The organism is Pseudomonas sp. 32_A, from assembly GCF_017490905.1.
In the GTDB taxonomy this organism is placed as follows: Bacteria; Pseudomonadota; Gammaproteobacteria; order Pseudomonadales; family Pseudomonadaceae; genus Aquipseudomonas; species Aquipseudomonas inefficax.
The window spans coordinates 1-115,343 of the sequence record NZ_JAFGYI010000016.1 but is presented as its reverse complement, the minus strand read 5'-3'; the positions used below and the strand labels follow the sequence as shown (position 1 = coordinate 115,343).

Sequence of the window (115,343 nt, the reverse complement as noted above, 5' to 3'; positions counted from 1 at the left end):
GTGCTGCCGGTTGCCGAGGAGCCCGTGGCCCTGGTGCCGGATCTGGAGCCGAAAGCGCCACCCGCGATCCCGGAGCGACCAGCACCAGCGCCAGCTGCCCCCGAGGCTGAAGCCCCGATCGCCGCGCCGGCCGAGCAGGCCAAACCCGGCTTCTTCGCCCGCCTCAAGCAGGGCCTGTCGAAGACCAGCGCCAGCATCGGCGAGGGCATGGCCAGCCTGTTCCTGGGCAAGAAGGTCATCGATGACGACCTGCTCGACGAAATCGAAACCCGCCTGCTGACTGCCGACGTTGGTGTGGAAGCCACTTCCACCATCGTTCAGAACCTGACCCAGAAGGTTGCCCGCAAGCAGCTGGCCGACGCCGATGCCCTGTACAAGTCGCTGCAGGAAGAACTGGCTGCGCTGCTGCGCCCGGTCGAGCAGCCGCTTGTGGTACAGGCGCAGAACAAGCCCTACGTGATCCTGGTGGTCGGTGTGAACGGCGCCGGCAAGACCACTACCATCGGCAAACTGGCCAAGAAGCTGCAGCTCGAAGGCAAGAAAGTGATGCTGGCTGCTGGCGACACCTTCCGTGCCGCTGCGGTCGAGCAGCTGCAGGTGTGGGGCGAGCGTAACCAGATCCCGGTGATCGCCCAGCACACCGGCGCCGACTCCGCTTCGGTGATCTTCGATGCCGTACAGGCCGCCAAGGCTCGTGGCGTCGATGTGCTGATCGCCGACACCGCTGGCCGCCTGCACACCAAAGACAACCTGATGGAAGAGCTGAAGAAGGTCCGCCGGGTCATCGGCAAGCTCGATGCCGAAGCGCCGCACGAGGTGCTGCTGGTGCTGGACGCCGGCACCGGCCAGAACGCCATCAGCCAGGCCAAGTACTTCAACCAGAGCGTCGAACTGACCGGCCTGGCCCTGACCAAGCTGGATGGCACTGCCAAGGGCGGGGTGATCTTCGCCCTGGCCAAGCAGTTCAAGCTGCCGATCCGCTTCATCGGTGTCGGTGAAGGCATCGACGACCTGCGTACTTTCGAAGCCGAGCCGTTCGTCAAGGCTCTGTTCGCCGAGCGAGACTGAACATGATCCGATTCGAACAGGTTGCCAAGCGCTATCCCAATGGTCATGTGGGTTTGCATGAGCTGAGTTTCCGGGCGCGCCGGGGCGAATTCCTGTTCGTCACCGGCCACTCGGGCGCGGGCAAGAGCACCTTGCTGCGCCTGCTGCTGGCCATGGAGCGCCCGACCAGCGGCAAGTTGATGCTGGCCGGGCAGGACCTGGGCCAGATCAGCAACTCGCAGATCCCGTTCCTGCGCCGGCAGATCGGCGTGGTGTTCCAGAACCACCAGTTGTTGTTCGACCGCACGGTGTTCAACAACATTGCCTTGCCACTGCAGATTCTCGGCCTGTCCAAGGCCGAGGTCGCCAAGCGCGTGGACTCGGCGCTGGAGCGAGTGTCGCTGGCCGACAAGGGCGAGCTGTTCCCGGCCGACCTGTCCACCGGGCAGCAACAGCGGGTGGGTATCGCCCGCGCCATCGTCCACCAGCCAGCCCTGCTGCTGGCCGACGAACCCACCGGTAACCTCGACCCGCGCCTGGCCGCAGAGATCATGGGGGTATTCGAGGACATCAACCGCCTGGGTACCACGGTATTGATCGCCAGCCACGACCTGGCACTGATTGCGCGCATGCGCCACCGCATGCTGACCTTGCAGCGCGGCCGCTTGATCGGCGATGGGGAGGCCGGGCAATGAGCACTACACGTACGCCGAAAGTTTCCGAGCGGGTTGCGCCGAAACCGGCCGACCCGCAACCGGCGAAGAAAAAGCACGACGACGATGATGGCCCGGATTTCCGCACGCTGCTGCATGCCTGGCTGGAAAGCCACCGCGCCAGTATGGCCGACAGCCTGCGCCGGCTGGGCAAGCAGCCGATCGGCAGCTTCTTCACCTGCCTGGTAATGGCTGTGGCACTGAGCATGCCCATGGGCCTGTCGTTGTTGCTGAAGAACGTCGAGAAGCTTGGCGGCTCGTGGCAGCGCGCCGCGCAGATTTCTCTGTACCTCAAGCTCGATGCAGGCAGCCGTGAAGGCGAGGCGCTGCGCGACGAGATCAAGGGCATGCCCGGCGTGGCCGACGCGCAGTATGTCAGCCGCGAGCAGGCGCTGGAGGAGTTCCAGCAGCAGTCCGGCCTGGGCGAAGCGCTGCGTGAACTGCCTGACAACCCGCTGCCTGGCGTGGTGGTGGTGACCCCTACCGAAGTCGACAAACCGGCCCTGGAAGCCTTGCGTCAGCGCCTGTCGGAGCTGCCGCGGGTGGAAGTGGCGCAACTTGATCTGGTATGGGTCGAGCGCTTGGCGGCCATCCTCAAGCTGGGTGACCGCTTCGTCTTCGGCCTGGCCGTAATGCTGATTTCTGCCCTGCTGTTAGTAATCGGTAACACAATTCGTCTACACATTGAAAACCGCCGTACCGAGATCGAAGTGATCAAGCTGGTCGGTGGCACGGACGCCTACGTACGCCGGCCTTTCCTGTACATGGGTGCCCTGTATGGCCTGGGTGCAGGGGTGATCGCATGGGGCATCCTGGCGTTTGGCCTGAACTGGCTGAACGAGGCGGTGGTAGGGCTTTCCGGGTTGTACGGTAGCGACTTCGCCCTGGGCGGGGTGCCGGCGTCCGATGGTCTGTCGCTCTTGATCGGAGCGGTGCTGTTGGGGTATATCGGTGCATGGATCGCAGTGGCCCGCCACCTGAACGAGCTGGCACCGCGATAGTTTTTACGTGCCAGCATTGACAAGTTCTTCACTATGGAACTTGTACCGTCGTTCCAGGTCAATGTTGGCAGCGCCCACAAGGCGTGAGTTCTGTAAGTCGGAGGTTCTTGAATGACCACATCGTTGCAACCTGCCTATGCCCTGGTACCCGGTGCAAACCTGGAAGCCTACGTGCACACGGTCAACAGCATCCCGCTGCTGACTGTCGAGCAGGAGCGTGATCTGGGCGAGCGTCTCTATTATGAGCAGGATGTCGAGGCCGCTCGTCAAATGGTGATGGCCCACCTGCGTTTCGTCGTACATATCGCTCGTAGCTATGCCGGCTACGGGCTGGCCCAGGCCGACCTGATCCAGGAAGGCAACGTCGGGTTGATGAAAGCCGTCAAGCGCTTCAACCCGGAAATGGGCGTGCGCCTGGTTTCGTTCGCCGTGCACTGGATCAAGGCAGAGATCCACGAGTTCATCCTGCGCAACTGGCGCATCGTCAAGGTGGCCACCACCAAGGCCCAGCGCAAGCTGTTCTTCAACCTGCGCAGCCAGAAGAAGCGTCTGGCCTGGCTGAACAACGACGAAGTGCACCGCGTGGCGGAAAGCCTTGGCGTGGAGCCGCGTGAAGTGCGCGAGATGGAAAGCCGCCTCAGCGGCCAGGACATGGCCTTCGATCCGGCAGCGGAAGCTGACGATGACAGTGCCTTCCAGTCGCCTGCACATTACCTGGAAGACCACCGTTACGACCCGGCGGTGCAGCTGGAGGATGCAGACTGGAGCGACAACTCCACCAGCAACCTGCACGAAGCACTGCAAGGGCTGGACGAGCGTAGCCGCGATATTCTCTACCAGCGCTGGTTGGCGGAAGAGAAGGCCACGTTGCATGAGCTGGCGGACAAGTACAGTGTTTCGGCCGAGCGTATTCGCCAGCTGGAGAAGAATGCGATGAACAAGGTCAAGGCATTGATCGCTGCTTGATCAGGCCTTGGTTGCACAGAAAAGCCGCTGGCCCCTGATCGGGTGAGCGGCTTTTTTATTTGTATTGGATTTTCTGGCCTCTTCGCGGGTAAACCCGCTCCCACAGGTGCTGCACAAGTCTAAGGGGCAGTGCAGTACCTGTGGGAGCGGGTTTACCCGCGAAGAGGCCGGCACAGCATTCAAAGCTTTCGAGACGAGTCGAGCTGCATCAGGTAGCTGGGCCCACCCAACTGGCTCATCTGCCGGCGAATCCAGCCGGCCCGGCTGGCCACGTAGGCACTGGGCCGGCTGGCACTCCACTTGATCGGGCTCGGCAGCACCGCTGCCAGCTGCGCCGCCTGCTGGCGGCTAAGCCGGCTGGCATCGACGCCAAAGTGGTAGCGCGCTGCCGCCTGGGCGCCAAACACACCTTTGCCCCATTCGGCACTGTTCAGGTAGACCTCGAGAATCCGCTCCTTCGACCAGAACAACTCGATCAACGCGGTGAACCAGGCCTCCAGCCCTTTGCGGAACCAGCTGCGCCCGGACCACAGGAACAGGTTCTTGGCCACCTGCTGGGTCAGGGTGCTGGCACCGCGAATGCTGCCGCCACGCTCGTTATAGGCCAGCGCCGCCTGGATGGCCGGGATGTCGAAGCCCCAGTGGTTGGCGAACTTCTGGTCTTCGCCAGCGATAACTGCGACCTTGAGGTCGTCGGAGATGTTTTCCCACGGCTCCCAGTCGCGCTGCAGGTCGATCGGCTCGCCATTCACCCAGGACTGTACCTTGCGCTCGACCATCAGCGCCGTACCGGGTGGTGGCACCCAGCGGAACACCAGCACCAGCACGATGCTGCCGGCAGCGAACCAGAGTAGGGCGCGAGAGAGGCGGCGGAGAAGGGTTGGCAGCATGGCGATGGCTTGGCCGTACGGGTGGAAGGGGCCATTATACAGACCCGATCCAAGGAGTCGTCCCATGCTTCGCAGCTTCCTGATGCTTGCCGCCTTTTTCGGCTTCACCGGTGTCGCCCTGGGCGCTTTCGCCGCCCACGGCCTGAAAAGCCGGCTGACGGCCGACTACCTGGCAATCTTCCAGACCGGTGTGACCTACCAGTTGGTGCATGCCCTGGCGATTTTCGGCGTCGCCGTGCTCTCGGTGCACCTGCCAGGGCGCCTGGTCGGCTGGGCTGGTGGCCTGTTTGCCGTGGGGATAGTGCTGTTCTCCGGTAGCCTGTACCTGCTGACCCTCAGCGGCCTGGGCAAGCTGGGCATCATCACCCCTCTTGGTGGCCTGTGCTTCCTCGCCGGCTGGCTGTGCCTGGGCCTGGCAGCCTGGCGGCTCGGTTGACCGAGTGGTCCACAATCGCGACTAATGGCGTGCGGCGCCCTTGGGTTGCAGGGCGGTTCAGCGCTAGAATGCGGGCCCCAAAGAACAATGGTGGCCGTGCGCATGCGCATTCAACTGAACGGTGAACCTTACGAATTGCCTGCTGGCGAAAGCGTCGCGGCCCTGCTGGCCCGCCTGGAGCTGACCGGGCGCCGCGTCGCGGTGGAACTGAACCTGGATATCGTGCCGCGTAGCCAGCACGACAGCACGCTGTTGAACGACGGCGACCAGGTCGAGGTGGTTCACGCCATCGGTGGCGGCTGATTCCGGCCGGCGATTCACCTGCAAGCCCAGCAACCTTTTCCCGAGGAACAACCATGAGCAACGTTCGTAGCGACAAGCCCTTCACCCTGGCCGGGCGTACTTTCCAGTCGCGCCTGCTGGTCGGTACCGGCAAGTACCGTGACATGGAAGAAACCCGCCTGGCCATCGAAGCCTCGGGTGCCGAGATCGTCACCGTTGCCGTGCGCCGCACCAACATCGGCCAGAACCCGGGCGAGCCGAACCTGCTCGATGTGCTGCCGCCGGACCGCTACACCATCCTGCCGAACACCGCTGGCTGCTACGACGCGGTCGAAGCCGTGCGCACCTGCCGCCTGGCCCGCGAACTGCTGGATGGCCACAACCTGGTCAAGCTGGAAGTGCTGGCCGACCAGAAAACCCTGTTCCCCAATGTGATCGAAACCCTCAAGGCCGCCGAAGTGTTGGTCAAGGATGGTTTCGATGTGATGGTCTACACCAGCGACGATCCGATCATCGCCCGCCAGCTGGCCGAAGCCGGCTGCATCGCGGTCATGCCGCTGGCAGGCCTGATCGGTACCGGCCTGGGTATCTGCAACCCCTACAACCTGCAGATCATCCTGGAAGAGTCCAAGGTACCGGTGCTGGTCGATGCCGGCGTGGGTACCGCGTCCGACGCCACCATCGCCATGGAAATGGGCTGCGAAGCGGTGCTGATGAACTCGGCCATTGCCCACGCCCAGCAGCCAGTGCTGATGGCCGAGGCCATGAAGCACGCCATCGTTGCCGGTCGCATGGCCTACCTGGCCGGCCGTATGCCGAAGAAACTCTACGCCAGCGCCTCTTCGCCGCTGGATGGTCTGATCAAGTAAGAGCCCCTGATGACTGAATCGCACGATACGCCGATCACCCCCGACGGCGAAGCCCGCCCGCACCGCCGCATCAAGAGTTTCGTGATGCGCGCCGGGCGCATGACCGAAGGCCAGCAGCGTGGCCTGGAGCAGGGCGGCCCGCTGTACATCCTGCCGCTGGCCGACAGCCCGGTGGACTACGACCAGGTGTTCGGCCGTTCGGCGCCGCGTACCCTGGAGATCGGCTTCGGCATGGGCCATTCCCTGCTGGAAATGGCTGCTGCCGCGCCTGAGCAGGACTTCATCGGTGTGGAAGTGCACCGCCCGGGTGTCGGTGCGCTGCTCAACGGCGTTTTGACCCAAGGCCTGAAGAACCTGCGGGTCTATGACTGCGATGCCATCGAAGTGCTGAACCGCTGCGTGGCGGACAACAGCCTCGACCGCCTCATGCTGTTCTTCCCCGACCCATGGCACAAGGCGCGCCACCACAAGCGCCGCATCGTCCAGCTGGAGTTCGCCGAACTGGTACGGCGCAAGCTCAAGCCGGGTGGCGTGTTCCACATGGCTACCGACTGGGAGCCGTATGCCGAGTACATGCTGGAAGTGATGAGCGCTGCGCCGGGCTATCGCAACCGTGCTGCAGACGGTACCTACGTGCCACGCCCGGAAGAGCGCCCGATCACCAAGTTCGAACGCCGCGGCGAGCGGCTGGGGCATGGGGTTTGGGATTTGAAGTTCGAGAAGGTGGATTGACCGGCTGATACGGCCTTTTGATATGCCGATGCCTGCAGAAATGCAGGCGAAAAAAAACCGCCTTGAGAAAGGCGGTTTTTTTTGGGAGCGACAGGACTGAGTATCCTTCGCTCTGAGGTTTCACAGAAAACCCTCACACAGTTGGCTGATCATAGGCAGCGTGGCGGGGGAACGTCAATGCTCAGAAATATCCGGCATCACGTGTGTCGGAGCGGTTAACAGTCTTGGGTGAGCATTCCAAGTATCATCGCGCTGCTCCTGTGTGAATGAAATCAGTGATGGGCCGGGTAGGAGAAGAATTCTGCTTTCCGGCCCCTTCGACACGGCCTGAGAACCGTGCCGGTGCACCTCTTCGAAGGGCCATTGACCTGGCCACTTCACAGAAGACTCTCACACAGTTTTCGAAGGCATCGAAGTACCGGTTAGATGCTGGAAGATTGGCCCGCCAACACGGAGGCCAAGGCATATGAAGCGTTTGCTTGATGCGCTGAGCCGCGTTTGGACGTTCATCCGGATCTTGACTGTGCTCAAGACCGTTCGGGACTTCATGCGCGACCACTTCGATGATGCCCGCTAAGGGTTAGTCAGGTGGTAGGGCTGCCCTGGTTCTCCGGGGCAGCTTTTGGAACCTATCTCTGTACTCGCCAGATTACGCGGCCCTTGTAGGAGCGGCCTTGTGTCGCGATGGGCTGCAAAGCGGCCCCAGGATGTCAGCGGTGAGGCAGCAATTGATGGGGCCGCTTTGCAGCCCATCGCGACACAAGGCCGCTCCTACAAGGGTTCAGTGCAGGGCCGTGGCTCAGCCGCGACGATCCGCCACCACCCCGATCAGCACCAGTACTACCAGCAACACTGGCGCCAGCGCGTAGTTGTTGAACTGGCTCAGCCCTTTAACCACCCAAGGCGTTGCATAGATCAGCGCCGCGCCGCTGCCGATCATCACCAGCAAGGCCATGAACGGTACGCGCAGGGCACCCGCCAGGCCGCCCAGGCGCTGTTCCACCCAGCCCTTGATATCGGTGCCGAACAGCACAAGCAGGCAGCCTACCAAGGCCAGTGAAATCTCCGACAGGTTGCTGCGGCTCCAGCGAGAAACCGTCGCGAGCAGATCAAGTACCAGATCCATGGGTCATCCTTAGGTCAAGAAATACTGCAGCAGGTCATTGAGGAACAACTGGCCCCTCGGCGTGGCCACCAGTCGATCCGGTTCGACCTGTAAAAGGCCTTTTTGTTCGGCCGCGCGGCGTGCCTCGCGCAGCTGTGCCAGCGGCAAACCGGTGCGTTGGGTGAACAGTTCTGCTTCCACCCCATCGGTCAGGCGCAGGGCGTTCATCAGGAACTCGAACGGCAGCTCGTCGACTGGCAGCAGCTTTTCGCCGGCCTTGAACGGCTTGGCAAGGTTCAGGTAGTCCTTGGGCAGGCGGGTCTTCCAGGTGCGCAGGATGCGCCCGTCGGCGAAGGTCAGCTTGCCGTGGGCACCAGCGCCAATGCCGATGAAGTCGCCAAAGCGCCAGTAGTTGAGATTGTGCTGTGCGGCGCGCCCGGCCTGGGCATAAGCCGAGACTTCGTACTGGCGGAAGCCGTGTTCGGCCATCAGTGCCTGGCCGGCCTCCTGGATATCCCAGAGGATGTCGTCCTCGGGCAGCTCGGGAGGCTGGTTCCAGAATACCGTGTTCGGCTCCACGGTCAGCTGGTACCACGACAGGTGCGTCGGCCCCAGGTCGATGGCCTGGCGCAGGTCGCCCAGCGCGTCGTCCAGCGACTGGTCGGGAAGGCCGTGCATCAGGTCCATGTTGAAGTTGTTGAAGCCGGCGGCGCGCGCCATGCCGGCGGCGCGGACTGCTTCATCACCGTTGTGGATACGCCCCAGCGCCTGCAGTTTGGCTGGCTGGAAACTCTGCACACCGATGGACAGGCGGTTGATGCCGGTTTGCCGGTAGGCCTTGAACTTGTCCTGCTCGAACGTACCCGGGTTGGCCTCCAGGGTGATTTCGATGTCCGGCGCAAACGGGATGCGTTGCTCCACGCCACGCAGCAATCGGCCAAGGGCGTCGGCACTGAACAGGCTGGGGGTACCGCCGCCGAAGAAGATCGAGCTGATCGGCCGGCCTTGCACTGCGGCCAGCTCCTGGTCGAGGTCGGTCAGCAGGGCGGCGACATAGGCATCTTCCGGCAGCTCAGGCCCGGCAGCGTGGGAGTTGAAGTCGCAGTAAGGACATTTGCGTACACACCACGGGATGTGGATGTACAGCGCCAGCGGCGGCAGGCTGGTAAAGCCCGTCGCGCCGGGGTTGGACAGCGTTTCGATCATGCCAGGCCCAGACGTTGGCGGAGCAGGGCCATGGCGCGGGCGCGGTGGCTGAGCTGGTTCTTGTCCACAGGGGCCAGGTCGGCGCTGGAGCAGTTGCGCTCCGGTACCCAGAACAGCGGGTCGTAGCCAAAGCCGTGTTCGCCACTTGCCTCGAACATGATGCGCCCGTGCCACAGGCCTTCGCACAAAATCGGCAGCGGGTCGTCGGCATGGCGCACCAGTGCCAGAACGCAGACGAACTGCGCACCGCGCTCGGCTTCAGGCACGTCTTTCAGCGCTTCGAGCAGCTTGGCGTTGTTCGCCGCGTCACCCTTGCCATCGGCATAGCGTGCCGAGTAGATGCCCGGCGCGCCGCCGAGGAAGTCCACCGCCAGGCCCGAATCGTCGGCCAGGGCCGGCAGGCCGGAAATGCGTGCGGCGTTGCGCGCCTTGAGGATGGCGTTCTCGACGAACGACAGGCCGGTTTCTTCCGGTTCGACCTGGCTGAACTCGCCGATCGAGCGCAGTTGCACGGACGCGCCGAGCATGGCCTGGAGTTCCTTGAGTTTGCCGGCGTTGTGGCTGGCCAATACGAGTTGCTGGAAATTCATCATTCGCCTGGGAAAACGTCCTGATTGAAGCTGAGGGAGTTGCTGATGCCGCCGGTTTCGATATTCAGGTCGAAGGTGACGGTTTCTGGCTGGTCGATCTTGAACTGGGCGATGTAGTACACCGCACCCTGTTCGGTGATCTGCTTGAACGAGAGCGGGCTGCTGCGCCCGGTCAGGTCCTTGACCGTGCCGCTGACCACCGCCGTGGCGGGCTTGTTGGCCTTGAGCACGGCGATGTTGAGTACGCCCTGGTTCTTGCTGCGTACCAGGCCGGTGGCTGCGGCCACTTCCGGTGTCAGCATGCTGGAAGTGAACGCGCTGTAGTGCACCGTCACGTCGCCAAACACTTCCTTGCGCTCGGGGCGGGCAGCATCGGCAGCCAGTACCGGCAGGGCCAGGCACAGGCTGATCAGGAACAGGGCTAGGCGACGCATGGGGTGATTCCTCCGCTGGGCGTCAGACCGCGAGCTGATGTTCTTGCAGGCCCGGGCTGCTGACGCGGTAGATGCCGATCTCACCTAGAAGATTAGGCCAAAGCCGGCCACCCCACCCGTTGCGGTGCAAGTGGTCGACCGCCAGGCGGTCTAGCACCTTGGCGCGGCGCTCGTGGCACAGCTCTTCGAAGTCGGCGAAGGTGCAGAAGTGGATGTTCGGCGTGTTGTACCAGGTGTACGGCATGAAGTCCGAAACCGGCATGCGGCCTTTGGTCGCCAGGTACCAGCGGCAACGCCAGTGGCCGAAGTTGGGGAAGGTGATGATGCACTGGCGGCCCACGCGCAGCATCTCGTCGAGGATGCGGTCGGGGTACTCCACGGCCTGCAGGGCCTGGGTCATGATCACCACATCGAAACTGTTGCTGGCGAAGTTGCCCAGGCCCTTGTCCAGGTCCTGTTCGATGACGTTGACGCCCTTGGCCACGCAGGCGGCGATGTTGTCGGGGTCGATCTCCAGGCCATAGCCGGTGACCTGCTTGCGGTCGCGCAGCGAGGCCAGCAGTTCGCCACTGCCGCAGCCCAGGTCGAGTACCCGGCTGCCGGCGGGGATCCAGTCGTGGATGATTTCCAGATCGGCTCTCATGCTGTCCTCAGATGGCAATGCGGTTCATGTAGTTCGAGAAACCCTGCATGTAGCGAGGCGTGGGGATCAGGAAGGCATCGTGCCCGTAAGGCGAGTCGATCTCCAGGTAGCAGACGTTCTTGCGCGCAGCCATCAGAGCGTCGACGATCTCGCGCGAACGGGCCGGGGAGAAGCGCCAGTCGGTGGTGAACGACATGATGCAGTAATCCGCCTTGACGTGGGCCAGGGTGGCCGCCAGGTCGCCGCCCTGGGCGGCGGCTGGGTCGAAGTAGTCCAGCGCCTTGGTCATCAGCAGGTAGGTGTTGGCGTCGAAGCGCCCGGAAAACTCCTCGCCCTGGTAGCGCAGGTAGCTCTCGACCTGGAATTCGACGCTGTGGAAGTCGTAGTTGAGCTTGTCGCTCTTCAGCTCGCGGCCGAATTTTTCACCCATCGAGTCGTCCGACAGATAGGTGATGTGGCCGACCATGCGCGCCAGCATGAGGCCGCGCTTGGGGATCACGCCCTGGTCCTGGAACGAACCACCATGGAATTCCGGATCGGTGAGAATGGCCTGGCGTGCCACTTCGTTGAACGCGATGTTCTGTGCCGACAGCTTGGGCGCCGAGGCGATGTCGACGCAATGGCGCACGCGCTCGGGGTAGCTGATGGTCCACTGCAGTGCCTGCATGCCACCCAGGCTGCCACCGACCACTGCGGCCCACTGCTGGATGCCCAGACGCTCGGCCAGGCGCACCTGGCTGTGCACCCAGTCTTCCACGGTCAGCACCGGGAAGTCGGCACCGTAGGGCTTGCCGGTAGCCGGGTTGACGCTGCTGGGGCCGGTGCTGCCGTTGCAGCCGCCCAGGTTGTTCAGGCTGACCACGAAGAAGCGGTTGGTGTCGATCGGCTTGCCAGGGCCGATGCAGCTGTCCCACCAGCCTGGCTTGCGGTCGGTGGCGGCATGGTAGCCAGCGGCATGGTGGTGGCCGGAGAGGGCATGGCAGATCAGCACGGCGTTGCTCGCGCTGGCGTTCAGGGTGCCATAGGTCTCGTAGACCAGCTCGTAACTGGCCAGGGAGCGGCCACAGGCCAGTGCCAGCGGTTCATCGAACCGGGCGGTTTGCGGTACTACCAGACCGACGGAATCTTCGGGAAAGACAGTGGACATCGACCCTGCTCACGCTTGACGGAGGCGTAAGTCTAAAGAGCGCTACCCCCAGCGGCAAGCAGAGGCTTGTCGCTGGAAGCAACCAAGGGCAGGTGGGGCTCAGATCATCCGCCACAGCTCTTGCGGCATGCCGGCGTAGGCGGCCAGCGGTGGCATGACGAACGACTGGATTACCTGGATCGCGAGGAAGGCGAAGATCGGCGAGATGTCCATGCCGCCCAGGTTTGGCACGATGCGGCGGAACGGTGCCAGCACCGGTTCGCTGATCTGGTAGGCCAGCTCGGCCGCCGGGTTGTGGCTGTTGGGAGCAACCCAGGACACGATCACCATGACGATCATCGCCACCCAGAAAATCTTCAGGAACAGCGAGGTGATACCGATGATGGCCCACATCAGCAGATGCAGGATGTCACCGAAGGTGCCGTAGGTGACCATCAGCACGAAAGCCATCAGCAGCGCCTGGATGACCACCGACAACAGCAGTGACGAGGTATCCAGCCCACCGACGCTGGGGATGACCCGGCGAATCGGCTTGAGCAGCGGCTGGGTGGCGCGCACGGCGAACTGGCACAGCGGGTTGTAGAAGTTGGCCTTGACCAGCTGCAGCACGAAGCGCAGCAGGACGATCACCAAGTACAGGCTGACCAGGGTTTGCACCACGAAGATCGCGGCGCCGGACAGTGCATTCATCTAAGGCTCCTTATTTGCCCAGTTGTTCGGCCAGCTCGGCGGAACGTGTAGCCGCAGCCTGCAGCGCCTGTTCGACGATGGCTTCGAAGCCGCTGGCCTGGAACGACTTTATCGCCGCTTCGGTGGTGCCGGCAGGCGAGGTGACACGGCGGCGCAGTTCGGCGGCATCGACATCGCTGGCAACCGCCATGCGTGCGGCGCCCAGGGCTGTCTGCAGGGTCAGCTGGGAGGCGGTTTCACGTGGCAGGCCAAGCTTTTCGCCCGCCGCGGTCATGGCTTCGATCAGCAAGAAGAAATACGCCGGACCGCTGCCGGAGACGGCGGTCACGGCGTCCAGTTGCTGTTCCTGCTCCAGCCACAGGGCGGTGCCCACGGCCGACAGCAATTGCTCGGCCTGCTGGCGTTGTTCGCTGGATACTTGCGCGGTGGCATACAGGCCGCTGACGCCCTGGCGCAACAGTGCCGGGGTGTTGGGCATGCAGCGCACCACCGGGCGAGCGCCGACCCAGCTCTGCAGGCTGGCGCAGGTGATGCCGGCGGCAATGGAAACGATCAGCTGGCCATCCTGCAGGTTCGGTTGCAGGGCCTGGCACACGGCTTTCATGACCTGCGGCTTGACCGCCAGGACGATGACGTCGGCACCATCGATGGCCTGGGCGTTGTTCTCGAAGGTTTCGATGCCGTGCTCGGCCTGGATGCGGCTGCGGGTCTCGGCGCCCGGGTCGCTGGCGCGGATCTGCGAGGCGTCCAGGCCCTGGGCACGCAGACCACCGACCAGGCTGGCGGCCATGTTGCCGGCGCCGATAAAGGCAATACGAGTCTTGCTCATGTCAGGTCCTTGTGGGAAAGAGTGAGTAAAGCATGGAATCAGGGCTGCCCGTAGTCGCGGGCGCCGAACAGGGCGGTACCGATACGCACCCAGGTCGCACCCTGTGCAATGGCAGCTTCCAGGTCGTGGCTCATGCCCATGGACAGGGTGTCCAGGCCAAGGTCAAGGCCTTCCTGCAACTGGCGCAGGGTGGCGAAGGCGGTTTCCTGGGCGGCGCGGTCATCGGTAGGTTCGGGAATGGCCATCAGCCCGCGCAGGCGCAGGTTGGGCAGTGCGGCTACCGCCTTGGCCAGGGCCGGCAGGTCGGCGGGGGCGCAGCCAGACTTGCTGTCTTCGCCGCTGACGTTCACCTGCAGGCAAATGTTCAGTGGCGCCCCGGCTGGGCGCTGCTCCGACAGGCGTTGGGCGATCTTCAGGCGGTCCACGGAATGTACCCAGTCGAAATGCTCGGCGATGGCTTTGGTCTTGTTCGACTGAATGGGGCCGATGAAGTGCCAGATCAAGGGCAGGTCGCTGAGTACCTGCTGCTTTGTCAGCGCTTCCTGTAGGTAGTTTTCCCCGACATCGCACACGCCGGCGGCGTGGATCTCGCGGATGGCGCTGGCTGGCTTGGTCTTGCTCACGGCCAGCAACTGGACGCTGGCCGGATCACGCCCGGCAGCCTGGGCAGCGCTGGCGATACGGGCGGAAATAGCGGAAAGGTTGTCTGCTAGGGTGGACATGGACTGATGCCGGCGGCTGTGGGGTTTGCGGCATTCTACCTACTTGAAGGCCTTTGGGGAGTCTCATGGATGTGACCGACCTGTTGGTCCGGGCCGTGGATGCGGGGGCTTCCGACCTGCACCTGGCGGCGGGCCAGATACCGATGTTGCGCCTGGATGGCGAGCTGCAGCGCATGGCCCTGCCGACCTTGGGCCCGGCCGCCTTGACCGAAGGCATGGCGCCGATGCTGGATGAAGACCAGCGCCGACAGTGGGCCCAGGGAGATGAGCTGGACCTGGCGCTGGAATTGCCGGCGCTGGGGCGCTTTCGGCTGAACCTGTTTCGCCAGTTGCATGGCCCTGCGGCCACCTTTCGCCTGATCCCGGGGCATATCGCCACGCTCGATGAGCTCGACCTGGGGGATGTGTTTCAAGCTGTTGCGCAGTGCAGCGATGGCCTGATCCTCGTGGGTGGGCCGACCGGCAGCGGCAAGTCCAGCACCTTGGCGACACTGCTGGACCGTCTGAACCGCGATCGGGCTTTGCATATCATCACCCTCGAAGATCCTGTGGAAGTTATCCACAGCAGCCATTGCAGCCTGGTCAACCAGCGTGAGGTTGGCCGCCATTGCGGTGGGTTCGCCCAAGGGCTGCGCAGTGCCCTGCGCCAGGACCCGGATGTGATCATGATCGGTGAGCTGCGCGACCTGGAAACCATTCGCCTGGCCTTGCGCGCGGCCGAGACCGGGCACCTGGTACTGGCGACAGTGCATACGCGATCGGCGGTGAACAGTATCGACCGGCTGGTGGAGGTGTTCGCTGCCGAAGAGAAGCCACTGGTGCGGACGATGCTGGCCGAGTCGTTGCGGCTGGTGGTGGCGCAGGTGCTGGTCAGGCGTGCGGGCGGTGGGCGGGTTGCTGCGCGGGAAGTGCTGGTGGTGACGCCAGCGGTGCGTAACCTTGTTCGGGAAGGGCGGATGGCGCAGTTGTATTCGGTGATGCAGGCGGGTGGTGCGGACGGGATGCGGACGATGGAGGGAGCGATGCGGGGGTTGAGAGAGCGAGGGCTGATCAAGAATTTGTAGCGCCCGTGCCGGCCCTTTCGCAGGTAAACCCGCTCCCACAGGGATAACACTGCCTTCGAATGCTGTGGTGTACCTGTGGGAGCGGGTTTACCCGCGGAGGGGCCAGTACAGGAAAGCGCCGGTCCGCTCAGCGCTTGGCCAGGTTCAGCTGCTGCTGTTCTTTCGGCAGCACTCGCTTGGCCACCACGTAATGCTTCTGCCAGTAAGGCTTGCTCAGGGTGTCGATGCTTACCCGCTTGCCACGGCGTGGTGCATGGATGAAGCGATCGTTGCCCAGATAGATGGCGACGTGGTTCACCCGGCGGCTCTTGATGTTGAAGAAGATCAGGTCACCTGGCTTCAGGTCACCCTTGGCCACCTTGACGCCGTGGCCCTGGGCCATGGCATTGGAGGTGCGCGGCAGGTCGACGTCGGCGACGTCGTTGAAGGCGTACTTGACCAGCCCGCTGCAGTCGAAGCCTTTCTTCGGGCTGCTGCCGCCCCAGACATAAGGGGTGCCGAGCACATTCACCGCACGGCTGAGCACATCGCTGCTCTGCTTTGGCGACATGGCTGCGACCGGTACGCCGGGCACGCTGCGGCTGCTGGCGGCATTGCTTGGACGGCTACGCAGCGCGGCCTGCTTGACCGGTGCGTGTCTTACCGAGGCATTGGAGGTGTAGCCGGTAAACCCATTGGGAAGACGTTGCTCACGATTGGTGGCGTGGGCGGCCAGGGGCAATAATAGGCAGAGGGTCAGCCATGTCTTGAGTAAAGGCGGCATAGATGAAGCTCTTATGAATAGTTATGTGTTGGGCGCGCAACTTTATAACAGCTTTTTGATCAATCTTTGGCCCGTTGGTCGATTGCCCAGATGCCGTACGTCGGGCTGCGACCAGAAAGTCACATTTTTTCTTAGAAAATTTTCGGATAACCCACGGGGGCTATGCATGAACAGTTATCAACAGGGGGCGCCGTTTCACGACACCCACAGCAAGACCATTGGCTACCTGCTATGGATTTTCGGTTTTACCGGGTCGCACCGTTTCTATTACGGCAAGCCCGTAACTGGCACCATCTGGTTCTTCACCCTGGGCCTGCTGGGCATCGGCTGGCTGATCGACCTGTTCCTGATCCCGTCCATGGACCGTGAAGCCGACCTCAGGTTCCAGTCCGGGCGCATTGACTACAACATCGCCTGGATCCTGCTGACCTTCCTCGGCGTGTTTGGGCTGCACCGGCTGTATCAGGGCAAGTGGATCACCGCGATCATCTACTTCTTTACTGGCGGGCTGTTCCTGGTGGGGGTGCTGTATGACTTTTGGACATTGAACAGCCAGGTGTCCGAGCGGAATGCCTTGCGTTGAAATTTTTCGCGGGTAAACCCGCTCCCACAGGGTTTCCGGTGCCTGTGGGAGCGGGTTTACCCGCGAAGAGGCCAGAAGCGTCCATGAAAAAGGCCTTGTCGCACCGAAGCGGCAAGGCCTTCTTTGTTACTGACGGGTCTGCCGCTGCTGCAGCAACAGGTTGCTGAACCCTGCCCCGGCCAGCTGCTTCTGCGCCCCGGTCAGCTGTTCACGGTTGCTGAATGGGCCGACCAGCACGCGGTACCAGGTTTCATCCTTGACCGTGCCCGACTCCACCTTCACCGACTGGCCCAGCAGGATGATCTGCGCGCGCACCTTGTCGGCATCGGCCTGCTTGCGGAACGAACCAGCCTGCAGGAAGAACTGGGTGGTTGCCGCCGGCTTGATCACCGGCGGTGCCGGTGGCGGGGTCTGCCCCATCAGCGCCGCCTGGGCTCGCGCCGTGTCGATCTTCGCCGCTTCGGCCGGCGTCACCGGTGTCACCGGCTGGGCCGGTACAGGTGGCGTTTTCTCTGGCACGGCCTCCGGTGGCACGATTACCTCGGACTCCGGCAGCAGCGTGTAGAAGTCATACTTCGGCTTCACCGGCTGTTGCGCAGTGGCCTGTGCCGGCTTGCCGGCTTCGGCCACTTTCTCCGCCTTCTGCTGCTCGGGCTTGGTGCGCTTGATGTCTTCGCCACCGGGCTCAAGCTTCATCAGGAACACGATGAACGCGCCTACGGTCAGGCCGACCGCCAGCCATACCCAACCGGGGATCGGCTGCTTGGCCGGCGCCGTCTGGCGGCTGGCGCCGCGTTTGGGTGCGGGTTTTTTCTTGGCAGCCAACTTACATGCGCTCCAGGGTTTCCAGGCCGAGCAGTTCCAGACCTTGCTTGAGGGTGCGGCCGGTCAGGGCTGCCAGGCGCAGGCGGCTCTGCTGCTGCTGCGGGGTTTCGGCGGCGAGGATCGGGCAGTTCTCGTAGAAGCTGGAGAACAGGCCGGCCAGGTCGTACAGGTAGCTGCACAGCACGTGCGGCGTGCCCTTTTCGGCGACGTTGTTGAGGATTTCGCCAAACTGCGCCAGGCGCGCGGCGAGGTCCTGCTCGTGGGCAGCCTGCAGCACGATTTTGCCTTCGACTTCATCGAAGCCTTTGCCCAGTTTGCGGAATACGCCGGCCACGCGGGTGTAGGCGTACAGCAGGTAAGGCGCGGTGTTGCCTTCGAAGTTGAGCATCAGCTCGAAGTTGAAGCTGTAGTCGCTGGTGCGGTGTTTGGACAGGTCGGCGTACTTCACCGCGCCGATGCCTACCACTTCACCGATGTGGCGCAGTTCTTCGTCGGCCAGGCTCGGGTTCTTTTCCTTGACCAGCGCATAGGCGCGCTCCTTGGCCTCGGTGAGCAGGTCGATCAGCTTCACTGTACCGCCGTCGCGGGTCTTGAACGGGCGGCCATCGGCGCCGTTCATGGTGCCGAAGCCCATGTGTTCCATCTGCATCGGGTGGCCGACAAAGCCTGCGCGGCGTGCAACTTCGAACACCTGGTTGAAGTGCAGGGCCTGGCGCTGGTCGACGAAGTACAGGGCGCGGTCCGCCTTGAGCACGTTGCTGCGGTAGCGCACGGCGGCCAGGTCGGTGGTGGCGTACAGATAGCCACCGTCAGCCTTCTGCACGATCACCGGCAGTGGTTCGCCTTCGCTGTTCTTGAACTCGTCGAGGAACACGCACTGGGCGCCCTGGTCTTCGACCAGCAGGCCTTTGGCCTTGAGGTCCGCGACCACGTTGGCCAAGTCGTCGTTGTAGGCGCTTTCACCCATCACGTCGGCCATGGTCAGCTTGACGTTGAGCAGCTCGTAGGTCTTCTGGCAGTGCGACAGCGAAATGTCCTTGAAGCGCGTCCACAGGGCCATGCAGTCCGGGTCGCCGGCCTGCAGCTTGACCACCAGGCCACGGGCGCGGGTGGCGAATTCTTCGGATTCGTCGAAGCGCTTCTTGGCGGCGCGGTAGAAGTTTTCCAGGTCCGACAGCTCGTCGCTGGTGATCGGGTTTTCTTCCAGGTAGGCCAGCAGCATGCCGAACTGGGTGCCCCAGTCGCCCACGTGGTTCTGGCGGATCACTTCATCGCCGAGAAATTCCAGCACGCGCGCCACGCTGTCGCCGATGATGGTCGAACGCAGGTGGCCGACATGCATCTCCTTGGCCAGGTTGGGTGCCGACATGTCGATCACCACCTTCTGCGCAGGGCCGGCCTTGCGCGCGCCCAGGTGGGCGTCGGCCAGTGCGGCATCCAGGCGGTTGGCCAGGGCGTCGGTGTTCTGGAAGAAATTGAGGAAGCCGGGGCCGGCGATCTCGACCTTGCTGATGTCGGTGCTGGCCGGCAGGGCATTGATCAGTTTCTCGGCCAGGTCGCGTGGCTTCATGCCGGCCGGCTTGGCCAGCATCATGGCGATGTTGCTGGCGAAGTCGCCGTGGGTCTTGTCCCGGGCGTTTTCCACCTGGATCGCCGGCGACAGCCCTTCAGGCAGCACACCGTCGGTGACGAGTTGGGTGAGGGCTTGCTGGATCAGCTGGCGAATGGTGTCTTTCATGGGGATCTCTTTTCGACCGCAAGCGCGGTGGAGCGCTTGGATGCGCAGGTGGAAAAACTGGGCATTATCCGTTGCCGGGAGCAGGTTGCCAACCTTTGGGGCCGCTTTGCGGCCCATCGCGACACAAGGCCGCTCCTACAGGAGGTACTTGGATAGGAGCGGCCTTGTGTCGCGATGGGCTGCAAAGCAGCCCCAAAAATCAGTACAGGTCTACCGGGTCGACATCCAGCGACCAGCGCACCTGGCGCCCGCTCGGCATCTGCTCCAACACTAGCAACCAGGCGCTGATCAGTCGATGCAAGGGCGCCCGGGTGTTGGCCTGTATCAACAGTTGTGCGCGGAAGCGCCCGGCGCGGCGCTCCATCGGTGCCGGCACGGGGCCCAGCAGCTCGATGCCCGGCAGGCGCTGTTCGGCCACCAGGCGCTCGGCAGCGGCGCAGGCCTCGTCGAGGAAACCTTCGGCCTGCCCGGGCTTGTGCGCTTCGGCGCGCAGCAGCGCCAGGTGCGAGTAAGGCGGCAGCCCGGCGGCGCGGCGTTCGTCCAGGGCTTGTTCGGCGAAGGCGAAGTAGCCCTGCTCGGTAAGCTGCACCAGCAGCGGATGGTCGGCCAGGTGGGTCTGGATGATGACCTTGCCGGGTTCCTCGGCTCGCCCGGCCCGCCCGGCAACCTGCACGATCAGCTGTGCCATGCGTTCGCTGGCGCGGAAGTCGCCGGAGAACAGCCCGCCATCGGCATCGAGGATGGCCACCAGGGTCACCCGCGGGAAATGGTGGCCCTTGGCGAGCATCTGGGTGCCTACGAGGATGCTTGGCTGGCCGCGCTGGATGGTGCTGAACAGGTTGTGCATGGCGTCCTTGCGCGCCGTGCTGTCGCGGTCCACCCGCAGGATCGGGTAATCCGGAAACAGCACTTTCAGGCGCTCCTCGGCGCGCTCGGTGCCGGCGCCGACCGGGCGCAGGTCAACGTGGTTGCACTGCGGGCACTGTTGCGGCAGGCGCTCGTCATAGCCGCAATGGTGGCAGCGCAGCACGCCGGAACGCTGGTGCACGGTCATGCGCGCATCGCAGCGCGGGCATTCGGACAGCCAGCCGCAATCGTGGCACAGCAAGGTCGGGGCGAAGCCGCGGCGGTTGAGGAACACCAGCACTTGCTGGCCTGCCTCCAGGGTTTGGCGGATGGCCTGCTGCAGTGGGCCACTGATGCCGCTGTCCAGCGGCAGGCTCTTCACATCCAGGCGCAGCATGCGCGGCGGGCGAGCGCCGCCAGCGCGCTGGTTCATGCGCAGCAGGCGGTAGCGACCGGTCAGGGCGTTGTGCAGGGTTTCCAGTGATGGCGTGGCGGAACCGAGCAGGATCGGGATGTTTTCCTGGTGGGCACGTACCAATGCCAGGTCGCGGGCGTGGTAGCGCAGGCCTTCCTGCTGTTTATAGGAGCCATCGTGCTCCTCGTCGATGATGATCAGGCCGGGGTTCTTCATCGGCGTAAACAGCGCCGAGCGGGTGCCGATGATGATGTCGGCCTCGCCATCCCGGGCTGCCAGCCAGGCATCCAGGCGTTCGCGGTCATTTACCGCCGAGTGCAGCAGGGCGATGCGGGCGTTGAAGCGTTGCTCGAAGCGGGCCAGGGTCTGTGGGCCGAGGTTGATCTCCGGGATCAGCACCAGTGCCTGCTTGCCGGCTTCGAGTGTTTCGCGTATCAGCTGCAGGTACACCTCGGTCTTGCCGCTGCCGGTGACACCCGCCAGCAGGAAGGCACCAAAACCGCCAAGACCTTCGCGCACGGCGTCGAAGGCGTCGCGTTGCTCTTCGTTGAGCGGCAGTTCCGGCTGTGCCAGCCAGTGTTCGTGGCGCAGCGCCGGCAGATGGCGGCGGACCTCGATCTGCACCAGGTCCTTGGCCAGCAACAGGTCGAGGCTGTCCTTGTTCAGGTTGAGCTTGGCCAGCAGGCTGTGGGGCACGCCGTGCGGGTGCTGGCCCAGAGTCTTGAGGGCATCGCGCTGGCGCGGTGCGCGGGCGATGCGCGGGTCTTCCAGGCGGGCGCCGGGGGCGACGTGCCAGAAGCGCTCCTGGCGCATCTCGGCAGGTTCGCCCTGGCGCAGCAAGGTTGGCAGGGCCCAGCTCAGCGTGTCACCCAGGCTGTGCTGGTAGTACTGGGCGGTCCACAGGCACAACTTGAACAGTGCTGGCGGAATCGGCGATACCGGGTCGAGCAGGGCGCTGGCCGGCTTGAGCTTGTCTGCGGGCACTTCGCTCTGTTCGCACACCTCCACCAGCACGCCGATCATTTCGCGGCGTCCGAATGGTACGCGAATGCGCATGCCCGGGGCCAAGGCCTGGCGCGCCATGCTCGCCGGCGCCTTGTAGTCGAACAGGCGACGCAGCGGAGAGGGCAGGGCAAGGCGCAGGATGACGTCGGACACGCGGAAAGTCTCGGAGGGCGTTTCAAAGACTGGCGAGCCTAGCAGACGACGGTCGGTGCAAGCGACAACTTGCGTTGGCGTGATGCTCTGGTATTATTCGCCGCCTAATTACGTGCGGTATTCAACAATTGGTGTTGGGTGGCGGCACGCAGCTCGAGGAAGTGACCATGAAAGCAGATATTCATCCGAACTACGAAGTAGTTGCAGTCACCTGCAGCTGCGGCAACAAGTTTGAAACCCGTTCGACCCTGGGCAGCACCCTGTCGATCGACGTTTGCAACCTGTGCCACCCGTTCTACACCGGTAAGCAGAAAGTCCTGGACACCGGTGGTCGCGTACAGAAGTTCGCCGATCGCTTCGGTATGTTCGGTACCAAGAAGTAATCATGCGCATGGCGAACCCCTCGGGTTTCGCATTGCTGCAAAAAAAGGCGCCCCTTGTGGGCGCCTTTTTTATGGGCGTCATCTGGCATTTCCCGGCCCTGGCGTTCTGCCCGCTACCGGACAGCCCGCAGCAGGTGGCGGTGCGCCAGGTGGTCGATGGCGATACCTTGCGCCTGGTCGATGGCCGCAGCGTGCGCCTGATCGGCATAAACACCCCGGAGATCGGCCGCAACGGGCGCACCAGCGAACCCTATGCCGAGGCCGCCAGGCAGCGTTTGCAGGCCTTGGTCAAGGCTAGCGACGGGCGTGTAGGGCTGGAGCCAGGTATCGAGGCCAAGGACAAATACGGCCGGACGCTGGCGCATATCTACGGCCGCAATGGCGACAATATCGAAGCACAGTTGCTCAGCGAGGGCCTGGGCTATCGCGTCGCGGTTGCCCCCAACGTGCGCCTCAGTGCATGCCAGCAGCTTGCCGAACACGCTGCGCGCAAGGCTGGCTCCGGCCTGTGGCGCCGTTCGCCGGTGGTGCGCGCGGGGGATGTGAGGCGCTCGGGTTTCGCGGTCATTGCGGGCCGCATCGAAAGCGTGGAGCGCAACCGTGGCGGAATCTGGCTGAACCTGGACGGTGCCGTGGTGCTGCAGGTTCCCGCTCGTCTGCAGCGTAACTTCCCCGCCAGCTTCTTCGATAACCTCAAGGGACGCCAGGTCGAAGCGCGTGGTTGGGTGCTGGATCGTTCCCGCAAGGGCGGCCTCAGGCCCGGGCAGCGACGCTGGGTGTTGCCATTGACCGATCCGAGCATGTTGGAGCGCATGTCAGGCTAAAAGATGTAGACATTTCGCTACTGGATTGTACACACTGTTAGCCGTATGCCCCGTGGGTTATAGCGTAAAGTCGTAGGCTAAAGGCCTTGACACAAGTGACCGACCAGTCTTGTGACTCCCCGGCTCTTTGCGTATCCTCGGCGGTCCGTCAGAACAGTAAATAGCGGAATGCCCACCATGTCAGACCTGAAAACCGCCGCTCTCGAATATCACGCTCAACCTCGTCCGGGGAAACTGAGCGTCGAACTTTCCAAGCCCACCGCCACCGCCCGTGACCTCGCCCTGGCCTACAGCCCAGGTGTTGCTGAGCCCGTGCGTGAAATCGGCCGTGATCCAGAGCTGGCTTACAAATACACCGGCAAAGGCAACCTGGTTGCGGTGATTTCCGATGGCACCGCCATCCTCGGTCTGGGTGACCTCGGCCCACTGGCTTCCAAGCCGGTCATGGAAGGCAAGGGTGTTCTGTTCAAGCGTTTTGCCGGTATCGACGTGTTCGACATCGAAGTGGAATCGGAAAGCCCGCAGGCGTTCATCGACACCGTTCGCCGCATCTCGATCACCTTTGGTGGCATCAACCTCGAAGACATCAAGGCGCCTGAGTGCTTCGAAATCGAGCGCACCCTGATCGAACAGTGCGACATCCCGGTATTCCACGATGACCAGCACGGTACCGCCATCGTGACTGCGGCCGGCATGATCAACGCCCTGGAAATCGCCGGCAAGAAGCTGGAAGACGCCAAGATCGTCTGCCTGGGTGCCGGCGCTGCCGCCATCTCCTGCATGAAGCTGCTGGTGAGCATGGGCGCCAAGGTCGAGAACATCTACATGATCGACCGCAGTGGCGTGATTCACGCTGGCCGTGACGACCTGAACCAGTACAAGGCGCAGTTCGCCCACGCTACCGACAAGCGCACCCTGGCTGACGCACTCGACGGTGCCGACGTGTTCGTAGGCCTGTCCGGCCCGAACCTGCTGAGCGCCGAAGGCCTGAAGTCGATGGCTGCCAACCCGATCGTGTTCGCCTGCTCGAACCCGGACCCGGAAATCTCGCCAGAGCTGGCGCACGCCACTCGCAACGACGTGATCATGGCTACCGGTCGTTCCGACTACCCGAACCAGGTCAACAACGTACTGGGCTTCCCGTTCATCTTCCGCGGTGCCCTGGACGTTCGCGCCAAGCGCATCAACGAAGAAATGAAGATCGCTGCCGCCATCGCCCTGAAAGACCTGGCCAAGCTGCCAGTGCCGAAGGAAGTGTGCGACGCCTACGGCGTACAGGCTCTGGAATTTGGCCGTGAGTACATCATTCCGAAGCCGCTGGACGCTCGCCTGATCACCGTCGTTTCCGACGCTGTGGCCAAGGCCGCCATCGAATCCGGCGTGGCTACCCTGCCGTATCCGAAGCACTACCCGCTGACCAGCGTGGATGACGTGTTCAAAGGCTGATTGCTGCCTGGCGACACAAAAAAGCCCCGGCTCGTATGAGCCGGGGCTTTTTTGTTTGCCGGTGTCCCGGCTGACGCGGTCCCCTTGTAGGAGCGGCCTTGTGTCGCGAAAGGGGTGCGAAGCGCCCCCGGAGTTCATGCATCAAGCAGACATTGCTGGGGCCGCTTTGCGGCCCTTTCGCGACACAAGGCCGCTCCTACACGAATGGCGTAGCCGCTGTTCTTTAGAACAGATCCATCGGCGCAGCTTCATCCGCCGGCAACGGGCTGCCCGGTGCTGCGCCAGTGCCCAATTCGTCCACCGACGGCGGCGAGTCCTCGGCCTTGAACAGCTCGAAGTATGCATTCGGCGTGCTCGGCGAAGCGGCGCGGCCGCTGACCGGGTCGACGCGCAGGCTGAGGATGCCTTCCGGCTCTGCCGGCGCATGCGCAGGCTTGTCCTTGAGTGCCGCGCCCATGAAGCTCATCCAGATCGGCAGTGCCGCGGTGCCGCCGTACTCGCGGCGACCAAGGGTTTCGGGCTGGTCGAAACCGACCCACACGGTGGTCACGTAGTCGGCGTTGTAGCCGGAGAACCAGGCGTCCTTGGACTCGTTGGTGGTACCGGTCTTGCCTGCCAGGTCGGTGCGGCCCAAGGCCAGCGCCCGGCGGCCGGTACCGCGCTTGATCACGTCCTGCAGCATGCTGGTGAGGATGTAGGTGGTGCGCCCGTCGATGATCTGCTCGGCCACGGCCGGCACCTGCGGTGCAGGCGCCACCTGGCTGAAGGCTGCGGGTGCCTCGCCCGGCATGGCGGCGGTGCTGATCGGCTGTTCGGGCGCGGCCACGCCCGCCTGGTCCTCGGCACCTTGCGGTACCCGGGCCGGGTTGGCGGTGAACAGCGTCTCGCCGCTGCGGCTTTCGATGCGATCGATCAGGTACGGGGTGATCTTGTAGCCGCCGTTGGCAAAAGTGCTCCAGCCTGTGGCGATTTCCATTGGGGTCAGGGTGGCCGTGCCCAGTGCCAGCGACAGGTTGCGCGGCAGGTCCTGCTTGTTGAAGCCGAACTTGGCGATGTAGTCGATGGTGCGGTCTACGCCCATGGCCTGCAGCAGGCGGATAGAAACCAGGTTGCGCGACTTGTACAGCGCTTCGCGCATGCGGATCGGGCCAAGGAAGGTGTTGGTGTCGTTCTTTGGTCGCCAGACCTTGTCCAGGTACTCGTCGACGAACACGATCGGTGCATCGTTGACCAGGCTGGATGCGGTGTAGCCACTGTCCAGGGCGGCACTGTAGATGAACGGTTTGAAGCTCGAGCCCGGCTGACGCTTGGCTTGCATGGCGCGGTTGTAGTTGCTCTGCTCGAATGAGAAGCCGCCGACCAGGGCGCGAATGGCGCCGTTGTAAGGGTCGAGGGTGACCAGCGCACTCTGCGCGCCAGGTACCTGGCTGAACTTGAACTTGCCATCTTCCAGGCGCTGCAGGCGTACCAGGTCACCGACCTGGGCCACATCTGCCGGCGACTGCGGCGCACGGCCCTGGGAGTTGCTATTGATGAACGGGCGCGCCCATTTCATGGTGTCCCAGGCCACCAGCTCTTCCTGGCCACTGCGGGTCAGCACCTTGAGGCCGGTTTTTTCGACCTGGGTGACGATGGCCGGCTCCAGGCCGCCAAGGCTGCGCTGCTTGCCCAGCTCCTGCAGCCAGGCCGCCTGGGTGCGGCCCGGGAAGCGTGCTTCGGGGCCACGGTAACCATGGCGCTCATCGTAGTCGGAGAGGCCGTCGAGGATGGCTTTGTTGGCCATTTCCTGCATGTCGCTGGGCACCGTGGTAGTGACGCGGAAGCCTTCGGTATAGGCGTCGCTGCCGTAGCGGCCGACCATTTCAGCGCGGGCCATTTCGGCGATGTAAGGCGCATTCACTTCAGGCGTGGGCACGTGGTAGCTGGCGTTGAGCGGCTCGGCCAGGGCTGCCTGGTAGCTGGCTTCGTCGATCTTGCCCAGCTTGTACATGCGGCCGAGGATCCAGTCGCGGCGCTCCTTGGCGCGCACCGGGTTGGCCAGCGGGTTGAAGCGCGAGGGTGCCTTGGGCAGGCCGGCGATCATCGCCATCTGCGCCAGGCTCACGTCGCGGATCGACTTGCCGTAGTACACCTGCGCGGCGGCATCGATGCCGTAGGCGCGGTTGCCCAGGTAGATCTTGTTCACGTACAGCTCGAGGATCTCGTCCTTGGTCAGCTCGCGCTCGATCTGCAGGGCCAGCAGGATCTCGTTGGTCTTGCGCGAGAAGCTGCGCTCGCTGGTGAGGAAGAAGTTCTTCGCCACCTGCATGGTGATGGTACTGCCGCCGGTCTGGATATGGCCGGTTTTCACCAGCTGGGTCGCGGCGCGCATCAGGCTGCTGGGGTCGACACCATAGTGGTTGAGGAAATTGTCGTCCTCGGCCGACAGAAGCGCCTGGATGAATTGTGGGGGAATTTCCGCGAAGCGGATCGGCGAGCGACGCATTTCGCCGAACTCGGCAATCAGCTTGCCGTCGCTGCTGTACACCCTGAGGGGGATCTGCAACTGGATGCTTCTGAGCGACTCGACCGAGGGCAGGCTGGGGCTAAGATACAGAAACGCACCGCTCACACCGAGTACGAGCGCGCAGATGACTGCGACGGAAGACCACCAGAAGAACTTCAGCAGACGTATCAAGGCTTTTCGGTGTCCAGGTTGGGAGTGGATTGCACGCAGGTCCGGCGGACCAAAAAACGCTGGGCATTATAAGCATTTTTTCGCCTCTCCGGGTTACCGGCCAGGCTGCCCGTCGCCTCGATGGGCCGGCGCGGCCTAGTGTTGACGCGGGGTTGAGGCAGGTAGCCGCGACAGATGGCGGCGACAGACAACAAGGATGCCACGATGCTAGGACGCTTCGGCAAGGATGCCGGTTCACTCGTGGGGGTGGAAATTGCCCCTGACACCATTCGGATTGTGCAACTGCAGCGGCGTAACCGGCGCTGTCGGGTGCTTGCCTCGGTACAAGAGCCGTTCGAATCACCGCCTGGCAGTGATTGGGCGGCGGAGCCTGGCGCCGTGGCGGCTGCCTTGAAGCGCGCCTACCGACGCAGCGGCCTCAGGCAGCGCCGGGTCGCGCTGGCACTGCCGGGCAACCAGGTGATCTGCAAGCTGTGCCACCTGCCGGCGGAACAGGGCGGGGCAGAAATGGAGGCGCAACTGCTGGCTGACGCCGAACGGCTGTTCCCATTCCCACTGGAAGACCTGGCCCTGGATTTTCAGGTTCTGGGAGGCTCTCGCGTTCAGCCGGGCTGCGCCGAAGTGATGGTGGCGGCGTGTCGGCAGAGTGCACTGGCGCCACTTGAAGGCATCGTCGAGGAGGCCGGGTTGCAACTGGATGCCGTGGAGGTCGACAGCATTGCCTTGGGGCGCATGCTGCCGCGGGGCAGGCATCAGAGCTCGGCGCTGCTGCGTATCGAGACGCACAGCAGCACCCTTTATGGCTGGCAGTCGAGTCGGCCTCAGCAACGGCGTGAGCTGAGCCTGGGGCTGTCGACGATAACGGGGGAGTTGCCGGAGCGCCTGCTGGCCCTGCTCGCCGGTGAGCCTTTGCCCGATTGCCTGTGGATCGCCAGCCGTTCTCCGATCGAACCGGGCCATATGCAGAGCCTCGGCTCCCGGTTGAACTTGCCGTGTCGCCTGATGCCCGATGTGGCGCGCCTGGAACCCGTCGATGGCGCGATGATCCTGGCATGCGCCCTTGCTCTCGGAGGGTTGCGTCGATGATGCGGCTGAACCTTCTGCCCTGGCGCGAACGGCAACGCCAGGCCGTGTTGCGGTGTTTTCGCAGGCAACTGGTTGCCGGTGCGCTGCTGGCCCTGTGTGGCGTGACGTTGGTCGACCAGCTGGCCCGCCAGCGCGGGCAGCAGCAGGCGCTGGCCAATACCCAGCGCCAGGCTGCCCTGGAGGTGGCGGGCGAGCAGTTGCAGCCGCTGGCCGAAGTGCGTGCGCAGCATGAGGCGCTACTGGCACGCGCGGCGGCGCTGGAAGGACTGCGTGCCCACCAGGATGTGCTGGCCGGGGTGTTGGCTGACCTCGAGCGGGCGTTGCCAGTGGGGGTGCAACTGCTCGACCTCAGCCTGGAAGACGGCAGCCTGCAGATGACTGGGCTGGCCACATCCGGTGCCGTAGTCGCGCAGTTCATGCGTGACCTGAGCCGTTCGAGTGCGCTGGTCGGCCTGGAGCTCAAGCGCATCAGGGGCCTGCCGGGCGGCGATGAATTCGTGCTGGGCGCGCGCGTTTCGGCGTTCTGGTCGTGAATGCTGCACAGGTGCTCGGCTGGCTGGCCATGGCCGAGCGCTCCAAACGCTTCAGGCAGCTGGCGCCAGTGCTGTTGGCCCTGACGTTGTTCGGCCTGGGCTGCGCCATGCGTCTGCCTGCAGCGTTGCAGCAGCAGAGGCAGGAGGAGGCCCGCTACGCCGAGTTGCACGAAAAACAGTCAGCCAGCGCGGTGCAGCTGGCCGAGCTGGCGCAAATCCAGGCCTCTGTGAGCATTGCCGAGCAACGCTTGCGGGAGGCGTACTGGCACCTGGCGGCCGGGGAGGGCATGAGTGACCTGCTCGAGCGCCTGGCGGCATCGGGGCATGCTCATGGCTTGCTGATCGAGCGCTTCGACGTACATGACGACGAACAGCAGGGCGGTTTCCGCAAGGTACCGCTGGAACTACAAGTGGTGGGGCGATACGTGGCCCTGCGGCAGTGGCTGGGCGACTGGTTGGGCCAGGCGCGTGTGCTGCGCAGCGGTGACTTGCAGCTGGCTCCGGCCGATGGCAAGCCTGGGCTGCTACGCCTGCAGTTGCGGGTTGATGCCTATCAGGCGCTGGCGCCAGTGCCTGAACCTGCGACGCTTGCGCGAATGCCGGCCAGGGGCGTGACGGCAGCGCCCCAAGTCGACCCGTTTGCGCCCGGAGCGACACGGTTGGCGGGCAGCGGGTTGGGCGGCGTGCCTCTGGCGCAACTGGAGATGGTAGGCAGCCTGTCGCGTGGGGCGGAACACGAAGCACTGCTGATGGCGGCCGGCAGGCTCTATCGCGTGCGCCCTGGGGACCGGGTCGGGCGTGACCAGGGGGTGGTGGCGAGGGTTGATCGAACCCAGGTCGAAGTACGCGAACGGCTGTTCATGGCGGGCGTGTGGCATGAACGCATGGCGTTCATCACGCTCGCAAAGCACCAGGGCAAGGAGGCCCGGGACGACGATGAAAACATTGATGAAATGGGTACTGGCAGCCCTGCTGCCGGTCCCGCTGGCGTGGGCGATGCCTTATCAGGGTGAACCACTGTCGCTGAACTTCCAGGATGTTGAAGTGCGCTCGGTGCTGCAGGTGCTGGCTGACTACGCCGGTGTCAACCTGGTCGTCAGCGATGCCGTGCAGGGTAGCGTCACCTTGCGCCTGGAGGATGTGCCATGGGACCAGGCGCTGGACCTGGTACTGCGCAGCAAGGGCCTGGCCCGGCGACAGGAGGGCAATGTGCTGCTGGTGGCGCCTGCGGCCGAGTTTGCCGCGCAATCTGTCGATGCCCGTGTGGGCCAGGCGCTGGATGCGCAGTTGCAGCCGTTGCGCCGGGAACTGTTGCCCATCCATCACGCCGAGGCTGCCGAGCTGGCGGAATTGCTGCTGGAGAGCCTGGCAGATGACGGCAACCTCGCCGGTCGGGGCAGCCTGAGTGTCGATGAACGCACCAATACGCTGGTGGTGCACCAGCCGGCCGACCGCCTCGCCGAGCTGAGGCAATTGGTGGCGCAGCTGGATGTGCCGGTGCGCCAGGTGGCGATCGAGGCACGTATCGTCGAGGCCAACGTCGATTACGAGAAAAGCCTGGGGGTGCGCTGGGGCGGGCCGCTGTATGTCGAGAGCCCGCGCCCTGGCAAGGATCTGTTCGTCGACCTGGGGGTGGAGCGGGTGGGTGGCAGTATTGGCCTGGGCCTGTTGCGTGGCGACGTGTTGCTCGACCTGGAACTCAGTGCCATGGAAAAGAGCGGCAACGGGGAAATCATCTCGCAGCCCAAGGTGGTCACGGCCGACAAGGAAACGGCCAGGATCCTCAAGGGTACCGAGGTGCCGTACCAGGAAACCAGCAAGAGCGGCGCCACCTCGGTAGCGTTCCGCGAAGCCTCGTTGTCGCTGGAGGTGACTCCGCAGATCACCCCGGACAACAAGGTGATCATGACCGTCAGGGTGACCAAGGACGAGCCGGATTACGTCAATGCCTTGAACAACGTACCGCCTATCCGCAAGAACGAGGTCAATGCCAAGGTTCGCGTGACGGACGGTGAAACGATCGTGATCGGTGGCGTGTACTCGACTTCGCAAAACAATGTGGTCGACAAGGTGCCATTTTTCGGCGATCTGCCGTATGTTGGGCGGCTGTTTCGACGCGATGCATTACAAGAGAAAAAATCCGAGCTGCTGGTCTTCCTGACTCCGCGTATCATGAGTGACCAGGCGATTGCTGTGAGTCGTTGATTCTGTGCGAAATTTGATACTTGTGGGGCCCATGGGCGCTGGTAAAAGCACCATCGGGCGCCTATTGGCCAAAGAGCTGCGCCTGCTGTTCAAGGATTCCGACAAGGAAATCGAACTGCGATGCGGCGCCAACATACCGTGGATTTTCGACAAGGAAGGCGAGCCGGGTTTCCGTGACCGCGAGCAGGCGATGATCGCCGAGCTGTGCGCACTCGACGGCGTGGTCCTGGCGACCGGCGGTGGCGCGGTAATGCGCGAGGCCAACCGCCAGGCCCTGCACCAGGGTGGCCGGGTGATCTATCTGCATGCTTCGGTGGAGCAGCAGGTTGGCCGCACCGCACGTGATCGCAATCGCCCCCTGCTGCGCACCGCCAATCCCGAGGCGACCTTGCGCGCCCTGCTGGAAACCCGCGACCCGCTCTATCGCGAGATCGCCGACCTGGTGGTGGAAACCGACGAGCGGCCGCCTCGCATGGTGGTGATCGATATTCTCGAGCGCTTGCAGCAGTTGCCGCCCCGTTAGCCCGGGACTATTCTCGGCCACCAGCGCCGAGGCTAGGTTCAACGTTACCGCGCGGGCGCCCGAACAGCGCAGCGCTCAAGTACATTGTGGGGATACATGCAGACACTAAAGGTCGACCTGGGCGAGCGTAGCTACCCGATCTACATTGGCGAAGGCCTGCTGGACCAGCCTGAACTGCTGGCGCCGCACATCGCCGGGCGGCAGGTTGCCATCGTTTCCAACGAGACCGTCGCGCCCCTGTATCTCGAACGCCTGAGCAAGACCCTGGGCGCCTATTCGGTGCTGCCGGTGGTATTGCCCGATGGCGAAGCCCACAAGAACTGGGAAACCCTGCAGCTGATCTTCGATGGCCTGCTGACTGCACGGCATGACCGCCGCACCACCGTGGTTGCCCTGGGTGGTGGCGTGATCGGTGACATGGCCGGCTTCGCCGCCGCCTGCTACCAGCGCGGCGTCGACTTCATCCAGGTGCCGACCACGCTGTTGTCCCAGGTCGATTCCTCGGTTGGTGGCAAGACTGGCATCAACCACCCGCTGGGCAAGAACATGGTCGGTGCGTTCTACCAGCCCAACGCGGTGCTGATCGACACCACCACGCTGCAGACCCTGCCGGCGCGCGAGCTGTCTGCCGGGCTGGCGGAAGTGATCAAGTACGGCCTGATCTGCGACAAGCCGTTCCTCACCTGGCTCGAAGATAATATGCAGGCGCTGCGCGCCCTCGATCCGGCGGCGCTGACCGAAGCCATTCGCCGTTCCTGCGCGGCCAAGGCCGCCGTGGTCGGGGCTGACGAGCGCGAATCCGGCGTGCGCGCCACGCTGAACCTGGGGCACACCTTCGGCCATGCCATCGAGACCCACATGGGTTACGGCGTGTGGCTGCACGGCGAAGCCGTGGCGGCGGGTACGGTGATGGCCCTGGAGATGTCCATGCGCCTTGGCTGGATCGACCAGGCCGAGCGCGATCGCGGAATCCGCCTGTTGCAGGACGCAGGTTTGCCGGTGGTGCCACCACAGGAAATGACCCCGGCGCATTTCATGGAGCACATGGCGGTCGACAAGAAGGTGCTCGACGGCCGCCTACGTCTGGTGCTGCTGCGCCAGATGGGCGAGGCCGTGGTGACCGACGACTATCCGAAAGAGATTCTACAGGCCACGTTGTCGGCGGATTACCGCGCGATCGTGGCCCAGCTTTGAGGTTGTGACAGCGCAATGACCAGTTTGCATGCCGATGAGGCCTTTCTCGACCATTACCAGTTGAGCCACGATCCGTTCGCACCCCGCGTGCCCGGCTTCAAGTTCTTCCCGGCCCAGCGCAAGCCCGTGCTCGGCCAATTGCACCACCTGGCGCGCTACAGCCAGCTGATGCTGGTTGTCACCGGCCCGCTGGGCAGTGGCAAGACCCTGCTGCGCCAGGCCCTGGTGGCCAGTACCAACAAGCAGGCAGTGCAGAGCGTGGTGGTTTCCGCTCGTGGCGCCAGCGATGCCGCCAGCGTACTCGGCCAGGTCGCGCAGAACCTGGATGTGGCCGAAGCCGAAATGCAGGCGATCCTGGCCAAGGTGGTGCAATTGGCACTGACTGGCCAGGAAGTGTATTTGCTGGTGGACGATGCGGAACAACTCGACGAGTCGGCACTCCAAGCGTTGCTGGAATTGGCGGCGGGTGTGCCGGAAGGGCGCCCGCACGTGTTCCTGTTCGGTGAGCCGTCGCTGATTGCCGGGCTGGACGAGATCAATATCGAGGAAGAACGCTTCCATATCATCGAACTCGCCCCCTACAGTGAAGAAGAAACCCGCGAGTACCTGGAGCAGCGCCTGGAAGGTGCTGGCCGGGGCATCGAGGTGTTCAGCCGTGAACAGATCGTCGATATCCATGAAAACTCCGACGGCTGGCCTGGCAACATCAACCAGGTCGCCCGTGACACTTTGATCGAAGCCATGATCGCCAGCCGCTCGACGGCCAAGCGACCATCCATGGGGTTCAAGATGCCTAAAAAACATGTGCTCGCGCTGTCCGCTGTGGTTGTGGTCGCCGTTGCGGCCGCGGTGTTGATGCCGAAGAAAGGTGACAAGGCGCCTGCCGAAGCGCCGGCCGCCCAGGCCCAGCTGCCGCTTGGCGAAGGCCAGGCCAATGGTGGCAACCCGGCCATCGAGTTCTCGGGTTCTTCCCAGCCGATGCCATTGCCGCTGGTTGGCCAGTCGCAGCCGGTGATGCGCGAGCCGCTGGCCCAGGCCGCGGGCATGGGCGAGGGTGAAGAGGGTAGCCCGGCCGGCGATACCGCCCTGCAGCCAGGCAACCCGCCGCCAACCGTGACCACCATCGCACCACCGCAAGGTGTGCCGGCAGGCCCGGCACCGGTACCTGCCCAGCCAGTAGCCTCGGCGCCGACCCAGCCGGTACAGCCGCAACCGCAGCCGGTTGCACCTGCAGCGAAGCCTGTCGCAACCCAGCCTGCCAAGCCGGTCGCGCCTGCCAAGCCTGCGCCAGCACCGACTCAAGTCGCCGTGGCCAAGCCGGCCGCCAAGCCTGTCGAGAAGCCGGCAGCCGGTGGCAGCGGCAACAGCGGCTGGTACACCGGTCAGAAACCGGGCAATTACGTGGTGCAAATTCTGGGTACCAGCTCCGAGGCTTCGGCCCAGGCGTTCGTCAAGGCCCAGGGTGGCGACTATCGCTACTTCAAGAAAAACCTGCAGGGCAAGCCGCTGTACGTTGTCACTTACGGCAACTTCGCCAACCGCGACGCAGCGGTTGCGGCAATCAAGAACTTGCCAGCGAAGGTCCAGGCTGGTAAACCTTGGCCACGTACCGTCGCCAGCGTCCAACAAGAGCTGGCCTCGGCCCGCTGATACCTTCCGGGCGGCATCACCCCGCTGCCCAGTTGCTGAGCGATTACTGACTTTCGACTAGCCTGCTGCGTTGTCACGCGGCAGGCTTTTCTGTCCCAGACTGCCGGCCACAAGCCTTACTTGCAGTCATGGCTGAAACGCTTCAGACTCGAGCCAAGCCGCTATCACGGCGCATGGCGCAAAAACATTCAAAATTGCGACATAAATTTTCAATGGTGAGACATGAAAATTTGTGGGCATCGCTGTCGCTGTGCAACAATGGTTTTCCATGGCCACCGCAAAAAAGCTGGCGTTTGATCGGCGTGGATGGTAAGTGGTTGTTAAAAAAGAGATTTACCTCCGTTGAGAGGTGAACCTGGTGAGAATGTGTCTATGAAAACAGGTCTGTACCATCCCGAAGAATTCAAGGACAACTGTGGTTTTGGCCTGATCGCCCATATGACGGGCGAACCGAGCCACCACCTTCTGCAAACCGCCATGCAGGCATTGACCTGCATGACCCACCGCGGCGGCATTAACGCCGACGGCAAGACCGGTGACGGTTGCGGTCTGCTCATGCAGAAGCCCGATCAATTCCTGCGTGCCGTGGCCCAGGAGCACTTCGCCGTCGAGCTGCCCAGGCAGTACGCCGTCGGCATGGTGTTCTTCAATCAGGACCCGGTCAAAGCCGAAGCCGCTCGCGCCAACATGGACCGCGAAATCCTTGCCGCTGGCCTGAAGCTGGTCGGCTGGCGCAAGGTGCCGATCGACACCAGCGTGCTCGGCCGCCTGGCGCTCGAGCGCCTGCCACAGATCGAGCAGGTGTTCATCGGCGGTGAAGGCCTGAGCGACCAGGAATTCGCCATCAAGCTGTTCAGTGCTCGTCGCCGTTCTTCCGTGGCCAACGCCCACGACACCGACCACTACATCTGCAGCTTCTCGCACAAGACCATCATCTACAAAGGCCTGATGATGCCGCGCGATCTCGCGGCCTTCTACCCGGACCTGGGTGACGAGCGCCTGCAAACCGCGATCTGCGTGTTCCACCAGCGCTTCTCCACCAACACCCTGCCGAAATGGCCGCTGGCGCAGCCGTTTCGCTTCCTCGCCCACAACGGCGAGATCAACACCATCACCGGCAACCGCAACTGGGCCATGGCCCGTCGCACCAAGTTCGCCAACGACCTGATCCCCGACCTCGAAGAGCTCGGCCCGCTGGTCAACCGCGTCGGTTCCGATTCCTCGAGCATGGACAACATGCTGGAGCTGATGGTCACTGGCGGTATCGACCTGTTCCGTGGCGTGCGCATGCTGGTACCGCCAGCCTGGCAGAACGTCGAGACCATGGACGCCGACCTGCGCGCTTTCTACGAATACAACTCCATGCACATGGAGCCGTGGGATGGCCCGGCCGGTATCGTCATGACCGAAGGCCGCCATGCAGTGTGCCTGCTCGACCGTAACGGCCTGCGCCCGGCGCGCTGGGTAACCACCACCAATGGCTACATCACCATCGCCTCGGAAATCGGCGTATGGGGCTACCAGCCTGAGGATGTATTGGCCAAGGGCCGTGTCGGCCCGGGCCAGATCCTGGCCGTGGACACCGAAACCGGCCAGATCCTCGACACCGACGCCATCGACAACCGCCTGAAGTCGCGCCACCCGTACAAGCGCTGGCTGCGTCAGCATGCCACGCGCATCCAGGCGACGCTGACCGACGATCAGGGCGTGGCCAGCTACGACGCCGACCAGCTCAAGCAATACATGAAGATGTTCCAGGTCACCTTCGAGGAGCGTGACCAGGTACTGCGCCCGCTCGGCGAGCAGGGCCAGGAAGCGGTCGGCTCGATGGGTGACGACACGCCGATGGCCGTGTTGTCGCAGCGTGTGCGTTCGCCGTACGACTTCTTCCGCCAGCAGTTCGCCCAAGTGACCAACCCGCCGATCGACCCGCTGCGCGAAGCGATCGTCATGTCCCTGGAAATCTGCCTGGGTGCCGAGCGCAACATCTTCCAGGAATCCCCGGAGCATGCTTCGCGGGTAATCCTCAGCTCGCCGGTCATCTCGCCCGCCAAGTGGCGTTCGCTGATGAACCTGGAGCGCGAAGGCTTCGACCGCCAGCTGATCGACCTCAACTATGAAGAGAGCGTCGGCCTGGAAGCGGCCATCCGCAACATCGCCGACCAGGCTGAAGAAGCCGTGCGCGCTGGCAAGACCCAGCTGGTGCTGAGCGACCGCTACATCGCCCCGGGCAAGCTGCCGGTGCACGCCTCGCTGGCCGTTGGTGCGGTGCACCACCGCCTGACCGAACAGGGCCTGCGTTGCGACAGCAACATCCTGGTGGAAACCGCCACCGCCCGCGACCCGCACCACTTCGCCGTGCTGCTGGGCTTCGGTGCCTCGGCCGTTTACCCGTACCTGGCCTATGAAGTGCTGGCTGACCTGATCCGTACTGGCGAAGTGCTGGGCGACCTGGACGAAGTCTTCAAGTACTACCGCAAGGGCATCTCCAAGGGCCTGCTGAAGATCCTGTCGAAGATGGGTATCTCCACCATCGCCTCGTACCGTGGCGCGCAGCTGTTCGAAGCCATCGGCCTGGCCGAGGAAGTGGTGGGCCTGAGCTTCAAGGGCGTTTCCAGCCGCATCAAGGGTGCGCGTTTCGCAGACCTGGAAAGCGACCAGAAGCTGCTGGCAGCCGAAGCCTGGAGCGCGCGCAAGCCGATCCAGCAAGGCGGCCTGCTGAAGTTCGTCCATGGTGGTGAATACCACGCCTACAACCCGGATGTGGTCAACACCCTGCAGGCCGCCGTGCAACAGGGCGACTACGCCAAGTTCAAGGAATACACCACGCTGGTGGACCAGCGTCCGGTGTCGATGATCCGCGACCTGCTGAAGGTGAAAGTGGCCGACCAGCCGCTGGCGCTGGAGCAGATCGAGCCACTGGAGGCGATCCTCAAGCGCTTCGACTCCGCCGGTATCTCGCTGGGCGCACTGTCGCCGGAGGCTCACGAAGCGCTGGCCGAGGCGATGAACCGCCTGGGCGCGCGTTCCAACTCTGGCGAGGGCGGTGAAGACCCGTCGCGCTACGGCACCATCAAGAGCTCGAAGATCAAGCAGGTGGCCACCGGCCGCTTTGGCGTGACCCCGGAATACCTGGTCAACGCCGAAGTGCTGCAGATCAAGGTTGCCCAGGGTGCCAAGCCCGGTGAAGGCGGCCAGCTGCCAGGCGGCAAGGTCAACGGCCTGATCGCCAAGCTGCGTTACGCAGTACCTGGCGTGACCCTGATCTCGCCTCCTCCGCACCACGACATCTACTCGATCGAAGACCTGGCCCAGCTGATCTACGACCTCAAGCAGGTCAACCCGCAGGCCCTGGTTTCGGTCAAGCTGGTGGCAGAAGCCGGCGTCGGCACCATCGCCGCCGGTGTGGCCAAGGCCTATGCCGACCTGATCACCATCTCCGGCTACGACGGTGGTACCGGTGCTTCGCCGCTGACCTCAATCAAGTACGCCGGCGCTCCATGGGAGCTGGGCCTGGCCGAGACCCACCAGACCCTGCGCGGCAACGACCTGCGCGGCAAGGTGCGGGTACAGACCGACGGCGGCCTGAAGACCGGCCTGGACGTGATCAAGGCGGCTATCCTCGGTGCCGAAAGCTTCGGCTTCGGGACCGCGCCAATGATCGCTCTGGGCTGCAAGTACCTGCGCATCTGCCACCTGAACAACTGCGCCACCGGCGTGGCTACCCAGAACGACAAGCTGCGCAAGGACCACTACATCGGCACCGTCGACATGGTGATCAACTTCTTCACCTTCGTCGCCGAAGAGACCCGTGAGTGGCTGGCCAAGCTGGGCGTGCGCAGCCTCGGCGAACTGATCGGCCGTACCGACCTGCTCGACGTGCTGCCAGGCGACACCGAGCGCCAGCAGTACCTGGACCTGACGCCGCTGCTGGGCAGCTCGCATATCCCGGCTGACAAGCCGCAGTTCTGCGAGGTCGACAAGAACCCGCCGTTCGACCAGGGTGAGCTGGCCGAGAAGATGGTGGAAATGGCCATGCCGGCCATCCGTGACCAGGCCGGTGGCGAGTTCAGCCTCGACATCTGCAACTGCGACCGCTCCATCGGTGCGCGCGTGTCGGGTGAAATCGCCCGCCTGCATGGCAACCAGGGTATGGCCGCAGCGCCGATCACCTTCCGCTTCAAGGGCACTGCGGGCCAGAGCTTCGGCGTGTGGAACGCCGGCGGCCTGAACCTGCACCTGGAAGGCGATGCCAACGACTACGTCGGCAAGGGCATGACCGGCGGCAAGGTCACCATCGTGCCGCCAGTCGGCAGCCCGTTCGAAACCCAGCACAGCGCCATCGTCGGCAACACCTGCCTGTACGGCGCCACCGGCGGCAAGCTGTTCGCCGCCGGTACTGCTGGCGAGCGCTTCGCTGTACGTAACTCCGGCGCCCACGCTGTTGTCGAGGGCACTGGCGATCACTGCTGTGAATACATGACCGGCGGCTTTGTCTGCGTGCTGGGCAAGACCGGTTACAACTTCGGTTCTGGCATGACTGGCGGCTTCGCCTACGTGCTCGACATGGACAATACCTTCGTCGACAAGCTCAACCATGAGCTGGTGGAAATCCAGCGTATCAGTGGTGAAGCGATGGAGGCCTACCGCAGCCACCTGGCGCGGGTCCTTGCCGAGTACGTGGAAGAGACCGGCAGCGAGTGGGGGCGTGAGCTCTCGGAGAACCTGGACGACTACGTGCGGCGCTTCTGGCTGGTCAAGCCGAAGGCAGCCAACCTGAAGCAACTGCTGTCCAGCACCCGTGCCAACCCGCAGTAACAACAGCTGCAAGTGACGGCCCCGTACGCGGGGCCTGTCGTGCTCAAGTGATCGTCTTGCAGCTTGCAGCCTGAGGCTGGCAACTGCGGTAAAGAGGTTTTGAAAAATGGCTGAACGTCTGAACAACGACTTCCAGTTCATCGAAGTGGGCCGCAAGGACCCGAAGAAAAAGCTGCTGCGCCAGCGCAAGAAGGAGTTCGTGGAAATCTACGAGCCGTTCAAGCCGCAGCAGTCCGTGGAGCAGGCGCACCGCTGCCTGGGCTGCGGTAACCCCTATTGCGAATGGAAGTGCCCGGTACACAACTTCATCCCCAACTGGTTGAAGCTGGTTTCCGAAGGCAACATCCTGGCCGCGGCGGAACTGTCGCACCAGACCAACACCCTGCCGGAAGTGTGCGGCCGCGTATGCCCGCAGGACCGCCTGTGCGAGGGTGCCTGCACCCTGAACGACGGCTTCGGTGCGGTGACCATCGGCTCGGTGGAGAAGTACATCACCGACACCGCCTTCGCCATGGGCTGGCGCCCGGACATGTCCAAGGTCAAGCCAACCGGCAAGCGCGTCGCCATCATCGGTGCCGGCCCGGCTGGCCTGGGCTGTGCCGACGTGCTGGTACGTGCCGGCGTGACCCCGGTGGTGTTCGATCGCAACCCGGAAATCGGCGGCCTGCTGACCTTCGGTATTCCCGAGTTCAAGCTGGAAAAGACCGTGCTCAGCAACCGCCGTGAAGTGTTCACCGGCATGGGCATCGAGTTCCGCCTGAACACCGAGGTGGGCAAGGACGTGACCATGGAGCAACTGCTCGCCGAGTTCGACGCGGTGTTCATGGGCATGGGTACCTACACCTACATGAAGGGCGGCTTCCCGGGCGAGGACCTGCCGGGCGTGCATGACGCGCTGGACTTCCTGATCGCCAACGTCAACCGCAACCTGGGCTTCGAGAAGTCGCCGGAAGACTTCGTCGACATGCAGGGCAAGAAGGTGGTGGTACTGGGCGGTGGTGACACCGCGATGGACTGCAACCGCACTTCGATCCGCCAGGGCGCCAAGTCGGTGACCTGCGCCTATCGCCGTGACGAGGCCAACATGCCGGGTTCGCGTCGTGAGGTGAAGAACGCCAAGGAAGAGGGCGTGAAGTTCCTCTACAACCGCCAGCCTATCGCCATTGTCGGCGAGGACAAGGTCGAAGGCGTGAAGGTGGTCGAGACTCGTCTCGGCGAGCCGGATGCCCGTGGCCGCCGCAGCCCGGAGCCGATCCCGGGATCCGAAGAGATCCTGCCGGCCGATGCCGTGGTCATCGCCTTCGGCTTCCGACCAAGCCCAGCGCCGTGGTTCGAGCAGCATGGCATCCAGCTGGACAGCCAGGGCCGCGTGGTGGCACCGGAGAAGGGCAAGTTCAAGCACCAGACCAGCAACCCGAAAGTGTTTGCCGGTGGCGACATGGTGCGTGGGTCGGACCTGGTGGTGACGGCTATCTTCGAAGGGCGTACTGCTGCTGAAGGTATCCTGGACTACCTGGAAGTCTGATTGATTATGGGGCCGCTTTGCGGCCCGTCGCGACACAAGGCCGCTCCTACAGGGGATCGCGTACTTCCTGTAGGAGCGGCCTTGTGTCGCGACGGGCTGCAAAGTAGCCCCAAAGGCATTTTTGTATACAAAAATCCTTGATCCATGGCATCCAATAGACAAAACGCATGGCCTTGACCGTGCCTTTTGCGCTGGCGTCTGAGAAAATGCCCGCACTTTTTTTCCGGATGCCGACATGACTGCCCTGAAGAACGATCGTTTCCTGCGTGCACTGCTCAAGCAACCCGTAGACGTCACCCCGGTGTGGATGATGCGCCAGGCCGGCCGCTACCTGCCGGAGTACCGCGCCAGCCGCGCCAAGGCCGGTGACTTCATGAGCCTGTGCATGAACCCGCAGTTCGCCTGCGAGGTTACCCTGCAGCCGCTGGACCGCTACCCGCTGGACGCGGCGATCCTGTTCTCGGACATCCTCACCATCCCCGATGCCATGGGCCTGGGCCTGTACTTCGAAAGCGGCGAAGGCCCGCGCTTCAAGAAGGTCATCAGCACCCCGGCCGACATCGAAGCGCTGCCGATCCCCGACCCGCAGAAAGACCTGGGCTACGTGATGGACGCGGTCAGCACCATCCACCGCGAGCTCAACGGCCGCGTGCCGCTGATCGGCTTCTCCGGCAGCCCGTGGACCCTGGCCACCTACATGGTCGAAGGCGGCTCGTCGAAGGACTTCCGCAAGACCAAGGCCATGGCCTACGACAACCCGCAGGCCCTGCACCTGCTGCTGGACAAGCTGGCCCAGTCGGTCACCAGCTACCTCAACGGCCAGATCCTCGCTGGTGCCCAGGCCGTGCAGATTTTCGACACTTGGGGCGGCAACCTGTCGGCGGCGGCTTACCAGGAGTTCTCCCTGGCCTACATGCGCAAGATCGTCAGCGGCCTGATCCGCGAGCACGAGGGGCGCAAGGTGCCGGTGATCCTGTTCACCAAGAACGGCGGCCTGTGGCTGGAAAGCATCGCCGAAGCCGGCGCCGACGCGCTGGGCCTGGACTGGACCTGCGAGATCGGCGATGCCCGCCGCCGCGTGGGTGACAAGGTGGCGCTGCAGGGCAACATGGACCCGACCGTGCTGTACGCCAAGCCCGAGGCCATCCGCAAGGAAGTGGCGCGTATCCTGGCCAGCTATGGCCACGGCACAGGCCATGTGTTCAACCTTGGCCACGGCATCACACCGGAAGTCGACCCAGAGCACGCCGGCGTGTTCATCAACGCGGTGCATGAGCTGTCGGCGCAATATCACGCTTGATTCGAGGCTCCCCGAGGTTTCGGGTCGGGGAGTCTTTCGCAAGCCTGTTCGCATCAGATTGGGGATATTTCCCTGATGTTGAACAGGCTTGTTCAAGTTACATGTCAGCGTTTCACCAAGAAAGTTGCATGTCGCTGTGAATCTTTCGATGTAGAGGAAGTTCTCGACATTGAAGATCGATAGTAATCCCTTCTCGCGTCTTTAACGCTTTTGTTTCGAAAGTCCCTACATGGAAATTGCCTCAAGGCCGCGAGAAAAGACCGCGGCCTGCCAGGTTTATTCCTACATGAACGCAAAGTTGTTTTCTTTACTCTCCGCGCTCCATTCGCGCTGAAGGTGCATTGCATTTCAATAAATGTGCCTTTACGCATTTAACCAGCAATGCGTTCGGAGTTCGTGATGAATACAAGAAAGACCCTGCGAAAAAGCGTTGTCGCCACCGGTGTGTGGATGGCGATCGTAGGTGCAGGTTTGCAGGCGCAAATCGCCAATGCACATGGTTACCTGGCTGACCCTCCGTCTCGAGCAGCGCTCTGCCATGCAGGTTTTAAAAACCTGAACGTCAACTGCGGAGGTGCCCAGTACGAACCGTGGTCGGTCGGCGAAGTGATAGGGCGCTTTCCAAGCCAAGGTCCCGAGAATGGAAAAATCGCCAGTGGTGGTGTTCGGGGAGACTTTTCCGCACTCGATGAGCAATCAGCCAATCGCTGGCATTTGACCCCGGTCGTGGACCGTAACATGCAGTTCGACTGGCATTATGAAGCCCCGCATCCGGTGCGGTCGTGGGAGTACTTCATTACCAAGGCGGATTGGAACCCCAACGCTGCGCTGACCCGTGACTCATTCGATTCGACCCCGTTCTGTGCGTTGGATGGCAGCAACCAGATACCAGCAAAAGGTACCGGCACCAATCCAAGGCACAGCTGCACATTGCCTGCTGACCGTTCGGGCCAGCACGTGATTCTCGCCGTCTGGAAGGTTGGCGATACCGATAAGGCTTTCCACAGTGTCGCTGACGTCGATATCCAACTGGATGGCGGCCCGGTCCCTGAGTGGCCGCGCCTGGCTGAAATAAGCGCCAGCCGTGACCTAGAAGTAGGGGACAAAGTTACTGCCAGGGCATTCGATGCCAATGGGGAGCGTACTGCAAACCATGTAAGCATCAAGATCGAAAATGCCGAAGAAGCCATCGCTGCCAACTGGGCTTACAAGCTTGCCAAGCAGATCAACGAAACCCAGACGTTGGTACGTGCCGGTAAAATGGATGCGGACGGTAATATCGAGCCCGTGCAGGGTTCCAACAGCATCTTCGCCAAAGCCGAAAGTGGGCTGACCAACTACCTTCTGCACTTTGAAAGCGCCGCTGGCGAGCAGGCCACGATGCACCTGCACGATGTCAAACCCGAATACACGATCACCGATGGCAAAGGTGGTGTGGATTTCACCGTCATGACCAACAAGGCCCTGACAGTGACAGCGCGGTTGTTCGATACCAACAAGAAGCAGGTTTCTTACTCGCGCCAGAGCGTCAACGGCACCGAGCCGTTCGTGCTGAATGTCGAAAGTACCGAAGGCGAGCATACCCTCAAGGTCGTAGGTGTGGACAAGCGTGAGCGGGTGCTGCTGCAGGACGAGAAGACGGTTCAGCTCAAAGCGGCTGGCGATGGGTCTCACGACTTCGTTTTCCCGGAATCGCTGTCGAGCTACAAGGCTGGCACAACAGTGCTGCAGCCTAAGAATGGCAAGGTCTACGAGTGCCAGCCGTTCCCCAACTCGGGTTACTGCTTGCAGTACTCCGCAGATGCCACCCAGTTCGAGCCAGGTGTTGGTTCCCACTGGAACATGGCCTGGACCGAGAAGTAAAGCGTCTGACCTGGCCCCTTCCGGTGGGGCCAGGCTCCTCGAGTACTATCTATGCAAGTACAAAAATATTGCTGGCAGCAGATCCTCCTGCACTGGATCTCTGCCACGGTCATCATTTGGGTCTTGATCAGCGGTTTCTACGTGGCGTACCTGAATGTCTCCCCCGCCACACGCCACTTTGTGGCATTCGTCAATGTGGCCATGACGACGCTGTTCATTCCGATATTCATGCTGCGCTGGCTGTTGCGCCTGACCAGACCCAAACCACGCAGCCCGCATGACCATCTCAAGCACCAGCGCATCGCTCATGTCGCCCATGAGGGCTTGTACTGGACCACGGCTATCGTGCTGTTGTCCGGTGTGCTGATGATGGATCGGGTCATCGATGTGTTCGGTTGGTTCTCAATCGCGCCCATGCTGAGCGACCCGTTCTGGCACAACGTCTGGTTCAAGACTCACATCGCTTCTTGCCTGTTGCTAGGACTCGGCGTTTCGATGCACATCGCCGCCGTGCTCTTGCATGAGCTGTCCGGGCGGCGCGTGCTGAGGCGGATGCTGCCCTGATTACGATGAAGCGCTCGTCGTATCTGATTTGGCTGACGTTCGCGCTGGTAACGCTTGCCTGCCTGGCATGGCGTGAAAGCGTTTATCCCGCAGTTGCGCCCCCGGTCGTCCAGGACCCGCCGGTGACGACAGCGGCTTTGCCGGAAAAACCATTGTCGGCGGCTACCTTGGCCCTGGCGTTCGGCTTTCAGGCGCCGGGTCAACGGCAGTCGAGCCGGGCGGATATCGCCCTCAAGGCCAGCTTCGTTTCCAGCCAGGGCGATGCCCGAGCGTTAGTGAGAAGCGATAGCGGCGAGGCTATCTATCGCGTCGGAGACCGGTTACCTGGCCATGGCGTGCTGCGCCAAATAAATGTGCGTTCCATCGTGCTGTGGATCGACGGCCGCGAGGAAGTCGTGTCGTTGTCCAACGATACGCCCCCTGTATTTCTGCCCACGGGTGCGGCAACCCGCCCGCGCCCTGTTTCAGACCCCTCAGCCCGCCTGTTGCGGGAGGTGCAATGACTTTGATGCGATATCTGCGCGCCGCCTCGTTCGGCGCCTCTTTAACCCTTGCCTGCGCTCTGGCGCTTGCTGAGGCACCCACCTGGCAACTGGCGATGAGCGATGCCGACGTGCGCGACGTGGTGCGTGAGGTGGGGGCGATCCTTGACCAGCCGATCATTCTCGACCCGCGCGTGCAGGGGCGCATCACCGTCCTTTCGAACGAGGCGCTCGATCGCGAAGGGATACGGCGGCTGTTCTACTCGGTGCTCAATGCCCAGGGCTTTGCCGCCGTGAACGACGGCGAACGCTTGCTGGTGCTGCCTGCAAGCGAAGCCAAGGCCTGGGCAAACCAGCAGGTGGAGGCCATACCGGCAGCGGTCACCACACGGGTTTTCAACCTGTCGGGTAGTGTCGCTGCCGATCTGGCCGGCTTGCTGCGGCCGTTGGTTTCCAGCAATGGCTACATTGGACCGTCCAGCTCCGCCAACGCCCTGGTGATCACCGACTCCGCAGCCAACCTGGACCGCCTGGAAAACCTGGTCCTGCAGCTCGACAGTGGCCAGCGGCATGATCATGAACTGGTGACCTTGCGCAAAGCCCAGGCCGAGGTTGTGTTCCCGGTGGTCGAAGCCGCCGCCGGTGGCCCGGACAGCGGCGTTCGGGTACTGGCTGACATGAACGGTAACCGTCTTCTGATCCTGGGCCCGATCAAGTCCAGGCAACGTCTTGCGCAACTGACCCGCTCGCTGGATGTACCGGTTACGGCCACTTCGCAGAACTGGCGGGTGGTACGCCTGCAACACAGCAGTGCCGAGCAGCTTGCCGAAGTATTGGGTGAGGTGGGCAAGCGGCTCGATGGTACGCCGGGCACCAAGGCTCTGGGCGCGGACCTCCCCGGCGAGGCCATGGTCAAGGCCGATGCCAGCCAGAACGCTCTGGTGATAATGGGCGAGCCGCAGACGCTGAGCCGCGTGGAGCAGATCATCCAACAACTGGACCAGCCCCGGGCGCAAGTGCTGATCCATGCGGCAATCGTCGAAGTCAGTGGCAGCATCGATGAAGCGTTGGGCCTGCAATGGGGCATCGACAAAGGTGGCCTCAAAGGCGGCGTTACCTTCAGCGAAAGTGGTGCTGCCCTGGCCGACCTGCTGGGCAAGGAAACCAAGCTGCCGGGGGGCGTCGCCCTGGCCATTGGCTCGGACCGTTTTGCCGCGCTGGTTTCGGCCTTGGCCAGCAATAGCCGCAGCAACCTGTTGTCGACGCCGAGCCTGCTGACCTTGGACAACCAGGAGGCGCAGATCCTGGTAGGCCAGAACGTGCCGTTCAAGACCGGCTCCTACGTTACCCCCGGTAGTGGTTCGGAGAACCCCTTTACCACAGTCGAGCGTAAGGACATCGGTATCAGCCTGAAGGTGCGCCCGCACATCAATGAAGGGCGCAGCCTGCGCCTCGAGGTCGAGCAGGAGAGCTCGGAAATTGCACCCAGCACGGCCGAGAACGACCTGATCACCAACAAGCGCACGCTCAAAAGCACCATCTTGGCCGCCGATGGCGAGATTATCGTGATCGGCGGCCTGATCAAGGACAGCGTGCGCAAGGTAGAGCGCGGTGTTCCGCTGCTCAGCCGAATCCCATGGGTGGGCGGTCTGTTCCGGTGGCGCAGCGATACTCAGGAAAAGACCAACCTGATGGTCTTCCTGCGCCCGACCATTCTGCGCAGCCAGGCCGAGCTGGTCGAGACGGGACGACGCGCCTACGAAGGGGTACGCGCTGCGGATGATTCGACCCTGCCGGAAGATCCCCGGCAGATGTTCGAGTCGCAGGCTCTGCCCGGCGCGTCAGGGCCACGCTCATGAACAGCGACCTGCCGTTCAGCTTTGCCCGACGTCACGGCATCCTGCTCGACCGCCAGGCGGCTGAGCCTGCCTTGCTGATGCGAGAAGGCACTTCGCTGGCAGCCCTTGCCGAGGCCTGCCGTGTAGTGGGCAGCAACTGGCACCTGCGGCGTGTCAGCGATGCCGACTTCGCCGAGCGCCTGGCCAGTTGCTACGGCCCCGGCCAGGATGCGGCGCAGGCCGTTGTTCAGGGCCTGGACCGGGAAATCGACCTGGCGCAGCTGGCTGAAGCCTTGCCGCAAACCAGCGACCTGTTGGAGCAACAGGACGATGCGCCGATCATCCGCCTGCTCAATGCCTTGTTCAGCGAGGCGGTGAGGGCCCGGGCCTCGGACGTCCACCTGGAAACCTTCGAGCATCAGCTGCGCGTACGCATGCGTATCGACGGCGTCATGCGCGAAGTGCTGGCGCCACCACGGGAGCTATCTGCACTGCTGGTTTCGCGCATCAAGGTCATGGCGCGCCTGGACATCGCCGAGAAGCGCGTGCCTCAGGATGGCCGGATCAGCCTGCGCCTGGCCGGCCACGAAGTGGATGTGCGGGTGTCGACCTTGCCCGCCGCCCATGGCGAGCGGGTGGTACTGCGTTTGCTGGACAAACAGGCAATGCGTCTGGACATCGACCATATGCAGATGCCCGGCTCTGTGCGTGCTGGCTTCATGCGCATGCTGGCGAAACCACATGGCATTTTCCTGGTCACCGGGCCCACCGGTTCCGGCAAGACCACAACGCTGTACACCGCGCTTTCGTACCTCAACCAGGTATCGCGCAATATCCTCACCGTCGAAGACCCGGTCGAGTACTACCTTCCCGGCATCGGCCAGACCCAGGTCAACACCAAGGTCGACATGACCTTCGCCCGGGGGCTGCGTGCCATCTTGCGACAGGACCCCGACGTGGTCATGGTGGGCGAGATCCGCGACCGGGAGACCGCCGAGATTGCGGTGCAGGCCTCGCTGACGGGCCACCTGGTGCTGTCCACCTTGCATACCAACAGCGCTCTGGGCGCAATCACACGCCTTGCCGACATGGGCATCGATACTTGCCTGCTCGCATCTTCGCTGGCCGGGATCATGGCCCAGCGCCTGGTGCGACGGCTTTGCCCCCATTGCCGGGTCGAACATGAAGTGGACGAGGCCACGGCGAGCGTCCTGGGCCACCCGGCCGAATTGCCACCGCGGCTCTACAAGGCGCAGGGCTGTAGCGAATGCCAGCTGGGTTACAGCGGGCGCCTGGCGTTGCACGAGATGCTGGTGGTGAAGCCCGCGCTGGCCCAGGCGATTCATGCCCGGGCGTCTCAGGACGACATGCTCGAATTGATCCGCGTGGATACACCAAGCCTGTTCCAGCATGGCGTCCAGCGTGTCTGCCAGGGGCAGACAAGCGTGGCAGAACTGCTGCGCGTGACGGGGCAGGACTGACATGGCGCTGTTCCGCTATCAGGCCCAGGATGCAAAGGGTGTGCGCCAGCGAGGCACCGTGGAAGCGTCGGGTGCGCGCCAGGCCCGGCAAACATTGCGCGAGCAAGGGTTGCTGGTGCTGAGCATGAGCCCCTTGGGGGCATCCCCTTTGGCCCGGTTGCTGGCACGCAATACCCTGAGTCTGGCCCGGCGCTCGCTGCTGACGCGCCAGCTGGCGACTCTGCTGCATGCCGGGGTGCCGTTGACCGAGGCGTTGCAGGCAGTTGCCGAGCAGAGTACGCCGCGCCACGTACGTCAGGTATTGCGCGGCGTGGCTGAGCGGGTTGCCGAAGGCCATGCGCTGGCGCAGGCCCTGGCGCATTACCCACAGGCATTTCCCATGGTTTATCGGGCCACCGTGGCCGCTGCCGAACGTTCCGGCCACCTGGCAGGTGTGCTCGAGCGTTTGGCCGAGCATGGCGAGAACCATCAGGCCCTGCGGCAGAAGGTACAGCTGGCGATGGTTTACCCGGTGATCCTGCTGGTTGTCTCGTTGCTGGTGGTGGGTTTTCTGCTGGGCTATGTGGTGCCAGACGTGGTGCAGGCCTTTTCGCATGACCATGCACAACTGCCGCTGGCAACGCGAGTGCTGATCACCTTGAGCGATGCCACGAACCATTACGGCTTGGCAGCGCTGGCGCTATTGGCCATGGCCATCGCACTGGTTGCCTGTGCCCTTCGCCAACCGGCACGGCGCAGGCAATGGCATGGCTTTTCACTGCGCCTGCCCGGATATGGCGAGTTCGTCCGGGCCAGTGAAGCGGCCCGTTTCATCAGCACCCTTGCGATCCTGGGGCGCAGCGGCGTGGTATTGGTCGAAGCGATGAACATCAGCGCGGGCGTGATCGGCAACCTGATTCTACGCGAGCGCCTGCTGCGGGCCGCCCGTGAGCTGGGCGAGGGCACCACGCTGGCCAACTGCCTGGCACGCAGCGAAGCCTTGCCACCGCTGATGCTGCACATGATCGCCAGCGGCGAACGCGCCGGTGAGCTGGACACCATGCTCGAACGTGCCGCAGACCTTCAGGCCAAACAACTGGCAGGGCGTATTTCCTTGCTGGTGAGCCTCTGTGAGCCCCTGATGCTGCTGGTGATGGGGGGCATCGTGCTGTTCATCGTGCTCGCCATCCTGCTGCCGATCCTCAACCTCAACCAACTGGTCAACTGACATGTCCATGCGTTCATCACGCCGCGCCGAACGCGGCTTCACTCTCATCGAAATCATGGTGGTGGTCATTATCCTGGGGGTTCTTGGCGCGCTGGTGCTGCCCAACGTCATGAGCCGTCCCGACCATGCCAAGCTGACCGCAGCTCGCACCGATATCCAGTCAATTTCCACCGCACTGGAAATCTACCGTCTGGACAACGGCCGCTACCCGACAACCGCGCAAGGGCTGGACGCCTTGGTGAAACGCCCCACGGTGGCGCCACTGCCACGTCAATGGAGTGCCCAAGGCTATCTGAAGAGCACACCAACCGACCCCTGGGGCTCGCATTACCAGTACGCAAGCCCAGGAACCCGTTCGACCCAGGGCTATGACCTCTACTCCCTGGGCGGCGACGGCCAGCCGGGCGGTGAGGAAATGGATGCTGATATCGGTAACTGGTCTGAATGAAACCGCGCCGCACTCGAGGCTTCACCCTGCTGGAGCTGCTTCTGGTGATGCTGTTGCTGGGCATTGTAATGGGCATGGCCGGGTTTACGTTCGCACGAGATCCGCAGCGTGTGGCCAGCCAGGAGGCCAACCTCTTCCTCCAGTTGGTGCAGTACGCGCGGCAGCAGGCGGTGCTGGAAGGGCTGACGCAAGGAATTCGCATCGATGCCCAGGGCTACCAACTGCTCAAAGCCTCTGAGGATGGCTGGGAGGCAGTCGGCAGGCATCGCGATATTGGCCTGGACCTGCGCTTGGAGATCGATGGGTTGCCTGTGCCGCATGCCCTGGCTGGCGGGGCGCCGCAACTGCTGATGTACGGTAATGACGAGCACACGCCGTTTACCCTGCATTTCGAGGTAGACAATGTGCGCCTTGTTTCCGTGTCGAGTGATGGCCTCAATGACCCCCAGTTCGTGCACTGAACGCGGCTTCACCCTGTTGGAGGTGTTGGTGGCGCTGGCGATTTTCGCGGTGCTGGCCGTGGCGGTGACCACGGCCAGCCAGCATGTACTGGCGCAATCGCAGGGGGTTCGAGAGCGCCTATTGGCTAGCTGGGTGGCCGACAACCACCTGACGGAGCTGGGCCTGCAAGCTGCGCCGGCTCCCGGCCAGCGGAGCCTGGAGGTCATGTTCGGTCAACACCGCTGGACTCTGCACGAAAGCCGCCGTCTGGGCGTGGGTGGCTTGCTGGAAGTGCAGGTACGTGTGGGCCTTGCTGCGGATCGCCAGGTGTTGCATCAGGCCACGGGGTGGCTGGGGATGGCGGATGCGCCGCGCTAGCCCGGGCAGGATGACCCGCCAGGGGGGCTTCACCTTGATCGAGTTGCTGTTGGCGCTCGCTATCTTTGCCGTCCTGGCAATCGGAAGTGCGCGTGTGCTCGATGTGTTCATGCGTGCCGAGTACGCACGCCACGCACAGGCCGATGAGCTGCGTGCGCTGGGCAGGGCCATGAGCTTGATCCAGCGCGACGCCATGCTGGGGTATGCGCCCGCGAGCCTGGGCAAGGGCGGTTACGGCATTCTGCTGAACGGCACTCGGGCCCATTGGTTGGCCAGCGAACAAGGCAGCCAAGCGCTCAAGCGCAGCGAGCTGAGGGTTGTCGAGTACTGGCTCGAAGACGGCGTGCTGTGGCGCCAGCGACGCACGCTGGGGCAAGGTCAGCCACGCCCGCAGCGTTTGCTCGAAGGTGTAGGCGAGCTGCATTGGCGTCTGCACGTGCCCGGTAGCGGCTGGCAGGCGCGCTGGCCAATGGCCCAGCGCCGGCCGGTGCCACCGCAGGCGCTGGAGGTGACACTGTCGACCAGGCGTTTTCAACAGATCCGGCGGGTACTGCCGCTGGGAGGCACCAGCCCATGAGGGGGCAACGTCAAAAGGGGCTGGCGCTAATCACCGTGCTGCTTGTCATGGCGCTGCTCACGTTGCTGTCAGCCGGTATGTTGCGCAGCCATCAACTGCTGATTGGTGGTGTCAGCCAGCAGATCGAAGCGTCGCGCTTGCTGCGTTTGGCTCAGGCCGGCGAGCAGCATGCCCTGGCGAGCTTGCGCCGTGAGGTAGGCGAAGTACTGCAGGTCACTCATGTTCGACAATCCTGGGCCCAGCCCCGAGCGCTCAGCCTTGGTCAGGGGCAACTGAGCCTGCAGCTGGAGGACCTCTCGGGCCGCTTGAACCTCGGCGCCCTGATGGCAGGCAAGGCACCCGACCCGCTGCTGCTCAAGCGCTGGGAGCGCCTGTGCCATTCGTTGCAGGTGGAACCACCCGCTTTGGAAGGGCTCGCTGGCCAGCCGATGCTCGACCCAACCCAGTTGCGTACGTTGCCGGGTGTTTCTGCTGAGGTAATGGCGCGTTTGCAGCCTTGGGTAGTGGTGTTGCCCAAGGAGGCGCGGCTCAACATCAACACGGTCCCGGCGCTACTGCTTGCGGCGTCCGCCGAGGTGTCGCTTACGGTGGCAAGCCAACTGGTAAGCGAGCGCCCCGAAGCGGGTTACCCCACGGTAGAACGTTTTTTGGCTCTGCCCCAACTGGAGGGCGTGGGTCTGGACAGGCGCGGGCTGGCCGTGACCAGCCGCTGGTTTCGCCTGGAGGTGCAGGCAGAGATGGCAGGTAAGCGCATGTACCTGTACAGCGACCTGGAGATCGATTTGGACACGCATCAGGTTCGTGTGGTGCGGCGTGTGTTTTCTGCGATGCGGGAGCAAAGAGCAGATGAGTGAGAATTGGCTGTACCTGTTGCCGGAAGGGGTTGCGGCGGCCGATGCGCGGTGGCCGGTGTGGCTGCGTGCGGCGGATGGCAGCCTGCACAAGGCACGACTGGAGGAGCTGGCTTTGACGCTCACCGGTCCTGCTATCGTGGTGGTACCTATGGAGATGCTGGGCAGTTGCGAGATCGGTCCTGTGCCGGGCAAGCGGCCCAAGCCTGAAACATTGGTCTACGCTGCCGAAGACCATTTGGCAGCGCCGCTGGAAACGCTGCATCTGGTGTTCGGCCCGCCGGATGCGCAGGGGCATCGCCGGGCTCTGGTGATAGAGCGTCAGGTTCTGGCCAGCCTGATGGCCTTGTTGAAAAGCCAGGGAATCGACCCGCTCGGGATCCATGTCGATGCCGACCTGCTGGGCGCCGAGCAGCCCCGTGCACTGTGGCTCGAGGGTCGCTGGTTGTTGGGTGGGCATGGTGGGCCTTGGCTGGTCGCCGGCCCCCAGGCAGCCGAGGTCCTGGTGCGGCAACTGCCGCTGATGGAGCGGCCGGCCGAACCTGCTGATGCAGGGCAGGCGCTCCACAACCAAACCGTCGATAGCGCCTTTCACACCTTCATCCAAGGTCGGGCCAAGGCCTTGGACCTGCGTCAGGGGCCATTTCGGCGACGCAGCCTGATCGTGCCCTGGCCCTCCCTGGCGGGCGGAGCGCTGCTGGCCTTCGCAATGGTGTGCCTGGCGGAACATCTGCGTGCTGAATGGCTGTCGGAACGTACAGCACAGCTACATGCCGAGAATCTTCAGACGTTTCTGCGTTGGGCGCCCGGGCAGTCTGTCGCAGGTGACCTGGCCACACAGATCAGGGCACTGGAATTCCGTCCCCGGGAGAAGACTACCGTCGAGGGGCTGGTTTCTTTCACGGAGCAATTGGTGGAAACCGGGAACATCACGGTTGAACGGGCTGTGTCCAGTCCCAGTGAAGGGTGGCGCATGGAAGTGGTTGCGCAAGGTTTCGATGACCTTGAGCGCTTGCGCCAGCGGGCCCCTGCCGTGCTGATGGATCAAGCCCGGCAGGTCGAGCAGGTTGTGCGCGCGACCCTGACTTTCAGGGAGATTCGCTGATGCGGTGGATTGAGCAGGCCTTGATAGGCCAATGGCAATCGATACCCGGTGATCGAAGGGCCGTGATCCTGGCCGCACTCTGGAGTTTGGCCATGGTCCTGCTCTGGCAGTTTGCCTGGGTACCCGGCAAGCAGCGCTCGCAACAGGCCGAGCTCGCCCATGCGCATGAGCTGAAGCTCAGCGGGCATCTGCAACGGGTTTCGACAGGCCCGGCCTTGGCCGGGGAAGCGGTGACGGTGCTGACACCCGCTGTTCTGAACGAGCGCGCACTGGCCGCCGGTTTGCAAATTACCGGGTTGCAGGCACGGGCCGGTCAGGTGGACGTAAGCCTCGAGGGCGAGCCTGCGCCACTGCTGGGGTGGCTGCATGCGCTGGAGCTTGACGGCGCGCAGGTCCGCAGTTTGCAGTTGCAAGTTGTCGGGGAGCGGCTGCAGGCGCAGTTGGGGTTGGCGCTGGATGAGGCCAGTGCTGATTAAGGTTGGCTTCAGCCAGCAGCGGTAGGCTGTTTCCATCGAAATCGAATCAGGACCTGTCCCATGAAAATCCGTTACCTCGCCTTGATCCTCGCCCCTCTGTTCAGCACTGCCGCCCTGGCTGCCGGCTACACCGGCCCCGGCGCCCAGTCGGTCACCACCGTAGCTGCGGCCAACGATGCTGCCGACGACACCCCAGTGGTGCTGCAAGGCTTCGTGACCAAGAAGATCAACAACGACGACAAGTACGAGTTCAAGGACAGTACCGGCACCATCACCGTTGAAATCGACGACGAAGACCTGCCGCCGACGCCGTTCAACGACAAGACCAAGGTCAAGCTGACCGGTGAGGTAGAGAAACACCTGATGAGCCGGGAGGTTGATGTGGATATGGTTGAGATCATCAACTGAGCCACTGGCCCTCTTCGCGGGTGAACCCGCTCCCACAGGTACAGCGCTGCTCTCATATGTAGCGAGGTCCCTGTGGGAGCGGGTTTACCCGCGAATGGGCCTCAAGCAGTTTTTGGTGGCAGCTTGCTCAGGTGCAACGCCACCAGCAGAGCCACCGCCAGCAGGCTGCCGATGAACAGCCCAATGCCATTCCAGCCCCACTGGTGCCAGAACACCCCGCCCGCCGTCCCGGCCACGCTCGACCCTGCGTAATAACTGAACAGGTACAGCGACGACGCCTGCCCCTTGGCCTTCAGCGCCCGCCGGCCAATCCAGCTGCTGGCCACCGAGTGCGCACCGAAGAAGCCGAAGGTGAACACCAGCATGCCTACGATAACCATCACCAGCGGGCTGGCCAGGGTCATCAGCAAGCCGCCCGCCATTACCACGATACTGGCCCAGAACACCTTGCGCCGGCCCAGTTTGTCAGCCAGTGCGCCGACCTGCGCCGAGCTGTAGATGCCAGACAGGTACACCACTGACAGCAAGCCGACCAGCGCCTGGTTCATGTGATAAGGCTCGGCCAGCAGGCGGTAGCCGATGTAGTTGAACAGGGTGACGAAGGCGCCCATCAGCAGGAAGGCTTCGAGGAACAGCCAGGGCAGGCCGGCATCCCTGAAGTGCATGACGAAGCCATCCAGCAGGCTGCGTGGGTTCATCGCCTGCGGGCGGAAATTGCGCGATTCGGGCAGCACCTTCCAGAACACCAGCGCCGCCACCAGGGCCAGGCCGCCGATGGTCAGCATCGCCGTGTGCCAGCTGACGAAGTCGATCAGCACGCCGGTGATCAGGCGCCCGCTCATGCCGCCAATGGCGTTGCCGCCGATGTACAGGCCCATGGCCAGGCCGATGTGCTGCGGGTGGATTTCTTCGCTCAGGTAGGTCATCGCCACAGCCGCAAGGCCGCTCAGCGACAAGCCGACCAGGGCGCGGGTAGCCAGTACCAGCTCCCAGCTCGGCATCACCGCGCTGGCCAGGGTGGAAAGGGCCGCGCAGACCAAGGCAAACACCATCACCGGCTTGCGCCCGATGCGGTCGGAGATAGGGCCGGTGATCAGCAGGCCGAACGCCAGCATGGCTGTGGACACCGACAAAACAAGGCTGCTCTGCGCCGCATTGATGGCAAATTCCTTCGACAGCAACGGCATCATCGGCTGCACGCAGTACAGCAGGGCGAAGGTGGCGAAGCCGCCGCTGAATAGCGCCAGCACGGTCTTCATGAAGGCGGGGGTGCCTTTTTCGATCCACATTTCGTTCAGCGGGGCAGGTTCTGGCTCGGCGGGAAGGGGAGCTACAGCAGTTTTCACGGGGGGCACCTCTGGCGCAATGAAAAAAAGCATATAGCTGGCTAATGATTAGATCCAATATATTGTTCGACCTATTTGAGATGTTTTACGACCTGTTCGGAGCTGATCATGGAACTGCGCCATTTGCGTTACTTCATCGCCGTGGCCGAAGAGCTGCATTTTGGCCGCGCCGCCCAGCAGCTGGGCATTTCGCAGCCACCCTTGAGTCAGCAGATCCAGGCGCTGGAGCAGGAGCTGGGGGCCCGGCTGTTCGAGCGTACCAACCGTCGGGTCGAGCTGAGCGAGGCGGGGCGGTTGTTCCTCGAGGAAGCCCGCCTGGTGCTGGCGCAGGTGGAAAAGGCCGCCGATGTCGCCCGGCGTGCGCAGTTGGGGGAGCTGGGGGAGATGAAGATCGGCTTTACCTCCTCGGCACCGTTCACCTCGAAGATCCCCAAGGCCATCCACGCGTTTCGCCAGCGCTTCCCGGCGGTGCACCTGAACCTCAAGGAAATGAGCAGTCGCGACGTGGCAGAAGGGGTGTTCGACGAGTCCATCGAGGTCGGGCTGATGCGGCCGATGCCGCTGCCAGAAGGGCTGGTGGTCACCGAGCTGTTTCGCGAGCCGCTGGTGGTGGTGATCAATGCCTCGCATCCATTGGCCGAAGCCACGGAGCATGGCGTGCACATGGCCGCCCTGGCCAATGAGCCGTTCGTGTTCTTCCCGCGCAGCTATGGCAGCGGGTTGCATGCACAGTTGCTGAGCCTGGCGCGCGAGGCAGGTTTCAGCCCGCATTTTGCTCAGGAGGCGGGGGAGGCGATGACCATCATCGGGCTGGTGTCGGCAGGGCTTGGGGTATCGGTGCTGCCGGCGTCGTTCCAGCGCATGCGTATCGAGGGGGTGGTTTATCGCACGCTGCTGGATGAAGGGGCGATGTCGGCGGTATGGCTGGTGCAGCGCGAGCGGGGCAATTCGGTGATGGCCAAGGCATTTGCGGAGTTGCTTACGGGGCAGGTGGCTGGCGGGGTAGTGTAGTTGCCCTGATCTGGCCACATCGCCGGCAGCACAAGACTGTCGCTCCCGGTCAAATGGCACTGGCCATTGCCGCAGCGGCGCCACATACTCGGGCATTCGTTGATACACGGAGGTCAATCATGCGGCGCGTGGTGTTCAATCAGAAAGGTGGCGTGGGCAAGTCGAGCATTGCCTGCAACCTGGCGGCGGTCAGTGCCAATGAAGGCTACCGGACACTGCTGATCGACCTGGATGCCCAGGCCAACTCGACCCAGTACCTCACCGGCCTCACCGGCGAGGAGATCCCCATGGGAATTGCCGATTTCTTCAAGCAGAGCCTGTCCAGCGGGCCGTTCAGCAAGAAGAACAAGGTCGATATCTATGAAACCCCGTTCGACAACTTGCACGTGGTCACCGCCACGGCTGAACTGGCCGACCTGCAGCCCAAACTGGAGGCCAAGCACAAGATCAACAAGCTGCGTAAGCTCCTCGACGAACTGGACGAGGACTACGAGCGGATCTATATCGATACCCCGCCGGCACTGAACTTCTATGCGGTTTCCGCGCTGATCGCCGCCGATCGCGTGTTGATTCCTTTCGACTGCGACAGCTTCTCGCGCCAGGCCCTGTACGGCCTGCTGGCTGAGATCGAAGAGCTCAAGGAAGACCACAACGAAGACCTGATGGTCGAAGGCATCGTGGTCAATCAGTTCCAGTCCCGCGCCAGCCTGCCGCAGCAGATGCTCGATGAACTGCTGGAAGAAGGCCTGCCGGTGCTACCGGTGTACCTGGGGAGCTCGGTGAAAATGCGTGAGTCGCACCATGCCAGCCTGCCGCTGATTCACCTGGAGCCCAAGCACAAGCTGACCCAGCAGTTTGTCGAGTTGCATTCGCTGCTCGAAGAGAACGCTTAGACCCCCTGGCTACGCAACCAATCCAGCAACGACTGGAGTGGAAACGCCCCAGCCTGGCGGCTGACTTCACGGCCATTCCTGAACAGCAGCAGGCTGGGGATCGAGCGAATGCCCAGTTGCCCGGCCAGGTTGCGGTTGGCTTCGCTGTCGAGCTTGGCCAGGCGGCAGCGGCCAGACAGCTGGCGGGCGGCCTGTTCGAAGGTGGGGGCGAAGGACTTGCACGGGCCGCACCAGTCGGCCCAGATATCGACCAGCAGCGGCATGTCGCCTTTGATCTGGCTGGCATAGCTGGCTTCGGTAAGTTCGAAGGGGGTGCTCAGCAGCACATCCTGTTTGCAGCGGCCGCATTTCGGCGCGTCGCCCAGGCGCTCGGCGGGCAGGCGGTTGAGGCCGTTGCAGTGGGGGCAGGGGATTACCAGTGGGTCGGACATTTCATCTCCAGTATGGCTTGCACGATTCCTTGTGGGAGCGGGTTCACCCGCGAAGAATAGGACGCGGTGGCTGGCACCGGCTGCGCCGGTGTTCGCGGGTAAACCCGCTCCCACAGGGTTCGGTGTTAATCAGGAAGAGCAGCTGATTTCCAGATGCTTGCCCCATTCCGGTGGCCGCTCGGCGTAGGCCTGCATTCCGGCTTGCTCTTCAAAGGGTTTGCTCAGCACCTCATGCAGCCGTCGCACTTCACTGTAGTCCCCCGCTTCGGCCGCTTCGATGGCTTTCTGTGCGAGATAATTGCGCAGTACATACAGCGGGTTCACCGCGTGCATCCGTTCCCGCCGACCCTCGGCATTGCCCGTTTCACGTTCGCAGCGGGCCAGGTAGTCCGCCCCCCAAGCGTCGAAACCGGCCAGGTCGATGAAGTCGTCGCGTACCACCTTCAGCGCCTCGGCTAAGGGCTGATCGCCCAGCTTGCGGAAAAACAGGTTGTAGTCCACACCACCGCTCTGCATGCACTGCAACAGGCGCTCTACCAACGCCATGTCGTCCTCTTCCGCGGTGGTCAGGCCCAGGCGCCGGCGCATCAGGTCCAGGTAGTGCGCCTGGTACAGCGGCAGGAACAGGCCCAGCGCTTCCTTGAGCGGTTCTACTTCGATCACCGTGGTCAGCGCCTGGGCCAGTGCACTGAGGTTCCAGTGGGCGATCGGTACCTGGTTGGCGTAGCTGTAGCGGCCACGGTCGTCGGAGTGGTTGCAGATGAAGTTGGCGTCGAAGTCGTCGAGGAAGGCGTATGGGCCGAAGTCGAAGGTGATACCGAGGATCGACATGTTGTCGGTGTTCATCACCCCGTGGCAGAAACCATAGGCCTGCCAGCGGGCGATCAGCTCGGCATTGCGCTCGACGATGGTGCGGAACATGGCCAGATAGGGCTGCTCGGCATCGCGGCATTCGGGGTAGTGCTGTTCCAGTATGTGGTCGATCAGCACGCGCTGCTGTTCTGGCTGCCTGGTGTAGTAGAAGTATTCGAAATGCCCGAAACGCACATGGCTCTGCGCCAGGCGGGTGAGCATGGCCGCGCTCTCGCGGGTTTCGCGCCAAACCGGGGTGCTCGAGCCGATCACGCACAGTGCCCGGCTGCTGGGAATGCCCAGGGCGTGCAGGGCCTCGGAGGCGAGGAACTCGCGGATCGAGGAGCGCAGCACGGCGCGGCCGTCGCCCATGCGCGAGTAGGGCGTCTGTCCGGCGCCCTTGAGGTGCAGGTCCCAGTGCTCGCCTTGGTCATTCAGCACTTCGGCCAGCAGCAGACCGCGGCCATCACCCAGGCGCGGGTTGTAGGAGCCGAACTGATGGCCGGAATAGACCATCGCCCGCGGGTCGGCCTCTTCCCATAGCTTGTGGCCGCTGAACAGTTCGGCAAAAACCGGCAGTTCTGCCTGGGCCGGGTCGAGGTCGAGCAGCGCCATGGCCGACTCGCTCGCTACCACCAGGCGTGGGTCTGCGATGGGTTCGGGCAGGACCTGGGTGGAGAACGCGTCGCCCAGGCGGGCGAAGCGGTTGTCGAAGGTGAGTTGGTCGAGGGCTTTCACGGGGCCGGCTCCAGAAATTGATGGACTGGGGCCGCTTTGCGGCCCTTCGCGGGCAAGCCCGCTTCCACAGGTATTGCGCAGTGCCTGAGAGCGGCGCGGCCCTTGTGGGAGCTGGCGCGCCCGCGAACGAGGGCGAAGCCCTCGCAGGGATTCTGCACAGAATAAAGTATTAGAGCCCACTCAGGCCGAAGCAGTGCCATCCGGTTTCGGCTGCTCCATCGGAATCAGCTGCTGCTTGCCGCCCTTAGAGTCCATCAGGAACACCTCGACCTGGCGCACCGAGATCTTGATGTTGTGCGCCTTGAACTCGCGGTTGATGTAGCGGTTGATCTCGTCCAGCGTCGGGTTGCGATCGCCCAGGTCGCGTACGTGCATGCGCAGCTCGTGGTCCAGCGAGCTCTCGCCGAAGTTGAGGAAGTACACGATCGGCTCCGGGTCCTTGAGCACGCGTGGGTTCTCCTGGGCGCCCTTGAGCAGCAGATCGCGCACCAGGTCCAGGTCCGAGCCATAGTCGATGCCCAGCTTCAGCGTTACCCGGGTGACCGTGTCGGTCAGCGACCAGTTGATCAGCTGGCCGGTGATGAAGGTCTTGTTGGGGACGATGATGTCCTTGCGGTCGAAGTCGGTGATGGTGGTGGCGCGGATGCGGATCTTGCTCACCGTGCCCGACAGGTTGCCGATGGTGATGGTGTCGCCGATCCGTACCGGGCGCTCGAACAGGATCATGATGCCGGAGATGAAGTTGGCGAAGATCTCCTGCATGCCAAAGCCCAGGCCCACCGACAGCGCGGCCACCAGCCATTGCAGCTTGTCCCAGCTGACCCCCAGGGTCGACAGGGTGCTGACGATGCCGATACCGACAATGGTGTACGACAACAGCGTGGTGGTGGCGTAGGCACTGCCCTGGGCGAGGTTCAGGCGGGACAGCACCAGCACTTCCAGCAGGCCCGGCAAGTTGCCGGCCAGGGCAAAGGTGATGCCGACTATCACCAGTGCGCCCAGCAGGTCGCCGAGGCTGATCGGCACCATGCTGGCGGCGGCGCCGGTGCCGCTGGTGTATTCGTAGAGGACGAAGTTGTTGAGGTAGGCGAACACCGAGATCAGGTCCGACCACACCCAGTACAGGCCAGCGATGAAGCCGCCAAGCAACGCCAGGCGGATAAGGCGCAGCGACTGCTGGTTGACCTGTTCGATGTCCAGCGTGGGTTCTTCGGTGATGACTTCGCCATCCAGCCCTTCCTTGGCCGCTGCCCGCTTGCTCAGTGCGCGCTGGTAGGCCAGGCGCCGTGCCGCCACCGACAGGCCACGCACGAAAGCGGCTTCGATCACCAGCCAGAACAGCAGCAGGTACAAGGTATAGATCAGACGGTCGGTAAGTTTCAGCGCGGTGTAGTAGTAGCCGAAGCACACGGCCACGAACAGGGCGATGGGCAGGGCGGTGAAGGCTACGCCCACGGCCTTGCGGAACAGCGAGGTGTCGCGGTGTGCCGGGCTGCTGAGCAGCAGGCGGCTGAGTAGCCAGGCCATCAGGGCGTAGCAGGCCAGTACTACGCCAATGCCCAGCACATCATCGGCCAGCGCCGAGGGCTGATGTTCGGCCACGGCCACCACCCCGACCAGTGCCAGTACCACGGTGCCCAGGCGGCGCACCCAGCCGCGCAGGAACTCGACCTGCGGCTTGTGCCAGCGGAAGTGGATTTCCGCCACGCCGCCCGGGGCGAGGATGCGGTAGGCGGTGTAGAACACCAGCCAGGCCTGGGCCAGTTGCCAGAGGGCGGCACCGAGGTTGGCATTCTGACCGCGGGCATCGATCTGCAGGGCGTAGCTGCACAGGGCCAGGCCCAGGCTGACCGGCATCGCCAGCAGGATGTTGATGAGGATCGCCTGGGGCGTGTGCCACTGGCTGTCACGGCGGAAATGGCCGATGTCCTGGTGCACCTTGCCCAGCCGCTGGTACAGGTATTTGCGCCGCCACAGCAGGGCGCCGATCACCAGCAGCAACGGCAGGAACAGCAACGGGCGCTGGCTCAGGCCGTCGCCCAGCTCCTTCAGGCCCGAGCCCCACGGCAGGTTGGCCACCTGGTCGGCCAGGCGCTCCGGCACATAGCGCAGCCAGTCCCAGTCCAGCGGCTTGTTGCTGGGGATCCAGAACATCTGCTCGTCGAGGGTGGTGCGCAGGCTCTGGGCGGTGTCCAGCAGCTGCTTCTGGTTGAGCTGCAGGGTGATCGATTCGTTGAGCAGCGCCGACAGCTCGCGGTTCAACCGCTCGAGCAGGTCGCTGCGGGTAATCGCCACTTCCAGCAAGGCCTTGCGCAGCTGTGGCGTCACCTCTTCCTGTGGCTGGGCAGCCAGCAGTTTGTCGACGTAGGTGACCGGGCTGCTCATCTGCTCGCGTTGCTGGTTGACTTCGAACTGGTACAGGCGGGTGTCGGCGATCTGGTCGGCCAGGTCGCGATCGACCTTCAGGTGCGGCAGGGTCTGCTTCTGCTTGTAGAGGATTTTCGACAGCAGCAGGCTGCCCTTGAGTACGTTGATCTGCTCGTCAAGCGCCTGGTCGGCCTGGGTCAGGCTGTCCAGCTGCTGCTTGGTGCGCAGGTTCTGCTGGGTCAGTTCGTTGAGGCGGTCGGTGCTTTTCAGCAGGTAGTCGGAGAGCTTGAGGTTGACCGCGCTTTCGGTGGCCAGCAGGCTGCTGCCGCCGGCTTTCTGGGCTTCGATCGACTGCTGGGTGACCGCTTCCTGGGACTGGGCCAGGCGCTTGTCGTTGATCAGGGTCTGCAGGTCCTGGATTTCCTGCTCCAGGCGCGCGGCGCGCTCGATCAGCAGGTCGTGGCGGGCGTTGCCCAGGTCTTGCAGCAGGCTGTTGCCGGCCAACTCCTGGCGGCGCAGCAGGGTCAGCGCGTTCAGCGAGGCCAGTTCGGCATTCAACTGGTTGCGCTGGTCGGCGTTGATCGGTTTGCCGGCGTCCTTGCCAGTCTTGAGAATGTTGTTGATCTGCTGGGTACGCGCCTGGCTGTTGCTGATTTCGGCCTGGGCGCGTTCCGGGCGGGTTTGCGAGTTGATGATCAGGCTGTTGGCTTCGGACAACGCTTTCTGCAGCTCACCCTGCAGGGTGCTGCGCTCGCTGAGCATCTGCTCCAGTTGCGGCACCGACAGGGTGGCGTACCGCTGGGCCACCGGCTGAGGCTTGCTTTCCTTGAGCTTGGCCAGTTCGCGCTGGCTGTCGCTGGTTTCTTTCGGCGCGCCGGTCAGCTGCTGCTTCAGCGCGGCGAGCTTCTTCTCGTTGTCTTCCTTGCTGGCGAGCAGGCTGAGGGTTTGCTCCAGCACCTGCTGCAGGGCTTTCTGCTCGGCCTCGGGCAGCTTGCGCTCGGCGATCTTGTCGAGGCTGTTCTGGATGCTGGCGGTGGTCGGGGCTTCTGCTGCAGTGGCTGCAAAAGAGAGAGACAGACACAGCCCGAGGAGGGCTGTGCGAAGGTACACGCGCAGTGACATAGGCAGGCTACTTGTGGATCCGGCAGAAACGAAGTTTAGAGGAACAATCCTGGTCCGGGTCGCGTTCCTTCGGGGAATCTGACGCCTACTTTCTGGATCTTGTTCCCGTCCATGGTGGCCACGGTCCAGATCGTGCCATGCCATTCGACCTGGTCACCTACTACTGGAGCGCCTCCGACCTTCTGTCGGATGAACTGGGCCAGCGGCATTTTCGCGTCCAGGCCGTCGAGTTTCAGGCCGTACAGAGCTGCCACCGCACCCAGTTCGGCATCGCCTTCGAGCACGAAGTCGCCGAAGAAACGCAGGTCCAGGCCACGTTGTGGCGCCTGGCTGAAGAGTTTGCCCAGGGCCGGCAGGTTGTGCTCGTGGCCGATCACGCAAAGCATGTCACCCACTTCCAGCACGGTGCTGCCCGACGGGTGCAGCAACTGTTCGCCCCGGAACAGCGCCGCGATCCGCGTGCCTTCGGGCATTTTCAACTCGCGCAGGGCGGCGCCGATGCACCATTTTTCGGCACCCAGGCGGTAGACGAACATTTCCCACTCGCTGGTGATGTGTACTTCCAGGGCAGAACGGGAGATTGGTGCCGGGTCTGGCGGAACCGTCACTTTCAGCAGTTTGGCCATCCACGGCAGGCTGGTGCCTTGCACCAGCAGCGACACCAGCACGATGAAGAAGGCCAGGTTGAAGAACAGCTGGGCGTCCGGCAGGCCGGCCATCAACGGGAACACCGCAAGGATGATCGGTACCGCGCCGCGCAGGCCGACCCAGGAGATAAAGCCCTTTTCGCGGCCATGGAAAGCCTTGAACGGCAGCAGTGCGGCGACCACCGACAGCGGCCGTGCCACCAGGATCATCCACAGCGCCAGACCCAGCGCCGGCAGGGCGATGGGCAGCAGGTCGTGGGGCGTGACCAGCAGCCCCAGCACCAGGAACATGCCGATCTGCGCCAGCCAGGCCATGCCGTCGAGCATGTGCAGGATACCGTGGCGGCTGCGGATCGGCTTGTTGCCAAGCACCAGGCCGCACAGGTACACGGCGAGGAAGCCGCTGCCGTGCAGGGCGTTGGTCAGCGAGAACACCACCAGGCCGCCGGCGATCACCAGGATGGGGTACAGGCCGCCAGCCAGCTTGATGCGGTTGACCAGTTGCAGCATCAGCCAGCCGCCGCCCAGGCCCAGCAGCCCGCCGATGCCGAACTCGCGCAGCAGGTGAGTGAGCAGGCTCCAGTGCAGGCCGGTCTGGCCGCTGGCGATCATGTCGATCAGGGTGACGGTGAGGAACACCGCCATCGGGTCGTTGCTGCCCGACTCGATCTCCAGGGTGGCGGTGACCCGCTCGTTCAGGCCCTTGCCGCCAAGCAGCGAGAACACCGCGGCGGCGTCGGTGGAGCCGACGATGGCGCCGATCAGCAGGCCCTGGATCAGGCTCAGGTTGAACAGCCAGGCGGCGACCAGGCCGGTGAGGGCGGTGGTGATCATCACGCCGATGGTGGCCAGCGACAGCGCCGGCCACAGTGCCACGCGGAAGCTCGCTACCCGCGTGCGCAAGCCGCCGTCGAGCAGGATCACGGCCAGCGCCAGGTTGCCCACCAGGTAGGCGGTCGGGTAGTTGTTGAAGATGATGCCGCCACCATCGACCCCGGCGACCATGCCGACAGCGAGGATGATGACCAGGATAGGGATGCCCAGGCGCGACGACAGCGAACTGACCAGGATACTTGCGCCCACCAGCAATGCGCCGATCAGGAACAGGCTGTTGATGGTGCTTGCATCCAAAGGCAGGTACTCCGGGGTATTGCGGAAAGAGGACTTGACTGGCAAGTCGCGTGCCAATCGATTCTAACCTGATGAATTGGCAGGCTGTAAAGCGTTTCTGCAGATGTGCAAAAGGCACCGCGATGGGTGCCTTTCATTGTATTGCCTGGGTGGGCCTCTTCGCGGGCGCGCCCGCTCCCACAGGTGAATCACAAATCTCAAGTTCTGTGAGAATCCTGTGGGAGCGGCTTTAGCCGCGAAGAGGCCGGGGCAGGCTTACGCCTGCTTCACTTCACGCATCGGCTTGCCCTTCACCGGTGCATCGCCCGCCACATAGTACTTGGCGGTGCTGCGCGGCAGCGGCTTGCGGCCACGGATCTTGTCCGAGATCTTCTCGGCGATCATGATCGTGGTGGCGTTGAGGTTGCCGGTGATGATGATCGGCATGATCGACGCATCGACCACACGCAGGCCCTTCATGCCATGCACGCGGCCTTCGCCATCGACCACCGCCATGTCGTCGGTACCCATCTTGCACGAGCACGACGGGTGGAAGGCGGTTTCTGCGTGCTCGCGGATGAACTTGTCCAGTTCTTCGTCGGTCTGCACGTGCGCGCCCGGGCTGATCTCGCGACCACGGTACGGGTCCAGCGCCGGCTGGGCCATGATTTCGCGGGTCAGGCGGATACCGTCACGGAATTCCTGCCAGTCCTGCTCGGTGGCCATGTAGTTGAACAGGATGCTCGGGTGCTGGCGCGGGTCCTTCGACTTGGCCTGGATACGGCCACGGCTTGGCGAACGCATCGAGCCCATGTGCGCCTGGAAGCCGTGTTCCTTCACACCGTTGGAGCCGTTGTAGTTAATCGCGACCGGCAGGAAGTGGTACTGGATGTTCGGCCATTTGAATTCAGGGCGGGTACGAATGAAACCACCGGCCTCGAACTGGTTGCTGGCGCCGATGCCGGTGCCGTTGAACATCCACTCGGCACCGATGGCCGGCTGGTTCCACCACAGCAGCGACGGGTACAGCGACACCGGCTGGGTGCAGGCGTACTGCAGGTACAGTTCCAGGTGGTCCTGCAGGTTTTCGCCAACGCCCGGCAGGTCGTGCACCACAGGGATGTCGAGGCTTTCCAGCAGGGCGCGCGGGCCAACGCCGGAGCGCTGCAACAGTTGCGGCGAAGCGATTGCGCCGGAGCTGACGATCACTTCCTTGCGGGCACGGGCTTCGACGCGCTCTTCGCTGTCGCCGACCAGGTAGGTCACGCCAATGGCGCGCTTGCCGTCGAACAGCACGCGGTCAGTCAGGGCGTGGGTGACGATGGTCAGGTTCGGGCGCTTCTTGGCCTGGTCCAGGTAGCCGCGAGCGGTGCTGGAACGGCGGCCGTTCTTGGTCACGGTACGGTCCATGGGACCGAAGCCTTCCTGCTGGTAGCCGTTGAGGTCTTCGGTGCGCGGGTAACCGGCCTGGACGCCGGCTTCGACCATGGCGTGGAACAGCGGGTTGTTGCCAGCTTTTGGCGTGGTCACGCTGACCGGACCTTCGCCGCCGTGATAGTCGTTCGGGCCGATGTCACGGGTTTCGGCCTTGCGGAAGTACGGCAGGCAGTCCAGGTAGGTCCAGTCTTCCAGGCCTGGCAGTTCTGCCCAGCCGTCGAAGTCCATGGCGTTACCGCGGATGTAGCACATGCCGTTGATCAGCGACGAGCCGCCCAGGCCCTTGCCGCGACCACACTCCATGCGGCGGCCGTCCATGTGCGGTTCCGGGTCGGTCTCGTAGGCCCAGTTGTAGCGGCGGCCCTGCAGCGGGAAGGCCAGGGCGGCTGGCATCTGGGTGCGGAAGTCGAAGCGGTAGTCGGGGCCACCGGCTTCCAGCAGCAATACGGTGACGCCGGCGTCTTCGGTCAGGCGGGTCGCCAGGGTGTTACCGGCCGAGCCGGCACCGACGATGATGTAATCGAATTCTTGGGACATGAAAGTACCCTCGTGTTGGCGGTGATAAGGGAGCGGGAACGCCCGTGCGCAGCGGCACGGGCGTGGCTAGACAGGGTTTAGAAAACCGAGTTGTAGCCGCCCAGCTCGACCTGGACCGACTTGATGCGAGTGTATTGAGCCAGCGAGCTGATGCCGTTCTCACGGCCGACGCCCGACTGCTTGTAGCCACCGACCGGCATTTCGGCCGGCGATTCGCCCCAGGCGTTGATCCAGCAGATACCGGCTTCCAGCTTGTGGATGATGCGGTGGGCGCGGGTGATGTCGTTGGTGCAGACGCCGGCGGCCAGGCCGTACTCGGTGTCGTTGGCACGACGGATGACTTCTTCTTCGGTTTCGTAGGTGAGGATGCTCATCACCGGGCCGAAGATTTCTTCCTTGACGATGGTCATGTCGTCAGTGCAGTCGGTGAACACGGTCGGGGCCACGAACGCACCCTTGGCGAAATCACCGGCGGTCAGACGCTCGCCACCGCACAGTACGCGGGCACCTTCTTCCTTGCCCTTGGCGATGTAGCCAAGCACGCTTTCCATGTGCTGGAAGCTGACCAGCGGTCCGAAGTTGGTGTTTTCGTCTTCCGGGTTGCCAGCGCGGATGCGGGCAACGCGCTCGACGATCTTGGCCTCGAAGGCAGCCTTCATTTCAGCCGGGATGAACACGCGGGTGCCGTTGGTGCACACCTGGCCCGAGCTGTAGAAGTTGGCCATCATGGCGATGTCGGCGGCCTTGTCCAGGTCGGCGTCGGCGCAGATGATCAGTGGCGACTTGCCGCCCAGTTCCATGGTGACTTCCTTGAGCGACGAGCTCGAGGCGCTGGCCATGACCTTCTTGCCGGTGGTGGTACCGCCGGTGAAGGAGACTTTCTCGATGCGTGGGTGCTCGGTCAGCCAGGTGCCGACTTCGCGGCCGCTGCCGGTCAGTACGTTGAACACGCCATTAGGCAGGCCGGCTTCGGTGTAGATCTCGGCCAGTTTCAGGGTGGTCAGCGAGGTGACTTCCGACGGCTTGAAGATCATCGCGTTGCCGGCGGCCAGGGCCGGGGCGGATTTCCACAGGGCGATCTGGATCGGGTAGTTCCAGGCGCCGATACCGGCGGTCACGCCCAGCGGCTCGCGGCGGGTGTAGACGAAGGACGATTCACGCAGCGGGATCTGCTCGCCTTCGATGGCCGGAACCAGGCCAGCGTAGTACTCCAGCACATCGGCGCCGGTGACGATGTCGACGTAACGGGTTTCCGAGTACGACTTGCCGGTGTCCAGGGTTTCCAGCATGGCCAGCTCGTCGTTGCGCTCGCGCAGGATCTCGACGGCGCGGCGCAGGATGCGCGAGCGCTGCATGGCGGTCATCGCGGCCCATACTTTCTGGCCACGCTCGGCGCTTTCGACGGCCTTCTCGACGTCAGCCTCGGTGGCACGTTGCACGTGGGCGAGGACTTCGCCGGTAGCCGGGTTGATGGCCTCGAAGGTGGCATCGCTGCCAGCGTCGACGTAAGCGCCATCAATGTAGAGTTTTTGCGTTCCGAAACGGGCCATAGTGTCCTCGCAAGTGCAGTGTGTGGTTTGGCTTGCGCGTCAGGCTCCTGCCGGGTTGGCCAGGGCCGTGCGTGCTTGTTCAGCGGCCTGGTCGTTTGTACCCAGGGTGTGCTGTTTAGCCAGTTGTAGATCCATGTATTCGTAAGCAATCCGTATCGCCTGGTCGGTGTCGAATGCATCACCCGACAGGGCGCCACGCAGCCACAAGCCGTCGATCAAAGCCGCCAGGCCGCGGGCTGCCTTGCGCGCATGGTAGAGCGGCAGGGCGCGGCGGAACTGGCAGCACAGGTTGGAATACAAGCGGTGGTCGTTGATCCGCTGCAACCTGTGCAAATCGGGCTGGTGCATGCTGGAAGCCCAGAAGGCCAACCAGGTTTTCATCGCCGGGCCGTTCACCTGGCTGGCATCGAAGTTGCCCTCGATGATCACTTTCAGGTGGGCGCGCGGGCTGTCGTCCGTCAGGGCCTGGCGACGTGCTCTGACGCCTTCGTTGAGCATGTTCATGATGTAACCCATCGTCGCTGCGATCAGGCCGTTCTTGTCCCGAAAGTAGTGACTGATGATGCCGTTCGACACACCGGCCAAACGGGCAATCAGCGCAATGCTGGCGTCACCCAGTCCGACCTGATCGACCGCCAGCAACGTGGCTTCGATCAACTGCTGGCGGCGGATGGGTTGCATACCGACCTTGGGCATCTTGCTATCTCCTCAGGCCTGCGAGCAGACGACGGGCGGCTGACTCGGCGAAGGCCAGTCTATTTTGTTTTGATTGAACGTTCAATCAATAAAGAATAAGCTCTGCGACAATTTGTGCCATTGACAGTTTTTCAAGCGGTCGAGAAAGCACGGATTGACACCCCAGGAAATCGCGTAACCCCCGGAATACAAGGCGTTGACGGGCATGAGCGATGCGAAATGCAGATTCTGCCGTGCGGTCATGGACCCTGCGGCGGGCCCTTGGAGCGGGCGGGGTGATCTGTGACGAATGCGCGCACCTCGGCTGAGGTGTGGCAGTTTCAGCAGGCCACCTGTCTGTTTTTTTGCAACGTATCGATTCGGGATCACGGTTTCCAAGGGTGCTTTTATAACACCTGATGCAGTGGGGATATTCCACCAATTGCTCGGGAAAGACTGATTAGCCTCCACAGCTGCACTGCCCGGAGCATTCGTGCAATGAGTTCTGCCTCACTTACCAACCCTCCGGCCGAGAGGGTACGGGTCAACCGCGTGGTGTTCTTCACCTCCGCGCTGATGATCCTCGTTCTGACTGCCTTGCTTATCGCTGTACCCGAAACCGCCGGCCAAGTGCTGGGCGTGGCCCAAAAATGGCTGACGCGCACCTTCGGCTGGTACTACATGCTGGTAATCGGCGGTTACCTGCTGTTCGTCATCTACCTGGCCTTCTCCGACTACGGCAAGCTCAAGCTTGGCGGCAAGGATGACCAGCCCGACTTCAGCTATGGCGCCTGGGCCGGCATGCTGTTCTCCTCTGGTATCGGCATTTCGCTGCTTTACTTCGGCGCCTCCGAGCCGCTGGACCACTACTACAACCCACCGGAAGGCGCCTCTGCCAGCCTCGATGCAGCGCGACAGGGCCTGCAGCTGACCTTCCTGCACTGGGGCCTGCATGGCTGGGCGATCTACGCCCTGGTCGGCCTTGCCGTGGGTTACTTCGCCTACCGCCACAACCAGCCGCTGGCCCTGCGTTCGGCGCTGTACCCGCTGGTCGGTGAGCGTTGGGTCAAGGGCGCTGCCGGCAATGCCGTGGACATCTTCGGCATGTTCGTCACCCTGCTGGGCCTGGTGACCAACCTGGGCATCGGTTCGATGCAGGTGGCCTCCGGCCTGGAATACCTGTTCGGCATGGACCACAGCAAGACCAACCTGCTGGTGGTGATCCTGGTCATGGCCGGCGTTGCCACCGTGGCTGCGGTCTCGGGTGTGGAAAACGGCATCCGCCGCCTGTCCAACCTGAACATCGTGCTGTTCAGCGGCCTGCTGATCTTCGTCCTGCTGGGCGGTGAAACCCTGCACCTGCTCAACGGCTTCGTGCAGAACATCGGCGACTACCTCAACGGCATCGTGCTGAAAACCTTCGACCTCTACGTCTATGAAGGCGAAACCGGCAAGTCCGAGCGCTGGCTGGGCCTGTGGACCGTGTTCTACTGGGCCTGGTGGATCTCCTGGGGTCCGTTCGTCGGCATGTTCATTGCCCGTATCTCCAAGGGCCGCACCGTGCGCCAACTGGTCAGTGGCGTGTTGCTGATCCCACTGGGCTTTACCCTGGCCTGGCTGTCGATCTTCGGCAACACCGCGCTGGACCTGGTGATCAACCAGGGCGCCGTGGAGCTGGGCAAGACCGCCCTGGAGCAGCCGTCGATGTCGATCTACCAGCTGCTGGAGTACTTCCCGGCGGCCAAGATCGTGATCGGTGTAGCGGTGTTCGTCGGCTTCGTGCTGTTCCTCACCCCGGCCGACTCCGGCGCGGTGATGATGGCCAACCTGTCGTGCAAAGGCGGCAAGGTAGACGAAGACGCCCCGCACTGGATGGTGGTGTTCTGGTCGGTGGTCATCACCCTGGTCACCATCGGTTTGCTGTTTGCCGGTAACTTCGAGGCCATGCAGACCATGGTGGTGCTTGCGGGCCTGCCGTTCTCGGTGGTGCTGGTGCTGTTCATGTTCGGCCTGTACAAGGCCATGAAGCAGGATGTGGTGGTCGAGCAAGAGCGTGCCGAGCTGGCCGCCCGCGGTCGTCGCGGCTTCAGTGAGCGCTTGACCCAGCTGGAACTGCAGCCGACCCAGGCCGTGGTGCAGCGTTTCATGGACAAACAAGTCAGCCCCGCGCTGAAGGAAGCGGCCGCTCAGCTGCAGACCCTGGGCTTCGAGGTGGAAACCCGTGTCGGCCAGTCGCGCAACATGATGGGCCTGCGGGTGATGATGGAAGAGGGCAACCCGTTCGTTTATGAAGTGAGCCTGGACGGCTATCTGGCCGCCCCTAGCGAAGCGCCGGTGGAGGGCGAGCCGGAAGTGCGCCAGCGCTTCTACCGCGCCGAGGTGTACCTGCACGATGGTAGCCAGGAGTACGACCTGATGGGCTTTGCTCCGGACCAGATTGTGCGCGATGTGCTGGATCAGTTCGAGAGCCACCGCCAGTTGCTGGGGCGTGTTTACAGCTGATCAGCTATATCCAAAGGGCCTTGCCAAATGCAAGGCCTTTTTTTTGCCCAAGCATTATGTAACCCGCGCGGTTGATACAGCCAAGGCACCTTTCTGGTTTTGCCAAGAGGTGCTTTACATGAAACATCCCGCCTTCGACTTCCAGTACGCAGCCGCCAGGCATTTCTCCGACCGTCCGACGTTACGTCAAGTGGCGAGTCGCCAGTTACTGGAGGTCTTGCTGGCTGAGCTGCCGTGGCTTGCCTATGTGACCCCAGCGCTGTCGGATGCCGACCCGTTGATGCTTGATAGCCCAGACCCTGCCACGCCTTATTGGACCACACAGTCTTTGCTCGACAGGGTGCTCGAAGCCCTGCGTGGTCCTGGCGAGCTGGATCTGGAGCCAATCGGCGAGCGTCATTACAATCTGGGCTTGACGGCAGACTACCGCTTCGCCGGCTCCGACAGCGAATTTGCCACGCGGCAACTGGCCGGTTTGTCGGCCCCGCTCAATGAACTGCTTGAACAGTTGCCGCAACGGTTCTGTGAAGCGCAGCTGGACTACTGGCGGGCCAAGGGTAGCGCTGGCGTTAGCCGGGACAGCTGGTTGCAATTGCTGCTGCGCACCGCCCTGTTGCGCGGGCTACCGTTGCAAGGTCTGGACAAAGAGGAGCAGGCTTGCTTGCGCGGCTTGATCAGCGGTGGCAAGGATCAGCCCCTGGTGTTTGTTGTGCAAGCCAAGTTGGAAAGTGGGTCGCTGCATTTTCAGGAGAAGCTCAGCAGCCTGCTGGTGCTGGGGGAGTCCGATGCCCGTCAGATGGTGTTGTGGTGCGCCCCGTCGGGCATTGTCCGTAGTTTTGCCTCGTTATCAGCGTTCGGCGAAGGCTTGCGCGACGAATTGGCCCAGCGCTACAGCTTCGACAGTCTCAGCTGGGCCCGCTGCAGTGTTGAGGGCAACGTGTTTGCCCAACAGGTATCGCTGCTTCTCGACGGCATGTTCGAACGCTTTGAGCTGTTACGTCACGAAAATTTTGCCGATATCGACGAGCTTGAGCGGTGCTACGCCCGGTTGAGCGATCCAGCCGCCTGGTTCCTCCGTTATGAGGACGAGACGGCAGCAGTTGTACCACCTCCGGGAATTACGGCCAGTGCGCCGCAGGACAGTTTTGCATGGTGTGCTGCTTTGCTGCAGTTGGCGCTGCACCACATGGATGCCGATGGCGTGTCAGCGCTGGATGGCATCCAGCCATTAACGGAGTACGCCAGCCAAAAGTTGAGTGAGCGGATCGCCGAGGACCATGGCGATGACACCTCTCCCGATGACCTGATGCTGGACTTATACCGCGCCAACGGGGTACCGGGCGGGGCGGCGACAGGTGCAGGTGGTGGTGAGCCCTTGGTGTTTGTTGGCAGCAAGACCCTGACACAGTTCGCCATCGGCAACCTTGCTTCGCTCAAGGGGGCTTTCATCAAACAGATTCGTCGCCAGGACGGCAAAGCAAGCCCGGCCTGGCTGACTGCAAAGGCCGCTGCACAGCTGGTGACTGAACTCGATATCGGAGGCCAGTATCCGACCTACGTGGCTGCTCGGCTGAACGATACTAACGGGCGGGCCGAGCGTGTGATGCGCTTTGGCAAGGAATGGCGAAGCGCATTACTGGCGAGCGCCCTGGCTGGGAAGCTGGACGAAAAGGTGTCCGAAACCGGTTTGCAGTGCGTGGTTGATTTCTGCGCGGGCCATGTGGACCCACAGACGCCTAGAATGACCATTTTCCCCCTGGCATTCAGGCGCAGTAGCACCTCTACGCACAAAGACGCGGTACGTGGCATGTATGTCCTGTTCTGTGCCGAGCCGCGTAGGGTGTTGTTGTACCGGCCGTTGTATCGGCAGGACACCGTTCGCGAGTATGCGAGCCTCGCCGCATTGCTTGAACACGTGCAAGAGTCGTCGTTGCTGCAAGCCAGCATCCTCGACTGGATGGAGCCAGACGCCAGGAGCATCTACCAGCAAGGTGGCTTCACCGAGCCGCATATTGTCAGCCTGGGCATCGACCCGTATGCGTTGCCCGAGCGCCCTGCCCCGGCGGTGCTCGACATCAAGCTCTGGCACAACGACCTCGACGAACGTTTGTACAAGGCCAATGCTGATTTGCTGATCGAGCTGGCAGACCTGCAATCCGTTTCCACTGCCGAAAGCCGCTGGGCGCTCCTGACTGAGGGGGCCTGGCTGTTGTTCGATGTAGCGACCTTGGCGGTGCGCGGCCCGGTTGCTACAGCAGCCTGGCTCTTGCAGCTGCTAACGTCGTTGCAGCATGACCTGATGGCGCTGGAGCAGGGCAGCGATTTCGACCGGCCAGCTGCCATTGCCGATCTGTTGCTGAACCTTTCGATGGTATTGCTGCACGCCCATCAACCGAATCTTGAAGTATCTCCCGAGGCCTTGCCTGGTACCTTGAGCTTTGAAGGCTCCCGAGCGCAGACAGGGGCGTTCGGCGAAGTGGCTGTCAAACCCGTCGAGCAGGCACTCATCCCCTTGGTCGGCCAGGCGATAGACTTTTCGTGGCGCGGCCAGCACGGCTTCAACTGGTTGCCGCCGGCACAGCGCAAGCAGTTGCAAGCCATGCGCTCGAAGGTGTCGATCAATGGTTTGCAGCCCCTGCCTGAGGGTGTGAACGCGGGGTTGTATCGCATCGATGGCAACTACTATGCCGCCATGTCGGGTGACGTCTACCGCGTGGAGGTTTTATCGCAGGGTGTTCGGGTAGTTGATGGCACAGGCGCACCAGGGCCATGGCTTACCTTCATCAATGAAGTCTGGCGCATCGATAACGGGTTACGCCTTGCCGGGGGCGCCCCGGGCGGCGCAGCTCGGACTGCCGCACGGTTCAACGCCATACATACGCAAATTGCGCGCCTGGACACTGAAATCGCAAACGTCAGGTTGAACGTGGCAAGCGCAGGCTCTGATGTTGTCGCCGCTGGGCGCGAGCTTGAAACCGTACAGCGCTTGCGCAGTGGCTTGCAGTCGCAGATCGGTTCGGCACCGGCGACCGAGGAACTGTCGGGTTTGCAATCGCTGGCGCTCAAGTATGACGAAAAAATCGCCACGCTAAAGACTCGTATCGTGCAAGCGCGGGAACTGGTGGCGACTTCACTGGAAGAAGCCGTTCGCAAAGGTCAGGATCGGCTAGAGCTGTTATCGGCCATGGCAGAAGCCAAATATGCGACCCAGCGCAGGAGCGGTGACTGGGACCCGGTGCTTGAAGAGCATCAGACCACGAGCCGAGTCGAGCTGATTCGCGACAGCCAGTTCGTTTATAAAGAGTTCTGGATCCTTGCCGACTACCCTCAGCTGAGCGTGCTGCAAAGTAACGTTGATGGTAAGCCCTTGGCAGAAGTTGGTGAACAATACGCCGCGCTTCGCGATCGTTTGGCGATCGTTGCCGATTACCAGGATCGCATGCTCGCCATGGGCATCGTACTGGATGACTTGCTGGCCAGTTCGCCGGATGATCTGGTCATATCCTCGGTCATTCCCGAGCACCAGAGAACAGTGGGGCAGTTGATCCGTGAACGCAGATTCACCACGATCCAGCTGCGTTTCCACCAGGTTCAAAACCTCGCGGACCTGGCGTTGCACCTGGACGCAGCTTCTGGCCAGCAGACGGTTGCTGCCTATCGGGAAGAACTGGTCGGGCTGTCCCTGCGCAGTGCGGCTGATGCGCACGGTGAGCTGGACATGGCCAATCTTTCGGCAGAAGACCAGGTGGTGATCCTGCAGGAGGCATGGGATGAGTACTCTGCTGCACTACTCAACAGTGCTCGAATCCTGCGTGATGGCGGCGAGCTGATAGAGCCTGCCATGCTTGAGCGGTACCGTCAGCATGTCGAGCAATTGAAGCATGATGCGGGACAGCGCCTGGTCGCCGCGCTGCAGCAGCCAGCCGTTGATGCGGTGGGCAAACGTGTACCGTATCTGGTTTCCACCGAGCAACAGCGGGTGGTGCGCAACCGCGAGGGCCAGCTGATGATCGGCACGCAGGTCGAGATCGACGGCCAGCCTGTCGTCGAGGTGCGCGAAGCGTTCAGTGAGGAGGTGCTGGCGACTTTTGACCTGGTGGAGGGCCAGTGGGTGCAGCGTGTCAGCAAGCACCCATCCTTGACCGAAGATAGCGCGCCGAGTGACTTGCCGATGTGGGTCCAGGCTTTGCTGGATGATAGTAACACTGTGCGAGCCAAGGCCAGTGACTATGTCGAGAACGATATCAAAGGCACCTTGCTTGCCCAGTTGTTTGACCAGCAGCTGGAGAGACTGGACAAGGCGGTTGATGTGGTGCGCGATGCCGGAGGAAACGATGCGCTGATAAGAAGCCTTGAGCGTGACGCCGATACCCTACGCCACGAGAAGAGGCTGCAACTGACAACACTGTATACCGATACCAAATATCCTTCGGCTGAAGCGTTGCGCTTCCTGCATGGCGAAGGTTTGATCCGGGTCGAATACACCGCAAGGCAGACCATGCAGGATGGTAGCGTCTTTGATGAATACCGTATTGTGCGCCTGCCAAGCAAACGCAACCTCTGGGCTGCGCATTTTCATTTGCCTACACATGATGCCAACGCTGAGGACTTTACCGTGGGCCATCTCAAGACCTGGAGCCAGCGTCGGCTAAGTAGCCGCCTGGCTGCCATTGCGGGTCAGCGGTTGCATCGCGGCAAACTGACCCTTGAGCAGGCCAGAGGCATCATTCCGTTCCGCTGACCTGGCCAGCTGGGGCAATTGCACGGTGCCTGCGATGCGCAGGCATCGTCTGGTTGCCACGTTCGGCAATCATCTGCTCCAGGCTGATCAGTTCGATGCCCTGGCTTTTCAGCCGGGGCAGCTCGCGCGCCAGTACCGCCAGTGTCTGCGGATACGGGTGGCCGATAAGCACTGCCGAGCCCTGCCTGCGGGCAAGGACGATACCCTGGAGCAATTGATGTTCGATTGCCTCGAGCGACCGCTCATTATCCAGAAATACATCGCGTGATACATGGGCCAGGCCCGTCTTCTGTGCGTGCGCCGCCGCCACGGTAGCGGCACTGGTGCGACTGTCTACGAAAAACAGGTGACGACGTTGCAGTTCGGCCATCAACCAGGCCATCGCCTCGTCCTGGGCAGTCATGCGGCTACCCATGTGGTTATTGATGCCAACAGCGCACGGGACTTTGCTCAACGCCATGTCCAACCGCTTGGCCAGCGTTTCAATCGGCACACCTGGGTGCCAGGCATAGGGCCCGGTGGCCGGGTCCATGGGCATGTGCAGGATCACCGTCTTGCCAGCCTTGTGTGCCTGACGGGCAAAGTCTGTGGCATGTGGGGTGTCAGGCATGATCGCCATGGTCACCGGGCCGGGCAGGGCCAGGGTACGGCTGTCGCGCTCGCTGCTCTGGCCCAGGTCGTCGATGATGATGCTCATGTAGGCCTTGCCGGCCGGCGCCGCTTGCGCGGCACTGGCCATCAGACCAAACAGCAGACACAACAGAAAACGCATGGGCTGGATCATTCGCCCTTGGTGATGTTCAGGCCCTTGAGCAGGCTCAGGGCCTGGCTCAGCTGGAAGTCGTCATCCTGCGGGCGCTCCTTGCGCTTGCCGCTGCCGGTCGGGCGGTCGGCGCCGCCGTTGCCATTGCCCAGGTGGCCCTGCAGGTCAGCTTCCTTGAAGTTGTCGGTGTCGGCTTCGGCAGTGAGCTTGGCTGGGCGCACTTCGATGTCGGGAACGATGCCCTGGGCCTGGATCGAGCGGCCGTTGGGGGTGAAGTACAGTGCGGTGGTGAGCTTCAGCGCACGGTCGTTGGCCAGTGGCAACACGGTCTGCACCGAGCCTTTGCCGAAGCTGTCGGTGCCCATCAGCACGGCGCGTTTCTGGTCTTGCAGGGCGCCGGCGACAATTTCCGACGCCGAGGCGCTGCCGCCGTTGATCAGCACCACCAGTGGCACGCCGTCGCTGGCGTCGGCCGGGTCGGCCGAGAAGCGCAGCTCGGAGTTGGCAATGCGGCCCTTGGTGTAGACGATCAGGCCCTTGGTCAGGAAGTGGTCGGCCACTTCCACCGCCGACTGCAGCACGCCACCCGGGTTGTTGCGCAGGTCCAGTACCACGCCGCGCAGCTTCTTCCCGTTGTCCTTGCGCAGCTTGGCCAGGGCCTTGCCCACTTCGTCGCCGGTCTTGACCTGGAACTGAGTGATGCGGATGTAGCCGTAGTCGTTCTCCAGCAACTGGCTCTTCACGCTCTTGACCTGGATGACCGCGCGGGCCAGGGTCACGTCGAAGGGGGTGCCGCCGTCGCGCACAAGGGTCAGGGTGATTTTCTCGCCGACCTTGCCGCGCATCTTGTCGACCGCTTCGGTCATGGTCTGGCCGCGGGTCGGGGCGCCGTTGATCTTGACGATCAGGTCGCCGGCCTGCACGCCAGCACGCGAGGCCGGGGTGTCATCGATCGGCGAGACCACCTTGATGAAGCCGTCTTCCTGGCCCACTTCGATGCCCAGCCCGCCGAACTCGCCGCTGGTGCTTTCCTGCAGCTCCTGGAAGTCCTCGGGGCCGAGGTAGGCCGAGTGCGGGTCGAGGTTGCTGAGCATGCCCTTGATGGCATTTTCCAGCAGGGTCTTGTCGTCCACCGGCTCTACATAGGCCGCCTTGATGCGGTCCATTACCTCGGCGAAGGTGCGCAGCTCTTCAAGCGGCAGCGGTGCCTTGGCGGTCACCTCGGTGGCCGGTACTGCGGCCGGCTTGGCCGGCTCTGCGGCAGTGACCAGGGGCGCGCCGACCGCCAGGGCGATGGACAGGGCCAGCTGGGTGAGACGAGGCGAGTGCAGCATGTCGAACGAACTCCTGATCCTGTAAGCGCTCCCTGGGGAGCGTCGGCGCAGCCCAAGGGCTACGCCGTAGAAATTTGACTAGCCCCGGCACCACTGCGAAGGATCGGTAGGCCGACCTTGTTGGCGGATGGCGAAGTACAAGCCGGCAGCGTCCTGGCCGCCGCTGTCGCCAACGGTGGAAATGGCCTCGCCGGCCTTGACGATATCACCGGCGCTCTTGAGCAGGCTCTGGTTATGGCCGTACAGGCTCAGGTAACCGTTACCATGGTCGAGAATGACCAGAAGCCCGGCACCGCGCAACCAGTCGGCGAACACTACGCGCCCGCCATGCACGGCTCGTACCTGGGTGCCCGGGTTGGCGCTGATCATCACCCCGTCCCACTTGGCACGGGCATCGCTGCCGCGGGCATCACCGAAACGTGCCAGCAATCGACCATTGACCGGCCATGGAAGTTTTCCCCGTGCGGCAGAAAATGCGCCGCCGTAGCTCGCGCCATCGCTGGAAACCATCGGACCCAGGGTGGTGCGGGCCTTTTTCGGTGGCTCCACCGGTTCGCCGGCCTGTTCGCGGGCGGCAGCGGCGGCCAAGGCTTCCTGCTGACGGCGTTTTTCCGCTTCCTGCTGGGCCAGCAAGGCCTTCTTGCGCGCTTCTTCGGCCTCGCGGGCCTGGCGGGCGAGGGTTTCTTCGATGGTCTTTAGTACTTTGGAAAGGTCGGCTTGATCCTGCTGGCGCGATTGCAGCTTCTGGTCGCGGTCCTTCATGTCGCTATTGAGCCTGGCCAGTACCTGCTGGCGCTTGCCTCGCTCGGTTTCCAGGGCCTGGCGGCGGGTGTCCAGGTCGGCGCGCTGGGCCAGCAGCTGTTGCTGCTGGGTAGCGATTTCCTGTTCGACGTTGGCCAGTTGGCGCAGGGTCTCGTTGAAGGTGCGCAGTTGCTCCAGGCGCGCCTTGCTCAGATAGTCGTAGTAAGTGAGGGTTCGGGCGAACTTCTCGGGGTTCTGCTGGTTGAGCAGAAGCTTGAGGTATTCCTCGCGGCCGTTCTGGTAGGCCGAACGAGCCTGGATGGCGATCAGTCGCTGTTGTTCAACGCGGGCGCTCTGGAGTTTTTTTTTCTCGGTATCAAGGCGCTCCAGCTCGCCTTCGGTCTTTTTTAGTTCTTGCTGCAGGGCCTCCACCTGCTTTTCGAGGTTGCCGATATCGGTCTCGGTGGCTTTGAGGTCCTTTTGCACACCGGCTTTTTCTTCCTGGAGCTTGCCCAGCGTCTTCTTGAGCTCGGCAATGTCCTGACGGGTGGCGTCCAGTTGCTGCTGGGTCTGCGCACGCTCATCGGCGAAGGCCGGGCTGAGCAGGCAAGACAGGGCTAGGAGAATCAGGGCGCGAAGCATGGGGTTTGGCGTACCAAGGATGGAGACTGGCCTAGTATGCCCGCGCGGGCGGGCAAAAAAAACGCCTCGCTGCGGGTGCAGAGGGGCGTTTGTCTGGAATTCATTTGTAATTGGGGCCGCAAAGCGGCCCCTATAGCTCAGAATCAGGCATCGACCAGGATGGATGTACCGGTCATTTCCACCGGCTTTTCCAACCCCAGCAGCTTCAGCATGGTCGGCGCCACATCGGCCAGCACACCGCCGTCACGCACCTTGACGTTGCGCTTGCCGACATAGATGAACGGCACCGGCTCGGTGGTGTGCGCGGTGTGCGCCTGGCCGGTGCACTCGTCTTCCATCTGCTCGACGTTGCCGTGGTCTGCGGTGATCAGCGCTTCGCCGCCGACCTTGTCCAGAGCCTCGACGATGCGCCCGACGCAACCATCCAGGGCCTCGACGGCCTTCACCGCAGCTTCGAACACGCCGGTATGGCCGACCATGTCGCCGTTGGCGTAGTTGACCACGATCACGTCATAACGCTGCTGCTCGATGGCTTCGACGATGCGGTCGGTAACTTCGGGCGCGCTCATTTCCGGCTGCAGGTCGTAGGTGGCAACCTTCGGCGACGGGATCAGGATGCGCTCTTCGCCTTCGAACGGCTCCTCGCGGCCACCCGAGAAGAAGAAGGTGACGTGTGCATACTTCTCGGTCTCGGCGATGCGCAGCTGGGTCTTGCCGTTCTTCGCCAGGTACTCGCCCAGCACGTTGTTCAGGCTGGCCGGAGCGAAGGCGGCGGGGGCCGGGATTTTCGCCGAGTACTGGGTCAGGCCAATGTAGGCGGCCAGTTTTGGCAGGCGGGCGCGGGGGAATTCATTGAAGTCGGGCTCGACGAACACGCGCGACAATTCCCGGGCGCGGTCGGCGCGGAAGTTCATGAAGATCACCGCGTCGCCGTCTTCGACCTTGACTGCTTCACCGACGCGTGTGGCCTTGACGAACTCGTCACTCTCGTCGCGAGCGTAGGCCGCTTCCAGGCCGGCCAGGGCGGTGTCGGCGGTGTATTCGGCAGCGCTGTCGACGATCAGGTTGTAGGCGGCGCTGACGCGGTCCCAGCGGTTGTCGCGGTCCATGGCATAGTAGCGGCCGATCAGGCTGGCGATGCGGCCCTTGCCCAGCTTGGCAAAGGTGGCATCGAGCAGTTCGATGGACGACTGCGCGCTGCGTGGCGGCGTGTCGCGGCCATCGAGGAAGGCATGCAGGTAGATATTCTGCGCACCGCGCTGCGCGGCAAGCTCGGCCATGGCCACCAGGTGGTCCTGGTGGCTGTGTACGCCGCCATCGGACAACAGGCCCAGGATATGCACCGCCTTGCCGGCACTGGCTGCCTTGTCCACGGCGCCGGTCAGTACCGGGTTCTCGAAGAAATCGCCGTCGCGGATGGCCTTGGTCACCCGGGTGAAATCCTGGTACACGACGCGGCCGGCGCCGAGGTTCATGTGACCGACTTCGGAGTTGCCCATCTGCCCGTCCGGCAGGCCGACATCCATGCCCGAGCCGGAAATGAGGCCATGCGGCTGGCTGGCGCGCAGGCGGTCATAGACCGGAGTGTTGGCGGCATAGATGGCGTTGTATTCGGGGCTTTCGCTGTGGCCGAAGCCATCCAGGATGATCAGGACCAGGGGTTTGGGCGTACTCGTCATCAATCAAACTCACGGTTGTTCAAAGATGATAAAGACACGCATTTTAGGGCAAATGCGCCACCGGCGGCGAATATTCGTCCTGTTCCCTGACCAGCGTGGCCAATGTGGCAACATGAAGGTACCTTTCCGGCCGGCCCGTCGGGCTTTGGTGGCAATAAGGGGCTGTGTATACTGGCCGGCATTTTCAATCGCGTGGAACACCCCAGATGGTTGCTAACCTGATTCAATTTGCGACAAACCACTACATCCTGGTGGCGATCTTCGTTGTCTTGCTGGTCGCGCTGCTGGTCAACGAAATCCGTCGCGGCGGCCAGAGCCTGAGCAACGGCCAGCTGACTGCCCTGGTCAATGCCGAGAAAGCCCTGGTCATCGACATCCGCCCGGCCAAGGAATACTCCGCCGGTCACATCGTCGGTGCGGTGAACATCCCGCAGGACAAGCTGGTCAACCGCATGAGCGAGCTGGACAAGCACAAAGACAAGACCCTGATCGTCGTCGACTCTATGGGCCAGCAGTCCGGCACCATCTGCCGCGAGCTGCTCAAGGCTGGTTACAACGCCGCCAAACTGAGCGGTGGCGTTTCCAGCTGGAAAGCCGATAACCTGCCCCTGGTGAAGTGATATGAAGCCCGTCATCGTCTATTCCAGCGACTACTGCCCCTACTGCATGCGCGCCAAGTACCTGCTCGAGAGCAAGGGCGTGGCCTTCGAGGAAATCAAGGTCGACGGCAAGCCACAGGTTCGTGCCGAGATGAGCCAGAAGGCCGGCCGTACATCGGTGCCGCAGATCTGGATCGGCAGCACCCACGTCGGTGGATGCGATGACCTTTATGCCCTGGAGCGCGCCGGCAAGCTCGATGCGCTGCTGGCGGCCTGATTTGCACTGCATTCAAAAACATTAGGATAAGGATCTGCCATGACTGACCAACAGACCAACGGCGCTGCTGCAGAAGACAACAGCCCTCAGTTCTCCATGCAGCGCATCTATGTGCGCGACCTGTCGTTCGAAGCCCCGAAAAGCCCGCAGATCTTCCGCCAGACCTGGGAGCCGAGCGTTGCCCTGGACCTGAACACCAAGCAGAAAGCCCTGGAAGGTGACTTCCACGAGGTGGTGCTGACTCTGTCGGTTACCGTCAAAAATGGTGACGAAGTGGCTTTCATCGCTGAAGTGCAGCAGGCCGGTATCTTCCTGATCAAGAACCTGGACGCGGCTTCGATGAGCCACACCCTGGGCGCGTTCTGCCCGAACATCCTGTTCCCTTACGCCCGCGAGACCTTGGACAGCCTGGTGACTCGTGGTTCGTTCCCGGCCCTGATGCTGTCGCCGGTCAACTTCGACGCCCTGTACGCGCAGGAAATGCAGCGCATGCAGGAAGCTGGCGAAGCGCCGACCGTGCAGTAATAGCTGCTGGTATCAGAAAAGCGCCTTTCGGGGCGCTTTTTTGTTGTCTGTGCCGGCCTCGTCGCGGGTAAACCCGCTCCCACAGGTGTTGCACTGGCTTTGAGTCTGTGCGGCCGCTGTGGGAGCGGGTTTATCCGCGAAGAGGCCGGCACAGGCTATAACTCAGCTCCCCGCAAACCCATTCTGCCGCCACGCCTCATACACCGTCACAGCCACGGTATTGGACAGGTTCAGGCTACGGCACCCCGGCCGCATCGGCAGGCGCAGGCGTTGTTCGGCAGGCAGGTTTTCCAGCACTTCGGTCGGCAAGCCACGGCTTTCTGGCCCGAACAGGAAGGCATCGCCCGGCTGGTACGCCACTTCGTGGAACGGGTGCGAGCCCTTGGTGGTGAAGGCGAACAGCCGTGGGTTGCCCAGGCTTTCCAGGCATCCGGCCAGGCTCTCGTGGCGCTTGAGCGTGGCATACTCGTGGTAATCCAGCCCCGCGCGCCGCAGGCGCTTGTCATCCAGTTCGAAGCTGATGGGCTCGATCAGGTGCAGGTCGCAACCGCTGTTGGCGCAGAGGCGAATGATGTTGCCGGTATTCGGCGGAATTTCTGGTTGAAAAAGGATGACGTGAAACATGCACGGCTCCAAGCGTGAAGATGACGGGCATTCTACCCCCGAACCGGACATGCGTTCGAAGGCGTTCCCGCGGGTGATGCTGTCGCTGGCGATTGTCGGCTTGATGGTGGGGCTGATGATCGGGCGCCTGACTACGCCCGAGGAGCGCGAGTTACTGCAGGTGGAGGTAGTGCAGGACGGCCTGGAGCTGTGGTTCAACGAAGAGCCTCAGCTGCATGGCGAGAATGTGGAAGGTACGGTAGCGCTGTTGTTCCAGGCCCAAGGCAAGGCCCGGCAGGGGCAACTGAGCCTGCAGGGCAAGCCGGTGAGCTGGCGGGTGCAAAGGAGCAAGGAGGGGCTGTTGCTGACGGTGGTAGCCGCGCGCCCCCTGCGCGGCGAGTGGGCCGGTGCAGAGGACGCTGGGCGCTGGCGATTGCAGGTGAAACTGCACGAATAAAAGAGGGGATATCCCGGCCTGCCTGTACCGAGGTCCCCAAAACTGGCGATGTTGCTAATAAAAGAGGGGTTCACCCGGCCTGCCTGTACCAGGGCCCCCGAAACTTGGGATGTATTAGCTATTGCAGGGGGCGTGCCAGTTTTGAAAAGCCGCTGAATACCGGGCGTTCAGGGCGAATTGGCCGTTTTTTGAGGGGATTTGTGCCTTAGTGAGGTGCATCGGGCACAGGAACGGTGCATCGGAAGACTGAAACGTGTTCTGGCTCTTACAAACGCATTCGCGGGTAAACCCGCTCCCACAAGGGCGGCGCTAACCTTGAGGCTGGCGCTGTACCTGTGGGAGCGGGTTTACCCGCGAATGCGTTGTTGCAGGCAGTCAGGGATTAATGGTCATCACCTTCCTCATCATCCCCCCCAGCCACATTCATCCCCAGCTCCTTGATCTTGCGCGTCAGGGTATTGCGCCCCCAACCGAGCAGCAGCGCCGCATCGCGCCGACGGCCAGCAGTGTGCTTGAGCGCCGTCTCGATCATGATCCGCTCGAAGCTCGGCACTGCGCTGTCCAGCAGGCTGGTCTGCCCACGTGCCAACGCCTGGTCGGCCCATTGACGCAGGGCCTGCTCCCAGTTGGTTACCGGGGCGGCGTCCTGTGGCAGGTTCAGCAACTCGGGCGGCAAGTCGCCGATCAGCACTTCGCGGCTGGAGGCCATCACGGTGATCCAGCGGCAGGTGTTCTCCATCTGCCGTACGTTGCCCGGCCACGGCAGGTTGCGAATGAACTCCTCGGTTTCCGGCTTGAGGATCTTCGGCTCGACCGCCAGTTCCTGCGCGGCGCGGGCGAGGAAGTGGCGGGCGAGGGCGGGGATGTCTTCGCGGCGGTCGGCCAGCCGTGGTATGTGGATGCGAATCACGTTCAGGCGGTGGAACAAGTCCTCGCGGAACTTGCCGGCCTGTACCAGCGACTCCAGGTTCTGGTGGGTGGCGGCGATGATGCGCACGTCTACCTTGACTGGCACGTGCCCGCCCACGCGATAGAACTCGCCATCGGCCAGTACCCGCAGCAGGCGGGTCTGGGTGTCGGCGGGCATGTCACCGATCTCGTCGAGGAACAGGGTGCCGCCATCGGCCTGCTCGAAGCGACCCCGGCGCAGGTTGGCGGCGCCGGTAAAGGCGCCTTTCTCGTGGCCGAACAGCTCGGACTCCATCAGGTCCTTGGGGATGGCGGCCATGTTCAGGGCAATGAATGGCGACGCCGCACGCGGGCTGTGGCGGTGCAGAGCGTGGGCCACCAGTTCCTTGCCGGTACCGGACTCGCCATTGATCAGCACGGTGATGTTGGAGTGGCTGAGGCGGCCGATGGCGCGAAACACTTCCTGCATCGCCGGTGCTTCACCGATGATTTCCGGGGTGCGCGCCAGGCTCTGCGGTACATCCAGCCCTTGTTGCTCCTGGGCGTGCTGGTTGGCGCGCTTGACCAGCGAGACTGCCTCGTCCACATCGAATGGCTTGGGCAGGTACTCGAAGGCACCGCCCTGATACGACGCCACGGCGCTGTCCAGGTCGGAATGGGCGGTCATGATGATGACCGGCAGGCGCGGGTGCTGCTCTCGTATCTGTGCCAACAGGTCGAGGCCGCTGGTGCCCGGCATGCGGATATCGGAAATGATCACATCCGGTTGCTGGCGTGCCAGGCGGCCCATCACGCCATCGGCGCTGTCGAAGCTCTGGGTGGTCATGCCTTCCTGTTGCAGGGCTTTTTCCAGGACCCAGCGGATGGAGCGATCATCGTCGACGATCCATACGGTTTCACTTCGGCTCATGAGGCGGTGGCTCCTTGTTCCAGGGGCAGGTAGATCGAAAAGGCGGTGTGGCCTGCATGGCTTTCACACTCGATCAGGCCCTGGTGCTGGCTGATGATGTTCTGGGTAATGGCCAGGCCCAGCCCGGTACCGTCCGGGCGGCCGCTGACCATGGGATAGAAGAGGGTGTCCTGCAACTCCGGCGGGATGCCCGGGCCGTTGTCGATGATCTCCACCCGCGCTACCAGGCGATGGCGCACGTGGCCGATGGTGAACTGGCGCAGGGCACGGCTGCGCAGGGTGATGCGGCCCAGGCGCAATTCGTTCTGCGAACTTATCGCCTGCATGGCATTGCGCACGATGTTGAGCACGGCCTGGATCATCTGTTCGCGGTCGATCAACACATCCGGCAGGCTGGGGTCGTAGTCGCGCACCAAAGTGATGCAGCCCTGGCTTTCGGCCTCGACCAGGCTGCAGACCCGCTCCAGCACTTCGTGGATATTGGTCATGGCCAACGACGGCAGCTTGTTCGAACCGAGCATGCGGTCGACCAGGTTACGCAGGCGGTCGGCCTCCTCGATGATCACGTTGGTATAGTCGCGCAGGCCTTCTTCAGGCAGCTCGCGGGCCAGCAGCTGGGCTGCGCCGCGGATGCCGCCAAGAGGGTTCTTGATTTCGTGGGCCAGGCCACGCACCAGCATCTTGGTGGTTTCCTGCTTGCTCAGCTGGGCCTCTTCCTTGGTGATGCGCAGCAGCCTGTCACGCGGGTGCACCTCCAGCAGCAGCAGGGTCTGGCCCTGGTGCAGGATCGGCGTTACCGCGTAGTCGACGGTGATGGTCTGCCCGGTCAGCGAGGTGAGCTGCGCTTCGCGCTTGGTGAACGGGTGCGCCTGCTCGACCGCCTGGCGCAGGGAGCTGAGTGCTTCGGTCGACTCGGTGAACAGCTCGCTGATGAACTGCCCATGGCTGCGCTGGCCACTGACCGCCAGCAGCATTTCCGCGGCCGGGTTCATGTACTCCAGGCGCAGCTCGGCGTTGAGCAGCAGCGTGGCGGTGGTCAGGTTGTCCAGAAGCAGACGGTGCTGGGCATCGCTGATGGTCATAGGGCGTCGTCGACCTCTTTTGGCGCGTGTCGGGCATGGGCGCGGCCATGGTCGGGCGCGCGGTGGATCCGCTGATTCCAGTCTTTGGGCAAAAAATGCAAGAACCAAACCAAGGCTCCGAAAAGAAGCGGAATTTGCCGATAAAGCCCTGGAGACGGGACAATTCGCACCAGAATGAACTGATTAAACGGTTCACGTGATCGCTTTTGGGGTGCATTCGGGGGCGTTAGTCCACAGAATGCACCAATATGGAGCATAGGTGGTTTCAGGGTTTATCGCACAGCTGGCGGGCATTCGGCTTCTGGCGTTGAAAATGCAAGGTCTTCCGGTGAAGCACCTGTGACGTTGCCTGGCCTGGCGCGGTGCCATTGCTGGCGCAGCCGGCGAGGAGGGCGGATACGGTAATCATTGCAGGTAGAAGTTTGCGCATGGCGTGATGTCCATTGACTGAAGGGACGCCTACCCTGCGTGCTGAGGGGGCGGCGAAATGTCAGCGGCATCTGCTGGTTCTGTATGAAATCGATGAGGCAGCCACGGAAACGAAAACGGCCTCCCGAAGGAGGCCGTTCGTGATCATGTCATCGGCGCCAGGCGCCGATCAGATCAGCAGCTGTAGTACAGCTCGTATTCCAGCGGGTGAACGAAGGTGCGGACCTTGATTTCTTCTTCGCTCTTCAGCTCGATGAAGGCATCGATGAAGTCGTCGGAGAACACGCCGCCCTTGGTCAGGAACGCACGGCCCTTGTCCAGCTCTTCCAGAGCTTCCTTCAGGCTGCCGCAAACCTGCGGGATGTCCTTGGCCTCTTCAGGCGGCAGGTCGTACAGGTTCTTGTCGGCAGCATCGCCTGGGTGGATCTTGTTCTGGATACCGTCCAGGCCGGCCATCAGCAAGGCCGCGAAGGCCAGGTACGGGTTGGCCGATGGGTCCGGGAAGCGAGCTTCGATACGGCGGGCTTTCGGGCTGCCGACGTAAGGAATACGGATCGAGGCGGAACGGTTGCGAGCCGAGTAGGCCAGCATTACCGGGGCTTCGAAGCCTGGGACCAGACGCTTGTAGGAGTTGGTCGACGGGTTGGTGAAGCCGTTCAGGGCCTTACCGTGCTTGATGATACCGCCGATGAAGTACAGGGCGGTGTCGGACAGGCCGGCATAGCCTTCACCCGAGAAGGTGTTCTTGCCGTCTTTCCAGATCGACATGTGCACGTGCATGCCCGAGCCGTTGTCGCCGTACAGAGGCTTCGGCATGAAGGTGGCGGTACGGCCGTAGGCGTCGGCAACGTTGTGCACGACGTACTTCAGTGCCTGTACTTCGTCAGCCTTCTTCACCAAGGTGTTGAACTTGACGCCGATTTCGTTCTGGCCGGCAGTCGCCACTTCGTGGTGGTGAACTTCGACGGTCTGACCCATTTCTTCCAGTGCGTTGCACATGGCGGTACGGATTTCGTGGTCGTGATCGAACGGCGGAACCGGGAAGTAGCCGCCTTTCACGCCCGGACGGTGGCCTTTGTTGCCGCCTTCCACGTCAGCGCCGGTCATCCACGAGCCTTGCTCGGAGAAGATCTTGAACATCGAGCCGGAGATGTCCGACTGGAACTTCACTTCGTCGAAGATGAAGAACTCTGGCTCCGGGCCTGCGAATACGGTGTCACCGATGCCGGTGCTCTTCAGGTACTCTTCGGCGCGCTTGGCGATGGCGCGAGGGTCACGATCGTAGCCCTGCATGCTCGACGGGTCGACGATGTCGCAGGTGATGATCAGGGTCGGCTCTTCGGTGAACGGGTCCAGTACGGCAGTTTCGTCGACCGGCATCAGGATCATGTCGGAAGCTTCGATGCCTTTCCAGCCAGCGATGGAGGAACCGTCGAACATCTTGCCGACTTCGAAGAAGTCGTCTTCCAGCGCATCACGCGACGGCATGGTCACGTGGTGCTGAATGCCTTTGGTGTCCGTGAAACGCAGATCAATCCACTTGACGTCATGATCTTTGATGAGTTGAACCGACTTCGACATGTTGTCCTCCGGATGGTCTAGAGCGCGGTGGGCCGCTGCCCTGGAAAAAGGGTGTTGCCGGGCGCGGATAGTCGGCCAAGCTTACCTGCCTCACAAGGGAGCAAATTGCATGCCAGTGCCCGAAAATGGCGAGGGCGGGATAAAAGGGGGCGTTTGCGAGCATCTGGTGATGGGTTAATGGTGAAAAGTGCACTCTTAAGATGCGAATTTTGGTAGTAGTGCACCAATAGTGTGCACTGGTTGAATATTGTGCGTTCTTTGAGGGCCTCTTCGCGGGTGAACCCGCTCCCACAGGGACCGCACAGGTTTCGAAGGCTCTGACATTCTTGTGGGAGCGGGTTCACCCGCGAAAGGGGCGGCACAGCCAGCGCAAAACCCACTCCCTCTATTTATCTCAAAGCTTCTGATCAAAAGTTGCTCAAATCCTGAGCAATTTCCGCTATAATTCGCGCCCCTCATTTTCGGCAGGCCCTGCGCGCGCTGTTAACCAATGAAACTTATCGTCAAAGTCTTCCCAGAAATCACCATCAAGAGCCGGCCGGTGCGCAAGCGCTTCATCCGCCAGCTCGGCAAGAACATCCGCAACGTGCTCAAGGACCTCGACCCTGAGCTCGTGGTCGATGGTGTCTGGGACAATCTCGAAGTGGTCACCCGCGTCGAAGACGAAAAAGTCCAGCGCGAGATGATCGAGCGCCTCACCTGCACGCCGGGTATTACCCACTTCCTGCAGGTAGAGGAATACCCGCTAGGGGACTTCGACGACATCGTTGCCAAGTGCAAGCAGCACTTCGGTCACCTGCTGGCCGGCAAGCACTTCGCCGTACGCTGCAAGCGCGGCGGCCACCACGATTTCACCTCGATGGATGTCGACCGATACGTCGGCAGCCAGCTGCGCCAGCAGTGCGGAGCCGCCGGCATCGAACTGAAGAACCCGGAAGTGCTGGTGCGTATCGAAATCCGCGACCAGCGCCTGTACGTGATCCACAACCAGCACCAGGGCATCGGCGGCTACCCGCTGGGCGCCCTGGAGCAGACCCTGGTACTGATGTCCGGCGGCTTCGACTCCACCGTGGCGGCCTACCAGATGATGCGCCGTGGCCTGATGACCCACTTCTGCTTCTTCAACCTCGGCGGCCGCGCCCACGAGCTGGGCGTGATGGAAGTGGCCCACTACCTGTGGAAGAAGTTCGGCAGCAGCCAGCGCGTGCTGTTCATCAGCGTGCCGTTCGAGGAAGTGGTCGGCGAGATCCTCAACAAGGTCGACAACAGCTACATGGGCGTGACCCTCAAGCGCATGATGCTGCGCGGTGCCGCACACATGGCCGACCGCCTGGAGATCGATGCCCTGGTCACCGGCGAAGCGATTTCCCAGGTTTCCAGCCAGACCCTGCCGAACCTGTCGATCATCGATTCGGCCACCGACAAGCTGGTGCTGCGCCCGCTGCTGGCCAGCCACAAGCAGGACATCATCGACCAGGCCAACGCGATCGGCACTGCCGACTTCGCCAAGCACATGCCAGAATACTGCGGCGTGATCTCGGTAAACCCGACCACCCACGCCAAGCGCCACCGCATGGAGCATGAAGAGAAGCAGTTCGACATGGCCGTGCTGGAGCGCGCCCTGGAACGCGCCCGGCTGATCTCCATCGACCATGTGATCGACGAACTGGGCAAGGACATCGAAATCGAGGAAGTGACCGAGGCGCTGCCCGGCCAGATCGTCATCGACATTCGTCACCCCGATGCCCAGGAAGACGAACCTCTGGTGCTCGACGGTATCGAAGTCCAGGCCATGCCGTTTTATGCCATCAACAGCAAGTTCAAGCAGCTGGATGCCAACCGCCAGTACTTGCTGTATTGCGACAAAGGTGTGATGAGCCGTTTGCACGCACACCACCTGCTCAGTGAGGGACATGCCAATGTGCGTGTTTATCGTCCGACATAAGACGCCAGGGCTGTATGGCGGCAGCATCCGCCATCGCCCTCCCGACCATCGGGCCCGCTGAGCCTCAAACCGTACATATTCGCCGCCTACACTGGCGGCAACCGAATCCTCTGATCGAGATACAGTTGTGATCGAAAATCTGCGTAACATCGCCATCATCGCCCACGTTGACCATGGTAAAACCACCCTGGTCGACAAACTCCTGCGCCAGTCCGGCACCCTGGAGCGTAACGAGCTCAACGACGAGCGCGTGATGGACTCCAACGACCAGGAAAAAGAGCGCGGCATTACCATTCTGGCGAAAAACACCGCCATCAACTGGAACGGCTACCACATCAACATCGTCGACACCCCCGGCCACGCCGACTTCGGTGGCGAGGTTGAGCGTGTAATGTCGATGGTCGACTCCGTGCTGCTGCTGGTCGACGCCCAGGACGGCCCGATGCCGCAAACCCGCTTCGTGACCAAGAAGGCTTTCGAAGCTGGCCTGAAGCCGATCGTGGTGATCAACAAGGTTGACCGCCCGGGCGCGCGTCCTGACTGGGTTCTGGACCAGATCTTCGATCTGTTCGACAACCTCGGTGCCACCGATGAGCAGCTGGACTTCAAGGTTGTCTACGCCTCGGCCCTGAACGGCATTGCCGGTCTGGACCACACCGAAATGGGCGAAGACATGACCGCGCTGTACCAGTCGATCGTCGACAACGTACCAGCACCGTCCGTTGACCGTGACGGCCCGTTCCAGATGCAGATCTCCGCACTGGACTACAACAGCTTCCTCGGTGTTATCGGCGTTGGCCGTATCGCCCGTGGTCGCGTCAAGCCGAACACCCCGGTTGTCGCCATCGACACCAACGGCAAGAAGCGTAACGGTCGTATCCTGAAGCTGATGGGTCACCACGGCCTGCACCGCGTGGATGTCGAAGAAGCCCAGGCCGGCGATATCGTCTGCATCAGCGGTTTCGACGAACTGTTCATCTCCGACACCCTGTGCGCACCGGATGCGGTAGAAGCGATGAAGCCGCTGACCGTCGACGAGCCAACCGTTTCGATGACCTTCCAGGTCAACGACTCGCCGTTCTGCGGCAAGGAAGGCAAGTTCGTCACCAGCCGTAACATCAAGGACCGTCTGGACAAAGAGCTGCTGTACAACGTAGCCCTGCGCGTTCAGGAAACCGATTCCCCTGACAAGTTCAAGGTATCGGGCCGCGGTGAACTGCACCTGTCGGTACTGATCGAAACCATGCGTCGTGAAGGCTTCGAGATGGCTGTAGGCCGTCCTGAAGTGATCATCCGCGAAGTCGACGGCGTCAAGCAGGAGCCGTTCGAGAACGTCACCATCGACATCCCTGAAGAATCCCAGGGCAAGGTCATGGAAGAGATGGGCCTGCGTAAGGGCGACCTGACCAACATGGTGCCGGATGGCAAGGGCCGTGTTCGCCTGGAATACAACATTCCAGCCCGTGGTCTGATCGGTTTCCGTAACCAGTTCCTGACCCTGACCAACGGTGCAGGCATCCTGACCTCGATCTTCGATCGCTACGACACCATGAAGTCGGGCCAGATGTCCGGCCGCCTGAACGGCGTTCTGGTATCGGTCGAGACCGGCAAGGCGCTGACCTACTCGCTGGAAACCCTGCAGGCTCGCGGCAAGCTGTTCGTTGAACACGGCCAGGAGATCTACAACGGTCAGATCATCGGCCTGAACAGCCGTGACAACGACCTGGGCGTGAACCCGACCAAGGGCAAGAAGCTCGACAACATGCGTGCTTCGGGCAAAGACGAAGTCATCGCCCTGGTACCGCCAGTTCGCCACACCCTGGAACAGGCCCTGGAATTCATCCAGGACGACGAGCTGTGCGAAGTGACTCCTAAGTCGATCCGCCTGCGCAAGAAGATCCTGGACGAAGGCGAGCGTACCCGCGCTGCCAAGAAAGCCAAGAACTGAGTTAGCTCAGGCTGAATGAAAACGCCCCCGGTCGAAAGACCGGGGGCGTTTTTTTTGCCTGCAGGATTTGTGTTGTCTTTGCGGGCCTCTTCGCGGGTAAACCCGCTCCCACAGGTGCTGCACAGGTCTTGAATGTTGTGGTGTACCTGTGGGAGCGGGTTCACCCGCGAAGAGGCCTGAACAGGCTAATGATCAGCGCCCGACAACCTTGGGCTTATAGGCACAATACCCCGGCCGCGGCCCGACCTTGGGGTGGTTGCGGCAGGTATCCGGCCGCTTGTCATAAATGGTGCACAGCCGGCTTTTACGGTCCAGGTACAGGCAGTCATCATTGCTCATCCGGGTCAGGGTGAAGATCCCCGACTTCTGGTTGAAGCGCTCGATGATGCCGTCCTTCTGCAGGCGCTTGGCGATGTTCTTCGGCGGTTCGTCTTTTTCGAACTCGTCGACCACGCCGATACGGATCAGATCCTTGATCTTCACCTCCACCGGCAGGGTGCAGCAGGTCGAATGGCAGCCATGGCACATGTTGCTGGTATAGCGCTGCCAGGTCTCCAGGCGGTCGACTTCGGCCGCGGCGATCAGGGTCGTTTTCATCGTTATGGGGGTGTATCACGGTCTTGGGGCGCGCGATCATACCGGAATTGTTCAATTTATGAACAACCTTTTGCCGGAATCGCAAAGTGGGCATGAAAACTGCGAACGGTAACTGTCACTCCCTGTCGAAGGGTCTAGGCTCAACAGTCTCCCTCCGTTTTCGTCAACTTGCCCGAGGATGCCGCATGTCCCAGGAACCAAAAGCTCGTGACGCCGAGGTGGCCGAATTTCGCGCCGCTGTACTGGACAAGCTGACCTACGCGGTCGGCAAGGACCCGGAGCACGCCTTCGACCACGACTGGTTCGAAGCCATCGCCCTGGCCGCGCGCGATCACATGGTCGATCACTGGATGGACCACACCCGCCAGGCTTATCGCCGCAGCCAGAAGCGGGTCTATTACCTTTCCCTCGAATTCCTCATCGGCCGCCTGCTGTACGACAGCCTGAGCAACCTGGGCCTGCTGGACATTGCCCGCGACGCCCTGGAAGGGCTGGACGTGGACTTGGAGCGCATCCGCCTGCTTGAACCCGATGCCGCGTTGGGCAACGGTGGCCTGGGGCGCCTGGCAGCGTGCTTCATGGAGAGCATGTCGACCCTGGGCATCGCCGCCCACGGCTATGGCATCCGCTACGAGCACGGGCTGTTCCGCCAGGCCATGGTCGATGGCTGGCAACAGGAGCAGACCGAGAACTGGCTGGACTTCGGCAACCCCTGGGAGTTCGAGCGCGCCGAGGTGATCTACCCCATCAGCTTTGGCGGCAGCGTCGAAACGGTGCACGACACCCACGGCCAGCAGCGCCAGGTGTGGTGGCCGGGCGAGACCGTGCGGGCGGTGGCCTATGACACGCCGGTGGTCGGTTGGCGCGGGGCCAGCGTCAATACCCTGCGCCTGTGGCGTGCGCGGGCGCTGGAAGAGCTGCACCTGGAGCGCTTCAATGCCGGTGACCATCTGGGCGCCGTGGCGGAAGTGGCACGGGCCGAAAGCATTTCGCGAGTGCTGTATCCGGCCGACAGCACCGAGGCGGGCCAGGAACTGCGCCTGCGCCAGGAATACTTCTTCGTCTCGGCCTCGTTGCAGGACCTGCTGCGCCGCCATCTGAACATGCACGACAACCTGCTCAACCTGCCGGACGCGGCGGCCATCCAGCTTAATGACACCCACCCGTCGATCGCCGTGGCCGAGCTTATGCGCCTGCTGGTCGACCAGCATGAAATCCCCTGGGATACCGCCTGGGAGCTGACCGTCGGCACCCTGGCCTACACCAACCACACCTTGCTGCCCGAGGCCCTGGAAACCTGGCCGGTAGCGCTGATGGAGCGCATGCTGCCGCGGCACATGCAGATCATCTACCTGATCAACGCCTACCACATCGACGCGCTGCGGGCGAAAGGCCTGCACGACTTCGATGTGTTGCGGGCCGTGTCGCTGATCGAGGAAGACAACGGCCGTCGGGTGCGTATGGGCAACCTGGCGTTCCTCGGTTCGCACAGCGTCAACGGTGTATCGGCGCTGCACAGCAAGCTGATGAAAAGCACGGTGTTCGCCGAGTTGCACAAGCTCTACCCGCAGCGGATCAACAACAAGACCAACGGCATTACCTTCCGCCGCTGGCTGTACCAGTCCAACCCGCAGCTGACCGCCATGTTGGTCGAGGCGCTGGGCCCCGAGCTGCTGGACGATCCGGAAGGGCGCCTGGCCAATCTGGTGCCGTTCGCCGAAAAGAGCGGCTTCCGCAAGCAGTTCGCCGCGCAGCGCCTGCACAGCAAGCGTGCCCTGGCCAGCATCATCCAGGACCGCCTGGGCGTTACGGTGAACCCCGAAGCGTTGTTCGATGTGCAGGTCAAGCGCATCCACGAATACAAGCGCCAGTTGCTCAACCTGCTGCATACGGTGGCGCTGTACCAGGCCATGCGCAACGACCCCGGTACTGACTGGGTGCCACGGGTGAAGATCTTCGCCGGCAAGGCCGCGGCCAGCTATCACCAGGCCAAGCTGATCATCAAATTGGCCAACGACATCGCCCGGGTGGTGAACAACGACCCGACCGTGCGCGGCCTGCTGAAGGTGGTGTTCCTGCCCAACTACAACGTCAGCCTGGCTGAAAGCATCATCCCGGCGGCGGACCTTTCCGAGCAGATTTCCACCGCCGGTTACGAAGCTTCCGGCACCAGCAACATGAAGTTCGGCCTCAACGGCGCGCTGACCATCGGCACCCTGGATGGCGCCAACGTGGAAATGAGCGAGCAGGTCGGGGCCGACAACATGTTCATCTTCGGCCTCACCGCGCAGCAGGTTGAAGCGCGGCGCCGCGCCGGGGACTTCGGTGCGACGGCGGCGATTGCCGCATCCAGTCGCCTGAACGATGTGCTGCAAGCCATTCGCAGCGGGGTGTTCTCGCCGGATGACCCGTCGCGCTACACCGCCTTGATCGACGGGTTGGTGGCTTATGACCGCTTCCTGGTGTGTGCCGACTTCGATGCCTACTGGGATGCCCAGCAGCGGGTCGAGGACCTGTGGCACAAGCCGCAGGAATGGTGGCGCATGGCGGTGCTGAACACCGCACGGATGGGCTGGTTTTCTTCGGACCGGACCATTCGGGAATATGCCAGCGAGATCTGGAGGGCCTTGGATTGAGGTAAGCCTGCACCGGCCTCTTCGCGGGTAAACCCGCTCCCACAGGGACTGCACAGGCCCTGAATTTTGTGAAGATCCTGTGGGAGCGGGTTCACCCGCGAATGGGCCTCACTCCGACCACCGGCCTGGCGCACGCTGAACTACCGACCTATTGTGCCGTCTGAGAGCCGTGGCGAGTCTCATCACTCGCTAGCCCGCAACTCTCCCTGTAAACTGCGGGGGTTTTTATTCCCCCCATCCTTTCGGAGCCATACATGTCCCGCGTTACCCTGAGTCGCTATCTGATTGAGCAGACCCGCAGCAACAATACCCCTGCCGATCTGCGCTTCCTGATCGAGGTGGTGGCGCGTGCGTGCAAGGAAATCAGCCATCACGTGTCCAAAGGCGCCCTTGGTGGTGTGCTGGGCAGCATGGGCACTGAAAACGTGCAGGGCGAAGTCCAGAAGAAACTGGACGTGATTTCCAACGATATCCTGCTGGAAGCCAACGAGTGGGGCGGCCACCTGGCCGGCATGGCTTCCGAAGAAATGGACAACGCCTACCAGATTCCGGGCAAGTACCCGAAAGGCGCCTACCTGCTGGTCTTCGACCCGCTGGACGGCTCGTCCAACATCGACGTCAACGTATCGGTCGGCACCATCTTCTCGGTTCTACGTTGCCCTAACGAGTACCTGAGCCAGAACGAAACCCTGAACGAAAACGCCTTCCTGCAGCCAGGCACCCAGCAGGTCGCCGCCGGTTACGCCATCTACGGCCCGCAGACCATGCTGATCCTGACCCTGGGCAACGGCGTCAAGGGCTTCACCCTGGACCGCGAACTGGGCAGCTTCGTTCTCACCCACGAAAACATCCGCGTGCCGGAAAGCACCGCAGAATTCGCCATCAACATGTCCAACCAGCGCCACTGGGAAGCCCCGGTTCAGCGCTACGTGGGCGAACTGCTGGCAGGCGAGACCGGCCCGCTGAAGAAGAACTACAACATGCGCTGGATCGCCTCGATGGTGGCCGACGTACACCGCATCCTGACCCGTGGCGGCCTGTTCATGTACCCACGTGACGCCCGCGAGCCGAGCAAGCCGGGCAAGCTGCGCCTGATGTACGAAGCCAACCCGATGTCGTTCATCATCGAACAGGCCGGCGGCGCTTCTACCAACGGTTACGATCGCATCCTCGACATCCAGCCAGAAAGCCTGCACCAGCGTGTGTCGGTAATCCTCGGCTCGAAGGAAGAGGTCGAGCGCGTCACCGCCTACCACAAGGAGTAAGTCATGCTCGCACCTTGGCAGCCGTTGCTGGAGTGGTGGTTCGGTTGGGGCACCAGTCCCCAGGCCGTGGCTGACGAGAAGAGTACGCTGTGGTTCGGCAAGCATCATGATGCCGAGGCCCATGCGCTGTTTGGCGAGCTGGTCGAGCATGCCCTGGCGGGTGGGCTCGACGAGTGGCAGCAAAGCCCGCAGGGCTGGCTGGGCCTGCTGATTCTGCTGGACCAGCTGCCGCGCATGATCTACCGCGACACGCCGCGCGCCTTCGAGGGCGATCGGCGTGCCCAAGTGGTGGCGATGCAAGGTTTGCAGAAAAACTGGGATTACCAGCTGCTGCCGATCCAGCGGGTGTTCGTGCTGCTGGTGCTGGAGCACGCCGAGGTACTGGACTGGCAGAACCTGTGCGTCGAGCGCTACCAGCTACTGCTGGAGGAGCAGCCCGAGGCCAACCGCCGGTTGTTCGAAGGCTTCCTCGACTATGCCGAGCAGCACCAGCGGGTGATTGCCCGTTTCGGGCGCTTCCCGCACCGCAACCTGGTGCTGGAGCGGCCGAGCACCAGCGAAGAGATGGACTTTTTGCTGGAGCCTGGGTCCAGGTTCTGAGATAGCAGGGGCCTGCTGCGCAGGCCATCGCGACACAAGGCCGCTCCTACAGGGGGCGGCTTTTTTATTGGGCGGATGATCAATGCTTTGTGATTAATCGCACAGTAGTGGCCATCCGACCAATGGCGTAGGGATAGAGGAGGGAGGGTAGGGAACCTGGGAGGGTTTTTACCGTCGAAGGTCACTGCAGGCCACTCGCCTGTATCCCCTCTCCAGGAGTGTCCTTCATGTCGTTGCGTTCCCTCGCCCTGTTGTCGCTGTGCGTCGTCCTGACTGCCTGCAGCAAGATCAATCAGGAAAACTATTCCAAGATCAAGGCCGGTATGAACAAGGCCGAGGTCGAGCAGTTGCTCGGCACGCCGACCGAGTGCTCTGGCGCGCTGGGGATGAGCAGCTGCACCTGGGGGGACGAGAAGAGCTTCATCAGTGTCCAGTATGCGGCTGACAAGGTGCTCATGTATTCAGGGCAGGGTCTCAAATGAGGCACCTGTATCTGCTGATGGGGGTATGCCTGGCATTGCTGCTGGGCGGTTGCGCCGGCTCCGTGCATGACCCGCTGGCACCGAAAACCGCAGGCAACATCGACCTCAAGCGCTACCAGGGCAAGTGGTACGAGCTGGCGCGCCTGCCGATGCGCTACCAGACCGGCTGCGAGCAGTCGGAAGCGCACTACAACCTCAGGCTCGATGGTAGCCTCGGCGTGCTCAACCGCTGCCGCACCATGGGTGACGAATGGCTGCGCGCCGAAGGGCATGCGAACATCCAGGAGCCGGGGCACACCGACAAGTTGTGGGTCGAGTTCGACAACTGGTTCACCAAGCTGGTGCCAGGGGTGGCGAGGGGCGAGTACTGGATTCTGTATGTGGATGATCGCTACCGTACGGCGGTGGTCGGCAGCCCGGACCGCAAGCACTTGTGGATCCTGTCGCGTACGCCGACGCTAGCGGCCTGGGAGCGCGAGAATCTGATGTCCAGGGCCCGGCAGCAGGGGTATGACACCAATCGGCTGATCTGGCGTGCGTCGGACCAGCAGATCGTCAAGAGGCACTGAATTTCTGAGGGTTGCTTTGCAACCCATCGCGACACAAGGCCGCTCCTACAGGGGAACGCATATCCCTGTAGGAGCGGCCTTGTGTCGCGATGGGCCGCAAAGCGGCCCCAAAAACTCAGCCCAAAAGCTGGCGCAACACCTCGGCAAACGCGCGCCCGCTTTCCTCTTGCTGTGCATGTTCCCCCTGGCGCACCACCCACTGCCCATTCACCATCACATCCCGCACCTGGCGATCGCCGCCGGCAAACAGCCAGCGGTTGAGAATCGCATCCCCATCGGCCATGGCGATGTAAGGGTCCTGCCCATCGAGCACCAGCCAGTCGGCGCGCTTGCCCACGGCCAGTTCCCCGACCGCCTGCCCCAGCGCCTGCGCGCCGCCCGCCAGCGCAGTGTCATACAGCGTGCGCCCGACCATCGGCTGGTCGCCGCGATACAGGCGGTTACGCCGCTGGTCGCGCAGCCGCTGGCCGTATTCCAACCAGCGCAGTTCCTCCACCACACTCAACGACACATGGCTGTCCGAACCAATGCCCATGCGCCCACCCTGTGCCAGATAGTCCACTGCCGGGAAAATCCCGTCGCCCAGGTTGGCCTCGGTGGTCAGGCACAGCCCGGCTACCGCGCCGCTGCGGGCCATGGCGGTGACTTCATCCGGCTCGGCATGGGTGGCATGCACCAGGCACCAGCGTGGGTCCACGTCCACGTGCTCGTACAGCCACTGCAGCGGGCGCAGGCCGCTCCAGGCCAGGCAGTCGTCGACTTCCTTCTGCTGCTCGGCGATATGGATATGCACCGGGCACTGCTTGTCGCTGGCTGCCAGCACTTCGGCGATCTGCCCGGGCGTCACGGCGCGCAGCGAATGGAAGCACAAGCCCAGTTGCTGCGCGGGTTGCGCGGCCAGCAGCGGGGCCAGCTGCGCTTGCAGTTGCAGGTACTGTTCGGTGGAGTTGATGAAGCGCCGTTGCCCGTCATTCGGGGCTTGGCCGCCGAAGCCTGCGTGGCTGTACAGCACCGGCAGCAAGGTCAGGCCAATGCCGCTGTCGGCTGCAGCCGCGCTGATGCGGCGGGACAGTTCGGCCGGGTCGGCGTAGGCCTTGCCGGCCTGGTCATGGTGCACGTAGTGGAACTCGGCGACCGAGGTGTAGCCCGCCTTGAGCATCTCGATGTACAGCTGACGGGCGATGACCTGCAGCTGCTCCGGGCTGATCTGGCCGACCAGGCGATACATCAGGTCGCGCCAGGTCCAGAAACTGTCATTGGGGTTGCCGGCGACTTCCGCCAGCCCTGCCATGGCGCGCTGGAAGGCATGCGAGTGCAGGTTGGGCATGCCGGGCAGCAGCGGGCCGGCCAGCCGCTCGGCGCCTTCGGCCGAGGCACCCGGTTCGATGCGGGCCACATGGCCATCACTGGTGACCTCGATGCGGACATGGCTGGCCCAGCCCGTGGGCAGCAGGGCGCGTTCGGCGAAGTAGGCGGACATCGGTGAAAATCCTGTTATTGTTAACTTGTATATACATATACAGGCGTTTGCCTGCCGGGTAAACTGCGGCAAGCTACCGCTCATTCCATTTGCACAAGGATCCAACGCCGTGCCGACACCTCCTGTCTCCGCGCTGGTTGCCCAGATGGGCGAGGGCCCGGCGCCGCTGTACGCCCGGGTCAAACAGATGATCATCCAGCAGATCGACAACGGCAGCTGGCCACCGCATCACCGAGTACCCTCGGAGAGCGAACTGGTCAGCGAGCTGGGCTTCAGCCGTATGACCATCAACCGCGCCCTGCGCGAACTTACCGCCGAAGGCCTTCTGGTGCGCATGCAAGGGGTCGGGACCTTCGTGGCCGAGCCCAAGGGGCGTTCGGCGCTGTTCGAGGTCAACAACATCGCCGATGAAATTGCCGCTCGTGGCCACCAGCATAGCTGCCAGGTGATCACCCTCACCGAGGAAACGGCCGGTTCCGAGCGGGCCCTGGCCCTGGACATGCGCGAAGGCCAGCGGGTGTTCCACTCGCTGATCGTGCATTTCGAGAACGGCGTGCCGGTGCAGATCGAGGACCGCTACGTCAATGCTGCGATTGCCCCCGACTACCTCAAGCAGGACTTCACCCGGCAGACGCCTTACGCCTACCTGTCGCAGGTGGCGCCGCTGACCGAGGGTGAACACGTGGTCGAGGCAATCCTGGCCGAGCCGGAAGAATGCCGCCTGTTGCAGATCGAGCGGGGCGAGCCCTGCCTGCTGATCCGCCGTCGCACCTGGTCCGGCCGCCAGCCGGTGACCGCCGCGCGGCTGATCCACCCTGGTTCCCGTCATCGCCTGGAAGGACGTTTCAGCAAATGAGTCAGCTGCAGTTGTTGCGTGCGCAGGGCTACCCGCGCATGCCGTGGAAGAACGGTGGCGGTTTCACCGAAGAGATTACTCGCGACAATGGCGAGGGCCTGGACGGCTTTGGCTGGCGCTTGTCGATTGCCGATATCGAGGAGTCCGGTGGGTTTTCCACCTTCGCCGGCTATCAGCGGATCATCACCGTGTTGCAAGGCGACGGCATGCGCCTGTTGGTCGACGGCCAGGCCAGCCGGCCGTTGCTGCCGTTCGATGCCTTTGCCTTCAGTGGCGAGAGCCAGGTCAGCTGCAAGCTGCTGGGCGGCGCGATCCGCGATTTCAACCTGATCTATGCACCGCAGCGCTACCGGGCGCGGTTGCAGTGGTTCGATGGCACCAGCCGTTTGTACAGTTCGGCGTCGACGCTGTTGCTGTTCGCGGCCAGCAGCCAGGTCGAGGTGGGTATTGCCGGGCGCGAGGCGCAGCGGTTGGGGCTGTATGACTGCCTGCGGCTGGAGGGCAATGACCAGTTGCTGGGGTTGGATGTGCAGGGGCGGTTCTGCCTGATCGAACTCGTTTCACGTTGAGATAGCCGGGGGCTGCTGCGCAGCCCTTCGCGGGCTTGCCCGCTCCCACAGGTACAGCGCACGCCTTGAAGGCAGTGGAGCTCTCTGTGGGAGCGGGCAAGCCCGCGAAGGGCCGCGCAGCGGCCCCATTTCTTTTGCCATTCAGCGGGAAAGTCCAATTATTTTGGTTGTCCATGCTTGTACATACAAGTAAAGGTGTGTTTGTATATCTACCACGACATACCCGCCCGCGGACGACCGCAGAGGACCTTTCCCGTGACCGACAACAACAAATACCGTGACGTTGAAATCCGTGCCCCACGTGGCAACAAGCTGACTGCCAAAAGCTGGCTGACCGAAGCGCCGCTGCGCATGCTGATGAACAACCTCGATCCACAGGTCGCGGAAAACCCGAAGGAACTGGTGGTGTACGGCGGTATCGGCCGCGCTGCCCGTAACTGGGCGTGCTACGACAAGATCGTCGAGACCCTGACCCGCCTGGAAGACGACGAAACCCTGCTGGTGCAGTCGGGCAAGCCGGTCGGCGTGTTCAAGACCCACAGCAATGCCCCGCGCGTACTGATCGCCAACTCCAACCTGGTGCCGCACTGGGCCAACTGGGAACACTTCAACGAACTGGACGCCAAGGGCCTGGCCATGTACGGCCAGATGACCGCCGGCAGCTGGATCTACATCGGCAGCCAGGGCATCGTCCAGGGCACCTACGAAACCTTCGTCGAAGCCGGTCGCCAGCATTACGGCGGCAGCCTGAAAGGCAAGTGGGTGCTCACCGCCGGCCTGGGCGGCATGGGTGGCGCCCAGCCACTGGCCGCCACCCTGGCCGGTGCCTGCTCGCTGAACATCGAATGCCAGCAGAGCCGCATCGACTTCCGCCTGGAAACCCGTTACGTCGATGAACAGGCAACCGACCTCGACGACGCCCTGGCACGCATCGCCAAGTACACCGCCGAAGGCAAGGCCATCTCCATCGCCCTGCACGGCAACGCTGCCGAAATCCTGCCAGAGCTGGTCAAGCGTGGCGTGCGCCCGGACATGGTCACCGACCAGACCAGCGCTCACGACCCGCTGAACGGTTACCTGCCTGCTGGCTGGACCTGGGAACAGTACCGCGACCGCGCGCAGACCGAGCCGGCTGCAGTGGTCAAGGCCGCCAAGCAGTCGATGGCTGTGCACGTGCAAGCCATGCTCGATTTCCAGAAGCAGGGTGTCCCGACCTTCGACTATGGCAACAACATCCGCCAGATGGCCAAGGAAGAAGGCGTGGCCAATGCCTTCGACTTCCCGGGCTTCGTGCCGGCCTACATCCGCCCGCTGTTCTGCCGTGGCATCGGCCCGTTCCGCTGGGCGGCGCTGTCCGGTGATGCCGAAGACATCTACAAGACCGACGCCAAGGTCAAGGAACTGATCCCCGACGACGCCCACCTGCACCGCTGGCTGGACATGGCTCGCGAGCGCATCAGCTTCCAGGGCCTGCCGGCACGTATCTGCTGGGTTGGCCTGGGACTGCGCGCCAAGCTGGGCCTGGCGTTCAACGAAATGGTACGCAGCGGCGAGCTGTCGGCACCGATCGTGATCGGCCGTGACCACCTGGACTCCGGTTCGGTGTCCAGCCCCAACCGTGAAACCGAAGCCATGCGCGACGGTTCCGACGCTGTCTCCGACTGGCCGCTGCTCAACGCCCTGCTGAACACCGCCGGCGGTGCTACCTGGGTTTCGCTGCACCACGGTGGTGGCGTGGGCATGGGCTTCTCCCAGCACTCGGGCATGGTCATCGTCTGCGACGGTACCGATGAAGCCGCCGCGCGTATCGCTCGCGTGCTGACCAACGACCCAGGGACTGGCGTAATGCGTCACGCCGATGCCGGTTACGACATCGCCATCGACTGCGCCAAGGAGCAGGGCCTGGACCTGCCGATGATCACTGGCTGATCGCCACGCTTTGGATCGCACCCCACAAGGGTGATACTGAACAACAAGAAGGAGCGCGCAGGCACCTACAAACGGGTCTGCGGCTCCACGCGATTGGAGTAGTAAAGTGACCGAATTGACCCTCAAGCCTGGCACGCTGACCCTGGCCCAGCTGCGCGCCATCCATGCCGCGCCCGTGCGCCTGAAGCTGGACGCCAGCGCCGCGCCGGCCATCGACGCCAGCGTTGCCTGCGTCGAGCAGATCATTGCCGAAGACCGTACCGCCTACGGCATCAACACCGGTTTCGGCCTGCTGGCCTCGACCCGCATCGCCAGCCACGACCTGGAAAACCTGCAGCGCTCGCTGGTGCTGTCCCACGCCGCCGGTGTCGGCGCGCCGCTGGATGACGACCTGGTGCGGCTGATCATGGTGCTGAAGATCAACAGTCTCAGCCGTGGCTTCTCCGGTATCCGTCGCAAAGTCATCGACGCGCTGATCGCCCTGGTCAACGCCGAAGTCTATCCACACATCCCACTGAAGGGTTCGGTGGGCGCTTCCGGTGACCTCGCCCCGCTGGCGCACATGTCGCTGGTGCTGCTGGGTGAAGGCAAGGCACGCTACAAGGGCCAGTGGCTACCAGCCACCGAAGCCCTGGCCGTGGCCGGCCTCGAGCCGCTGACCCTGGCTGCAAAGGAGGGCCTGGCCCTGCTCAACGGCACCCAGGCTTCCACCGCCTATGCCCTGCGTGGCCTGTTCCAGGGTGAAGACCTGTACGCCGCCGCCATTGCCTGCGGCGGCCTGAGCGTTGAAGCCGCACTGGGCTCGCGCTCGCCGTTCGATGCGCGTATCCACGAAGTGCGAGGCCAGCGTGGCCAGATCGACACTGCTGCCTGCTTCCGTGACCTGCTGGGCGACTCCAGCGAAGTGTCGCTGTCGCACAAGAACTGCGACAAGGTCCAGGATCCGTACTCGTTGCGTTGCCAGCCGCAGGTCATGGGCGCCTGCCTGACCCAGCTGCGCCAGGCTGCCGAGGTACTGGGCATCGAAGCCAACGCCGTGTCGGACAACCCGCTGGTGTTCGCTGCCGAAGGTGACGTGATTTCCGGCGGTAACTTCCACGCCGAGCCGGTGGCCATGGCCGCCGACAACATCGCCCTGGCCATTGCCGAAATCGGTTCGCTGAGCGAGCGCCGTATCTCGCTGATGATGGACAAGCACATGTCCCAGCTGCCGCCGTTCCTGGTGGAAAACGGTGGGGTCAACTCGGGCTTCATGATCGCCCAGGTCACCGCTGCTGCCCTGGCCAGCGAGAACAAGGCCCTGTCGCACCCGCACAGCGTCGACAGCCTGCCGACTTCGGCCAACCAGGAAGACCATGTGTCGATGGCCCCGGCTGCTGGCAAGCGCCTGTGGGAAATGGCCGAAAACACCCGTGGTGTGCTGGCCATCGAATGGCTGGGCGCCTGCCAGGGCCTGGACCTGCGCAAGGGCCTGAAGACCTCGGCCAAGCTGGAGCAGGCGCGCCAGGCGCTGCGCAGCGAAGTGCCGCACTACGACCGTGACCGCTTCTTCGCGCCCGACATCGAAAAGGCCGTGGAACTGTTGGCCAAGGGTAGCCTGACCGGCCTGCTGCCGGCTGGTGTGCTGCCAAGCCTGTAATGCCCCCAGGGGCCGCTGTGCGGCCCATCGCCGGCAAGCCGGCTCCCACAGATGGAGATGCGACACACCATCTCTGTGGGGGCTGGCTTGCCGGCGATTGGGCTGCAAGGCAGCCCCCCTCGATCTCACGACCACAAAAACAATTTAAGGACGTGACATGCAACAAGCTCAAGGTCTAAAGCGCGGGCTAAGTGCCCGCCACATCCGTTTCATGGCCCTCGGTTCCGCCATCGGCACCGGGCTGTTCTACGGTTCCGCCTCGGCCATCCAGATGGCCGGCCCGGCCGTGTTGCTGGCCTACCTGATCGGCGGTGCCGCCGTGTTCATGGTCATGCGCGCCCTTGGCGAAATGGCCGTGCACAACCCGGTCGCCGGCTCGTTCGGCCACTACGCCAGCACCTACCTCGGCCCCATGGCCGGCTTCATCCTTGGCTGGACCTACGCCTTCGAGATGGTCATCGTCGCCATCGCCGACGTCACCGCCTTCGGTATCTACATGGGCTTCTGGTTCCCGGAAGTGGCCCGCTGGATCTGGGTGCTGGGCATCGTCTTCCTGATCGGCGGCCTCAACCTGTGCAACGTCAAGGTCTTTGGCGAAATGGAATTCTGGCTGTCGCTGCTCAAGGTCGGCGCCATCGTGGCGATGATCCTGGCCGGCCTCGGCATCATGGCCTTCGGCTTCAGCCAGGTAGGCACCGGGCAGGCCGTGGGTGTCAGCAACCTGTTCGACCACGGCGGCTTCATGCCCAATGGCGTGGGTGGCCTGATCGCCTCCTTTGCCGTGGTGATGTTCGCGTTCGGCGGCATCGAGATCATCGGCGTCACCGCCGGTGAGGCCAAGGACCCGCAGCGGGTCATCCCCAAGGCTATCAACGCCGTGCCGTTGCGCATCCTGCTGTTCTACGTGCTCACCCTGTTCGTGCTGATGTGCCTGTTCCCATGGCCGCAGATCGGCAGCCAGGGCAGCCCGTTCGTGCAGATCTTCAGTAACCTGGGCATCGGCTCTGCCGCCGCGGTGCTGAACATCGTGGTGATTTCTGCCGCGATCTCGGCCATCAACAGCGACATCTTCGGCGCTGGTCGCATGATGTACGGCCTGGCCCAGCAAGGCCACGCCCCGCGTGGTTTCAGCAAGCTGTCGAAGCATGGCGTGCCGTGGATGACCGTGGTGGTGATGGGCGCTGCGCTGCTGATCGGCGTGCTGCTCAATTACCTGATCCCGGAGAACGTGTTCCTGCTGATCGCCTCGATCGCCACCTTCGCCACCGTGTGGGTTTGGCTGATGATCCTGCTCACCCAGGTGGCCATGCGCCGCAGCATGAGCCGTGAACAAGTGGCCCAGCTACAGTTCCCGGTACCGTTCTGGCCTTACGGCCCGGCCATGGCCATTGCGTTCATGGTGTTCATCTTTGGCGTGCTCGGTTACTTCCCGGATACCCAGGCGGCACTGCTCGTCGGCGTGGTCTGGGTGGTGTTCCTGGTGGCGTCCTACCTGCTCTGGTGCAAGCCGCGCGCAGGGCAGGGCCAGCCGGTAGCGGAACCGGCCGAGCTGCACCGCTAAGTACAGGAGTCAAGGTATGAGAACCGTCTGGCAGCACTGCCATGTGGCAACCATGGCCGAGGGCCGTTACTCGGCCATCGAGGACGCAGCCATCGTCACCAAAGACGGGCTGATCGAGTGGATCGGCCCAAGCGTCGAGCTGGCGGCGGTCGAGGCCGAGCGTACGGTGGACCTGAGCGGCGCCTGGGTCACCCCTGGGCTGATCGACTGCCACACCCACGCGGTGTTCGGTGGCAACCGCAGCGGCGAGTTCGAGCAGCGCCTGCAGGGTGTGAGCTATGCCGAAATCGCCGCACAGGGTGGTGGCATCGCCAGCACCGTGCGGGCCACCCGCGCGGCCAGCGAGGATGAACTGTTCGCCAGTGCCCGCCAGCGGGTCCAGGCGCTGATGCGCGATGGCGTGACCACCATCGAGGTCAAGTCCGGCTACGGCCTGGACCTGGCCAACGAGCGCAAGATGCTGCGCGTGGCCCGGCGCCTGGCCGACGAGTTGCCGCTGGCGGTGCGCGCCACCTGCCTGGCAGCCCATGCCTTGCCACCGGAATACGTCGGCCGGGCTGACGACTACATCGCGCACATCTGCGACGAAATGCTGCCGGCCCTGGCCGCCGAAGGCCTGGTGGACGCAGTGGATGCCTTCTGCGAACACCTGGCGTTCTCCCCGGCCCAGGTCGAGCGGCTGTTCATCAAGGCGCGCGAGCTGGGCCTGCCGGTCAAGCTGCACGCCGAACAGTTGTCGTCGCTGCACGGCTCCAGCCTGGCGGCACGCTACCAGGCGCTGTCGGCTGACCATCTGGAATTCATGACCGAGGAAGACGCCATTGCCATGGCAAAAGCCGGCACGGTCGCCGTGCTGCTGCCGGGCGCGTTCTACTTCCTGCGCGAAACCCAGCTGCCGCCGATGGACGCCTTGCGCCGCCACGGCGTGAAGATTGCCCTGGCCAGCGACCTCAACCCCGGCACCTCGCCAGGGCTGTCGCTACGGCTGATGCTGAACATGGGCTGCACCTGCTTCCGCATGACCCCGGAAGAGGCCCTGGCCGGTGTCACCGTGCACGCCGCCACGGCGCTGGGCCTGGGCGACAGCCACGGCTCGCTGGAAGTGGGCAAGGTCGCCGACTTCGTCGCCTGGCAGATCGAACGCCCCGCCGACCTGGCCTACTGGCTGGGCGGCGACCTGCCCAAGCGCGTGGTGCGCAAGGGCCACGAGATTTCCAACTGAGTGAGGCACGATGGACAAGGTACTGAGTTTTCACCAGGGCCGCCTGCCGCTGCTGATCAGCATGCCCCATGCCGGCCTGAAGCTGTCGCCGGCGGTACGAGACGGCCTGGTCGATCAGGCGCGCAGCCTGCCAGACACTGACTGGCATATACCACGGCTGTATGACTTTGCCCGTGAGATGGGCGCCAGTGTGGTGGCAGCGGAGTATTCGCGCTTCGTCATCGACCTGAACCGCCCGGATGACGACAAGCCGCTGTACGTTGGTGCCACCACTGGCCTGTACCCGGCCACGCTGTTCGATGGCGAGCCATTGTTCAAGGACGGGCTGGTGCCGACAGGCGAGGAGCGCAAGCAGTATCTGGAGCAGATCTGGCGCCCCTACCACGACACGATTCGTCGCGAGCTGGCGCGGCTGCGCGAGCAGTTCGGCTACGCCCTGCTGTGGGACGCCCATTCGATCCGTTCACTGATCCCGCACCTGTTCGACGGCAAGCTACCGGATTTCAACCTGGGTACCTTCAACGGCGCCAGTTGCGACCCGGCTCTGGCCGAACGGCTGAAAGAGGTGTGCGCCCAGGCCCAAGGCTACAGCCATGTGCTCAATGGCCGCTTCAAGGGCGGGCATATCACCCGGCATTACGGCGATCCGGCCAATCACATCCATGCGGTGCAGCTGGAGCTGGCGCAGAGCACTTACATGGAAGAAGCCGAGCCGTTCGCTTACCGCGAAGACCTGGCACGGCCGACACAGGAGGTGTTGAAGCAGCTTCTGCAGGCAGTGCTGGACTGGGGCAAGGCGCATTACGGGCGGTGAAGTTCGCCAGTAAGAATGGCGACGCGATGCAGGCCATGCGCGTCGCCAGTCACTACGGGTCAGTTGTTGTTGATCTGCTTGATGGTAAGTTCGCGCAGTAGCTCCTTCTCTTCCTGGTCCTTGTCATCTTGCAGGCCTTGCTGCAAGTTCAACTCGTCCTGAAGCGAGTGGTCCTTGCTGGCCAGCTCGAGTACCCGCAGGCGGAAACGTGCGTCTATTTCGGCGAAGCGGTCGGCACACTCGGCGCGCAGGCGCGTGGTCCAGTCCGTATTCGCCAGCATGTAGTCGACCAGTGCATCGCTCAGTTCACTTTTGCGGACCTTTTCCAACACACTGGATAGCTCATCGCGCGCCAGGTTCGCAGCACCTCGAAAACGCATGCTGTCGGCGATCGGCAGGTCCAGTTCCCTGGCCAGTTCCCGGCGGTAGGCCAGGCGTACCGAGACCAGGTCACCCGAGCCGGTCCGTTGGTTGGCCAGCAGCTCCAGCTGTTCGATCCGGAAAAGCTGCAACAGGCGACGACGCAGTGCTTGCAGGGAATCGCCGGCGTCGACCAACAGGCGTTGGCTCATCAGGTACAGTTCAATATTGTTGAACTCCTGCAGCGCTCCGTCATGGCAGGTCTGCGAGCCGGTTACCGGGTCTGGCAATGCCGCTGCGGCGATGCTCTCCATGATCGGGCGTTCGGTTTCGTTGCTTGCAGCCACCACCAGCATCAAGCGCACCCGTTCGCAGAAGGTGGCTCGCGTATTCGGGTCAACGTATGGGGCGGCATTGTGCAAACGGCCCGCCAGACGCAACAGATCACTGCCTTCGAGCCGTTCCCAGCAGTCCTGCAATGCGGCATTCTGTGCTTCGCTACCCAGCATCCAGTCCTCCAGCCTGGGCGTATCATCGCCCAGCAGTGGGAAGTGAGGGTGGTCGAGAGATCCTTCGCTGGAAGAGTCGAAGAACATCAGGTCGTCGGGGATATCCAGGGCAAAGGAATAGCTGTGCTGGCTGTCCGAGAACGTGCGTACCCGCAGGATGGTTTCAAGAGGCAGCGGGTTGTCGAACAAGGCGATCGACGAGATTGGCATGGGATTGTTCAGGTTCGTCAGGATGTGCTCGGGCAACTGGGTGATGTTGTTCGAGCTCAGGTCCAGAAGTTCCAGTGGCAGCAAACTGTCACACCAGCTGGGCCAGGCTTGCAGGTTCATGTTGGTCAATGCGAGTGACTGCAGGTTGCCGGCCAGCGATGCGGGCACATGGTCGATGCTGCCTGCCCGGTTGCCCGACAGGTCCAGCGAGGTCAGGTTTCGCAGCCCTGCGAAAATGTCCATCATGGCCTGGTCGACCTCCAGACCCATGTTGCGAAACTCCAGGTAGGTGAGTTGGGGAAGGCGAGCCAGGGCGGATGCCAGCGAGGGCATGGCGGCCTGGTGTGCATCGATGGTCAGCCGGCTGATGTTAGGGAACCGGCTGAGTAGTTCATCGAGCTGTGAGGTGCTGCCTCGCAACCGCGTCAGGCTGAGTGCACGTACGCGGGCGCCGAAGAACGCTGGAAGCCGCCTGGGGAAATGCTCGATGGCCACGTCCTCGAGTTGCAGGCGCAGGTATGACTGGCCCTGCTCCTGTTGTTCCCAGAATTGATCGATTGCTGACGCGATACGTTGCCTGTCCGCCAGTGCGGCCTGGGTCAATGGGTTGCTCGAACTGGATGCCTGGGCCCAGCCATCGATCGCATCGCGCATCTGCCGTCGCTCATCGCGAATGCGTGCTAGCTGTTCGGAAAGTGCTGCTGGCTGGTCCGTGGTGATACCCGAGGTGTCGACGTGCTCGTTCAGCAACAAGCGCTGCAGGTGGGATTCATTGATACTGTTGCCTTCCAGCGAGATCACCGGTGGCGTGGTCAGCATGTCCGCTTCATGAAGCAGGAACGTGGGCAACGACCTGAGATTGTTGTGGCGCAATGACAGGTGGGCAATGCGCGCCAAGGCGTCGCTACCAATCCCGATCGGCCATTGGGCCAATTGCATCTGGTCCAGGCCCAGGTAATCCAGGGTCAATTCATGGAAGCTTGGCCTGTTGCTCTGCGCCAGCCGGTTACCACTCAGGTCGAGGTATCTCAATTGGCGAAGCCCTGACAGCAGGTTCAGGTCGCTTTCGGAGAGCGTCATGTTCTGGTTGGTGAGCACCAGTCGTTGCAACGCTGGCAGGCACTCGGTGATGGTGGGCACGCTGAACAGGAAGGGCGAGGGTGTTGCCCTGGGGTCAAACGGACGGCTGATTTCCAGCGACTCGATCTGCGGCATCTGCCTGAGCAGGCGTTGCAGCAGGCGCTCGTTTTGCGCCCAGCCCGCCAAGGACCCTGACGGTAAGTCGATCAGGCTCAGGCTGCGCACGCGTGCGTTGAAAAAAGCGGGCAAGGTGAGGGGCACGTCGGCAAGGGGGACGCGGGCGATACGCAGTTCGGTGGTGGGCCCGGTGCTGTCCAGCGCAGTGTCGTACCAATGTTGCATGATCGAGTCACGCAGGCTGTCGTAGTCCTGTGCTGCCTGGTCGCTTGCCGGCGAAATGGCTTCGCTCCAATCGTCCAGGCTGCTTTGCAGCTCGTTGCGCTGCTCCAGTAGTGTCTGCAAATGTTCGAATATCTGCAGTTGCGTACGGCCGCGGCTGGCAAGTGCCAGCAGAACCTGATCCGCCGAGCGGCCGGTGCGTTCGGCGAGCCCTGTGGCTTCGATAGCTTCGAACAGCTGCTGGCGGGTGATGCCATGGGTGGCCGGGCCGCCGCCACTGAGTGGGTAGCCCAGGCGGCCATCAGCCAGGCGCATGGGAGAACGGTAGCCTGGGCGTACGGGCTGCATGCCCAGCAGCACCCTCAAGGCCGGGCGAGGCAGCAACGGGCTTTCCTGTACAAGGCGCTGCAGCGCTTGCTGATCGGCGACGTCCATGCTTGCCATGGCCGCTGGCAGTGCCTCGTACAATGCAGCGTAAAGGCTTGAATACACCTTGACCGCCGCGCTGGGCAGGCTTTCGTCGTGGACGATGTACCCTGCCTGGGCATGGGTGATGGTCTTGAATGGGCGGGTGTCCAGTGTGCCTATGGCATGATCCTGGGTCGGCCAGGACATGCGCTGGAGCAGCCGGAGCCTGGTCTGTGCAGGCCAGCCTGGCAAGCGTTCGAGCGTATGCACGATCAACAGGTCGCTATCCCAGTTCGGCACGCTGGACAGGTACAGCCCTTCGCAGGCGTGTGCAAGGCGAATTTGTTGCTGGTAGATGCGGGCCTCTTCGGCAAGGCGCAGTGGTACCTTGCCGTTGTCGAGTATCTGCAGTTCGTTGGCACTGGCCTCGCGCGCCAGCTCATTGGCGACTGCTGACGGCAATTTCGGATACGCCCTCTGGATGGCCTCGGCGCCCGGCGCCAGGTCGCGCGAAAGGCCGGCGTAGGCCCTGGCAAACTCAGCGGGCCGAGTGCTCTCGTCCGCCAGCTGGCGGACCGTTTCGTCCAGCTTGAAACGTTGCAGGGTGTCTTCCAGCAAGGCCGGCAGCCGCTGGCTTTCGGCCAGGGCGCGGCGCAGCTCGTCTTCGTGTACGCCGCTGACGGCGATAATCCGTTGCAGCGTCGGCTCGTCGAAGTGCCCACTCAAGTGGCCGATGCGGCGCAGGAGTGTCATGCCCGACCAACTCAGTGGCTTATCGGTAACGTGCAACCATGCTCCGGCACCGTTGTGCCGCACTGGCGGCTGGTAACGGCGAGGACTTGCAGGGTGTTGCAAACGATATTCACCAGTCGTTGGCGCTTGGCTGACGATGTACTGATTGCCCTGCAGTACCAGCCAGCGTTTGCCTTGGTGATGCCGTAGGCCCAGTTCGTCCGGTACCAGGTCATGGGGCAGTGTCTCGAAGCTCTGGTAGGGCGTGAGGTCGGGTTTCCACAGCCGCATCTGACCATCGGATGTTTCCACGTCTTCCAGTTCTTCGATGAATGAAGGCGTTTCTACAGGAATACGGGCTATCCCTGGTTCCTCGTCCTCTGGCTCTTCTACCGCCGGACCTTCCGAAGGCGTGCCGGTTTCGCTGCCCTGCGAGCCTCTCAATGCTTTGGCTGCTGCGCTGAGGGCGGCCATGACGGCCACGTTTTCGATCACATCGACCAGATAGCCATAGGCAGTATCACGCTCGTCGTTTTCCCAGGCGTCGATCCCTTCATACACCTCATGGGCCAGCTGGGCCAGGCAAACGGCAAGCATTGCCTCGCCAAGCCCCGGCACGAAGAAGCCGGCGATGTTCAAGGCCGTAAGCACACGGCCGGCGATCAGTTCCCGGTGGGCTTGCGTGGTGCGCCGGTCGACGATTTCGGTGGGAGTGGCGTGGAACAGCACATCCTTTTCATGACGCTGGGCCTTCTGGAAAGCCATCACGCCTTGGAAGGCGTAACTGAAAGGCTTCATGACCGGATACAGGGTGGCGTGCGGGTCCGGAACACGTTCATGCAAGCCGCGGACACTCCAGGCGAGGGGCATGAGCCGGTCCTTCAGGCGGGTGGTTATCCGCGCCTTGTCGCGGTCGGCGAGGTGGCTGTCCAGGTAGCCGATATCGGCCTGGAGCCTGTCGCGCAATTCGTCGTGCATGGCTTGCTGGCTGGTGAACTCCTTGAGGGGCGTGGTGCTGTCTTCAGGGATGTACAGCGCCACGGCCTGATGCCCTTCAGCTTGCAGGGTAATGAGCACAACGCCGGTCAGCTCGGCTTCCCACAACTCGAGCAAGCTGAATGTCACCGGCGAAGAGGGCGATGGCGCCTGGTCAAGTGGTGTGGCGAGAGCGGCGGAATATAGCGTTTCGCTGATATCACCCTTGAGGCGGGCGAAATGCAGGGATTGCCGGAATGCCGAGACCTCGGCACGCCCCAAGATTTCATAAACGGCCAGTGCGGCTTCATCGGCGCCGAGTGACGGCGTGGCCACCGGGTAGTAGATGGCATGTACCTGTTCGTGATACTTGCCGCCGATATCCAGCGTGCGACACAAGTCGGCGAAGTCTTCGGCGGCGATACCCAGTGCATTGATGATCGGCACGGTGCCCATGAAGCGCCGGTGATCGACGATGACCGACCTCTTGAGCAGGGAGGCGGGCGCGTCCATGCCGTGTTCGGCAGCGGCGGCCTGGTCGAAGTTGTGCAAGGCGCAGTGCAGCAGCGAACGTGTAGCCCGGTCGACGGCCTGGCGGCTGTCGATGGCGTCGGTCGTTTCGATCAGGCGGGCATCGACGAGGTAGGTGTTGCGCACATCCAGGTCAAACCTGAATCGCTGCTGGATGGCTTCGGTGAGTGCCTTGGCGGCGTAGGTTTCCAGGGTCGGAAGCTGTTCGAACAGCTTGTGCACCTGCACCTGGTGCTCGCGGTGGCGTGCGTGCTCTTCCTGCCATGCCTTGGCGACTTCCGGTTGTTGCTGGAGTGCCGTCACCAGCCAGGCAGGGGGTTGATGCCAGTTGCGCATCGCAAGTCGGGTTTCTGGTGGAGCCTGCTTGAGCCAGGTGGGGATTCTGCGCTCGATGGTGGCGTAATGAACACTAGGCACGGCAGTGACTGCAGTTGGCATGGCGAGGCCCTTGCTTGATTTGGGGCGAGGGACTATCGCGGGCCTGCCTGAACTGCTGGAGGTAGATATATGTGCCCTTGAGGTGCGGCGGCATCAGCGCGGGCAGTGCTCAAAGCGCAATTCAGGTTTATGATGGCCCACGGCCGAATAATCCTCACACGGAGTGCGCAATGCAGACCCTGTACCCGCAGATCAAACCCTACGCCCGGCACGATCTGGCCGTGGAAGCGCCGCATGTGCTGTATGTCGACGAAAGCGGCTCGCCAGAAGGTCTGCCGGTGGTATTCATCCACGGCGGCCCGGGCGCCGGTTGCGACGCCCAGAGCCGCTGCTACTTCGACCCGACCCTGTATCGCATCATCACCTTCGACCAGCGCGGCTGTGGCCGCTCCACGCCGCACGCGAGCCTGGAGAACAACACTACCTGGCACCTGGTCGAGGACCTCGAGCGTATCCGCGAGCACCTGGGTATCGACAAATGGGTGCTGTTCGGCGGCTCGTGGGGCTCCACCCTGGCCCTGGCCTACGCCCAGACCCACCCCGAGCGGGTGCATGGCCTGATCCTGCGCGGCATCTTCCTGTGCAGGCCCCAGGAAATCCAGTGGTTCTACCAGGAAGGCGCCAGCCGCTTGTTCCCTGATTACTGGCAGGACTACATCGCACCGATCCCGCCGGAGGAGCGTGGTGACCTGGTCACTGCCTTCCACAAGCGCCTGACCGGCAACGACCAGATCGCCCAGATGCACGCAGCCAAGGCCTGGTCCACCTGGGAAGGCCGTACCGCCACCCTGCGCCCCAACCCCCTGGTGGTCGACCGCTTCTCCGAGCCGCAGCGCGCACTGTCGATCGCCCGTATCGAATGCCACTACTTCATGAACAACGCCTTCCTCGAACCGGACCAGCTGATCCGCGATCTGCCAAAGATCGCCCACCTGCCTGCCGTGATCGTGCATGGCCGCTATGATGTGATCTGCCCGCTGGACAACGCCTGGGCGCTGCACCAGGCCTGGCCGAACAGCGAACTGAAGGTGATCCGTGACGCTGGCCACGCGGCTTCCGAGCCGGGCATCACCGATGCCCTGGTGCGCGCCGCCGACCAGATGGCCCGGCGCCTGCTGGACCTGCCCCTGGAAGAAGCATGAGGGGCCTGCTGCAGCGAGTGCGTGGCGCACGGGTGGAGGT

General features: G+C 63.0%; 96 protein-coding genes (1 of these 96 running past the window's edge). 60 read left to right on the top strand and 36 right to left on the bottom strand.

Annotated features, from left to right (window positions below):
- From ftsY to rpoH, 4 genes are all read left to right on the top strand, one after another.
- Positions 1-1,068, top strand: partial view of a signal recognition particle-docking protein FtsY gene (gene ftsY / locus J5M58_RS12450; protein ID WP_112249694.1) — the 3' portion only. 441 nt of this gene lie to the left of the window's left edge; the window shows 1,068 of its 1,509 coding nt (coding positions 442-1,509); its start codon lies off the left edge, out of view; its stop codon occupies positions 1,066-1,068.
- Positions 1,069-1,070: 2 nt separating this feature from the next.
- Positions 1,071-1,742, top strand: coding sequence for a cell division ATP-binding protein FtsE (gene ftsE, locus J5M58_RS12445; protein ID WP_013974630.1), 672 nt, complete (start codon positions 1,071-1,073; stop codon positions 1,740-1,742).
- Positions 1,739-2,761 (top strand): permease-like cell division protein FtsX, encoded by a 1,023-nt coding sequence (gene ftsX, locus J5M58_RS12440; protein WP_013974629.1) that lies wholly within the window; start codon positions 1,739-1,741, stop codon positions 2,759-2,761. The genes ftsE and ftsX overlap by 4 nt, the downstream gene beginning before the upstream one ends.
- 111 nt (positions 2,762-2,872) lie before the next feature.
- Complete coding sequence (rpoH, locus tag J5M58_RS12435; RefSeq protein WP_003249083.1) at positions 2,873-3,727, top strand: RNA polymerase sigma factor RpoH; 855 nt, start codon at positions 2,873-2,875, stop codon at positions 3,725-3,727.
- A gap of 179 nt (positions 3,728-3,906) precedes the next feature.
- On the opposite strand, the gene mtgA is transcribed toward rpoH, so the two are convergent.
- Positions 3,907-4,617 carry a monofunctional biosynthetic peptidoglycan transglycosylase gene (gene mtgA / locus J5M58_RS12430; RefSeq protein ID WP_112249692.1) on the bottom strand — a complete coding sequence of 237 codons (711 nt, stop codon included), beginning with the start codon at positions 4,615-4,617 and terminating at the stop codon, positions 3,907-3,909.
- 64 nt (positions 4,618-4,681) lie between these two features.
- Here mtgA and J5M58_RS12425 point away from each other — a divergent pair, with 64 nt between their 5' ends.
- The 4 genes from J5M58_RS12425 (at position 4,682) to trmB (ending at position 6,936) form a co-directional block, all read left to right on the top strand.
- Positions 4,682-5,053, top strand: a complete 372-nt coding sequence (locus J5M58_RS12425) for a DUF423 domain-containing protein (RefSeq protein WP_112249690.1) — start codon at positions 4,682-4,684, stop codon at positions 5,051-5,053.
- A 102-nt stretch (positions 5,054-5,155) separates the two neighbouring features.
- A complete protein-coding gene (gene thiS / locus J5M58_RS12420) occupies positions 5,156-5,356 on the top strand; it encodes a sulfur carrier protein ThiS (protein WP_003257817.1) in 201 nt (66 codons plus the stop codon).
- Between the two features lie 53 nt (positions 5,357-5,409).
- Positions 5,410-6,204, top strand: a complete 795-nt coding sequence (locus tag J5M58_RS12415; RefSeq protein ID WP_013974625.1) for a thiazole synthase — start codon at positions 5,410-5,412, stop codon at positions 6,202-6,204.
- Between the two features lie 9 nt (positions 6,205-6,213).
- Positions 6,214-6,936, top strand: coding sequence for a tRNA (guanosine(46)-N7)-methyltransferase TrmB (trmB, locus tag J5M58_RS12410; RefSeq protein ID WP_013974624.1), 723 nt, complete (start codon positions 6,214-6,216; stop codon positions 6,934-6,936).
- A gap of 799 nt (positions 6,937-7,735) precedes the next feature.
- Here trmB and J5M58_RS12405 read toward each other — a convergent pair.
- From J5M58_RS12405 to J5M58_RS12365, 9 genes are all read right to left on the bottom strand, one after another.
- A complete protein-coding gene (locus tag J5M58_RS12405) occupies positions 7,736-8,062 on the bottom strand; it encodes a DUF3392 domain-containing protein (RefSeq protein ID WP_003257821.1) in 327 nt (108 codons plus the stop codon).
- 9 nt (positions 8,063-8,071) lie between these two features.
- Positions 8,072-9,247 carry a radical SAM family heme chaperone HemW gene (gene hemW, locus J5M58_RS12400; RefSeq protein WP_112249688.1) on the bottom strand — a complete coding sequence of 392 codons (1,176 nt, stop codon included), beginning with the start codon at positions 9,245-9,247 and terminating at the stop codon, positions 8,072-8,074.
- A complete protein-coding gene (gene rdgB, locus J5M58_RS12395) occupies positions 9,244-9,840 on the bottom strand; it encodes an RdgB/HAM1 family non-canonical purine NTP pyrophosphatase (protein WP_046613545.1) in 597 nt (198 codons plus the stop codon). Before rdgB ends, hemW begins: the two co-directional genes overlap by 4 nt.
- Positions 9,837-10,271, bottom strand: coding sequence for a DUF4426 domain-containing protein (locus J5M58_RS12390; protein ID WP_025340971.1), 435 nt, complete (start codon positions 10,269-10,271; stop codon positions 9,837-9,839). The genes rdgB and J5M58_RS12390 overlap by 4 nt, the downstream gene beginning before the upstream one ends.
- 22 nt (positions 10,272-10,293) lie before the next feature.
- Positions 10,294-10,914 (bottom strand): methionine biosynthesis protein MetW, encoded by a 621-nt coding sequence (gene metW / locus J5M58_RS12385; RefSeq protein WP_110632944.1) that lies wholly within the window; start codon positions 10,912-10,914, stop codon positions 10,294-10,296.
- Positions 10,915-10,921: 7 nt separating this feature from the next.
- Entirely contained in the window at positions 10,922-12,061 is a 1,140-nt protein-coding gene (locus J5M58_RS12380) for a homoserine O-acetyltransferase (RefSeq protein ID WP_046613543.1), read from the bottom strand.
- A 99-nt stretch (positions 12,062-12,160) separates the two neighbouring features.
- Positions 12,161-12,751, bottom strand: a complete 591-nt coding sequence (locus J5M58_RS12375; protein WP_013974619.1) for a YggT family protein — start codon at positions 12,749-12,751, stop codon at positions 12,161-12,163.
- 10 nt (positions 12,752-12,761) lie between these two features.
- Positions 12,762-13,580, bottom strand: a complete 819-nt coding sequence (proC, locus tag J5M58_RS12370) for a pyrroline-5-carboxylate reductase (RefSeq protein ID WP_112249686.1) — start codon at positions 13,578-13,580, stop codon at positions 12,762-12,764.
- 38 nt (positions 13,581-13,618) lie between these two features.
- Positions 13,619-14,302, bottom strand: coding sequence for a YggS family pyridoxal phosphate-dependent enzyme (locus tag J5M58_RS12365; protein WP_112249684.1), 684 nt, complete (start codon positions 14,300-14,302; stop codon positions 13,619-13,621).
- Between the two features lie 65 nt (positions 14,303-14,367).
- Here J5M58_RS12365 and J5M58_RS12360 point away from each other — a divergent pair, with 65 nt between their 5' ends.
- The gene (locus J5M58_RS12360; RefSeq protein WP_112249682.1) at positions 14,368-15,366 is read left to right on the top strand and encodes a type IV pilus twitching motility protein PilT; all 999 of its coding nucleotides are present in this window, start codon (positions 14,368-14,370) and stop codon (positions 15,364-15,366) included.
- A 127-nt stretch (positions 15,367-15,493) separates the two neighbouring features.
- Here the strand turns inward: J5M58_RS12360 and J5M58_RS12355 are convergent, their stop codons facing one another.
- Positions 15,494-16,129 (bottom strand): C40 family peptidase, encoded by a 636-nt coding sequence (locus J5M58_RS12355; protein WP_112249680.1) that lies wholly within the window; start codon positions 16,127-16,129, stop codon positions 15,494-15,496.
- Between the two features lie 166 nt (positions 16,130-16,295).
- Between J5M58_RS12355 and J5M58_RS12350 the strand changes: the two genes are divergently transcribed.
- Complete coding sequence (locus J5M58_RS12350) at positions 16,296-16,712, top strand: TM2 domain-containing protein (RefSeq protein ID WP_112249678.1); 417 nt, start codon at positions 16,296-16,298, stop codon at positions 16,710-16,712.
- Positions 16,713-16,838: 126 nt separating this feature from the next.
- On the opposite strand, the gene J5M58_RS12345 is transcribed toward J5M58_RS12350, so the two are convergent.
- From J5M58_RS12345 to J5M58_RS12335, 3 genes are all read right to left on the bottom strand, one after another.
- A complete protein-coding gene (locus J5M58_RS12345) occupies positions 16,839-17,537 on the bottom strand; it encodes an SPOR domain-containing protein (RefSeq protein ID WP_112249676.1) in 699 nt (232 codons plus the stop codon).
- Position 17,538: 1 nt separating this feature from the next.
- Positions 17,539-19,275 (bottom strand): arginine--tRNA ligase, encoded by a 1,737-nt coding sequence (gene argS / locus J5M58_RS12340; RefSeq protein WP_112249674.1) that lies wholly within the window; start codon positions 19,273-19,275, stop codon positions 17,539-17,541.
- A 199-nt stretch (positions 19,276-19,474) separates the two neighbouring features.
- Complete coding sequence (locus tag J5M58_RS12335) at positions 19,475-21,694, bottom strand: primosomal protein N' (protein ID WP_207878249.1); 2,220 nt, start codon at positions 21,692-21,694, stop codon at positions 19,475-19,477.
- A 167-nt stretch (positions 21,695-21,861) separates the two neighbouring features.
- On the opposite strand from J5M58_RS12335, the gene rpmE reads away from it, so the two are divergent.
- The 3 genes from rpmE (at position 21,862) to J5M58_RS12320 (ending at position 24,347) form a co-directional block, all read left to right on the top strand.
- Positions 21,862-22,077 (top strand): 50S ribosomal protein L31, encoded by a 216-nt coding sequence (rpmE, locus tag J5M58_RS12330; protein ID WP_046613534.1) that lies wholly within the window; start codon positions 21,862-21,864, stop codon positions 22,075-22,077.
- Between the two features lie 2 nt (positions 22,078-22,079).
- The gene (locus tag J5M58_RS12325; RefSeq protein WP_207878247.1) at positions 22,080-22,901 is read left to right on the top strand and encodes a thermonuclease family protein; all 822 of its coding nucleotides are present in this window, start codon (positions 22,080-22,082) and stop codon (positions 22,899-22,901) included.
- A gap of 177 nt (positions 22,902-23,078) precedes the next feature.
- On the top strand, positions 23,079-24,347 hold the full coding sequence (locus tag J5M58_RS12320; RefSeq protein WP_112249668.1) for a malic enzyme-like NAD(P)-binding protein: 1,269 nt from the start codon (positions 23,079-23,081) through the stop codon (positions 24,345-24,347).
- Between the two features lie 223 nt (positions 24,348-24,570).
- On the opposite strand, the gene J5M58_RS12315 is transcribed toward J5M58_RS12320, so the two are convergent.
- Positions 24,571-27,024 (bottom strand): penicillin-binding protein 1A, encoded by a 2,454-nt coding sequence (locus J5M58_RS12315; protein ID WP_207878245.1) that lies wholly within the window; start codon positions 27,022-27,024, stop codon positions 24,571-24,573.
- A gap of 204 nt (positions 27,025-27,228) precedes the next feature.
- On the opposite strand from J5M58_RS12315, the gene pilM reads away from it, so the two are divergent.
- From pilM to J5M58_RS12215, 20 genes are all read left to right on the top strand, one after another.
- Complete coding sequence (gene pilM / locus J5M58_RS12310; protein WP_207878243.1) at positions 27,229-28,110, top strand: type IV pilus biogenesis protein PilM; 882 nt, start codon at positions 27,229-27,231, stop codon at positions 28,108-28,110.
- A complete protein-coding gene (locus J5M58_RS12305; protein ID WP_112249662.1) occupies positions 28,107-28,643 on the top strand; it encodes a PilN domain-containing protein in 537 nt (178 codons plus the stop codon). Before pilM ends, J5M58_RS12305 begins: the two co-directional genes overlap by 4 nt.
- Positions 28,644-28,654: 11 nt before the next feature.
- Complete coding sequence (locus tag J5M58_RS12300; RefSeq protein ID WP_112249933.1) at positions 28,655-29,656, top strand: pilus assembly protein PilP; 1,002 nt, start codon at positions 28,655-28,657, stop codon at positions 29,654-29,656.
- A complete protein-coding gene (locus J5M58_RS12295; RefSeq protein ID WP_207878241.1) occupies positions 29,580-30,848 on the top strand; it encodes a type IV pilus secretin PilQ in 1,269 nt (422 codons plus the stop codon). Before J5M58_RS12300 ends, J5M58_RS12295 begins: the two co-directional genes overlap by 77 nt.
- Positions 30,849-30,852: 4 nt before the next feature.
- Positions 30,853-31,371 (top strand): shikimate kinase AroK, encoded by a 519-nt coding sequence (aroK, locus tag J5M58_RS12290; RefSeq protein ID WP_025340956.1) that lies wholly within the window; start codon positions 30,853-30,855, stop codon positions 31,369-31,371.
- 96 nt (positions 31,372-31,467) lie between these two features.
- Positions 31,468-32,565 carry a 3-dehydroquinate synthase gene (gene aroB / locus J5M58_RS12285; RefSeq protein WP_112249658.1) on the top strand — a complete coding sequence of 366 codons (1,098 nt, stop codon included), beginning with the start codon at positions 31,468-31,470 and terminating at the stop codon, positions 32,563-32,565.
- Positions 32,566-32,580: 15 nt separating this feature from the next.
- Positions 32,581-34,215 carry an SPOR domain-containing protein gene (locus J5M58_RS12280; RefSeq protein ID WP_112249656.1) on the top strand — a complete coding sequence of 545 codons (1,635 nt, stop codon included), beginning with the start codon at positions 32,581-32,583 and terminating at the stop codon, positions 34,213-34,215.
- Positions 34,216-34,587: 372 nt separating this feature from the next.
- Positions 34,588-39,033 (top strand): glutamate synthase large subunit, encoded by a 4,446-nt coding sequence (gene gltB, locus J5M58_RS12275; protein WP_112249654.1) that lies wholly within the window; start codon positions 34,588-34,590, stop codon positions 39,031-39,033.
- A gap of 106 nt (positions 39,034-39,139) precedes the next feature.
- On the top strand, positions 39,140-40,558 hold the full coding sequence (locus J5M58_RS12270; RefSeq protein ID WP_207878239.1) for an FAD-dependent oxidoreductase: 1,419 nt from the start codon (positions 39,140-39,142) through the stop codon (positions 40,556-40,558).
- Positions 40,559-40,793: 235 nt separating this feature from the next.
- Positions 40,794-41,858 carry a uroporphyrinogen decarboxylase gene (gene hemE / locus J5M58_RS12265; protein WP_207878237.1) on the top strand — a complete coding sequence of 355 codons (1,065 nt, stop codon included), beginning with the start codon at positions 40,794-40,796 and terminating at the stop codon, positions 41,856-41,858.
- 399 nt (positions 41,859-42,257) lie between these two features.
- Complete coding sequence (gbpA, locus tag J5M58_RS12260) at positions 42,258-43,721, top strand: N-acetylglucosamine-binding protein GbpA (protein WP_243432320.1); 1,464 nt, start codon at positions 42,258-42,260, stop codon at positions 43,719-43,721.
- A gap of 51 nt (positions 43,722-43,772) precedes the next feature.
- Positions 43,773-44,285, top strand: coding sequence for a cytochrome b (locus tag J5M58_RS12255; protein WP_112249651.1), 513 nt, complete (start codon positions 43,773-43,775; stop codon positions 44,283-44,285).
- Positions 44,286-44,290: 5 nt separating this feature from the next.
- Positions 44,291-44,788, top strand: a complete 498-nt coding sequence (locus J5M58_RS12250) for a type II secretion system protein N (RefSeq protein WP_207878235.1) — start codon at positions 44,291-44,293, stop codon at positions 44,786-44,788.
- Positions 44,785-46,626, top strand: coding sequence for a type II secretion system secretin GspD (gspD, locus tag J5M58_RS12245; RefSeq protein WP_112249647.1), 1,842 nt, complete (start codon positions 44,785-44,787; stop codon positions 46,624-46,626). The genes J5M58_RS12250 and gspD overlap by 4 nt, the downstream gene beginning before the upstream one ends.
- Positions 46,623-48,086, top strand: a complete 1,464-nt coding sequence (gene gspE / locus J5M58_RS12240) for a type II secretion system ATPase GspE (protein ID WP_112249645.1) — start codon at positions 46,623-46,625, stop codon at positions 48,084-48,086. The genes gspD and gspE overlap by 4 nt, the downstream gene beginning before the upstream one ends.
- Position 48,087: 1 nt before the next feature.
- Positions 48,088-49,293, top strand: coding sequence for a type II secretion system inner membrane protein GspF (gene gspF, locus J5M58_RS12235; RefSeq protein WP_112249643.1), 1,206 nt, complete (start codon positions 48,088-48,090; stop codon positions 49,291-49,293).
- Between the two features lies 1 nt (position 49,294).
- On the top strand, positions 49,295-49,741 hold the full coding sequence (gene gspG, locus J5M58_RS12230; protein ID WP_075046635.1) for a type II secretion system major pseudopilin GspG: 447 nt from the start codon (positions 49,295-49,297) through the stop codon (positions 49,739-49,741).
- Entirely contained in the window at positions 49,738-50,202 is a 465-nt protein-coding gene (gene gspH / locus J5M58_RS12225; protein ID WP_112249641.1) for a type II secretion system minor pseudopilin GspH, read from the top strand. The genes gspG and gspH overlap by 4 nt, the downstream gene beginning before the upstream one ends.
- Positions 50,180-50,560 carry a type II secretion system minor pseudopilin GspI gene (gene gspI / locus J5M58_RS12220; RefSeq protein WP_112249638.1) on the top strand — a complete coding sequence of 127 codons (381 nt, stop codon included), beginning with the start codon at positions 50,180-50,182 and terminating at the stop codon, positions 50,558-50,560. The genes gspH and gspI overlap by 23 nt, the downstream gene beginning before the upstream one ends.
- A complete protein-coding gene (locus tag J5M58_RS12215; protein ID WP_112249636.1) occupies positions 50,547-51,137 on the top strand; it encodes a type II secretion system protein GspJ in 591 nt (196 codons plus the stop codon). Before gspI ends, J5M58_RS12215 begins: the two co-directional genes overlap by 14 nt.
- Positions 51,138-51,205: 68 nt before the next feature.
- Here J5M58_RS12215 and J5M58_RS12210 read toward each other — a convergent pair whose 3' ends face one another.
- Positions 51,206-51,358 (bottom strand): hypothetical protein, encoded by a 153-nt coding sequence (locus J5M58_RS12210; RefSeq protein WP_181457293.1) that lies wholly within the window; start codon positions 51,356-51,358, stop codon positions 51,206-51,208.
- An 84-nt stretch (positions 51,359-51,442) separates the two neighbouring features.
- Here J5M58_RS12210 and J5M58_RS12205 point away from each other — a divergent pair, with 84 nt between their 5' ends.
- The 4 genes from J5M58_RS12205 (at position 51,443) to J5M58_RS12190 (ending at position 53,977) form a co-directional block, all read left to right on the top strand.
- Complete coding sequence (locus J5M58_RS12205) at positions 51,443-51,991, top strand: type II secretion system protein GspK (RefSeq protein WP_207878233.1); 549 nt, start codon at positions 51,443-51,445, stop codon at positions 51,989-51,991.
- A complete protein-coding gene (gene gspL / locus J5M58_RS12200; RefSeq protein ID WP_207878231.1) occupies positions 51,984-53,093 on the top strand; it encodes a type II secretion system protein GspL in 1,110 nt (369 codons plus the stop codon). Before J5M58_RS12205 ends, gspL begins: the two co-directional genes overlap by 8 nt.
- A gap of 92 nt (positions 53,094-53,185) precedes the next feature.
- Complete coding sequence (locus J5M58_RS12195) at positions 53,186-53,569, top strand: hypothetical protein (protein ID WP_220087572.1); 384 nt, start codon at positions 53,186-53,188, stop codon at positions 53,567-53,569.
- Between the two features lie 60 nt (positions 53,570-53,629).
- On the top strand, positions 53,630-53,977 hold the full coding sequence (locus J5M58_RS12190; RefSeq protein WP_207878230.1) for a YgiW/YdeI family stress tolerance OB fold protein: 348 nt from the start codon (positions 53,630-53,632) through the stop codon (positions 53,975-53,977).
- Positions 53,978-54,078: 101 nt separating this feature from the next.
- Here J5M58_RS12190 and J5M58_RS12185 read toward each other — a convergent pair whose 3' ends face one another.
- Entirely contained in the window at positions 54,079-55,266 is a 1,188-nt protein-coding gene (locus J5M58_RS12185; RefSeq protein WP_243432324.1) for an MFS transporter, read from the bottom strand.
- A gap of 165 nt (positions 55,267-55,431) precedes the next feature.
- Here J5M58_RS12185 and J5M58_RS12180 point away from each other — a divergent pair, with 165 nt between their 5' ends.
- Positions 55,432-56,334, top strand: a complete 903-nt coding sequence (locus tag J5M58_RS12180) for a LysR family transcriptional regulator (protein ID WP_207878228.1) — start codon at positions 55,432-55,434, stop codon at positions 56,332-56,334.
- Positions 56,335-56,453: 119 nt separating this feature from the next.
- Positions 56,454-57,227, top strand: a complete 774-nt coding sequence (locus J5M58_RS12175; RefSeq protein WP_112249624.1) for a ParA family protein — start codon at positions 56,454-56,456, stop codon at positions 57,225-57,227.
- Here the strand turns inward: J5M58_RS12175 and trxC are convergent.
- From trxC to betI, 7 genes are all read right to left on the bottom strand, one after another.
- Positions 57,224-57,658 (bottom strand): thioredoxin TrxC, encoded by a 435-nt coding sequence (gene trxC / locus J5M58_RS12170; protein ID WP_112249622.1) that lies wholly within the window; start codon positions 57,656-57,658, stop codon positions 57,224-57,226. The two genes, J5M58_RS12175 and trxC, sit on opposite strands and share 4 nt — an antisense overlap.
- Before the next feature lie 129 nt (positions 57,659-57,787).
- Entirely contained in the window at positions 57,788-59,248 is a 1,461-nt protein-coding gene (selO, locus tag J5M58_RS12165) for a protein adenylyltransferase SelO (protein WP_112249620.1), read from the bottom strand.
- A 180-nt stretch (positions 59,249-59,428) separates the two neighbouring features.
- Positions 59,429-62,737 carry a mechanosensitive channel MscK gene (gene mscK / locus J5M58_RS12160; protein WP_112249618.1) on the bottom strand — a complete coding sequence of 1,103 codons (3,309 nt, stop codon included), beginning with the start codon at positions 62,735-62,737 and terminating at the stop codon, positions 59,429-59,431.
- 35 nt (positions 62,738-62,772) lie between these two features.
- The gene (locus J5M58_RS12155) at positions 62,773-64,515 is read right to left on the bottom strand and encodes a potassium/proton antiporter (protein WP_112249931.1); all 1,743 of its coding nucleotides are present in this window, start codon (positions 64,513-64,515) and stop codon (positions 62,773-62,775) included.
- A 255-nt stretch (positions 64,516-64,770) separates the two neighbouring features.
- Positions 64,771-66,468: a choline dehydrogenase gene (gene betA, locus J5M58_RS12150; protein WP_112249615.1), complete on the bottom strand. Its 1,698-nt coding sequence runs from the start codon at positions 66,466-66,468 to the stop codon at positions 64,771-64,773.
- Between the two features lie 77 nt (positions 66,469-66,545).
- On the bottom strand, positions 66,546-68,018 hold the full coding sequence (betB, locus tag J5M58_RS12145) for a betaine-aldehyde dehydrogenase (RefSeq protein WP_133975992.1): 1,473 nt from the start codon (positions 68,016-68,018) through the stop codon (positions 66,546-66,548).
- A 39-nt stretch (positions 68,019-68,057) separates the two neighbouring features.
- On the bottom strand, positions 68,058-68,714 hold the full coding sequence (gene betI, locus J5M58_RS12140) for a transcriptional regulator BetI (protein ID WP_112249611.1): 657 nt from the start codon (positions 68,712-68,714) through the stop codon (positions 68,058-68,060).
- 534 nt (positions 68,715-69,248) lie between these two features.
- Here betI and J5M58_RS12135 point away from each other — a divergent pair.
- Complete coding sequence (locus tag J5M58_RS12135) at positions 69,249-71,195, top strand: BCCT family transporter (protein ID WP_252378435.1); 1,947 nt, start codon at positions 69,249-69,251, stop codon at positions 71,193-71,195.
- Between the two features lie 118 nt (positions 71,196-71,313).
- Positions 71,314-75,936, top strand: coding sequence for a DUF6543 domain-containing protein (locus J5M58_RS12130; protein WP_243432319.1), 4,623 nt, complete (start codon positions 71,314-71,316; stop codon positions 75,934-75,936).
- Here J5M58_RS12130 and J5M58_RS12125 read toward each other — a convergent pair.
- The 4 genes from J5M58_RS12125 to gpmI all read right to left on the bottom strand — a co-directional run bounded on the left by J5M58_RS12125 (position 75,920) and on the right by gpmI (position 81,095).
- Positions 75,920-76,708 (bottom strand): divergent polysaccharide deacetylase family protein, encoded by a 789-nt coding sequence (locus J5M58_RS12125; RefSeq protein ID WP_207878227.1) that lies wholly within the window; start codon positions 76,706-76,708, stop codon positions 75,920-75,922. The two genes, J5M58_RS12130 and J5M58_RS12125, sit on opposite strands and share 17 nt — an antisense overlap.
- Positions 76,709-76,716: 8 nt before the next feature.
- The gene (locus J5M58_RS12120) at positions 76,717-78,033 is read right to left on the bottom strand and encodes a S41 family peptidase (protein WP_112249605.1); all 1,317 of its coding nucleotides are present in this window, start codon (positions 78,031-78,033) and stop codon (positions 76,717-76,719) included.
- A 78-nt stretch (positions 78,034-78,111) separates the two neighbouring features.
- Positions 78,112-79,416 (bottom strand): murein hydrolase activator EnvC, encoded by a 1,305-nt coding sequence (locus tag J5M58_RS12115; RefSeq protein WP_112249603.1) that lies wholly within the window; start codon positions 79,414-79,416, stop codon positions 78,112-78,114.
- 143 nt (positions 79,417-79,559) lie between these two features.
- A complete protein-coding gene (gene gpmI / locus J5M58_RS12110) occupies positions 79,560-81,095 on the bottom strand; it encodes a 2,3-bisphosphoglycerate-independent phosphoglycerate mutase (RefSeq protein WP_112249601.1) in 1,536 nt (511 codons plus the stop codon).
- Between the two features lie 206 nt (positions 81,096-81,301).
- Between gpmI and J5M58_RS12105 the strand changes: the two genes are divergently transcribed.
- Genes J5M58_RS12105 through secB form a run of 3 tightly spaced genes read left to right on the top strand, consistent with a single transcriptional unit; the run spans position 81,302 to position 82,496 of the window.
- Entirely contained in the window at positions 81,302-81,715 is a 414-nt protein-coding gene (locus tag J5M58_RS12105; RefSeq protein WP_112249599.1) for a rhodanese-like domain-containing protein, read from the top strand.
- A 1-nt stretch (position 81,716) separates the two neighbouring features.
- Positions 81,717-81,971 carry a glutaredoxin 3 gene (grxC, locus tag J5M58_RS12100; protein WP_003249204.1) on the top strand — a complete coding sequence of 85 codons (255 nt, stop codon included), beginning with the start codon at positions 81,717-81,719 and terminating at the stop codon, positions 81,969-81,971.
- Between the two features lie 39 nt (positions 81,972-82,010).
- Positions 82,011-82,496: a protein-export chaperone SecB gene (gene secB, locus J5M58_RS12095; RefSeq protein ID WP_013974581.1), complete on the top strand. Its 486-nt coding sequence runs from the start codon at positions 82,011-82,013 to the stop codon at positions 82,494-82,496.
- A gap of 162 nt (positions 82,497-82,658) precedes the next feature.
- Here secB and trmL read toward each other — a convergent pair whose 3' ends face one another.
- Positions 82,659-83,120 (bottom strand): tRNA (uridine(34)/cytosine(34)/5-carboxymethylaminomethyluridine(34)-2'-O)-methyltransferase TrmL, encoded by a 462-nt coding sequence (gene trmL / locus J5M58_RS12090; protein WP_112249597.1) that lies wholly within the window; start codon positions 83,118-83,120, stop codon positions 82,659-82,661.
- On the opposite strand from trmL, the gene J5M58_RS12085 reads away from it, so the two are divergent.
- Entirely contained in the window at positions 83,119-83,556 is a 438-nt protein-coding gene (locus J5M58_RS12085) for a hypothetical protein (protein WP_112249594.1), read from the top strand. The two genes, trmL and J5M58_RS12085, sit on opposite strands and share 2 nt — an antisense overlap.
- Before the next feature lie 382 nt (positions 83,557-83,938).
- On the opposite strand, the gene ntrC is transcribed toward J5M58_RS12085, so the two are convergent.
- From ntrC to glnA, 4 genes are all read right to left on the bottom strand, one after another.
- Positions 83,939-85,375, bottom strand: a complete 1,437-nt coding sequence (ntrC, locus tag J5M58_RS12080) for a nitrogen regulation protein NR(I) (RefSeq protein WP_046613491.1) — start codon at positions 85,373-85,375, stop codon at positions 83,939-83,941.
- The gene (glnL, locus tag J5M58_RS12075; protein WP_025340937.1) at positions 85,372-86,457 is read right to left on the bottom strand and encodes a nitrogen regulation protein NR(II); all 1,086 of its coding nucleotides are present in this window, start codon (positions 86,455-86,457) and stop codon (positions 85,372-85,374) included. The genes ntrC and glnL overlap by 4 nt, the downstream gene beginning before the upstream one ends.
- Positions 86,458-86,722: 265 nt before the next feature.
- Positions 86,723-86,887: a hypothetical protein gene (locus J5M58_RS12070; protein WP_243432318.1), complete on the bottom strand. Its 165-nt coding sequence runs from the start codon at positions 86,885-86,887 to the stop codon at positions 86,723-86,725.
- Between the two features lie 173 nt (positions 86,888-87,060).
- Positions 87,061-88,467 carry a type I glutamate--ammonia ligase gene (gene glnA / locus J5M58_RS12065; RefSeq protein ID WP_025340936.1) on the bottom strand — a complete coding sequence of 469 codons (1,407 nt, stop codon included), beginning with the start codon at positions 88,465-88,467 and terminating at the stop codon, positions 87,061-87,063.
- A 490-nt stretch (positions 88,468-88,957) separates the two neighbouring features.
- Here glnA and thiI point away from each other — a divergent pair, with 490 nt between their 5' ends.
- Both thiI and typA read left to right on the top strand, forming a co-directional pair.
- Positions 88,958-90,412 carry a tRNA uracil 4-sulfurtransferase ThiI gene (gene thiI / locus J5M58_RS12060; RefSeq protein ID WP_112249590.1) on the top strand — a complete coding sequence of 485 codons (1,455 nt, stop codon included), beginning with the start codon at positions 88,958-88,960 and terminating at the stop codon, positions 90,410-90,412.
- A gap of 127 nt (positions 90,413-90,539) precedes the next feature.
- Positions 90,540-92,360, top strand: a complete 1,821-nt coding sequence (typA, locus tag J5M58_RS12055) for a translational GTPase TypA (RefSeq protein ID WP_016712460.1) — start codon at positions 90,540-90,542, stop codon at positions 92,358-92,360.
- 192 nt (positions 92,361-92,552) lie between these two features.
- On the opposite strand, the gene J5M58_RS12050 is transcribed toward typA, so the two are convergent.
- Complete coding sequence (locus J5M58_RS12050) at positions 92,553-92,957, bottom strand: YkgJ family cysteine cluster protein (RefSeq protein WP_003259873.1); 405 nt, start codon at positions 92,955-92,957, stop codon at positions 92,553-92,555.
- Positions 92,958-93,142: 185 nt separating this feature from the next.
- On the opposite strand from J5M58_RS12050, the gene J5M58_RS12045 reads away from it, so the two are divergent.
- The 5 genes from J5M58_RS12045 to J5M58_RS12025 all read left to right on the top strand — a co-directional run bounded on the left by J5M58_RS12045 (position 93,143) and on the right by J5M58_RS12025 (position 98,509).
- Positions 93,143-95,593 (top strand): glycogen/starch/alpha-glucan phosphorylase, encoded by a 2,451-nt coding sequence (locus tag J5M58_RS12045; protein WP_207878226.1) that lies wholly within the window; start codon positions 93,143-93,145, stop codon positions 95,591-95,593.
- 254 nt (positions 95,594-95,847) lie between these two features.
- Entirely contained in the window at positions 95,848-96,858 is a 1,011-nt protein-coding gene (locus J5M58_RS12040; protein ID WP_025340932.1) for a class 1 fructose-bisphosphatase, read from the top strand.
- Between the two features lie 3 nt (positions 96,859-96,861).
- Entirely contained in the window at positions 96,862-97,458 is a 597-nt protein-coding gene (locus J5M58_RS12035) for a DUF924 family protein (RefSeq protein WP_112249585.1), read from the top strand.
- A gap of 227 nt (positions 97,459-97,685) precedes the next feature.
- Positions 97,686-97,940 (top strand): outer membrane protein assembly factor BamE, encoded by a 255-nt coding sequence (gene bamE / locus J5M58_RS12030; RefSeq protein ID WP_003249234.1) that lies wholly within the window; start codon positions 97,686-97,688, stop codon positions 97,938-97,940.
- Positions 97,937-98,509, top strand: coding sequence for a lipocalin family protein (locus J5M58_RS12025; RefSeq protein ID WP_112249583.1), 573 nt, complete (start codon positions 97,937-97,939; stop codon positions 98,507-98,509). Before bamE ends, J5M58_RS12025 begins: the two co-directional genes overlap by 4 nt.
- Positions 98,510-98,624: 115 nt before the next feature.
- On the opposite strand, the gene J5M58_RS12020 is transcribed toward J5M58_RS12025, so the two are convergent.
- A complete protein-coding gene (locus J5M58_RS12020; protein WP_207878225.1) occupies positions 98,625-99,989 on the bottom strand; it encodes a formimidoylglutamate deiminase in 1,365 nt (454 codons plus the stop codon).
- Between the two features lie 145 nt (positions 99,990-100,134).
- Between J5M58_RS12020 and hutC the strand changes: the two genes are divergently transcribed.
- The 7 genes from hutC to hutG all read left to right on the top strand — a co-directional run bounded on the left by hutC (position 100,135) and on the right by hutG (position 108,579).
- Complete coding sequence (gene hutC, locus J5M58_RS12015; RefSeq protein ID WP_013974563.1) at positions 100,135-100,845, top strand: histidine utilization repressor; 711 nt, start codon at positions 100,135-100,137, stop codon at positions 100,843-100,845.
- A complete protein-coding gene (locus J5M58_RS12010; protein WP_112249579.1) occupies positions 100,842-101,414 on the top strand; it encodes a HutD family protein in 573 nt (190 codons plus the stop codon). The genes hutC and J5M58_RS12010 overlap by 4 nt, the downstream gene beginning before the upstream one ends.
- 255 nt (positions 101,415-101,669) lie before the next feature.
- On the top strand, positions 101,670-103,343 hold the full coding sequence (gene hutU, locus J5M58_RS12005; protein ID WP_133975954.1) for a urocanate hydratase: 1,674 nt from the start codon (positions 101,670-101,672) through the stop codon (positions 103,341-103,343).
- Between the two features lie 106 nt (positions 103,344-103,449).
- The gene (gene hutH / locus J5M58_RS12000; RefSeq protein WP_112249577.1) at positions 103,450-104,982 is read left to right on the top strand and encodes a histidine ammonia-lyase; all 1,533 of its coding nucleotides are present in this window, start codon (positions 103,450-103,452) and stop codon (positions 104,980-104,982) included.
- A gap of 157 nt (positions 104,983-105,139) precedes the next feature.
- Positions 105,140-106,543 carry an amino acid permease gene (locus J5M58_RS11995; protein ID WP_207878224.1) on the top strand — a complete coding sequence of 468 codons (1,404 nt, stop codon included), beginning with the start codon at positions 105,140-105,142 and terminating at the stop codon, positions 106,541-106,543.
- Between the two features lie 16 nt (positions 106,544-106,559).
- Entirely contained in the window at positions 106,560-107,765 is a 1,206-nt protein-coding gene (gene hutI / locus J5M58_RS11990; RefSeq protein WP_112249573.1) for an imidazolonepropionase, read from the top strand.
- A 10-nt stretch (positions 107,766-107,775) separates the two neighbouring features.
- The gene (gene hutG / locus J5M58_RS11985) at positions 107,776-108,579 is read left to right on the top strand and encodes an N-formylglutamate deformylase (protein WP_207878223.1); all 804 of its coding nucleotides are present in this window, start codon (positions 107,776-107,778) and stop codon (positions 108,577-108,579) included.
- Positions 108,580-108,638: 59 nt separating this feature from the next.
- Here hutG and J5M58_RS11980 read toward each other — a convergent pair whose 3' ends face one another.
- Entirely contained in the window at positions 108,639-114,161 is a 5,523-nt protein-coding gene (locus tag J5M58_RS11980; RefSeq protein ID WP_243432316.1) for a DUF6543 domain-containing protein, read from the bottom strand.
- A gap of 170 nt (positions 114,162-114,331) precedes the next feature.
- Here J5M58_RS11980 and pip point away from each other — a divergent pair, with 170 nt between their 5' ends.
- Positions 114,332-115,303: a prolyl aminopeptidase gene (pip, locus tag J5M58_RS11975; RefSeq protein WP_013974556.1), complete on the top strand. Its 972-nt coding sequence runs from the start codon at positions 114,332-114,334 to the stop codon at positions 115,301-115,303.
- The last annotated feature ends 40 nt before the right edge of the window (positions 115,304-115,343 follow it).

What these genes read in the sequence shown, in the direction of transcription:
- ftsE (WP_013974630.1), top strand. Translation starts at nt 1,071, where the DNA reads ATGATCCGATTCGAACAGGTTGCCAAGCGCTATCCCAATGGTCATGTG.
- ftsX (WP_013974629.1), top strand. Translation starts at nt 1,739, where the DNA reads ATGAGCACTACACGTACGCCGAAAGTTTCCGAGCGGGTTGCGCCGAAA.
- rpoH (WP_003249083.1), top strand. Translation starts at nt 2,873, where the DNA reads ATGACCACATCGTTGCAACCTGCCTATGCCCTGGTACCCGGTGCAAAC.
- mtgA (WP_112249692.1), bottom strand. Translation starts at nt 4,617, where the DNA reads ATGCTGCCAACCCTTCTCCGCCGCCTCTCTCGCGCCCTACTCTGGTTC.
- J5M58_RS12425 (WP_112249690.1), top strand. Translation starts at nt 4,682, where the DNA reads ATGCTTCGCAGCTTCCTGATGCTTGCCGCCTTTTTCGGCTTCACCGGT.
- thiS (WP_003257817.1), top strand. Translation starts at nt 5,156, where the DNA reads ATGCGCATTCAACTGAACGGTGAACCTTACGAATTGCCTGCTGGCGAA.
- J5M58_RS12415 (WP_013974625.1), top strand. Translation starts at nt 5,410, where the DNA reads ATGAGCAACGTTCGTAGCGACAAGCCCTTCACCCTGGCCGGGCGTACT.
- trmB (WP_013974624.1), top strand. Translation starts at nt 6,214, where the DNA reads ATGACTGAATCGCACGATACGCCGATCACCCCCGACGGCGAAGCCCGC.
- J5M58_RS12405 (WP_003257821.1), bottom strand. Translation starts at nt 8,062, where the DNA reads ATGGATCTGGTACTTGATCTGCTCGCGACGGTTTCTCGCTGGAGCCGC.
- hemW (WP_112249688.1), bottom strand. Translation starts at nt 9,247, where the DNA reads ATGATCGAAACGCTGTCCAACCCCGGCGCGACGGGCTTTACCAGCCTG.
- rdgB (WP_046613545.1), bottom strand. Translation starts at nt 9,840, where the DNA reads ATGATGAATTTCCAGCAACTCGTATTGGCCAGCCACAACGCCGGCAAA.
- J5M58_RS12390 (WP_025340971.1), bottom strand. Translation starts at nt 10,271, where the DNA reads ATGCGTCGCCTAGCCCTGTTCCTGATCAGCCTGTGCCTGGCCCTGCCG.
- metW (WP_110632944.1), bottom strand. Translation starts at nt 10,914, where the DNA reads ATGAGAGCCGATCTGGAAATCATCCACGACTGGATCCCCGCCGGCAGC.
- J5M58_RS12380 (WP_046613543.1), bottom strand. Translation starts at nt 12,061, where the DNA reads ATGTCCACTGTCTTTCCCGAAGATTCCGTCGGTCTGGTAGTACCGCAA.
- J5M58_RS12375 (WP_013974619.1), bottom strand. Translation starts at nt 12,751, where the DNA reads ATGAATGCACTGTCCGGCGCCGCGATCTTCGTGGTGCAAACCCTGGTC.
- proC (WP_112249686.1), bottom strand. Translation starts at nt 13,580, where the DNA reads ATGAGCAAGACTCGTATTGCCTTTATCGGCGCCGGCAACATGGCCGCC.
- J5M58_RS12365 (WP_112249684.1), bottom strand. Translation starts at nt 14,302, where the DNA reads ATGTCCACCCTAGCAGACAACCTTTCCGCTATTTCCGCCCGTATCGCC.
- J5M58_RS12360 (WP_112249682.1), top strand. Translation starts at nt 14,368, where the DNA reads ATGGATGTGACCGACCTGTTGGTCCGGGCCGTGGATGCGGGGGCTTCC.
- J5M58_RS12355 (WP_112249680.1), bottom strand. Translation starts at nt 16,129, where the DNA reads ATGCCGCCTTTACTCAAGACATGGCTGACCCTCTGCCTATTATTGCCC.
- J5M58_RS12350 (WP_112249678.1), top strand. Translation starts at nt 16,296, where the DNA reads ATGAACAGTTATCAACAGGGGGCGCCGTTTCACGACACCCACAGCAAG.
- argS (WP_112249674.1), bottom strand. Translation starts at nt 19,275, where the DNA reads ATGAAAGACACCATTCGCCAGCTGATCCAGCAAGCCCTCACCCAACTC.
- rpmE (WP_046613534.1), top strand. Translation starts at nt 21,862, where the DNA reads ATGAAAGCAGATATTCATCCGAACTACGAAGTAGTTGCAGTCACCTGC.
- J5M58_RS12325 (WP_207878247.1), top strand. Translation starts at nt 22,080, where the DNA reads ATGCGCATGGCGAACCCCTCGGGTTTCGCATTGCTGCAAAAAAAGGCG.
- J5M58_RS12320 (WP_112249668.1), top strand. Translation starts at nt 23,079, where the DNA reads ATGTCAGACCTGAAAACCGCCGCTCTCGAATATCACGCTCAACCTCGT.
- pilM (WP_207878243.1), top strand. Translation starts at nt 27,229, where the DNA reads ATGCTAGGACGCTTCGGCAAGGATGCCGGTTCACTCGTGGGGGTGGAA.
- J5M58_RS12305 (WP_112249662.1), top strand. Translation starts at nt 28,107, where the DNA reads ATGATGCGGCTGAACCTTCTGCCCTGGCGCGAACGGCAACGCCAGGCC.
- J5M58_RS12295 (WP_207878241.1), top strand. Translation starts at nt 29,580, where the DNA reads ATGAAAACATTGATGAAATGGGTACTGGCAGCCCTGCTGCCGGTCCCG.
- aroB (WP_112249658.1), top strand. Translation starts at nt 31,468, where the DNA reads ATGCAGACACTAAAGGTCGACCTGGGCGAGCGTAGCTACCCGATCTAC.
- J5M58_RS12280 (WP_112249656.1), top strand. Translation starts at nt 32,581, where the DNA reads ATGACCAGTTTGCATGCCGATGAGGCCTTTCTCGACCATTACCAGTTG.
- gltB (WP_112249654.1), top strand. Translation starts at nt 34,588, where the DNA reads ATGAAAACAGGTCTGTACCATCCCGAAGAATTCAAGGACAACTGTGGT.
- J5M58_RS12270 (WP_207878239.1), top strand. Translation starts at nt 39,140, where the DNA reads ATGGCTGAACGTCTGAACAACGACTTCCAGTTCATCGAAGTGGGCCGC.
- hemE (WP_207878237.1), top strand. Translation starts at nt 40,794, where the DNA reads ATGACTGCCCTGAAGAACGATCGTTTCCTGCGTGCACTGCTCAAGCAA.
- gbpA (WP_243432320.1), top strand. Translation starts at nt 42,258, where the DNA reads ATGAATACAAGAAAGACCCTGCGAAAAAGCGTTGTCGCCACCGGTGTG.
- J5M58_RS12255 (WP_112249651.1), top strand. Translation starts at nt 43,773, where the DNA reads ATGCAAGTACAAAAATATTGCTGGCAGCAGATCCTCCTGCACTGGATC.
- J5M58_RS12250 (WP_207878235.1), top strand. Translation starts at nt 44,291, where the DNA reads ATGAAGCGCTCGTCGTATCTGATTTGGCTGACGTTCGCGCTGGTAACG.
- gspD (WP_112249647.1), top strand. Translation starts at nt 44,785, where the DNA reads ATGACTTTGATGCGATATCTGCGCGCCGCCTCGTTCGGCGCCTCTTTA.
- gspE (WP_112249645.1), top strand. Translation starts at nt 46,623, where the DNA reads ATGAACAGCGACCTGCCGTTCAGCTTTGCCCGACGTCACGGCATCCTG.
- gspF (WP_112249643.1), top strand. Translation starts at nt 48,088, where the DNA reads ATGGCGCTGTTCCGCTATCAGGCCCAGGATGCAAAGGGTGTGCGCCAG.
- gspG (WP_075046635.1), top strand. Translation starts at nt 49,295, where the DNA reads ATGTCCATGCGTTCATCACGCCGCGCCGAACGCGGCTTCACTCTCATC.
- gspH (WP_112249641.1), top strand. Translation starts at nt 49,738, where the DNA reads ATGAAACCGCGCCGCACTCGAGGCTTCACCCTGCTGGAGCTGCTTCTG.
- gspI (WP_112249638.1), top strand. Translation starts at nt 50,180, where the DNA reads ATGACCCCCAGTTCGTGCACTGAACGCGGCTTCACCCTGTTGGAGGTG.
- J5M58_RS12215 (WP_112249636.1), top strand. Translation starts at nt 50,547, where the DNA reads ATGCGCCGCGCTAGCCCGGGCAGGATGACCCGCCAGGGGGGCTTCACC.
- J5M58_RS12210 (WP_181457293.1), bottom strand. Translation starts at nt 51,358, where the DNA reads ATGAGTGACCTGCAGTACTTCGCCTACCTCACGGCGCAAGCTCGCCAG.
- gspL (WP_207878231.1), top strand. Translation starts at nt 51,984, where the DNA reads ATGAGTGAGAATTGGCTGTACCTGTTGCCGGAAGGGGTTGCGGCGGCC.
- J5M58_RS12195 (WP_220087572.1), top strand. Translation starts at nt 53,186, where the DNA reads ATGGTCCTGCTCTGGCAGTTTGCCTGGGTACCCGGCAAGCAGCGCTCG.
- J5M58_RS12190 (WP_207878230.1), top strand. Translation starts at nt 53,630, where the DNA reads ATGAAAATCCGTTACCTCGCCTTGATCCTCGCCCCTCTGTTCAGCACT.
- J5M58_RS12185 (WP_243432324.1), bottom strand. Translation starts at nt 55,266, where the DNA reads ATGTGGATCGAAAAAGGCACCCCCGCCTTCATGAAGACCGTGCTGGCG.
- J5M58_RS12180 (WP_207878228.1), top strand. Translation starts at nt 55,432, where the DNA reads ATGGAACTGCGCCATTTGCGTTACTTCATCGCCGTGGCCGAAGAGCTG.
- J5M58_RS12175 (WP_112249624.1), top strand. Translation starts at nt 56,454, where the DNA reads ATGCGGCGCGTGGTGTTCAATCAGAAAGGTGGCGTGGGCAAGTCGAGC.
- trxC (WP_112249622.1), bottom strand. Translation starts at nt 57,658, where the DNA reads ATGTCCGACCCACTGGTAATCCCCTGCCCCCACTGCAACGGCCTCAAC.
- mscK (WP_112249618.1), bottom strand. Translation starts at nt 62,737, where the DNA reads ATGTCACTGCGCGTGTACCTTCGCACAGCCCTCCTCGGGCTGTGTCTG.
- betA (WP_112249615.1), bottom strand. Translation starts at nt 66,468, where the DNA reads ATGTCCCAAGAATTCGATTACATCATCGTCGGTGCCGGCTCGGCCGGT.
- betB (WP_133975992.1), bottom strand. Translation starts at nt 68,018, where the DNA reads ATGGCCCGTTTCGGAACGCAAAAACTCTACATTGATGGCGCTTACGTC.
- betI (WP_112249611.1), bottom strand. Translation starts at nt 68,714, where the DNA reads ATGCCCAAGGTCGGTATGCAACCCATCCGCCGCCAGCAGTTGATCGAA.
- J5M58_RS12130 (WP_243432319.1), top strand. Translation starts at nt 71,314, where the DNA reads ATGAAACATCCCGCCTTCGACTTCCAGTACGCAGCCGCCAGGCATTTC.
- J5M58_RS12125 (WP_207878227.1), bottom strand. Translation starts at nt 76,708, where the DNA reads ATGCGTTTTCTGTTGTGTCTGCTGTTTGGTCTGATGGCCAGTGCCGCG.
- J5M58_RS12120 (WP_112249605.1), bottom strand. Translation starts at nt 78,033, where the DNA reads ATGCTGCACTCGCCTCGTCTCACCCAGCTGGCCCTGTCCATCGCCCTG.
- J5M58_RS12115 (WP_112249603.1), bottom strand. Translation starts at nt 79,416, where the DNA reads ATGCTTCGCGCCCTGATTCTCCTAGCCCTGTCTTGCCTGCTCAGCCCG.
- gpmI (WP_112249601.1), bottom strand. Translation starts at nt 81,095, where the DNA reads ATGACGAGTACGCCCAAACCCCTGGTCCTGATCATCCTGGATGGCTTC.
- J5M58_RS12105 (WP_112249599.1), top strand. Translation starts at nt 81,302, where the DNA reads ATGGTTGCTAACCTGATTCAATTTGCGACAAACCACTACATCCTGGTG.
- grxC (WP_003249204.1), top strand. Translation starts at nt 81,717, where the DNA reads ATGAAGCCCGTCATCGTCTATTCCAGCGACTACTGCCCCTACTGCATG.
- secB (WP_013974581.1), top strand. Translation starts at nt 82,011, where the DNA reads ATGACTGACCAACAGACCAACGGCGCTGCTGCAGAAGACAACAGCCCT.
- J5M58_RS12085 (WP_112249594.1), top strand. Translation starts at nt 83,119, where the DNA reads ATGCACGGCTCCAAGCGTGAAGATGACGGGCATTCTACCCCCGAACCG.
- trmL (WP_112249597.1), bottom strand. Translation starts at nt 83,120, where the DNA reads ATGTTTCACGTCATCCTTTTTCAACCAGAAATTCCGCCGAATACCGGC.
- ntrC (WP_046613491.1), bottom strand. Translation starts at nt 85,375, where the DNA reads ATGAGCCGAAGTGAAACCGTATGGATCGTCGACGATGATCGCTCCATC.
- glnL (WP_025340937.1), bottom strand. Translation starts at nt 86,457, where the DNA reads ATGACCATCAGCGATGCCCAGCACCGTCTGCTTCTGGACAACCTGACC.
- J5M58_RS12070 (WP_243432318.1), bottom strand. Translation starts at nt 86,887, where the DNA reads ATGCGCAAACTTCTACCTGCAATGATTACCGTATCCGCCCTCCTCGCC.
- glnA (WP_025340936.1), bottom strand. Translation starts at nt 88,467, where the DNA reads ATGTCGAAGTCGGTTCAACTCATCAAAGATCATGACGTCAAGTGGATT.
- thiI (WP_112249590.1), top strand. Translation starts at nt 88,958, where the DNA reads ATGAAACTTATCGTCAAAGTCTTCCCAGAAATCACCATCAAGAGCCGG.
- J5M58_RS12050 (WP_003259873.1), bottom strand. Translation starts at nt 92,957, where the DNA reads ATGAAAACGACCCTGATCGCCGCGGCCGAAGTCGACCGCCTGGAGACC.
- J5M58_RS12045 (WP_207878226.1), top strand. Translation starts at nt 93,143, where the DNA reads ATGTCCCAGGAACCAAAAGCTCGTGACGCCGAGGTGGCCGAATTTCGC.
- J5M58_RS12040 (WP_025340932.1), top strand. Translation starts at nt 95,848, where the DNA reads ATGTCCCGCGTTACCCTGAGTCGCTATCTGATTGAGCAGACCCGCAGC.
- J5M58_RS12035 (WP_112249585.1), top strand. Translation starts at nt 96,862, where the DNA reads ATGCTCGCACCTTGGCAGCCGTTGCTGGAGTGGTGGTTCGGTTGGGGC.
- bamE (WP_003249234.1), top strand. Translation starts at nt 97,686, where the DNA reads ATGTCGTTGCGTTCCCTCGCCCTGTTGTCGCTGTGCGTCGTCCTGACT.
- J5M58_RS12025 (WP_112249583.1), top strand. Translation starts at nt 97,937, where the DNA reads ATGAGGCACCTGTATCTGCTGATGGGGGTATGCCTGGCATTGCTGCTG.
- J5M58_RS12020 (WP_207878225.1), bottom strand. Translation starts at nt 99,989, where the DNA reads ATGTCCGCCTACTTCGCCGAACGCGCCCTGCTGCCCACGGGCTGGGCC.
- hutC (WP_013974563.1), top strand. Translation starts at nt 100,135, where the DNA reads ATGGGCGAGGGCCCGGCGCCGCTGTACGCCCGGGTCAAACAGATGATC.
- J5M58_RS12010 (WP_112249579.1), top strand. Translation starts at nt 100,842, where the DNA reads ATGAGTCAGCTGCAGTTGTTGCGTGCGCAGGGCTACCCGCGCATGCCG.
- J5M58_RS11995 (WP_207878224.1), top strand. Translation starts at nt 105,140, where the DNA reads ATGCAACAAGCTCAAGGTCTAAAGCGCGGGCTAAGTGCCCGCCACATC.
- hutI (WP_112249573.1), top strand. Translation starts at nt 106,560, where the DNA reads ATGAGAACCGTCTGGCAGCACTGCCATGTGGCAACCATGGCCGAGGGC.
- hutG (WP_207878223.1), top strand. Translation starts at nt 107,776, where the DNA reads ATGGACAAGGTACTGAGTTTTCACCAGGGCCGCCTGCCGCTGCTGATC.
- J5M58_RS11980 (WP_243432316.1), bottom strand. Translation starts at nt 114,161, where the DNA reads ATGCCAACTGCAGTCACTGCCGTGCCTAGTGTTCATTACGCCACCATC.
- pip (WP_013974556.1), top strand. Translation starts at nt 114,332, where the DNA reads ATGCAGACCCTGTACCCGCAGATCAAACCCTACGCCCGGCACGATCTG.